General features: G+C 63.8%; 98 protein-coding genes and 4 pseudogenes. 38 read left to right on the top strand and 64 right to left on the bottom strand.

The window, feature by feature from the left end; translation table 11 throughout:
• Positions 1-52: 52 nt before the first annotated feature.
• From NKH22_RS25610 to NKH22_RS25645, 8 genes are all read right to left on the bottom strand, one after another.
• Positions 53-997 carry an ABC transporter permease gene (locus NKH22_RS25610; protein ID WP_023694455.1) on the bottom strand — a complete coding sequence of 315 codons (945 nt, stop codon included), beginning with the start codon at positions 995-997 and terminating at the stop codon, positions 53-55.
• Positions 994-2,049 carry an ABC transporter permease gene (locus NKH22_RS25615; RefSeq protein ID WP_023683937.1) on the bottom strand — a complete coding sequence of 352 codons (1,056 nt, stop codon included), beginning with the start codon at positions 2,047-2,049 and terminating at the stop codon, positions 994-996. The genes NKH22_RS25610 and NKH22_RS25615 overlap by 4 nt, the downstream gene beginning before the upstream one ends.
• Positions 2,050-2,330: 281 nt before the next feature.
• On the bottom strand, positions 2,331-3,842 hold the full coding sequence (locus tag NKH22_RS25620) for an ABC transporter ATP-binding protein (protein WP_352911563.1): 1,512 nt from the start codon (positions 3,840-3,842) through the stop codon (positions 2,331-2,333).
• Between the two features lie 173 nt (positions 3,843-4,015).
• The gene (locus NKH22_RS25625; RefSeq protein ID WP_023694458.1) at positions 4,016-5,041 is read right to left on the bottom strand and encodes a BMP family protein; all 1,026 of its coding nucleotides are present in this window, start codon (positions 5,039-5,041) and stop codon (positions 4,016-4,018) included.
• A gap of 128 nt (positions 5,042-5,169) precedes the next feature.
• Entirely contained in the window at positions 5,170-6,117 is a 948-nt protein-coding gene (locus tag NKH22_RS25630; protein ID WP_023694459.1) for an ABC transporter permease, read from the bottom strand.
• A 2-nt stretch (positions 6,118-6,119) separates the two neighbouring features.
• On the bottom strand, positions 6,120-7,091 hold the full coding sequence (locus NKH22_RS25635; RefSeq protein ID WP_023694460.1) for an ABC transporter permease: 972 nt from the start codon (positions 7,089-7,091) through the stop codon (positions 6,120-6,122).
• Position 7,092: 1 nt separating this feature from the next.
• Positions 7,093-8,610: a sugar ABC transporter ATP-binding protein gene (locus tag NKH22_RS25640; RefSeq protein WP_352911566.1), complete on the bottom strand. Its 1,518-nt coding sequence runs from the start codon at positions 8,608-8,610 to the stop codon at positions 7,093-7,095.
• 48 nt (positions 8,611-8,658) lie between these two features.
• Entirely contained in the window at positions 8,659-9,672 is a 1,014-nt protein-coding gene (locus NKH22_RS25645) for an ABC transporter substrate-binding protein (RefSeq protein ID WP_023736805.1), read from the bottom strand.
• Positions 9,673-9,876: 204 nt separating this feature from the next.
• On the opposite strand from NKH22_RS25645, the gene NKH22_RS25650 reads away from it, so the two are divergent.
• From NKH22_RS25650 to NKH22_RS25690, 9 genes are all read left to right on the top strand, one after another.
• Positions 9,877-12,297 carry a glucan 1,4-alpha-glucosidase gene (locus tag NKH22_RS25650; RefSeq protein ID WP_023736804.1) on the top strand — a complete coding sequence of 807 codons (2,421 nt, stop codon included), beginning with the start codon at positions 9,877-9,879 and terminating at the stop codon, positions 12,295-12,297.
• A gap of 41 nt (positions 12,298-12,338) precedes the next feature.
• A complete protein-coding gene (gene gnd / locus NKH22_RS25655) occupies positions 12,339-13,352 on the top strand; it encodes a phosphogluconate dehydrogenase (NAD(+)-dependent, decarboxylating) (RefSeq protein ID WP_023683928.1) in 1,014 nt (337 codons plus the stop codon).
• Between the two features lie 23 nt (positions 13,353-13,375).
• A complete protein-coding gene (gene zwf / locus NKH22_RS25660) occupies positions 13,376-14,749 on the top strand; it encodes a glucose-6-phosphate dehydrogenase (RefSeq protein WP_352911568.1) in 1,374 nt (457 codons plus the stop codon).
• A gap of 117 nt (positions 14,750-14,866) precedes the next feature.
• Complete coding sequence (locus NKH22_RS25665; RefSeq protein ID WP_023736802.1) at positions 14,867-15,571, top strand: ROK family protein; 705 nt, start codon at positions 14,867-14,869, stop codon at positions 15,569-15,571.
• Positions 15,572-15,785: 214 nt separating this feature from the next.
• On the top strand, positions 15,786-16,250 hold the full coding sequence (locus tag NKH22_RS25670) for a Ros/MucR family transcriptional regulator (protein ID WP_023687743.1): 465 nt from the start codon (positions 15,786-15,788) through the stop codon (positions 16,248-16,250).
• A gap of 133 nt (positions 16,251-16,383) precedes the next feature.
• Positions 16,384-17,484 (top strand): aminotransferase class I/II-fold pyridoxal phosphate-dependent enzyme, encoded by a 1,101-nt coding sequence (locus NKH22_RS25675; protein WP_023736801.1) that lies wholly within the window; start codon positions 16,384-16,386, stop codon positions 17,482-17,484.
• A gap of 158 nt (positions 17,485-17,642) precedes the next feature.
• A complete protein-coding gene (locus NKH22_RS25680; protein ID WP_023670472.1) occupies positions 17,643-18,884 on the top strand; it encodes an MFS transporter in 1,242 nt (413 codons plus the stop codon).
• A gap of 361 nt (positions 18,885-19,245) precedes the next feature.
• Positions 19,246-20,352 (top strand): efflux RND transporter periplasmic adaptor subunit, encoded by a 1,107-nt coding sequence (locus tag NKH22_RS25685; protein ID WP_050589163.1) that lies wholly within the window; start codon positions 19,246-19,248, stop codon positions 20,350-20,352.
• Complete coding sequence (locus NKH22_RS25690) at positions 20,349-23,552, top strand: efflux RND transporter permease subunit (RefSeq protein WP_023745388.1); 3,204 nt, start codon at positions 20,349-20,351, stop codon at positions 23,550-23,552. Before NKH22_RS25685 ends, NKH22_RS25690 begins: the two co-directional genes overlap by 4 nt.
• 30 nt (positions 23,553-23,582) lie before the next feature.
• Here NKH22_RS25690 and NKH22_RS25695 read toward each other — a convergent pair whose 3' ends face one another.
• From NKH22_RS25695 to hemC, 8 genes are all read right to left on the bottom strand, one after another.
• Positions 23,583-24,218: a LolA family protein gene (locus tag NKH22_RS25695; RefSeq protein WP_023821976.1), complete on the bottom strand. Its 636-nt coding sequence runs from the start codon at positions 24,216-24,218 to the stop codon at positions 23,583-23,585.
• 56 nt (positions 24,219-24,274) lie between these two features.
• On the bottom strand, positions 24,275-24,538 hold the full coding sequence (locus NKH22_RS25700; RefSeq protein ID WP_023670477.1) for a YMGG-like glycine zipper-containing protein: 264 nt from the start codon (positions 24,536-24,538) through the stop codon (positions 24,275-24,277).
• Positions 24,539-24,726: 188 nt separating this feature from the next.
• A complete protein-coding gene (locus NKH22_RS25705; RefSeq protein ID WP_352911571.1) occupies positions 24,727-25,443 on the bottom strand; it encodes a glutamine amidotransferase in 717 nt (238 codons plus the stop codon).
• Between the two features lie 14 nt (positions 25,444-25,457).
• Positions 25,458-25,937 carry a tellurite resistance TerB family protein gene (locus NKH22_RS25710; RefSeq protein WP_023687738.1) on the bottom strand — a complete coding sequence of 160 codons (480 nt, stop codon included), beginning with the start codon at positions 25,935-25,937 and terminating at the stop codon, positions 25,458-25,460.
• Positions 25,938-26,012: 75 nt separating this feature from the next.
• Positions 26,013-27,611, bottom strand: coding sequence for a heme biosynthesis protein HemY (locus NKH22_RS25715; RefSeq protein WP_023828723.1), 1,599 nt, complete (start codon positions 27,609-27,611; stop codon positions 26,013-26,015).
• Positions 27,612-27,621: 10 nt separating this feature from the next.
• On the bottom strand, positions 27,622-29,112 hold the full coding sequence (locus NKH22_RS25720; RefSeq protein WP_023821973.1) for a COG4223 family protein: 1,491 nt from the start codon (positions 29,110-29,112) through the stop codon (positions 27,622-27,624).
• A gap of 112 nt (positions 29,113-29,224) precedes the next feature.
• Positions 29,225-29,938, bottom strand: a complete 714-nt coding sequence (locus tag NKH22_RS25725) for a uroporphyrinogen-III synthase (protein WP_023710201.1) — start codon at positions 29,936-29,938, stop codon at positions 29,225-29,227.
• Between the two features lies 1 nt (position 29,939).
• Entirely contained in the window at positions 29,940-30,863 is a 924-nt protein-coding gene (gene hemC, locus NKH22_RS25730; protein WP_023710202.1) for a hydroxymethylbilane synthase, read from the bottom strand.
• 101 nt (positions 30,864-30,964) lie between these two features.
• Here hemC and tsaD point away from each other — a divergent pair, with 101 nt between their 5' ends.
• The 6 genes from tsaD (at position 30,965) to NKH22_RS25760 (ending at position 35,076) form a co-directional block, all read left to right on the top strand.
• Positions 30,965-32,050 (top strand): tRNA (adenosine(37)-N6)-threonylcarbamoyltransferase complex transferase subunit TsaD, encoded by a 1,086-nt coding sequence (gene tsaD, locus NKH22_RS25735; protein ID WP_196813837.1) that lies wholly within the window; start codon positions 30,965-30,967, stop codon positions 32,048-32,050.
• Entirely contained in the window at positions 32,047-33,063 is a 1,017-nt protein-coding gene (locus tag NKH22_RS25740) for an NAD(P)H-dependent glycerol-3-phosphate dehydrogenase (protein WP_023710204.1), read from the top strand. Before tsaD ends, NKH22_RS25740 begins: the two co-directional genes overlap by 4 nt.
• A gap of 24 nt (positions 33,064-33,087) precedes the next feature.
• Positions 33,088-33,384 (top strand): YciI-like protein, encoded by a 297-nt coding sequence (locus tag NKH22_RS25745; RefSeq protein ID WP_023687732.1) that lies wholly within the window; start codon positions 33,088-33,090, stop codon positions 33,382-33,384.
• A gap of 88 nt (positions 33,385-33,472) precedes the next feature.
• Entirely contained in the window at positions 33,473-33,898 is a 426-nt protein-coding gene (locus NKH22_RS25750) for an EVE domain-containing protein (RefSeq protein WP_023683904.1), read from the top strand.
• The gene (locus NKH22_RS25755; RefSeq protein ID WP_023702382.1) at positions 33,853-34,551 is read left to right on the top strand and encodes a class I SAM-dependent methyltransferase; all 699 of its coding nucleotides are present in this window, start codon (positions 33,853-33,855) and stop codon (positions 34,549-34,551) included. The genes NKH22_RS25750 and NKH22_RS25755 overlap by 46 nt, the downstream gene beginning before the upstream one ends.
• 105 nt (positions 34,552-34,656) lie before the next feature.
• Entirely contained in the window at positions 34,657-35,076 is a 420-nt protein-coding gene (locus NKH22_RS25760) for a DUF1761 domain-containing protein (RefSeq protein ID WP_023702381.1), read from the top strand.
• Between the two features lie 15 nt (positions 35,077-35,091).
• On the opposite strand, the gene gcvA is transcribed toward NKH22_RS25760, so the two are convergent.
• Positions 35,092-36,012, bottom strand: coding sequence for a transcriptional regulator GcvA (gene gcvA / locus NKH22_RS25765; protein WP_023702380.1), 921 nt, complete (start codon positions 36,010-36,012; stop codon positions 35,092-35,094).
• Positions 36,013-36,147: 135 nt separating this feature from the next.
• Between gcvA and NKH22_RS25770 the strand changes: the two genes are divergently transcribed.
• Complete coding sequence (locus tag NKH22_RS25770; protein ID WP_023670491.1) at positions 36,148-36,387, top strand: hypothetical protein; 240 nt, start codon at positions 36,148-36,150, stop codon at positions 36,385-36,387.
• Between the two features lie 155 nt (positions 36,388-36,542).
• On the opposite strand, the gene NKH22_RS25775 is transcribed toward NKH22_RS25770, so the two are convergent.
• On the bottom strand, positions 36,543-37,079 hold the full coding sequence (locus NKH22_RS25775) for a L,D-transpeptidase family protein (RefSeq protein WP_196813612.1): 537 nt from the start codon (positions 37,077-37,079) through the stop codon (positions 36,543-36,545).
• A gap of 145 nt (positions 37,080-37,224) precedes the next feature.
• On the opposite strand from NKH22_RS25775, the gene NKH22_RS25780 reads away from it, so the two are divergent.
• Entirely contained in the window at positions 37,225-37,908 is a 684-nt protein-coding gene (locus tag NKH22_RS25780) for a response regulator transcription factor (RefSeq protein ID WP_023670493.1), read from the top strand.
• 177 nt (positions 37,909-38,085) lie between these two features.
• Positions 38,086-38,541, top strand: a complete 456-nt coding sequence (locus NKH22_RS25785) for a cyclic nucleotide-binding domain-containing protein (RefSeq protein ID WP_023670494.1) — start codon at positions 38,086-38,088, stop codon at positions 38,539-38,541.
• A gap of 164 nt (positions 38,542-38,705) precedes the next feature.
• On the opposite strand, the gene xth is transcribed toward NKH22_RS25785, so the two are convergent.
• The 6 genes from xth to tesB form a co-directional block, all read right to left on the bottom strand.
• Positions 38,706-39,512: an exodeoxyribonuclease III gene (gene xth / locus NKH22_RS25790; protein WP_023670495.1), complete on the bottom strand. Its 807-nt coding sequence runs from the start codon at positions 39,510-39,512 to the stop codon at positions 38,706-38,708.
• Between the two features lie 196 nt (positions 39,513-39,708).
• Complete coding sequence (locus NKH22_RS25795; RefSeq protein ID WP_023670496.1) at positions 39,709-40,389, bottom strand: outer-membrane lipoprotein carrier protein LolA; 681 nt, start codon at positions 40,387-40,389, stop codon at positions 39,709-39,711.
• Between the two features lie 138 nt (positions 40,390-40,527).
• Positions 40,528-43,197, bottom strand: coding sequence for a DNA translocase FtsK (locus NKH22_RS25800; protein ID WP_352911576.1), 2,670 nt, complete (start codon positions 43,195-43,197; stop codon positions 40,528-40,530).
• A 346-nt stretch (positions 43,198-43,543) separates the two neighbouring features.
• A complete protein-coding gene (locus NKH22_RS25805; RefSeq protein ID WP_352911579.1) occupies positions 43,544-44,974 on the bottom strand; it encodes an ammonium transporter in 1,431 nt (476 codons plus the stop codon).
• Positions 44,975-45,005: 31 nt separating this feature from the next.
• Positions 45,006-45,344 carry a P-II family nitrogen regulator gene (locus NKH22_RS25810; protein ID WP_023670499.1) on the bottom strand — a complete coding sequence of 113 codons (339 nt, stop codon included), beginning with the start codon at positions 45,342-45,344 and terminating at the stop codon, positions 45,006-45,008.
• 218 nt (positions 45,345-45,562) lie between these two features.
• On the bottom strand, positions 45,563-46,438 hold the full coding sequence (gene tesB, locus NKH22_RS25815; RefSeq protein ID WP_023687727.1) for an acyl-CoA thioesterase II: 876 nt from the start codon (positions 46,436-46,438) through the stop codon (positions 45,563-45,565).
• A gap of 112 nt (positions 46,439-46,550) precedes the next feature.
• On the opposite strand from tesB, the gene NKH22_RS25820 reads away from it, so the two are divergent.
• The gene (locus tag NKH22_RS25820) at positions 46,551-47,807 is read left to right on the top strand and encodes a ubiquinone biosynthesis hydroxylase (RefSeq protein ID WP_023826894.1); all 1,257 of its coding nucleotides are present in this window, start codon (positions 46,551-46,553) and stop codon (positions 47,805-47,807) included.
• Between the two features lie 22 nt (positions 47,808-47,829).
• Here NKH22_RS25820 and plsY read toward each other — a convergent pair.
• Positions 47,830-48,469, bottom strand: a pseudogene (gene plsY / locus NKH22_RS25825) (glycerol-3-phosphate 1-O-acyltransferase PlsY).
• Positions 48,470-48,485: 16 nt separating this feature from the next.
• A complete protein-coding gene (locus NKH22_RS25830; RefSeq protein WP_023670503.1) occupies positions 48,486-49,016 on the bottom strand; it encodes a hypothetical protein in 531 nt (176 codons plus the stop codon).
• A gap of 197 nt (positions 49,017-49,213) precedes the next feature.
• Between NKH22_RS25830 and NKH22_RS25835 the strand changes: the two are divergent.
• Together NKH22_RS25835 and NKH22_RS25840 are read left to right on the top strand one after the other, a co-directional pair.
• Positions 49,214-49,804 (top strand): annotated as a pseudogene (locus tag NKH22_RS25835) (FGGY-family carbohydrate kinase); the annotation flags it as partial.
• The gene (locus NKH22_RS25840) at positions 49,801-51,405 is read left to right on the top strand and encodes a GMC family oxidoreductase (protein ID WP_352911582.1); all 1,605 of its coding nucleotides are present in this window, start codon (positions 49,801-49,803) and stop codon (positions 51,403-51,405) included. The pseudogene NKH22_RS25835 and the gene NKH22_RS25840, both read left to right, overlap by 4 nt.
• Before the next feature lie 12 nt (positions 51,406-51,417).
• Here NKH22_RS25840 and NKH22_RS25845 read toward each other — a convergent pair whose 3' ends face one another.
• Positions 51,418-51,774: a YciI family protein gene (locus tag NKH22_RS25845; protein WP_023698373.1), complete on the bottom strand. Its 357-nt coding sequence runs from the start codon at positions 51,772-51,774 to the stop codon at positions 51,418-51,420.
• Positions 51,771-51,986: a hypothetical protein gene (locus NKH22_RS25850; RefSeq protein WP_023687714.1), complete on the bottom strand. Its 216-nt coding sequence runs from the start codon at positions 51,984-51,986 to the stop codon at positions 51,771-51,773. Before NKH22_RS25850 ends, NKH22_RS25845 begins: the two co-directional genes overlap by 4 nt.
• 219 nt (positions 51,987-52,205) lie before the next feature.
• Here NKH22_RS25850 and NKH22_RS25855 point away from each other — a divergent pair, with 219 nt between their 5' ends.
• Positions 52,206-52,631 (top strand): OsmC family protein, encoded by a 426-nt coding sequence (locus tag NKH22_RS25855; protein WP_023726055.1) that lies wholly within the window; start codon positions 52,206-52,208, stop codon positions 52,629-52,631.
• A 93-nt stretch (positions 52,632-52,724) separates the two neighbouring features.
• Here the strand turns inward: NKH22_RS25855 and NKH22_RS25860 are convergent, their stop codons facing one another.
• The 6 genes from NKH22_RS25860 to NKH22_RS25885 form a co-directional block, all read right to left on the bottom strand.
• Entirely contained in the window at positions 52,725-53,354 is a 630-nt protein-coding gene (locus NKH22_RS25860) for a YceH family protein (RefSeq protein ID WP_352911586.1), read from the bottom strand.
• Between the two features lie 241 nt (positions 53,355-53,595).
• Positions 53,596-54,375 (bottom strand): succinate dehydrogenase iron-sulfur subunit, encoded by a 780-nt coding sequence (locus tag NKH22_RS25865; protein WP_023670510.1) that lies wholly within the window; start codon positions 54,373-54,375, stop codon positions 53,596-53,598.
• Positions 54,376-54,415: 40 nt separating this feature from the next.
• The gene (gene sdhA / locus NKH22_RS25870; protein ID WP_023752701.1) at positions 54,416-56,245 is read right to left on the bottom strand and encodes a succinate dehydrogenase flavoprotein subunit; all 1,830 of its coding nucleotides are present in this window, start codon (positions 56,243-56,245) and stop codon (positions 54,416-54,418) included.
• 1 nt (position 56,246) lies between these two features.
• Positions 56,247-56,645 carry a succinate dehydrogenase, hydrophobic membrane anchor protein gene (sdhD, locus tag NKH22_RS25875; protein WP_023683885.1) on the bottom strand — a complete coding sequence of 133 codons (399 nt, stop codon included), beginning with the start codon at positions 56,643-56,645 and terminating at the stop codon, positions 56,247-56,249.
• Positions 56,645-57,064, bottom strand: coding sequence for a succinate dehydrogenase, cytochrome b556 subunit (gene sdhC, locus NKH22_RS25880; protein WP_023683884.1), 420 nt, complete (start codon positions 57,062-57,064; stop codon positions 56,645-56,647). Before sdhC ends, sdhD begins: the two co-directional genes overlap by 1 nt.
• Positions 57,065-57,304: 240 nt before the next feature.
• Positions 57,305-57,775: a hypothetical protein gene (locus NKH22_RS25885; protein ID WP_023736777.1), complete on the bottom strand. Its 471-nt coding sequence runs from the start codon at positions 57,773-57,775 to the stop codon at positions 57,305-57,307.
• 253 nt (positions 57,776-58,028) lie between these two features.
• Between NKH22_RS25885 and NKH22_RS25890 the strand changes: the two are divergent.
• Positions 58,029-58,405 (top strand): annotated as a pseudogene (locus NKH22_RS25890) (hypothetical protein).
• Between the two features lie 37 nt (positions 58,406-58,442).
• Here the strand turns inward: NKH22_RS25890 and NKH22_RS25895 are convergent.
• Together NKH22_RS25895 and NKH22_RS25900 are read right to left on the bottom strand one after the other, a co-directional pair.
• Positions 58,443-59,639 (bottom strand): GGDEF domain-containing protein, encoded by a 1,197-nt coding sequence (locus NKH22_RS25895; RefSeq protein WP_023694498.1) that lies wholly within the window; start codon positions 59,637-59,639, stop codon positions 58,443-58,445.
• A 200-nt stretch (positions 59,640-59,839) separates the two neighbouring features.
• Positions 59,840-60,532 (bottom strand): annotated as a pseudogene (locus tag NKH22_RS25900) (GGDEF domain-containing protein); the annotation flags it as partial.
• 162 nt (positions 60,533-60,694) lie between these two features.
• Here NKH22_RS25900 and NKH22_RS25905 point away from each other — a divergent pair.
• A complete protein-coding gene (locus NKH22_RS25905; RefSeq protein WP_023670517.1) occupies positions 60,695-61,006 on the top strand; it encodes a hypothetical protein in 312 nt (103 codons plus the stop codon).
• Positions 61,007-61,114: 108 nt separating this feature from the next.
• Here NKH22_RS25905 and leuC read toward each other — a convergent pair whose 3' ends face one another.
• The 7 genes from leuC to rplS all read right to left on the bottom strand — a co-directional run bounded on the left by leuC (position 61,115) and on the right by rplS (position 67,221).
• Positions 61,115-62,524 carry a 3-isopropylmalate dehydratase large subunit gene (gene leuC, locus NKH22_RS25910; protein ID WP_023694499.1) on the bottom strand — a complete coding sequence of 470 codons (1,410 nt, stop codon included), beginning with the start codon at positions 62,522-62,524 and terminating at the stop codon, positions 61,115-61,117.
• Between the two features lie 279 nt (positions 62,525-62,803).
• Complete coding sequence (locus NKH22_RS25915) at positions 62,804-63,439, bottom strand: class I SAM-dependent DNA methyltransferase (protein WP_023807688.1); 636 nt, start codon at positions 63,437-63,439, stop codon at positions 62,804-62,806.
• 58 nt (positions 63,440-63,497) lie between these two features.
• Positions 63,498-64,304 carry an amino acid ABC transporter permease gene (locus NKH22_RS25920; protein WP_023694501.1) on the bottom strand — a complete coding sequence of 269 codons (807 nt, stop codon included), beginning with the start codon at positions 64,302-64,304 and terminating at the stop codon, positions 63,498-63,500.
• A 242-nt stretch (positions 64,305-64,546) separates the two neighbouring features.
• On the bottom strand, positions 64,547-65,347 hold the full coding sequence (locus tag NKH22_RS25925) for a transporter substrate-binding domain-containing protein (protein WP_023694502.1): 801 nt from the start codon (positions 65,345-65,347) through the stop codon (positions 64,547-64,549).
• A gap of 237 nt (positions 65,348-65,584) precedes the next feature.
• Entirely contained in the window at positions 65,585-66,082 is a 498-nt protein-coding gene (locus tag NKH22_RS25930; protein WP_023683877.1) for a MarR family winged helix-turn-helix transcriptional regulator, read from the bottom strand.
• The gene (locus tag NKH22_RS25935; RefSeq protein WP_023694503.1) at positions 66,079-66,507 is read right to left on the bottom strand and encodes an organic hydroperoxide resistance protein; all 429 of its coding nucleotides are present in this window, start codon (positions 66,505-66,507) and stop codon (positions 66,079-66,081) included. The genes NKH22_RS25930 and NKH22_RS25935 overlap by 4 nt, the downstream gene beginning before the upstream one ends.
• A gap of 153 nt (positions 66,508-66,660) precedes the next feature.
• A complete protein-coding gene (gene rplS / locus NKH22_RS25940; protein WP_023670525.1) occupies positions 66,661-67,221 on the bottom strand; it encodes a 50S ribosomal protein L19 in 561 nt (186 codons plus the stop codon).
• Positions 67,222-67,547: 326 nt separating this feature from the next.
• On the opposite strand from rplS, the gene NKH22_RS25945 reads away from it, so the two are divergent.
• Positions 67,548-68,300 carry a sulfite exporter TauE/SafE family protein gene (locus tag NKH22_RS25945; protein ID WP_023683874.1) on the top strand — a complete coding sequence of 251 codons (753 nt, stop codon included), beginning with the start codon at positions 67,548-67,550 and terminating at the stop codon, positions 68,298-68,300.
• Here NKH22_RS25945 and trmD read toward each other — a convergent pair.
• Both trmD and rimM read right to left on the bottom strand, forming a co-directional pair.
• On the bottom strand, positions 68,282-68,980 hold the full coding sequence (gene trmD / locus NKH22_RS25950; protein ID WP_023670527.1) for a tRNA (guanosine(37)-N1)-methyltransferase TrmD: 699 nt from the start codon (positions 68,978-68,980) through the stop codon (positions 68,282-68,284). The genes NKH22_RS25945 and trmD overlap by 19 nt on opposite strands.
• The gene (gene rimM, locus NKH22_RS25955) at positions 68,977-69,576 is read right to left on the bottom strand and encodes a ribosome maturation factor RimM (protein WP_023814767.1); all 600 of its coding nucleotides are present in this window, start codon (positions 69,574-69,576) and stop codon (positions 68,977-68,979) included. The genes trmD and rimM overlap by 4 nt, the downstream gene beginning before the upstream one ends.
• Positions 69,577-69,694: 118 nt before the next feature.
• Between rimM and NKH22_RS25960 the strand changes: the two genes are divergently transcribed.
• Together NKH22_RS25960 and NKH22_RS25965 are read left to right on the top strand one after the other, a co-directional pair.
• On the top strand, positions 69,695-70,633 hold the full coding sequence (locus NKH22_RS25960; protein WP_023670529.1) for a tyrosine recombinase XerC: 939 nt from the start codon (positions 69,695-69,697) through the stop codon (positions 70,631-70,633).
• Between the two features lie 73 nt (positions 70,634-70,706).
• The gene (locus tag NKH22_RS25965) at positions 70,707-71,771 is read left to right on the top strand and encodes a TraB/GumN family protein (RefSeq protein WP_352911593.1); all 1,065 of its coding nucleotides are present in this window, start codon (positions 70,707-70,709) and stop codon (positions 71,769-71,771) included.
• Positions 71,772-72,596: 825 nt separating this feature from the next.
• Here the strand turns inward: NKH22_RS25965 and lpdA are convergent.
• The 11 genes from lpdA to mdh all read right to left on the bottom strand — a co-directional run bounded on the left by lpdA (position 72,597) and on the right by mdh (position 84,470).
• Positions 72,597-74,003, bottom strand: coding sequence for a dihydrolipoyl dehydrogenase (lpdA, locus tag NKH22_RS25970; RefSeq protein WP_352911595.1), 1,407 nt, complete (start codon positions 74,001-74,003; stop codon positions 72,597-72,599).
• Between the two features lie 23 nt (positions 74,004-74,026).
• A complete protein-coding gene (locus NKH22_RS25975; RefSeq protein WP_352911597.1) occupies positions 74,027-74,782 on the bottom strand; it encodes an SDR family oxidoreductase in 756 nt (251 codons plus the stop codon).
• Positions 74,779-75,285, bottom strand: coding sequence for a hypothetical protein (locus NKH22_RS25980; RefSeq protein ID WP_023736766.1), 507 nt, complete (start codon positions 75,283-75,285; stop codon positions 74,779-74,781). Before NKH22_RS25980 ends, NKH22_RS25975 begins: the two co-directional genes overlap by 4 nt.
• A complete protein-coding gene (locus NKH22_RS25985; RefSeq protein ID WP_050485860.1) occupies positions 75,282-76,019 on the bottom strand; it encodes a DUF4241 domain-containing protein in 738 nt (245 codons plus the stop codon). Before NKH22_RS25985 ends, NKH22_RS25980 begins: the two co-directional genes overlap by 4 nt.
• Before the next feature lie 16 nt (positions 76,020-76,035).
• On the bottom strand, positions 76,036-77,328 hold the full coding sequence (odhB, locus tag NKH22_RS25990; RefSeq protein ID WP_023683869.1) for a 2-oxoglutarate dehydrogenase complex dihydrolipoyllysine-residue succinyltransferase: 1,293 nt from the start codon (positions 77,326-77,328) through the stop codon (positions 76,036-76,038).
• A 48-nt stretch (positions 77,329-77,376) separates the two neighbouring features.
• Positions 77,377-80,364, bottom strand: a complete 2,988-nt coding sequence (locus NKH22_RS25995) for a 2-oxoglutarate dehydrogenase E1 component (RefSeq protein WP_023670536.1) — start codon at positions 80,362-80,364, stop codon at positions 77,377-77,379.
• Between the two features lie 128 nt (positions 80,365-80,492).
• Positions 80,493-81,398: a succinate--CoA ligase subunit alpha gene (gene sucD, locus NKH22_RS26000; protein WP_352911600.1), complete on the bottom strand. Its 906-nt coding sequence runs from the start codon at positions 81,396-81,398 to the stop codon at positions 80,493-80,495.
• Positions 81,399-81,410: 12 nt separating this feature from the next.
• Entirely contained in the window at positions 81,411-81,908 is a 498-nt protein-coding gene (locus NKH22_RS26005) for a DUF1579 family protein (protein ID WP_023752711.1), read from the bottom strand.
• A 2-nt stretch (positions 81,909-81,910) separates the two neighbouring features.
• On the bottom strand, positions 81,911-82,282 hold the full coding sequence (locus NKH22_RS26010; protein WP_352911602.1) for a cupin domain-containing protein: 372 nt from the start codon (positions 82,280-82,282) through the stop codon (positions 81,911-81,913).
• A 6-nt stretch (positions 82,283-82,288) separates the two neighbouring features.
• The gene (gene sucC / locus NKH22_RS26015; protein WP_023732884.1) at positions 82,289-83,482 is read right to left on the bottom strand and encodes an ADP-forming succinate--CoA ligase subunit beta; all 1,194 of its coding nucleotides are present in this window, start codon (positions 83,480-83,482) and stop codon (positions 82,289-82,291) included.
• A gap of 19 nt (positions 83,483-83,501) precedes the next feature.
• Positions 83,502-84,470 (bottom strand): malate dehydrogenase, encoded by a 969-nt coding sequence (gene mdh / locus NKH22_RS26020; RefSeq protein ID WP_352911605.1) that lies wholly within the window; start codon positions 84,468-84,470, stop codon positions 83,502-83,504.
• Positions 84,471-84,771: 301 nt separating this feature from the next.
• Here mdh and NKH22_RS26025 point away from each other — a divergent pair, with 301 nt between their 5' ends.
• Positions 84,772-85,074 carry a GNAT family N-acetyltransferase gene (locus NKH22_RS26025; RefSeq protein WP_352911608.1) on the top strand — a complete coding sequence of 101 codons (303 nt, stop codon included), beginning with the start codon at positions 84,772-84,774 and terminating at the stop codon, positions 85,072-85,074.
• Positions 85,075-85,341: 267 nt separating this feature from the next.
• Here NKH22_RS26025 and zapE read toward each other — a convergent pair whose 3' ends face one another.
• Together zapE and NKH22_RS26035 are read right to left on the bottom strand one after the other, a co-directional pair.
• Positions 85,342-86,526, bottom strand: coding sequence for a cell division protein ZapE (gene zapE, locus NKH22_RS26030; protein ID WP_352911611.1), 1,185 nt, complete (start codon positions 86,524-86,526; stop codon positions 85,342-85,344).
• A 184-nt stretch (positions 86,527-86,710) separates the two neighbouring features.
• A complete protein-coding gene (locus NKH22_RS26035; RefSeq protein WP_023687689.1) occupies positions 86,711-87,250 on the bottom strand; it encodes a protease inhibitor Inh/omp19 family protein in 540 nt (179 codons plus the stop codon).
• A 433-nt stretch (positions 87,251-87,683) separates the two neighbouring features.
• Between NKH22_RS26035 and NKH22_RS26040 the strand changes: the two genes are divergently transcribed.
• From NKH22_RS26040 to NKH22_RS26075, 8 genes are all read left to right on the top strand, one after another.
• Entirely contained in the window at positions 87,684-88,250 is a 567-nt protein-coding gene (locus tag NKH22_RS26040) for a hypothetical protein (protein ID WP_023821957.1), read from the top strand.
• 94 nt (positions 88,251-88,344) lie between these two features.
• Positions 88,345-88,506 (top strand): DUF1328 family protein, encoded by a 162-nt coding sequence (locus NKH22_RS26045; RefSeq protein WP_023683859.1) that lies wholly within the window; start codon positions 88,345-88,347, stop codon positions 88,504-88,506.
• Positions 88,507-88,579: 73 nt separating this feature from the next.
• Positions 88,580-89,464 (top strand): diaminopimelate epimerase, encoded by an 885-nt coding sequence (gene dapF / locus NKH22_RS26050; RefSeq protein ID WP_023694521.1) that lies wholly within the window; start codon positions 88,580-88,582, stop codon positions 89,462-89,464.
• Positions 89,464-90,783 carry a tRNA (N(6)-L-threonylcarbamoyladenosine(37)-C(2))-methylthiotransferase MtaB gene (gene mtaB, locus NKH22_RS26055; protein WP_352911614.1) on the top strand — a complete coding sequence of 440 codons (1,320 nt, stop codon included), beginning with the start codon at positions 89,464-89,466 and terminating at the stop codon, positions 90,781-90,783. The genes dapF and mtaB overlap by 1 nt, the downstream gene beginning before the upstream one ends.
• Positions 90,784-90,795: 12 nt before the next feature.
• Entirely contained in the window at positions 90,796-92,787 is a 1,992-nt protein-coding gene (gene ftsY, locus NKH22_RS26060; RefSeq protein WP_352911617.1) for a signal recognition particle-docking protein FtsY, read from the top strand.
• Positions 92,788-92,848: 61 nt separating this feature from the next.
• Positions 92,849-93,520 (top strand): septation protein A, encoded by a 672-nt coding sequence (locus NKH22_RS26065; protein WP_023687683.1) that lies wholly within the window; start codon positions 92,849-92,851, stop codon positions 93,518-93,520.
• Between the two features lie 60 nt (positions 93,521-93,580).
• Entirely contained in the window at positions 93,581-94,201 is a 621-nt protein-coding gene (locus NKH22_RS26070; protein ID WP_023821955.1) for a pyridoxamine 5'-phosphate oxidase family protein, read from the top strand.
• A gap of 58 nt (positions 94,202-94,259) precedes the next feature.
• A complete protein-coding gene (locus NKH22_RS26075) occupies positions 94,260-94,808 on the top strand; it encodes an NADPH-dependent FMN reductase (RefSeq protein WP_023821954.1) in 549 nt (182 codons plus the stop codon).
• Positions 94,809-94,892: 84 nt separating this feature from the next.
• On the opposite strand, the gene NKH22_RS26080 is transcribed toward NKH22_RS26075, so the two are convergent.
• A complete protein-coding gene (locus tag NKH22_RS26080; RefSeq protein ID WP_023683852.1) occupies positions 94,893-95,099 on the bottom strand; it encodes a tautomerase family protein in 207 nt (68 codons plus the stop codon).
• A gap of 165 nt (positions 95,100-95,264) precedes the next feature.
• On the bottom strand, positions 95,265-96,185 hold the full coding sequence (locus NKH22_RS26085) for an SMP-30/gluconolactonase/LRE family protein (RefSeq protein WP_023671738.1): 921 nt from the start codon (positions 96,183-96,185) through the stop codon (positions 95,265-95,267).
• A gap of 285 nt (positions 96,186-96,470) precedes the next feature.
• Between NKH22_RS26085 and NKH22_RS26090 the strand changes: the two genes are divergently transcribed.
• Positions 96,471-96,638 (top strand): hypothetical protein, encoded by a 168-nt coding sequence (locus NKH22_RS26090; protein ID WP_023742107.1) that lies wholly within the window; start codon positions 96,471-96,473, stop codon positions 96,636-96,638.
• Positions 96,639-96,817: 179 nt separating this feature from the next.
• Here NKH22_RS26090 and NKH22_RS26095 read toward each other — a convergent pair whose 3' ends face one another.
• The 4 genes from NKH22_RS26095 to ccmA form a co-directional block, all read right to left on the bottom strand.
• The gene (locus NKH22_RS26095; protein WP_023821953.1) at positions 96,818-97,399 is read right to left on the bottom strand and encodes a DsbE family thiol:disulfide interchange protein; all 582 of its coding nucleotides are present in this window, start codon (positions 97,397-97,399) and stop codon (positions 96,818-96,820) included.
• On the bottom strand, positions 97,396-97,587 hold the full coding sequence (gene ccmD / locus NKH22_RS26100; protein WP_023671735.1) for a heme exporter protein CcmD: 192 nt from the start codon (positions 97,585-97,587) through the stop codon (positions 97,396-97,398). The genes NKH22_RS26095 and ccmD overlap by 4 nt, the downstream gene beginning before the upstream one ends.
• 122 nt (positions 97,588-97,709) lie before the next feature.
• Positions 97,710-98,375: a heme exporter protein CcmB gene (ccmB, locus tag NKH22_RS26105; protein ID WP_023698868.1), complete on the bottom strand. Its 666-nt coding sequence runs from the start codon at positions 98,373-98,375 to the stop codon at positions 97,710-97,712.
• 229 nt (positions 98,376-98,604) lie between these two features.
• Positions 98,605-99,210, bottom strand: coding sequence for a heme ABC exporter ATP-binding protein CcmA (gene ccmA / locus NKH22_RS26110; protein ID WP_023671732.1), 606 nt, complete (start codon positions 99,208-99,210; stop codon positions 98,605-98,607).
• A gap of 285 nt (positions 99,211-99,495) precedes the next feature.
• On the opposite strand from ccmA, the gene acnA reads away from it, so the two are divergent.
• On the top strand, positions 99,496-102,186 hold the full coding sequence (gene acnA / locus NKH22_RS26115) for an aconitate hydratase AcnA (RefSeq protein ID WP_023821952.1): 2,691 nt from the start codon (positions 99,496-99,498) through the stop codon (positions 102,184-102,186).
• Positions 102,187-102,344: the final 158 nt, after the last annotated feature.

The raw sequence follows: 102,344 nt of genomic DNA on the forward strand, positions 1-102,344 counted from the left end.
TTTCCTCTCCCCCGTCGATCGGGGGAGAGGAAGGGCGCCAAGTCCTACTCGCTTACCGCTCTTCTCGTCGAAACGGCTTCAGCAGCGCCGACGGCGCAACCGCGTTGCGTGACATCACGGCCATCGCGACGATGGTGAAAATGAACGGCAGCATCAAGAACGTCTCATAGGGAATATGCCCGAGGCCGCTCGCCTGCATGCGCAATTGTAGCGCATCGACGAAGGCGAACAGCAGCGCCGCGCCCGCAGAGCGCCACGGGTCCCAGCGGCCGAACACGACCAGCGCGATCGCCACCCAGCCACGGCCCGACACGACACCAAAGGTGAAGGCGTTGAACTGTGCCATGGTGAGGAAGGCGCCCGCAAGCCCCATCAGCGCACCGCCGAGGATGACCGCCTGGAAGCGCGTGGCGATGACGCTGACCCCAGCGGAATCAGCGGCGCGCGGGTTCTCGCCGACCATCCGCACCGACAGCCCCCAAGGCGTGCGGTAGAGCACGAAAGCAGCGAGCGGGATGGCAATGATTGCCAAGTAGACCAGCGCAAACTGGTTGAAAACCGCTGACCCCAGAACCGGAATATCCGACAGCAGCGGGATCGGCACCGTCTGAAAACCCTTGATGCTGGGCGGCACCGATTGCTGGCCGAAGGTCAGACGGTAGAGGAAATAGGCAAGGCCGGACGAGAACAAAGTAACGCCGATGCCGCAGACATGCTGGCTGAGGCCGAGCGCCACGGTGAACAGCGCATGCAGCGCACTCATCGCCATGCCGGTCAACACCGCGGCCAGCACGCCGAGCCACAGGCTGCCGCTGAGGCTGGCGGCGGTGAAGCCGGTCATCGCGCAGAGCAGCATGATGCCTTCGATACCGAGATTGAGCACGCCGGCCCGCTCGGAGAACATCTCGCCCAGCGTGGCAAATGCCAGCGGCGTGGCGATGCGGATAATGGCGGCGAGGAAGCCGACCTGAAAGATCTGTTCGAACACCGCGCTCATAAGGCGGCACCGACGCGGCGGATGCGATAGGCCGTGAACAGCAGCGCCACCAGCATGGCGAGCAGCGCCGTGCCCTGGATGACATCGCTGAGGAACGCCGGCACGCCGGTGGCGCGCGACATCGCTTCGGCGCCGGTCATCACGGCGGCCAGGAAGATCGCCGCCGGTACGACGCCGAGCGGATTGAGCCTGGCCAGCATGGCAACGACGATGCCGGAATAGCCATAGCCCGGCGAAATGTCGCTCATCACCTGGAAATGCACGCCGCCGACCTCGCCGACGCCGGCAAGCCCGGCCAGCGCGCCCGACAGCAGCGCCGTCGAGATCAGCACCCGCTCGACATGTATGCCGCCATAGCGGGCGGCTTCCGGGCTTTCGCCGGTGACCCTGATCCGGAAGCCGAGCGTGGTGCGCACGATCAGGAACCAGATCAACGGGGCCGCGATCAACGCGGCGATGACACCCAGATGCAGCCTTGTGCCTTCGAGCAGCACCGGGAAATTCGCCGAATCCTCGATCGGCGGCGAGATCGGATAGCCGCTGAACGAGTCCTTCCACGGCCCCTCGATCAGCGCCATCAGCGCATAGTAGATGACCGAGTTGAGCAGCAGCGAGCTGACGACGTCATCCACCTTGAATTTGACCCTGAGCGTCGCGGGCACCAGCGCTACCGCGGCACCGGCAGCAGCGCCCGCCAGCGCCATCGACAGGATCGCCAGCGCGCCCGGCATTGGGATGGCGCCGACGAAGCAGCTGGCCACGGCGCCGGCCAGCAATTGGCCCTCGGCGCCGATGTTCCAGAATTTGGCCCGGAAGGCGACGGCCACAGCCAGCCCGGTGAAGATCATCGGGGCGGCGCGCACCAGCGTTTCGGTGATGGCATAGCTGTCGCCGAACGAGGCCGACAGCATCACGCCATAGGCCTCAAGCACGCCGGCGCCTGCCAGCGCGATGAGGCCGCTGCACAGGACCAGCGCTGCGCCGATGGCCAGCAGCGGCAAAGCGAGATTGAACCAGGCGGGGGTGGAACTGCGGGCTTCGAGGCGGAACATCAGCTATGCCCCTCCGCCGCCCAGACGGTCGCGCCGCCCTTCATCCGCCTGCCGGCACCTTCTCCCCGAATAGACACGGGGAGAAGGGATCCGGGCCCTATGCAACTCCCCTCTTGCAGCTGTGGTGATTGGCGAAACCATGGGTGAGAGCCCCTCTCCCCGTCTCTATACGGGGAGAGGATGCCGGCAGGCAGGTGAGGGGCAGCGCTGACGCTTAAAGTCAGCCAAAAGCGGGCAGTATTATTTGAGGTTTCTGCGAGGAACCGAGTGAGAAAGTCCATCTAGGCTCTGCCCTCCGCCCCGGTCATCAGCAGCCCAAGCCGCGCGATGGTCGCATCGGCGCTGTCCAGCGTGCCGGCGATGCGGCCCTCATACATCACCGCGATGCGGTCGCAGAGCACCAGCAGCTCTTCGAGATCCTCGCCGATGACGATGATCCCGCAGCCCTTGGCACGCATGTCGAGGAATTTTTCGTGGATGAAGCGGGTGGCACCGATGTCGAGGCCGCGCGTCGGCTGCGAGACGATCAGCACCTTCGGGTCGAAAGCCAGTTCGCGCGCCAGCAGCGCCTTCTGCAGATTGCCGCCCGACAGCGCGCCGGCGCGGGTCATCGGCCCGGGGCACCTGATGTCATAGGCCTTGATCTGTTCTTCGGCGAAGGCGCGGATCGCATCTGGCTTGAGCAGGCCCCGGCTGCTGAAAGCCGCAGTACCAATGCGCGGCAACACCATGGAATCGGCGAGCGGCAGATTGGTGACCAGCCCGGTCGTCATACGGTCTTCCGGGATGCGGCCAAGGCCGAGCGCCTGCACCTCGCGCGGCGAGAACCGCGCAACAGGTTTGCCGGCTATCGTCATCGCGCCGGCGTCGGGCGCGCGCGTGCCGGAAATCACCTCGGCCAGCGCCCGCTGGCCATTGCCGGAGACCCCGGCAATGCCGAGGATTTCGCCCGCGCGAACGGCAAGCGATACGTCGCGCAGCGGCGTCCCCGAATGCCGTGAGGTGGAAATACCGTCGAGCGTCAGCACCGCCGCGCCTGGGGTCGAAGGTCCTCTTGCCGGCGGCACGATCTCATGGCCGCACATCAGCTGCGCCATTTCTGCCGATGTCGTGTTCGCCGGATCGTCGACACGGCCGGCGACGCGGCCATGCCGCAACACGGTGCAGCGATGGGTGAGCGCCCGCACCTCGTTCAATTTATGCGAGATGAAGATGATGCCGAGCCCCTGCGCCGCCATCGAGCGCAGCGCCGAAAACAGCCCGTCGACCTCGCTCGGCGCCAACACCGCCGTCGGCTCGTCGAGGATTAACAGCCTGGCGCCGCGAAACAGCGCCTTGACGATTTCGAGCCGCTGCTGCTCGCCGACCGACAGCGCGGAGACAGGCAGGTTGGGGTCCAGCGTCAGCCCATGCTGACGGCTGATGTCGGACAACCGGGCAAGTCCGCCGGCGCGGTCGATGCGGCCGGATTTGCCGGGAATGCCAATCAGAAGGTTTTCCAGGACCGTCAGCCTTGGCGCCAAATGAAAATGCTGGTGCACCATGCCGATGCCGGCGGCCAGCGCATCGGCCGAACTGGTGATCCGCACGGTCTTGCCCTGGATAAGAATTTCGCCGGCATCCGGCGCATAGGCGCCGAACAGCACATTCATCAGCGTCGTCTTGCCGGCGCCGTTTTCGCCCAGCAGGCCGAGGATCTCACCTGGGGCTACGCTTAGATCGACAGCCTCATTCGCCTTGACGGCGCCGAAGCTCTTGGTGATGGCGCGCATTTCGATGAGAGGGGCGGACAAGGATGCTCCTGCGGAGATACCCCTCCCCCTCGAGGGGAGGGTGCCGAGCGAAGCGAGGCGGGTGGGGTCACCTCAACTGCCTCAACCCATGACTTAGCAGGATGGAGCACTTCGCGGAGGACCCCACCCGGCCCTGCGGGCCACCCTCCCCTCAAGGGGGAGGGTACGCCGAGCTAATCCGAAACCGGCGTGTTCTCATCCACATCCACCCGGAAATTGCCTTCCAGGATCTCGGCCTTCTTCTTCTCGACCAGATCCTTCACATCCGCCGGCAGCGTCTTGTCGAATTTATGGTAGGGCGCCAGGAACGACCCGCCCTTGGCCATGCGCGAGAAATCGCCATAATCCTGCGCGGTGAAGACACCGGCCTTGACCAGCTTGATCGCCTGCTCGACCGTCGGATACATGTCCCAGACCGGCCCGGTTATGACCGTGTCGGGGCCGAGGCTCGACTGGTCGGACATGTTGGAGATGGCGAGGATCTTCTTGTCCACCGCCGCCTCGATGACGCCGAAGCGCTCGGCATAGATGACATCGACGCCGGCATCGATCTGGGCGACCGCCGCTTCCTTGGCCTTGGGCGGATCGAAGAACGAGCCAATGAAGGCGACCTTCTTCTTGATGTTGGGATTGACCTCCTTGGCGCCGGCAAAGAAGGCGTTGACCAGCCGGTTCACTTCCGGAATGCCCATGGCCGCCACCGCGCCGATCGTGCCCGACTTCGACATCTTGCCGGCGATCATGCCGGACAGATAGGCCGGCTCGTGGATCCAGTTGTCGAAGACGCCGAAATTGGGCTCGGCCGGGCCGGCGCCCGAGCCGAACAGCCATGCCGTCTTCGGGAACTGCTTTGCCGTGCGGCGCGATTCACGCTCGGCGGCGAAGGCGTCGCCCAGCACCAGCTGGTACCCGCCTTGCGCATATTCGCGCATGACGCGGCTGAAATCGGCGGTCTGCACCTTTTCCGACCATTTGTATTCGATGCCGAGTTCCTTCTCGGCCTTCTGCAGGGCGACGTGGATCTGGTTGTCCCACGGCTCCTCGATCGGCGTGGCGAAGATCGCCGCCACCTTCAGCTTCTTGTCCTTGGCGAGGGCTGCACCCGGCAGCATGGCTGCGGCCAGGCCAAGTGCGCCGAGTTCCAGCACGTCGCGCCGCGACAGGCCGGTCGATTGCGATTTGTTTTTCCGGTTTTCCATCTAGTGCCCCTCTGTTTGACAGCCGTGTCGAGCCGACTGTTCCGAAATCAGACGCGGAACTATGGAACGGGTGCGGACTTTTGTCCACATGGTCAAATTTGGCGGGACTGCTGCCGGGCTCACGCCTTTTAGCGCAGCGCTTTCTCGCCGCCGGCTACGGTGATGACGCCGACGATGATCAGCCCGGTCAGCAACAGCCGAACGCCGGCGCTGACGCCGAACGTGTTGAGCATGGTCAGAAGCAGCACCAGGAACAGCGCCGCGCCCCAGACACCGGGAACATTGGCCTTGCCACCGGCGACCGAGGTGCCGCCGATGACGACGACGGCGATCGAGGCCAGCAGGTACTCGTTGCCGATATCGACATTGGCGCCGCGGAAATAGCCGGCGAGCAGCGCCCCGTCCATGCCGCCGAGCGCGCCCGACAGCGTGTAAGTCAGGAAGCGGGTGCGGCCGACATTGACGCCGGCAAGCCACGCGGCGCGGATGTTCTGGCCGATCGCCAGCACCGAGCGGCCATAGATCATGCGCTGCAAGGCGATGGCCGCACCGATGCTGAACAATACGGTAAGGATCGCCAGCACTGGAATGCCCAGGATTTGCCAGTTCGCAAAATCGGCAAAGCCGGGCGGCGGCTTGATCTGCAGGCCACGCCCATAGCTGATGTCGATCGACTGGATGATGAAGCTGGCCGACAGAGTGGCGATGATCGGCGGGATCCTCAGCGCCCAGATCAGGAGATAGTTGACGGCACCGATGGCGGCGCCGCAGGCGAGCGCGGCGAGCAGCCCGACCACGATCATGGAATCGCTGCCGCCCATGACCTTCATGGCGACGGCACTGGCGAGCCCGATATTGGCCGGCAGCGACAGGTCGACATTGCCTGGCCCGAGCGTGATGACGAACATTTGGCCGACTCCGACGATGACGGTGAACACCGCCAGCGACAGTGCCGCCGTGACCATGCCACCGCCGCCATAGCCGCCGGTGAAAGCGATGGTCGCCAGCCAGACGAACATCGCGCCGATGAACGACCATATCCAGGGTTTGGCGGCCAGCGATTTAACCAGCGTCATCGCTACCTCTCCCTGCGGCTGATCAGGACGCGGGCTGCCAGCACGATGATCAGGATGGCGCCGTTGGCGGCGACCTGCCAATCCGGCGGAATGTGCATGAAGGTGAGCAGAGGCGATGCCGCCAGCGCCAGTGTCAGCGCGCCGAGCACGGCGCCGATCGGCGACACCCGGCCGCCGACGAACTCGCCGCCGCCGAGAATGACGCCGGCGATCGCCAGCAGCGTGTAGCCATTGCCGATATTGGCGTCGGCCGAGGTGGTGATGCCGATCAGCGCCATGCCGGACAGAACGCCGAATAGGCCGGTCAGCGCAAACAGCACGATCTTGGTTCGAAGCAGCGACCAGCCAGCGCGCCTGAGCGCCGCCGGATTGCCGCCGGATCCCCGCAGGATGACGCCATAGGAGGTGCGCATCAGCCCAAAATGCACCACCGCTGCGATCGCCAGCGCGGCGATGATAGGGAACGGAATGAAGGGCGGCTTGAAGGCCATCAGCGACAAGAGCCAGTCCGGCGCCTTGCCACCGGGCTTGGGCAGCACCAGAATGGCAAGCCCCTGCCAGACGAAGCTCATGCCCAGCGTCACCACGATCGACGGCAGATTGCGCAGATGGATCAGTGCGCCGAGCAGCGCATAAACGCCTATGGAGCCGAGCAGGATGATCACGCCGAGCAGCGGCGCGTCCTTCAGCCAGGTCGCGGTGACGCAGCCGACAAAGCCGACAAAGGTGCCGATCGACAGATCGAGCTCATTGCCGGCGATGACGAACATCTGGGCGATCGTCGCCAGCGCGATCGGAATAGCGAGGTTCAACATCAGGCTGAAGCCGAAATAGCTGATGGCGCGTGGGTTGAGCCAGGCGATGGCGATAACCACCAGCGCCAGCGACAGCGCCGGCAACAGGCTGCGCAGCAGGCGCGCGCGGGCCGCGCTGCTGCGCGGCGAGGACGTAGGGCCGGGAGCGACTGCCGTCATCTCAGGCCGCGTCGCCGAATGAGGACTGGATGATCTTTTCCTCGGTCAGCTCGTCGCGCGTGAGATTGGCGACGATGCGGCCGTTCTTGAAGACATGGATGTGGTCGCAATTGTCGAGCTCTTCGGTCTCGGTGGTGTACCAGAGGAAGGTCCGGCCCTTGGCCGCCTCCTCGCGCACGAGATCGTAGACCTCAAGCTTGGTGCCGATGTCCACGCCGCGCATCGGATCGTCCATCAGCACGATCTGCGCATCGGAACCCAGTGCGCGGGCAAACAGCGCCTTCTGCTGGTTGCCGCCGGACAGCGAGAAGATGTTGTTGGTCATGTCAGGCGTGCGGATGCCGATCTTCTGCTTCCAAAACTCAGCAAGCTCGGCCTCGCGCTGCGGCGAGATCAGCAACCCTTTGCGCAGCCGCGCCAGCGAGCGGATGCCGATGTTTTCGGCAATAGACCATTGCGGGAAAATGCCGTCCGATTGGCGGTCTCCGGCCACCAGCGCCACCGGGGCGGTCACCTCGATATCAAGCCTTCTACGCGTCGCGGCGGCAAAGATCGCCAGCAACAGGTCGGTCTGGCCCTGGCCGGCAAGCCCGGCAAGCCCGATGATCTCGCCGGCGCGAGCGACAAGCTCCTTGCCGTCCTGCTGCCGCTCGGGCCGCGCCCGCACCCTGAGCGGGCCCGCCGCCGGCCTGGCGGCGATCTCCGCCGCGATCTTCTCGCGCGCTTCCGCGCCGCCCATGGTGGCCACCAGCCGGTCGCGGTCGAACGCTTTTGCAACGTCCGTGGCGACCACCTTGCCGTCGCGCATGACCACGATGCGGTCGGCATTCTGCAGCACCTCGCCCAGCACATGCGAGATCAGGATGCAGCTGCCCCCGGTGGCTACGAAACGGCGCACGAAGGCAAGCAGCTGGCCCGCAGTATGCGCGTCCAGCGAAGAGGTCGGCTCGTCGAGAATGACCAAGTCGAGCGGATCGCGCGTCACCGTGAAGGCGCGCGCCACCTCGACCATCTGCCGCCGGCCGATGGAGAGATCGCCGGCAATGTCGTCTGCCGAGATGCCGTGATCCGGAAAGATTTCGTCCAGCTTGGCGGCAATGAGAGCAGCCGCCTTGCGTCGCCAGCCGAAGCCGGTGAGCGCCGGATGGTTGATGCGCGTATTCTCCGCGATACTGAGGTTAGGGCAGAGCGACAGTTCCTGGAACACGCAGCGTATGCCGAGTTTCAGCGCGCGCGCCACCGAGTAGTCGGTTTCGGCATTGCCACGCACCGCGATCTCACCGCCATCGGGCTGCAGCGTACCGGCCACCATATGCATCAGCGTCGATTTGCCGGCTCCGTTGTGGCCGACCAGCCCGACGCATTCGCCTGATACAACATGGAAGTCGACGCCGTTAAGCGCCCGAACGGCGCCGAAATGTTTTTCGGCGCCGTTAAGCCTGATGATGTCCAAATGGGCGGCGCCGAAATGTTTTTCGGCGCCGCCCAGTCTGATGATGTCCGTATTGGCCTCAGGCATGCTCAACGATATCCGGTCGGTCATGCCGCTGGCAATGAATGCAATGCATCACTTGATATTGGCTTTGATCGCCGCGATTGCGTCTTGCTGGCTGTATTCGTGGGTGGCGACGCCGCCCTCCTTGATTTTCGGCAGCTCGGTCTCGAAATTGTCCTGGGTAAAGGCGAGATACGGCACCAAAAGGTCATGCGGAATGTCGGTGCGGCCGTCGAGCACCTGCTGCGCCACCCAGAAGGCCAGCGACGACACGCCGGGCGCGATCGAGGCCGACCAGGTCTGGTAGCCATCCTTGTCCTTCTGCTCCTTCCACCATTTCAGCTCGTCCTGGCGGTTGCCCATGATGATGGTCGGACGCGGCTTGCCTGCGGCGGCAAAGGCTTGTGCCGCGCCATAACCGTCACCGCCCTGGTCGACGATGCCGACGATGTCGGGCAACGAAGGCAGGATCGTCGCGACCGCCTTCTGCGCCGTCGTCTGGTCCCAGTCGCCGGTCACCGAACCGACGATCTTGAACTCGGGATGGGCGGCGACGCCTTCGAGGATGCCGGCATGGATGGCATCGTCGATCGAGGTGCCGGCAAGGCCGCGGATTTCCAGCAAATTGCCGCCCTTGGGCTGGAACTTGGCCATCTGCTCGACTTCCTGCTTGCCCATGTCCTTGAAGTCGACGACGACGCGGTAGGCGCAAGGTTCGGTGACCGTCCCGTCGAAGGAGACGACGACGATGCCGGCATCGCAGGCCTGCTTGATGGCGCCGTTCAGCGCATCCGGCGATGCGGCATTGATGACGATGGCGTCATAACCCTGCAGGATCAGGTTCTGCACCTGGGCAGCCTGCGTCGGCACTTCCTTGTCGGCGGTGGTGAAGATGTCGGCGGCGCCGACGATCTTGTCCTCCACCGCCTTCTTGGTGACGATGCCGTAGCTGTCGAGCATCGCCTGGCGCCACGAATTGCCGGCGTAATTGTTGGAGAAGGCGATCTTCTTGCCGCTGGTGTCGGCAAGCGCCGTGCCCGAGGCGAGCATCGCCGCCAGAGCGCTCAGGACGAGCAGTTTCTTCATGTCATAATCCTCCCATGGATTGTCGGCCCCGCCGACTGTTGCTGATGGTTTTGGCGTTGGCTGCCTGTTTTTTATCTATTGTCAGACAAATGCAGATGAGCTCGCTTGTCAACTGCGATCGGTTACGCTTTGGCGATCAACTTCAGGTGCGATGATTGAAAAGCCTTCGCCTGCTGGTCTAGGGAAGGGCCCAGGAGACCATGCATGGCAGCGACGCCGCCGACCCTTCCCCCCAGTGCACCCAAAAGAATGGGCGCGCCCGGAATTCCGGCGCGCTGGACGTCAAGCGCCAAGAGCGGCGTAGGTGCCGCGCTTTCGACGGCGAGCCGCGTCTGGTTCACGCTCAGCCATGGCATCGTCAATGAAGTCTACTATCCCGGCCTCGACAGCGCCTGCACGCGCGACATGGGACTGCTGGTCACCGGTCCCGGCGGCTGGTTTTCCGAGGAGAAGCGTGACGCCACACATGCCATCGAGCCGTTCGAGGACGGCGTGCCCGCCTACCGGCTGATCAACGCGACGGCGCGTTACCAGATCGAAAAGCGCATCCTGGCGGATCCGGCGCGCCCGGCCTTGCTGCAGGAAACCAGCTTCACGGCACTCGAGGGCGTGGCCACGGACTACCGCGTCTACGCCCTGCTGGCGCCGCATCTGGTCAATGCCGGCATGGGCAACACCGCCTGGACCGACGAGCACAAGGGGAGGCCGATGCTGTTCGCGTCCGGGCGCGGCACCTGCCTGGCGCTTGCATCCTCGCTGCCCTGGGGTGATTGCTCGGCCGGCTATGCAGGCTTTTCCGACGGCTGGCAGCAACTCAGCCGCGCCGGCCGGCTCAATCCGGCCTGCCAAAGGGCGGAGGACGGCAATGTCGCGCTGACCGGCGAGATCGGCTTTTCCTTACGCAACAGCAAAGCCTTGCTTGCGCTTGGGTTTGGGGCAACGCCGGATGAAGCGGCCGAAAACGCCGCCGCCAGCCTGAAACGCGGGTTTGAGCCGGCGGCAAAGGTCTATGTCGCGAAATGGCGGAAATGGCAGGCAGGCCTGACGGCGCTCGACCACCATGATGCATCCGGCCTCAACACCTACCGCGTCAGCACAGCGGTGCTGGCGACACACCTGTCGCTGGCGAGGCCCGGTGCGGCCGTCGCCAGCCTGTCGATCCCCTGGGGGTTCAGCAAGGGCGACGACGACCTTGGCGGATATCATCTGGTCTGGCCGCGCGACCTCGTCGAAACTGCGGGCGGCTTCCTCGCCGCCGGCGATCCGGCGCAGGCGCTTGAGATCCTCGCCTATCTCCGTTCCATCCAGCAGCCGGACGGCCACTGGCCACAAAATGTGTGGCTCGACGGCTCGCTCTATTGGCCGGGCATCCAGATGGACGAATGCGCCTTCCCGCTGCTGCTTGCCGATGCGCTGCACCGCGCCGGCCACCTGCCGCGCGCAAAGCTCGCCGCCTTCATGCCGATGGTCGAGAAAGCAGCGTCCTATATCGTGCGCAATGGCCCCGTCACCGGGCAGGACCGCTGGGAAGAGGACGCGGGCTACAGCCCATTCACGCTCGCCGTCGAAATATCGGCACTGCTTGGCGCCGCCGATCTGTTCGACGTCAACGGCAAACCCGAGCCGGCTAACTATTTGCGCGAGGTCGCAGATTGCTGGAACGACCAGATCGAGCGCTGGACCTATGTCAGCGGCACACCGGAGTGCCACGAGGCTGGCGTCGACGGGTACTACATCCGCATCGCGCCGGCCGACGCTTCAGGCGCCGCATCGCCGAAGGACGGCTTCGTACCGATCAAGAACCGTCCGCCGGGCGATACCGACAAGCCGGCCGAAGCGATTGTCAGCCCGGACGCGCTGGCGCTGGTCCGCTTCGGCCTCAGGGCCGCGGACGATCCGCGCATCGTCGGCACGGTCAAGATCATCGACGCGCAACTGCGCTGCGACCTGCCGCAAGGGCCTCTATGGTACCGCTACACCAGCGACGGTTATGGCGAACACGCCGACGGCGCCCCCTTCGACGGCAACGGCCAGGGCCGACCCTGGCCGTTGCTGGCCGGCGAACGCGCTCACTACGAGCTGGCCGCCGGCCGCAAGGACAAGGCGGCAAGCCTGCTCGACACATTCGAGGCTTCGGCTGGGGTGGGCGGTCTGCTGCCGGAACAGGTCTGGGACGGCGCCGACATACCGGAGCGCGAATTGTGGCTGGGCAAGCCGTCGGGCAGCGCCATGCCGCTGGTCTGGGCGCATTCGGAACACATCAAGCTGTTGCGCTCGCTCCGCGACGGCGCCGTCTTCGACATGCCGCCGCAAGGCGTCAAGCGCTATGTCAGGGACAAGACCGGCTCGCCGCTGAGGATATGGCGCTTCAACAACAGGCTGCGCACCATGGAAGCCGGCAAGACGCTGCGGGTTGAACTGCTGCAGCCGGCACTGATCCGCTGGAGCGGCGACCAGTGGCAGACCAGCCATGAAATCAACACGTCCGTGAATGTCTTTGGCGTCCATATGGCGGATCTGCCGGTGACCGATATTCCGCGAGGTAATACGATCGTCTTCACTTTTTTCTGGCCCGACGGCGACCGTTGGGAGAATGTCGACTTCACCGTCGGCATTGAGAACTAACTCGCCAGCAATTTCTTTCCTCAAGCGACTAGGACAACACCATGCAGATCGGAATGATGGGACTGGGCAGGATGGGCGCCAACATGGTGCGCCGCCTGATGCGCGACGGCCATCAATGCGTCGTCTACGACATCAACCCGGCAAGCGTTGCCGCCCTGGTTGCCGATGGTGCCATCGGCGCCGCATCGATGGAGGAGTTCGTCGGCAAGCTTTCCAAGCCGCGCAGCGCCTGGCTGATGCTGCCGGCGGCGATCACCGGCAAGATCGCCGACCAGGTGGCAGCATTGATGGAGCCCGGCGACATCATTATCGACGGCGGCAATTCCTATTATCACGACGCTGTCGACCAGGCGGCCGAGCTTGCGGCCAAGGGCCTGCACTATGTCGATGTCGGCACCAGCGGCGGCGTTTGGGGCTTGGAGCGCGGCTACTGCCTGATGATCGGCGGCCCCGATACGGCGGTCAAACACCTCGATCCGATCTTCGCCACGCTGGCGCCCGGCGCCGATGCCGGCGCCACGCCCGACAAGGCGGGCGGGACCGCACCCTTTGGCTACCTGCATTGCGGACCGAGCGGCGCCGGCCATTTCGTCAAGATGATCCACAACGGCATCGAATATGGCGTCATGGCCGCCTACGCCGAAGGCATGAACATCCTGAAATCGGCCAATGCCGGCAAAAGACAGCGCACTGCCGACGCCGAGACCAGCCCTTTGGAAAACCCGCAATACTATCAGTTCGACATCGACCTGCCGCAGGTGGCCGAGGTCTGGCGCCATGGCAGTGTGATCGGCTCCTGGCTGCTCGACCTCACCGCCGGCGCTCTGAAGAGCGACCCGGCATTGGCCCAGTTCGGCGGCCGCGTCTCCGATTCCGGTGAAGGCCGCTGGACGCTGAAGGCGGCGATCGACACCGGCGTGCCGGCGCCGGTTCTGTCCTCGGCTTTGTTCGACCGCTTCTCCTCGCAGGGCGAATCCGAATTCGCCGACAAGCTGCTGTCGGCCATGCGCTATGCCTTTGGCGGCCATGTCGAAAAGCCGAAGGCCGGCAAGTGAAGGCCGCAGGGGAGACGCGCAAGATGAGCCCGGAACGGTCCGACACGCTGGTGCTCTTCGGAGCAACCGGCGACCTTGCCCACAAGAAGATATTTCCGGCCCTCTACCAGATGGTAGCCAAGGGGACGCTGACCGAGCCGGTGATCGGCGTCGCCTTCGATGCCTGGGACATCAACCAATTGCAGGCGCGGGCCCGCGACGGCATCGTCAACGCTCTCGGCAAGATCGACGAAAAGATCTTCGCCAAATTCGCCAGTCTGCTGCGCTATGTCAGCGGCGACTACCGCGACGGCGCGACCTTCGAGAAGCTGAAGACGGCGCTCGGCTCGGCGCAGCGGCCGCTGCACTATATGGCGGTGCCGCCGACCATGTTCGAGACCGTTGTCCAGGGGCTGGAGCAATCCGGTACCGCGCATGGCGCGCGGCTGATGGTGGAAAAGCCGTTCGGCCACGATCTCCAATCGGCGCGCTGGCTGAACCGCGTGCTGCATCTGGTGTTCGAAGAGCAGTCGATCTTCCGCATCGACCACTATCTCGGCAAGGAGGCGATCCAGAACCTGCTCTATTTCCGCTTTGCCAATTCCTTTCTCGAGCCGATCTGGAACCGCAACTTCGTCGAAAGCGTACAGATCACCATGGCCGAGGACTTCGGCGTCGAAGGCCGTGGCAAATTCTATGACGATGTCGGCGCTATCCGCGATGTGATCGAGAACCATCTGCTCAACATCCTTTTGCTGCTCGCCATGGAACCGCCGGTCGGCCGCTCGGCCGACGATCTGATCGACGAGAAGGTGCAGGTGCTGCGCGCCATCCGCACGCTGACCAAGGACGACGTCGTGCGCGGCCAGTTCACCGGCTACCTCGCTGAACCCGGCGTGAAGCCGAACTCGCCGGTCGAAACCTTTGCTGCCGTGCGCTTCATGGTCGACACCTGGCGCTGGCAGGACGTGCCGTTCTTCATCCGCACCGGCAAGAACATGCCGGTGCATGTGACCGAAGTGATCGTGCGGCTGAAGCGGCCGCCGCTCGACGTCTTCGATCCGATCAAGCCCAGCGACGCAAATTACGTGCGCTTCCGCATCGACCCGCAGGTGGCGATCTCGATCGGCGCGCAACGCAAGGCGCCCGGCGACGATATGGTCGGCGAGCAGGTCGAGCTCACCGCGCTCGACGATTCGAAGGGCGACATGCCGCCCTATGAGCGGCTGATCGGCGATGCCATGAACGGCAATGGCCAATTGTTCACCCGCCAGGATGCCAGCGAGCTTGCCTGGCGCATCGTCGGCCCGGTGCTGGGCGACACCACGCCGCCGCATATATATGAGCCGAAGACCTGGGGGCCTGCCGACGCCATGGCCAGCTTCGGGCCGCCCAACGGCTGGATCAATCCGACTTGAGCAATTCCAGGAAAGTGCGAGCGGTTTTTCCGTCCGGAATTGCGTAAAAACAAAGAGTTGGAGCATTCCCCCGTTTCCCTGAAACGGGGAACGCGCCAAGTGAGCGGAGGAAACGACATGGCCAAGGCAGCCAGGCCCGCGAAGGCCAAGGCGGAACCGATCGTGCTGACGATCGATGTCGGCGGCTCGCACGTAAAAATCCTCACCAGCGCAGGCGGCGAGATGCGCCGGGCCGATTCCGGACCGGATCTGACGCCGCAGCAGATGGTCGCCACGGTGAAGACGCTGGCCGAAGGGCTGCCCTATGACGTGATCTCGATGGGCTATCCCGGCCCGGTCAGGCACAACAGGCCTTCGCTCGATCCCGCCAATCTCGGCAAGGGCTGGGACGGCTACGATTTTGCCGCCGCCTTCGGCAAGCCGGTCAAGGTCGTCAACGACGCGCTGCTGCAGGCGATCGGCAGCTACGATGGCGGGCGCATGCTGTTCCTCGGCCTCGGCACCGGCCTGGGCGCGGCGATGATCCTCAACAATGTCGGCCAGCCAATGGAACTGGCGCATCTGCCGTACCGCAAGGGCGGCAGTTTCGAAGATTATGTCGGCGAGCGCGGCCTGGAGAAATACGGCAAGAAAAAATGGCGCAAATACGTTGTCGACGTCGTCGAGCGGCTGCGTGCGGCGCTGCAGCCGGATTATGTCGTCATCGGCGGCGGCAATGTCGACAGACTGGATGAATTGCCCGCCACATCCAGGCGCGGCGACAATACGCGCGCTTTCGAGGGCGGTTTTCGACTATGGCGCGACAAGGCGCTGATCGTCTGATAGTATTAAAATTCAGTATAGTTGTTCAAAATGACGTGTGGCGCGATACGAAGTCATTGCGTTACGCAGATTTGGCGATTAGATCGGTGGCACCGGATGGAATCATCTGGCGCAACCGCACATATGCGGCAAGACAAATGACTAGAGCGGATTTCCGGCTCCGCTGGGACCACTCTGGGAGTTTCCGCCACCCCCCTAGCGACGGAGAGATAAATTGGCCGACGACAGCAACGACTCTGACAAGGACATCGACCTGCTCGAGCTTACCGCCCATATCGTGTCCGCTTACGTCGAGAAGAACCGCTTGCCCGTTGCCGGCCTGAGCGATCTCATCGCCAGCGTTGCGGCGTCGATCGGCGGGCTCAGCCAGCCGCCGGCCCCAGTGGCGGCGCCGCAGATCCCGGCCGTCAATCCCAAGCGGTCGGTGACGCCGGATTACATCATCTGCCTCGAGGACGGCAAAAAATTCAAATCGCTGAAGCGCCATCTCGGCGTCCATTTCAACCTGACGCCGGAAGCCTATCGTACCAAATGGGGCCTGCCGGCCGACTATCCGATGGTTGCCCCCAACTACGCGGCGTCGCGCTCCGAGCTGGCCAAGTCGATCGGCCTCGGCCGCAAGGCTGCAGTGGCCGCGCCGGCGAAAGCCAAGGGTCGGAAGGCCAAAGTTCCGGCCTGAGTGGGATCAGCGCCTCGGCCCTGAGCCAATCGTTTGGACGACTGGAACAGAAGCCTGCCGGCGAATGAGCCTTGGCAGGCTTCGTGCTTTTGTGGCTTGGATACACCACAGAGATTGCTTTGGGGGAGCAGCGATGAACTACGCCAGAATGGTGATCGAGAAAGAGGCGCCGGAGGAATACGGCTACGATCGCATTCGGTTCAATCTCTCCGAAAGCTCGATCGCCGATCAGAAACTCTCCGACGTCGGCCTGTCGCTGCCGGATCTCACGCTGTTCTACGGCGAGCATCGCGGCGACAAGGAGTTGCGGGCGCTGATCGCGGCGCAAGACAAAGGCATCTCCGCTGACGATGTTCTGGTGACCGCCGGTGCGGCGGGCGCGCTCTTCATCATTTCGACCTCGCTTCTGTCGGAGCGCGACCATCTTGTCGTCGTCCGGCCGAACTACGCCACCAACATCGAGACCCCCAAGGCGATCGGCTGCGCCATCTCCTATGTCGATCTCGATTTCGACGCAGGCTTTGCCATCGATTTCGGCCGCGTCGCCGCCAGCATGCAACCGAACACCAAGCTGATCAGCGTCACCTGCCCGCACAACCCGACCGGCACGATGATGGGCCGGGCCGATCTCGACGCGCTGATTGCGCTGGCCGAAGCGAGCGGCTGCCATCTGCTGGTCGACGAGACCTATCGCGACCTCTCCTATGGACAGCGCCTGCCGGCGGCGGCTTCTCTCAGCCCCAAAGCGATCAGCGTCTCGTCGCTGTCGAAAGCCTTCGGCATTCCCGGCATCCGCATTGGCTGGCTGATCACCAGCGATGCCGAACTGCAGGAGCGCTTCCTCGCCGCCAAGGAGCAGATCGGCATTTGCGGCAGCGTCATCGACGAAGGCATTGCGCGCGGCATGCTGGGGCGCCGCGACGCTTTCTTGGGCGCGCTGCTGCCCGAGATGGCGAAACGCCGCGACATCGTGCAAGACTGGATCGACCGCGAGCCGCTGGTCGACTGGGTGCGGCCACAAGGCGGCGTCGTCGGATTTCCAAGGCTCAATGTCAGTCCAGACTTCGACCTCGACCGTTTCTACGTCAATCTCTTGGAAAACCACGGCACCTATGTCGGTCCCGGCCACTGGTTCGATATGCCCAAGCGCTTCTTCCGCGTCGGTTTCGGCTGGCCGAAAGAGGCGGAATTACAGGGCGGCCTCGACGCCATCACCGCCGCGCTGAGGCAGTAACGTCCGCGTGCAATCGGGCGAGCGGCTGGAAAACCACTTGATCCAGGCCCGATTTTCACGCATACGCGCCCCGAACTTTGATAAGTTTCATTGGCCGGAACAGCGCCCATTTCCGGGAAGTGCCCCGCCGGCCAATGCAAGCAACGGGGCCTGTATCCATGACATCCCATTCCCATACACCGCCTGACCGGCGTTACGCCGCCTTCCGCCATCGCTCCTTCCTGAGCTATTGGGCGGCGCGTTTCCTGACCACCTTCGCCACCATGATCGTGTCCGTCGCCGTCGGCTGGCAGATCTATGATCTGACGCGCGATCCCTTCGATCTCGGCATTGTCGGCATCGTCCAGTTCCTGCCGTCGCTGCTGCTGGTGCTGGTCACCGGCGTTGTCGCCGACCGTTTCGGCCGCCGCCTGATCATGGCGCTGGCGACGGTAGTCGAGGCAGGTTGTGCGCTTGTCCTGTTGTACTTCACGCTGCGCGGTCTCGTCAGCCCGCTGCCGATCTTCATCGTGCTGGCTATGTTCGGCCTGGCGCGCGCTTTTTATGGGCCGGCCTCGTCGTCGCTGTTCGCCAACCTTGTTCCGCCGGAAGATTTCGGCAATGCGATCGCCTGGAACTCGTCCGCCTGGCAAACGGCGACCATTGTCGGCCCGGTCGCCGGCGGCCTGCTCTATGGCGTCTCGGCCGAAGCCGCTTACGCCGTTGCCTCCGTGCTGATGCTGGTGGCCGGTCTGCTGATCTTCACCATTCCGAAACCGGCCCAGCAGAGCGCCACCGACAAGCCGACGATGGAGACGCTGTTTGCCGGCTTCCGATACATCTGGAGCGAGAAGATCGTCCTGGGCGCCATCTCGCTCGACCTCTTCGCCGTGCTTCTGTCCGGTGCCTCGGCGCTGCTGCCGGTCTATGCCCGCGATATTCTGGAACTCGGCCCGTGGGGCCTCGGCCTGCTGCGCTCGGCGCCCGGCATCGGCGCCATCTGTGTCGCGGTCTGGCTTGCCGGGCATCCGCTGCGCGACAGTGCCGGCAAGATCATGCTCGGCTTCGTCGCCGGGTTCGGCGCCTTCACCGTGCTGTTCGGCGTCTCGACCATCACCTGGCTGTCGATCCTGGCCCTTGCCGGCCTCGGCGCCACCGACATGTTCAGCGTCTATATCAGGGAGACGCTGATCCAGCTGTGGACACCCGACGAGGTGCGCGGCCGCGTCAACGCCGTCAACCAGGTCTTCGTCGGCGCCTCCAACGAAGTCGGCGAGTTCCGCGCCGGCACCATGGCGGCGCTGATCGGCACCGTGCCGGCGGTGGTGATCGGCGGCGTCGGTGCGATTGCCGTCGCCGGACTGTGGGCGGTGCTGTTTCCGCAACTGCGAAGGGTGCGGCATCTCAACAGCCGCAACTGATCGAGTAAGCCGCAGGATCCGGCGCTCGGTCCAAATCAGCTTGCGCCGATGACGGCTGAGATGGGCCGGAAGCGGATGGGCCGGTTCTGGGCGAACTAGCCAGATGGCGGGGCAGCCACAGGGTGGACATTTCAGTCCATATGGAAAATGATTATGTTGCCATGCACAATACTGCAGTGCTCTGGTCTCGACGAGAAACCTTAAATATAGAAGAGAACCACCCGACCTCCGGGTCCAGCTAGCGGGGACGCAAATGGACACTTCAGGGAATCGGCAATCGCATCGCGACGCAAGCGGGCGACCCAGCCGATCGGTCGGCTGGCTGGCCCGCTCCGCCGTCCCAGTGGCATTCCTGCTCGGCATGGCTTTCAGCAGCAACGCGTTTGCGCAGGACCAGCAACTGCCGGTGGTGACGGCGGCCAAGCCGGTGGTGCGTGAAATCGTCGAAGACGACGAGTTCGTCGGGCGCTTCGAAGCCGTCGACGAGGTCGCCATCCGTTCGCGCGTCAGCGGCTATCTGGACAACATCAGCTTCCAGGACGGCGCACTGGTCAACAAGGGCGACCTGCTCTTCACCATCGACCAGCGTCCGTACCAGGCGGCCTACGATGCCGCCAAGTCGCAAGTAGACGTCGCCAAGTCCCTGCTCGAATTCTCCAAGATGCAGTTGGATCGCGCCGATGAACTCGCCAAGACCGGCAATATCTCGGCCGCGACGGTCGACGACCGTCGGCGGGAATACCTTTCGGCGCAGGCGCAGATGCAAGGCGCGACGGCTGCGCTGACGACGGCCAACCTGAACCTGGAGTTCACCGAGATCAAGGCGCCCTTGTCCGGCCGCATCGACCGCCGGCTGGTGTCGGTCGGCAACCTCGTGCAGCCGGATTCCACCTTGCTGACGACTATCGTCACGCGCGATCCGATCGACTTCTATTTCGACGTCGATGAGCGCCTGTATTTCAGCTACGCCCGCGACGCGAAGGAGCGCGGCGGCAGCATGCAGGAAGGCGCCGGCGGGCTCGAGGTGGTGGTTCGCGTCGCCGACCGCGCGGAGGCGGTATTCAAGGGCAAGCTCGATTTTGCCGAGAACCGGATCGACAACGCGACCGGCACCATGCGGGTGCGTGCAAGGTTTGCCAACGCCGACGGCGTTCTCCAGCCAGGCATGTTCGGGCGCATCAACGTGCCGGGGTCGCTGCCGCATAGCGGCGTCCTGGTGCCCGACGAGGCGGTCGGCGCCGATCAGGATCGCCGCATCGTGTACCTGGTGGATGAGGCCGGGATGGTGTCGGCGAAGCCCGTGCGCACCGGCCCGCTTCTCGACGGCTACCGGGTGATCCGCGCGGGCCTGACCGGCGACGAGACGATCATCGTCAACGGGCTGATGCACGCCAGGCCCGGCACCAAGGTGAAAGTCGAGATGGTGACGTTGCCGCCCAAGGTCGAGACCGCCGGGTTGCAGCAATGAGGTTCGCCCATTTCTTCGTCGACCGTCCGATCTTCGCATCGGTGGTTTCGATCGTCCTGCTGATCCTCGGCGGGATTGCCTATACCCAGCTGCCGATCGCGCAATATCCCGAGATCGCGCCGCCGACCATCGTCGTTCGCGCCCAGTACCCGGGCGCCGACGCCGAGACAGTGGCAGCGACGGTGGCAACGCCGATCGAGCAGGAGATCAACGGCGTCGAGGGCATGCTTTACATGTCGTCCTATTCGTCGGGCGACGGGGCGATGGCGCTGACCATCACCTTCAAGCTAGGCACCGATCTCGACCAGGCGCAGGTGCTGGTACAGAACCGCGTGTCGGTCGCCGAGCCGCGCCTGCCCGAAGAAGTCCGCCGCCTCGGCATCACCACCATCAAGAGCTCGCCCGACCTGATGATGGTCGTGCACATGCTGTCGCCCGACAATACCTACGACCAGCTCTACGTCTCGAACTACGCCCGCTCGCGGGTGCGCGACATACTGCTCAGGTTGGACGGCGTCGGCGACCTCATCATCTTTGGCGAACGCGAATATTCGCTGCGCATCTGGCTCGATCCGGAAAAACTGTCCGCCCTGGGGATGACCTCGGGCGATGTGGTGCAGGCGCTGCGCGACCAGAACGTCCAGGTGTCAGGCGGCTCCATCGGCGCGCCGCCGACCAATACCGGCACGGCGTTCCAGTACACGGTCACCACGCAAGGCCGCTTCAACGACGCACGGGACTTCCGATACGTGATCGTCAAATCGGCCGAAGACGGCCGCCTGATCCAGCTGCAGGACGTGGCGCGCATCGAGCTCGGCGCCAAGGATTACGTCACCAACTCCTATCTCAACGGCAAACCGGCGGTGGCGCTCGCCATCTTCCAGCGGCCAGGCACCAATGCGCTCGCCGCAGCCGCGGAGATCCAGGACAAGATGAAGGAGCTTTCCCAGGACTTCCCGAAGGGATTGAGCTACGACATCGTCTACAATCCGACCGAGTTCGTCGCCGAGTCGATCCAGGAGGTCTACAAGACGATCCTCGAGGCGATGGTTCTGGTCATCATCGTCATCATCGTCTTCCTGCAATCGTGGCGCATGGCGATCGTGCCGATCGTGGCGATCCCCGTGTCGCTGATCGGCACGCTGGCGGTGCTTTACGCCGCCGGCTTCTCCCTCAACATGCTGACGCTGTTCGGCCTCGTGCTGGCCATCGGCATCGTCGTCGACGATGCGATCGTCGTGGTCGAGAACGTCGAGCGAAATATCGCCAGCGGGCTGGCGCCCAATCCGGCGTCGCATCTGACCATGGACGAAGTCGGAACGGCGGTCATCGCGATCTCGCTGGTGCTGATAGCCGTGTTCGTGCCGACAGCCTTCATTCCCGGCATTTCCGGGCAGTTCTACCTGCAGTTTGCGATCACCATCGCGGTGTCGACGGCGATCTCGGCATTCAATTCGCTGACGCTCTCGCCGGCCTTGGCCGCGCTGCTGTTCAAGCCGCACCACACTGCTGCGGCGCCGCCGCGCTTTTTCCTGGCGCGGTTCGGACGGGCGCTCGCCGACGGCTTCAATCGCGGCTTCGACAAGGTCGCCCATTGGTATTCGAGCATCGTGCGCGTGTTGGTCGGCTCGCGGATAGCGATCGCCGCCACGCTGGCCGTTTTCGCGGCCCTCATCTACGCCACGGTCTATATGGTTCAGACGGTGCCGCGCGGTTTCATTCCGTCGCTCGACCAGGGCTATGCGATCGTCGTCGTCCAGTTGCCGGACGGCGCCTCGCTATCGCGGACCGATGCCGTCATCCAGCAGGCGTCGCAGATCATCCAGAAAACGCCGGGCGTCGACTACGCGGTCGCCTTCGCCGGCTTCTCCGGTGCCACCTTTACCAATGCCAGCAACGCGGGCGTGATCTTCGCCAGGTTCAAGCCGTTTGACGAGCGACTGGAAGCCGGCCAGTCCGCGACCCAGGTCATCGGCAATTTGTTCGGCAGCCTGCAAAGCATCAAGGAAGCCTTCATTATCGCACTGCCGCCGCCGCCGATCCGCGGCGTCGGCAATGCCGGCGGCTTCAAGCTGCAGATCCAGGAGCGCAACAGCGCCGACATGCGGCAGATCCTGGCGCTTGCCTATGAAATTGCCGGCAAGGCCAACAAGACGGCGGGGCTGACCGGCGTGTTCACCACCTTCTCCGCGTCCAGCCCGCAATTCTTCCTGGCGATCGATCGCGACAAGGCGCGCATCCTGAACGTGCCGATCCCCAACATCTTCGAGACGCTGTCGATCAATCTGGGCACCGCCTACGTCAACGACTTCAACGCTTTCGGGCGCGTCTACCAGGTGCGCGCGCAGGCCGACCAGGCGTTCCGCCTCGATCGCGCCGACATCTTGAAACTGAAGGTGCGCTCGGCGACCGGCGCGCTGGTTCCGCTGGGCACGTTGATCGAGATCCGCGACGTCACCGGCCCGGCGCTGGTCCAGCGCTACAACATGTACGTCTCCGTGCCGCTGCAGGGCAACGCCGCGCCCGGTGTTTCCACCGGCGATGCGCTTGCCAAGATGGAAGCGATCACGGCACAGACGTTGCCGGCCGGTACCTCCTACGAATGGACCGAACTCGCCTATCAGGAGCGCAACACCGGCAATGCCGCTGTCTATATCTTCGGACTGTCGGTGCTGTTCGTGTTCCTGGCGCTGGCGGCGCAATATGAAAGCTGGGTGCTGCCGTTCGCCATCGTGCTGGTGGTGCCGCTCGGCGTGCTCGCAGCGTTGCTCGGCGTGTCGTTCCGAGGGCTGGACAACAACATCCTCGTGCAGATCGGCCTCATCGTGCTGATCGGGCTTGCCGCCAAGAACGCGATCCTGATCGTCGAGTTCGCGCGGCAGGCCCAGGAACGCGGCCTGTCGGCAGCCGAGGCTGCCGTCGAAGCCTGCCGGCTCAGGCTGCGGCCGATCCTGATGACCGCCTTCTCGTTCATCCTCGGCGTCGTGCCGCTGATGATCGCGACGGGCCCGGGCGCGGAAATGCGCCAGTCGCTCGGCACCGCGGTGTTCTCCGGCATGCTGGGCGTCACTTTCGTCGGCCTGTTCCTGACGCCGGTGTTCTACGTCACGCTCAGGTCGCTGTTCTCACGGCGCAAGCCGCATGCCGAGGCCGAGTCTTCGGCACCGGCAGAGGTGCCGTCCGAGACGGCCGCCGAGTAGTGTTACACGGGCAGTTCGTGGCGCTGCCGACTATTTCGTTTTGGTGTTGAATTCACGGTTTGCAGCATAGTTGATAGTGAAGGTGCCCGCAGGAGCGCGAACGCCCTGCTTCACGTTGGATATGGTGACTGTCGAGGTAAGGCCCCTCTCGTCAGTCAGGGTCCATCTGCGTAGATCGAGCGATTCCCTGTCAAACACCATAGTGATATTCGAATTGCCGAAGGCCGACTTGTCGGCCAGCCTGATGATCACCTGGGCGCCATCGTCCCTGATACTTTTGAGGCGATTGCCGGAAAAGTTGACCTGATTGTCGAGGAGCAGCTTGAGCGGCGTCTTCGAGAGAGCATAAAGCCGCGATGTCTTGAGCTTCTTGTTATAGACCACCAAGGATTTTCCATCTGCAATTACGCTGACCCCTGATTGGCCTGCATAGTTGAACCGGATCTTGCCCGGCCGCTGGAGGAAAAATTTCCCTTTGGTCCTTTCCGCTCTTGGGCCCGACTGGACAAAGTCCCCGGACATGGACTTTACCGATGAGAAGTGATCGGCAATCGTCTTCGCTTCTACAGGTGCGGCCAAGGCCGCGGTCGAAAGTTCGGCGTTTATCGCGACAGCGCTGACAACGGCGAACCAGAAAGCCCGCAGTCTTTTGCTGTTATATGCCATTCAGTTATCCTACCCCGAAAAGACGCGTGATCGAAAGAGATCACGCGTCTTTGAGATCAGTAGCCGTCCGGGCACTGAGCAACGTAAACTCGACCGTTCCGACCGCGATATCTGCACTGGCCGGCTTCGCTGGCGTGCCCGATGACCGCCCCGGCCAGCGCTCCGACCGCCCCGCCAACAACCGCCCCTTTTACCGGGTCGCCGGCCACTGCTGCGCCTACAGCTGCGCCACCCAAACCACCGACGGCAGCGCCTTGTTCGGTGCGGGAGCATGCCGCGAGCGGAATGAGTAGGCTCAAAATGAGCAGCGTCTTCTTCATTGGTTCTCTCCTGGGGCCGTTATTAGCCGAAGCTTAAATGCGCCACGGAGTTTTTCGATCCATCGGAGTGTTTGGGGCGCAATCCAAATCTGCGGGAACGGGCTAAGGTCCCGGATCCATCGTACACGCCTCCCAGAGGTAAGTCGTCTTTGGGCAAGCTCGGCCGTTCAGAGTAGTTGGATTTTGCTCTATCCCTCAGTAGGCTTGCCGAAGATCAGGCTCAAAAATTCGCTCAGCCAGCGCTTGAGGTGCATATCCCAGATCAGCCGGCCGCCGAGATGGTCGCGGCCGGGCTGCGCGCCGGGCAATTCGAAACGGTGCGCGCCGCGCACCACCCAGCGCTGCATCATCAACCGGGTCAGTTCGCCATGGAACTGGATGCCCCAGGCATTGTCGCCATAGCGAAAAGCCTGGTTGGGGTAGGTTTCCGCAGTCGCCAGCAGCGTCGCATCCCTGGGCAGCGAAAAGCCTTCGCGGTGAAACTGGTAGACCATGTCGGGCCAAGGCAGCAGCTTCTTGCCGGCTTCGGTCGGCTTCAGCGGATACCAGCCGATCTCGACCAGCCCCTCGCCATGCCCCTCGACCTTGCCGCCGAGATGATTGGCCAGCATCTGCGCGCCAAGGCAGATGCCGAGGAAGGGCCGGTTCTCCTTTAGCGGAACATCGAGCCAGTTGGTCTCGCGGCGGACGAACTCATCTTCGTCATTGGCGCTCATCGGCCCGCCGAACACCACGGCGCCGGCGTGTCCCTCCAGCGTCTCCGGCAGGCTGTCGCCGAGAGGCGGCCGGCGGATGTCGAGGTCGAAACCTTCCTCGAGCAGCATGTGGCCAACCCGGCCGGGGCTCGAAGTCTCCTGATGCAGCACGATCAGGACTTTTGGTTTCGAGCTCGGTCTGGGCGGCATGGAAAGGCGGAATCCTATTCGTCGCTCGACGTTCCGCTGGCGTCGGGCGCGGCGGCCGCCGCCTTGCGGCGCGCCTCGACGCGATCCTGGCGCTCGACGCCGATCAGTTCGGCAACGCGCCAGACGGTGTTGTCCTCCAGTTCATGCAGTTCGCCGTCGGCATAGACGATTTCCCACATCAGGCCGATGAAAGCCTTGCGCGCCTCGGCGTCGAGATGGCGCTTCAAGACGCTGGTGAAGGCATAGAGGTCGATCGCCTCATTGTCGGCGCGCTCGCCGGCGGCAGCCAGTGCATCGAGCTCGTCGCCGCTGATCGAATAGCTCTGCGCCAGCACCTGCTTGAACCGCTCCCACTCGACATCCTGGCGCACGCCGTCGGCATTCATCACATGATAGAGCAAAGCCGACGCCGCAACGCGCGGATCGTCCGCATTGGCGCGAGCCCCAGCCCCGGAGGGCAGGTCTTTCAGAAAGGCCAGGACGCGTTCGAACATGGTGCTCACTTCACTTTATTGGAGCATGATCTTTTCCAAAACCGCTATCCACTTTTTGGGATCATGCTTCAGGGATCAAAACAGGCGGAAGCGGCGCGGTGACTTCTCCGCTTCGTCGTCGGGGTCGACGCCAGGGTCGTCGGGCAGCCGAGCCAGTTCCTCGGCAGGTTCGACGGGTTCGGCATCGGGCGGTATTGCGGCGAAAGCGGCGGAAGTGACCGGTGTGACCTGCTCATCGCCCACAGCGGGCTTCGACTCGGTCGGCGCCTCGCTGCTCCTGGCAACGGCGGGATGATCGATCACTTCGGCTTCCTTTGTCGGCTTGGCGGGTGCCGCAAGCACCGGCACATCGGCTTCGTCTTCATGGCTGTCGATGAGCTGGCCCAGCCGCTCCATCGGTGCGCGCCAGGCGAAAGCGTCGAGCTTGCCGCTGACCGGCGATACCGGCGCCCAGCGTTCGGAGACGACGCCGTCGGCGACCCAGGCCGGATCGCGCGGCGCCCTGACCGCCTTGGACAGCAATTGCCTGATCTTGCCCTGGTCGCCGGTCTCTGCCTCCTCGATATCGGCCAGCAGCAGGTAAGCGCCTTCCCGGCGATCCATGCGGATCGCGGCTTCCGCCTCGCGGCGGGCGGTGGAAAAATCCTGCGCATCGAGCGCGGCGCGCGCCACCGTCATCGACGATTCGGCATTGTTGCGCTTCAGCTCCTGCAGCTTCTTCGCCCGGTTGAGACGATCGACCACGGCATCTCCCGGCCTTGCATGGGTGTAGAGCTCGGCGATCTCGGGATGCGGCTCCGCCTTCCAGGCTGCCTCAAGGATCTTCGAGCCTTTGCGCACATCGTTCTGTTTGAACAGAAGATTGGCGGCTGCAACCGCGGCCGGTGCGAAATCGGGCGCGAGCTTGTTTGCCTCGAGTGCCGCTGTCTTGGCTGCATTGGGGTCGCTATCTGTCAGCGCCTGCGCCTTGGCGGTCAACAGCACAGCGCGGCGGCGATTGGCGGCGTCGCGTTCGATCTGCCTGGTCGACTTCTGCGCCTCCACCAGCTTCAGCGCGCCGTCCCAGTCGCCGCGCCCGGTCAGATCCTCCAGCGTCGATTCGGCGGCCCAAGCCAGTTGCGGCGCGACGGAAGCGGCGCGCCCGGCATAGTGACGCGCGGCGTTGCGGTCGCCGAGCCGTTCGGCTTCGAGATAGAGCCCGCGCAGGCCAAGCAGCCGCATTTCGGGGTCGTCGAGCATGGCTTCGAATTTTTCGCGCGCGCCCCCATGGTCGCCTTCGAGCAGCGAGGCTTGCGCTTCGAGCAACTGGATCAGCGGCTCCTGGTCGGAGCGGATCAGCTTGGCGGCTTCCTTGGTCTTCTTGCGGGCCAGCGCGCCATCGCCGGCGCCGGCTGCGATCATGCCGGTCGACAGCGCCTGGTAGCCGCGGTCGCGGCGGCGGACGCGGAAATAGCGCGAGATCGTGTACGGGCTGTTCCACAGCGACTTGATCAGCCACCAGACGATCATCACCGCGGCGACGACGGCAACGATCGCCACCGCCGCCACCATCAGGCTGACCTGGTATTGGTAACCGTTGAAGGTGACGACCATCTCGCCGGGACGATCGGCCAGCCAGGCAAAGCCGAGGCCGAGCGCGAAGACGGCGGCGAGAAAGATGAGAATGCGGATCATCGTGTCGTCCTCATGCCTTCATCGCACCTGCAATCAGCGCGTCGACCTGCGTCTCGACGTCGATGCGCGCCTTCAGTTTGCCGGCAAAGTCGGCGCCGGCAGCCTTGACCGCATCCGGCAGCGTTGCGTATTCGCTGAGCGCCTTGGCGTAGTCGCCCTGGTTGACCGCCACTTCGATGCGCGCCACGGTTTCCGGCGCGCCGGCGCCTTCGACGGCGCCGATCGGCCGGACCTTGACCAGCGATTCGGCGCTCGACAAAAGGTTCTGGAAGAAGCCGGCATTTTCATCGACCGGCGTCGCCGCCGCGACCATCGCATTGGCCGCGGCGTCGGCCTCGCCGGCGATCTCGGTGCGGGTCGGGACGCCCTTTTCAGCGTAGGGGCGCAGCGCTGCAATCTGCGGTGCATCGGGCGAGATCGCCGCGAAGGTCTCCAACTCGGCGGCGAACGGCGCGCCGCGGTCAAGCGCCGCCTTCAAGGCCGAAGCGGCGATGGCCATCGCGATCTTTGGCTGCGAGGCCTGCGCATCGACCTTGCCGGCGAGCTGCATCACCGACTGCTCCAGCGCGGCGATCTTGCCTTCCTGCGCCTTGGCTGCCTCGCCGGCCGATTTCACCAGTGCGTCGAGGCCCGCCAGTCTTTCATTGAGCGGCGCGAGATCGACGGGCGCTGCACCACCGGCCTGGCCAAGGGCGGCGACCGCGGTCTCGATCTGCTTGACCTTGTCGCCAAGCGCGGCAAGCCCGGCATTGTCGCCGGCGCCGCCCTTTTCGACCGCCGATTTCAGCGATGCGACATCGGCCTTGACCTGATCCAGCGCCGAAGACAGCCCGTCGACCTTGGCCGTTGCGGCGCCATTGCCGCTGGCTTCCCTGAGGTCGGCGATTTCGCGCTTCAGCGAAGCGATCTCGCCATTGACGCCGTCGAGCGAGACCGTGCCCGCCCCTGAGCCCGGAGCGCCAAGCACGCCGGCAAACTGCAGCCCGCCGGCGGCAGCCAGCGCGATGACACCGCCGATGATGCCGGCGGCAATGCCGCTCGTGCGCTTCGGTTGCGCGGCCATGGGCTGGTTCCCGGCTGTCCTTGGGGTTTCCTTGGGTGCACCCGGCTTGGGCGAGGCATCCTCGAAACTGTAGTCGGAGGTTCTGGCGCGCGGTGGCGCATCCGAAGCGGTGGGGTAAGGCTGCTCCGCCTGGGTGGACGCCTTGGCATCGGCGCTTTCGGGAGCGGCCTGCGCCGCGGCGTCGGAGTGCTCCCACGGCTCGAGATCGGCTTGATCGGCATGAACGGGCTCGTCAGGCGTCTCCGGCTGCGCATTGGCCATGGCAGCCGCATCCTCGGCCGCAACCGATTCTGCCGGGGCCCCGACGTCATCCGAGTTGGCGACATCCGTCTTGGCGGCATCCGCATCGGCGATGCGCGAGACAGCGCCGGGTTCGAGTTCGATGGTCACCGGCTCGCGGCGGCTTTTCGAATGTCGCATCTTCGGCGTCTTGACCATGCCTGGGCTCCGCAATCCTGCTTCGTCTGGGCGCCCGACGGCGCGTGATGGTTTGAAAAATGGTCTAGCACATCATCATCAGGTGAAAAGGGGCGGCGTGATGACACGGGGCTCAGTCGCCGCGGTGCAACAGCTCAAGCAGCGCCTCCTCCTGCGGTTCCCGCGCCATGCGTATTTTTTTGCCGGCGGCATTGTCAAATGCCGCTGCCACGCGCTCGGAGAGCGCAAAAGCCTGCATGTTTTCAAAGAGATCGCGCAGCCCCGCCCTGTTGGTCAAGGCCTGCAACGCTGCCGCCGCCTTGGCTGAATAGAGCAGCACCGCGTCGACCGCCTTGTCGGACAGGCGTGTACGGGTTTCAGCATCGGAATAATCGAGCGAAATCGTGTCGTAGGTTTCGACGGTGCGGACCTCGACGCCGGCATTTCGCAGCCGCGCCTCGAAGGGCGGAAACCGCACGCGCCCTGTGAGATAGACGACCGCCTTGCCGGAAAGGCCGGCGGCAATCGCCTCGGCCAGCCGCTCGGCGTCGCCCGCCCCTTCGCTGACCGACAAGAACCCTGCCGAACGTGCCGCTTCAGCCGTCCTGCGTCCGACGGCATGGCAAGGCAAGGCGGCGAGCGCACGAATGAGTTCTTTCGGCGCATGCCGCACGGCATTGGCGCTGGTCACAGCGACGGCCACGGCATTGTCGCACGCAGCATCGGCGCCAACCGGCAGTGTCACCGTTTCGGTCAGTGGCAGAAGGAGAGGCTCAAATCCCAATTCCTGCAGCCGCCGCATGGTTCGCGACGCCCCGGGCTGCGGTCGCGTCACCAGGACACGCATGTCAGACCCAGCCGTCGAAGAAGGTTTCGCCCGCTTTGACCCGCACCATCCTGGCCGCGTCCGTGCCGATGTCAGCGGCATCCAGCGCCAAGCCTTCGGCCTTGACCTCATGCGATTGCGTGCCATCGGGCGAAATGATCAGCCCGGCGAAAACCAGCCTGCCGCCCGAGATCGTCGCATAGCCGGCGATCGGCGTGCGGCAGGAGCCGTCGAGCGCCGCCAGGAAGGCGCGCTCACAGGCCAGCGCCTGGCCTGTCGGCACATCATGGATGGCCACCAGCATCTTTTCGACCTCGCTGTCGCCGATGCGGGTTTCGATGCCGATTGCGCCTTGTCCCGGCGCCGGCGGAAAAGCATCGAGCGGCATCAGATCGGTGACGACATGGCCGAGCCCGAGCCGCTTCAGCCCGGCATAAGCGAGGATCGTGCCTTCGGCGACGCCTTCCTCCAGCTTGCGCAGCCTGGTCTGCACATTGCCGCGGAACATGACCACGCCTAGGTCCGGCCGCATGCGCCGGATCAGCGCCTGGCGCCTGAGCGAAGACGACCCGACCTTGGCGCCTTGCGGCAAATCAACAATGCGCTTCACCGCCTTTCCGATGAAGGCGTCCCGCGCATCCTCGCGCGGCAGGAAGGCGGACAGCTCCAGCCCGTCCGGCAGCACTGTCGGCATATCCTTGGAGGAATGCACGGCGATATCGATCGTGCCGGCCAGCAGCGCCTCTTCGATTTCCTTGGTGAACAGGCCCTTGCCGCCGGCTTCCGACAGCGGCCGGTCCTGGATGCGGTCGCCGCTGGTCGAAATGACGACGACCTCGAAGGCTTCCGCCGGCATGCCGTGCGCTTCCATCAGCCGCGCCTGCGTTTCATGCGCCTGGGCGAGCGCCAGCGGGCTGCCGCGTGTTCCGATTTTCAAAGTTTGCATGGCGCGCGGTCCGTGATAACCCCCGGCTGGCTTTGCGTTTCCGGCACTCCCTCTAACTAGGAAAGTCCGGCGACACAATCTCTGGAGACAGCGACGAATTGATCCGCGTTCTGGGCATTGAGACGAGTTGCGACGAGACCGCCGCCAGCGTGGTGACGCTGGAAGGCGATTCCGTGCCGGTGATTGCGTCCAACATCGTGCTCAGCCAGATCGAGGAGCACGCCGCCTTCGGCGGCGTCGTGCCGGAGATCGCCGCGCGCGCCCATGTCGAGGCGCTGGACGGCATTGTCGAGGCCGCTCTTGCGGATTCGGGCGTAGCCCTGGCCGACATCGACGCCATTGCCGCCACTGGCGGCCCCGGCCTGGTCGGCGGGCTGATCGTCGGCCTGATGACGGCCAAGGCGATTGCAGCGGCCGCCGGCAAGCCGCTGATCGCCATCAACCATCTCGAAGGCCACGCACTGACCGCAAGGCTGACCGACGGGCTCGACTTTCCCTATTTGCTGCTGCTGGTTTCCGGCGGCCACACCCAGATCGTCGCCGTGCGCGGCGTTGGCGACTACCAGCGCTGGGCGACGACCATCGACGACGCGCTCGGCGAAGCTTTCGACAAGACGGCCAAAATGCTCGGCCTGCCCTATCCCGGCGGCCCGAACGTCGAAAAGGCGGCAATGTCGGGCGATGCGACGCGCTTTGCCTTTCCGCGGCCGATGAGGGGCTCGGCGCAGCCCGATTTCTCCTTCTCCGGCCTCAAGACCGCCGTGCGCCAGGCGGCGACCGCCATCCAGCCGCTAAGCGAGCAGGATGTCGCCGACATCTGCGCCTCGTTCCAGGCGGCGGTAGCCGACGCACTTGGCGACCGCGTGGCCCGCGCGCTGGCCCGCTTCCGTGACGAATTTCCGGACAAGGCCGAGCCGGCGCTGGTCGTTGCCGGTGGCGTCGCCGCCAACAGAGCGATCAAGGCGACGCTGCAGAAGCAGTGCGCCGAGGCCGGCTTCGCCTTTGTCGCGCCGCCGCTGAAGCTTTGCACCGACAATGCGGCGATGATCGCCTGGGCCGGGATCGAGCGGTTGCGGGCAGGCTTGTCGCAAGAGAACGGCTTCGATTTCGTGCCGCGTTCGCGCTGGCCGCTGGACAGCATTTCGGCGCCGATGGTCGGCTCCGGCCGGCGTGGAGCGAAAGCATGAGCGCCGGCAAGACAAGCGGCAGGGACAAGACCGGCTGGCGCGTTGCCGTGCTTGGCGGCGGCGCCTGGGGCACGGCGCTGGCGCTGGCGATGCTGCGCGCCGGTCACGATGTCCGGCTCTACGCCCGCGACGAAGAGACGGTTTCCGCGATCCGCCGCGGCGAGAACCCGCGTTATCTCCCCGGCATCGCCATTGAAACAGGCATTGCGGCGACGAGCGATATCAGCACGGCCCTGACCGATGCCGATTGCGCGCTGGCCGTCGCGCCGGCGCAGGCGCTGCGCGCCATGCTGACGACGGCAAAGCCCCATATGCCGAAAGGCATCCCGCTGGTTCTCTGCGCCAAAGGCATCGAGCGCGACACCGGCGCGCTGCTGTCGGCGATCGTTGGTGAGATCCTGCCCGAAACTCCGGTTTCGGCCTTGTCCGGTCCGAGCTTTGCCGCCGATGTGGCCAGGGGTCTGCCGACCGCTGTCGTGGTTGCTTCCCCCGACGACGCCTTGGCGGCCGAGCTTGCCGCGCGCTTTTCGGCGCAGAATCTGCGCTGCTATTCCAGCGACGATTTGATCGGCGTCGAGATTGGTGGCGCTTTGAAGAATGTCTTCGCCATTGCCGCTGGCGCCGTCACCGGCGCTGGGCTCGGCGCCAGCGCGCAGGCCGCCATGGTGACACGCGGCTTCGTCGAACTGCGCCGCATCGGGGCATCCTTCGGCGCCAAGCCGGAGACGCTGATGGGGCTTTCCGGCCTCGGCGACCTTTTGCTCACCTGCTCTTCGGCCCAGTCGCGCAATTTCGCCTATGGGCTGGCGCTGGGGCAAGGCAAGCCCTTGGCCGGACTGCCGCTCGCCGAAGGCGTGCCGACGGCGGCGATCGCCGCCCGCATCGCCACCGAGCGCCACATCGACGCGCCGATCATCGCTGCGGTGTCGGCGATACTGGACGGCACGATCACCATTCGGCAGGCTGTGTCCGCGCTGATGACGCGACCCCTGAAAACCGAAACCGACCTCTGATCCCCAAACAAACCGGAGTTTAACATGCTGTTTGCGTTGATTTGCAAGGACAAGCCGGGCAGCCTGCAGGTGCGGGTCGATACGCGGCCGGTCCACGTCGCCTTTCTCGAACGCCTGAACGCCGACAACAAACTGGCCTTTGCCGGCCCGTTCCTCGACGCCGAGGGCAAGCCCAATGGCAGCCTCGTCGTCGTGGAAGCGCCCGACCTCGCCGGTGCGCAGGCGCTGTCGGCTGCCGACCCCTATGCCAAGGCCGGGCTGTTCGAAAGTGTCGAAATCCGCCAGTGGAACTGGACCTTCAACAAGCCGGCGGCTAGTTAGTTCCGGCGGCGCCTAGAGCGATCCCAGGAAAAGTGTGTAACGGTTTTCCGTCCGGAATTGCGCAAAAAATAGTAGTTGGAGCAAAGACATGAACTACTGGCTGTTCAAATCCGAACCTTCGGTCTTCTCCTTCGAGGCGCTGAAGGCCAAGGGCAAGGCCGGCACGCAGTGGGACGGCGTGCGCAACTATGCAGCGCGCAACAACATGAAGGCGATGCAGATCGGCGATCTCGGCTTCTTCTATCACTCCAATGAAGGGCTGAACGTCGTCGGCATTGCCGAAGTCTGCGGGCTTGCCCATCCCGACAGCACCACCGACGATCCGCGCTGGGAATGCGTCGACATCCGCGCCTTCAAGGACGTGCCGAACCCGCCGACGCTGGAGCAGGTCAAGGCCAATCCGAAGCTTGCCGAGATGGCGCTGGTGCGGCTTGGACGGCTTTCCGTACAGCCGGTGACGCCGGCCGAATGGAAGGAAGTCTGCCGCATGGGCGGCCTGACGCCGGCTCCGTGACGGTCCTTACGCCGAACAGCGCGAAAAAGTTCATTCTCGACAACACGGCGCTTATGTCGCCGCCGCATGTGCCGGAGATTGTCCTCAATCTGGCCGACGAAGCGCATGACCTCTGGCAGCGCACGGAGAACGAGCTGATCGAAATCGGCCTGCCGCCACCGTTCTGGGCCTTTGCCTGGGCCGGCGGTCAGGGCCTTGCCCGCTACGTGCTGGACAATCCGTCGGATGTGCGGGGCAAACGCGTGCTCGACTTCGCCTCCGGCTCCGGCCTTGTCGCCATCGCCGCCGCCAAGGCGGGTGCGGCGCACGTGATCGCCGCCGACATCGACCCGTTCTGCGAAACGGCGATCCGCCTCAACGCAGAGGCCAATGGCGTTGCCATCGACTTTTGCGGCACGGACTGCATCGGCACCGACGCCGGCTGGGACGTGGTACTGGCGGGCGACGTCTTCTACGACAAATCCTTCGCCGACACGCTGATGCCGTGGTTTTCGACACTGAAGGCGCGCGGCGCTGACATCCTCGTCGGCGATCCGGGCCGCTCCTACATGCCGAAGGCGGGACTGGAGCCGCTCGCCGTCTACGAAGTGGCGGTGACGCGGGCGCTGGAGGACGCCCTTGTCAAGCGCACCACGGTGTGGCGCTTCGCTTGACGGCATTGCCGAACAGGCGTTCCATCGCGCATTGATTTGAAGAATACGCATGTCGTTATCCCAGAACCGTCAGGCTTTGGGCTGCATGCTTGAGGGGAGGACTTTATGGATTTTTCAGTGGTGAACTGGCTGGCGGTGGTTGTCGCGGCCGTCGCGGCGTGGCTGTTTGGCGCGGTCTGGTACACGGTCCTCAGCAAGCCTTGGATGAGGGCGGCCAGGATCGATCCGTCAACGTCAAAGAAATCAATATTGCCCTTCATCATCTCCTTCATCGCCGAGCTGATCATGGCGCTGGTCTTGGCCTTGGTCGTCGGCGCGATGACGGGCGGCGAGCCGGTCCTTGTCGCAGGGCTGGTCTTCGGCTTCGTCCTCTGGCTGGGTTTCGTCGCCACGACGCTGACGGCCAACCATAGCTATGAGAATTTCGGCTGGGACCTGACCCTGATCGACGGCGGCCACTGGCTCGGCGTGCTGTTGATCATCGGCGCGGTGATCGGCTGGTTCGGGACGCCGGTCGCCGGCTGAGGCCTGCAGAAGTCGTCAGGTCTGCGTCCTGGCGACTTCGTCGAGGATCCATTCGCGGAAAGCGATGATGCGCGGATCGTTGGCAGTGCTCTCGGGATAGACCAGGAAGTAGCCGAACTCCGGCCCCACGCGCAGACCGAGTTCAAAGGGCTGCACCAGCCTTCCCTGGGAAAGGTCGTTTGCCACCATGGCGAACTCGGCGAGCGCCACGGCATTGCCGTCGAGCGCCGCCTGCACGGCATCGGTAGAGGTTCCAAACACGATAGTCCGGCTGTCGTCGAAATCGTTGATGCCGGCCGCCGCCATCCACATGCGCCAGTTCGGCCATGTCACGCCTTGGCGCGACCATTCGATATGGGCAAGCGTGTGGTTGAAGAGGTCGCGCGGTTCGCGCAGCGACGGGCCGGAGGTCAGCAGGCTCGGGCTGCACACCGGAATGAGGATGTTGTCGAACAGGCGATGGGCGCGAAGCCCCGGATACTTGCCGACCCCGAACCGGATGCCGACATCGACGTCGTCGAGTTCGAAATCGCGCACTTCGTAGCCGATGTCGAACCTCAGCTCGATACTGGGCTGAAGTTTGCGAAAATCGTCGACGCGCCGCATCAGCCATTTTGACGCGAACTGCGCGTCGAGCGTTACCTTCAGCAATGCCGTGCCGCGCGTCAGCTTGCGCGCCCGCGACACCGCCCGGTTGAGCAGGTCGAGCGCATCGATCGAGGCCTCGAACAGCACCGTACCTGCCTCGGTCAACCGGATGGTACGACTGGTTCGCGTGAACAGCACCAGCCCGAGCTGATCCTCGATTTCCTTGATCTGGTGGCTGACCGCCGCCGGCGTCAGCCCGAGCTCGTCGGCAGCGCGGGTGAAATTGAGGTGGCGGGCGGCGGCTTCCAGAGTCCTCAGCGCGCGCGTTCCGGGCAACAGACGGGACATCAACGTATCCTCAAATAAAACTTGACGATCTGAAAAGAACTACTCGTTTCTCTCATGGATTTCAATGCGGCATGATGCATCCATCGAAACACCATCAAGCCGGATTTGATATCCGGCGGAACACGGGAGCGCATCATGTCCATCTTCGTTTTGAACTCGCCAGCAGCTCGCTCGAACTGGTTGCATGCCGTAACGGACTGGCTTCGCCAGGCGAAAGTCGCCATCAACCTGCCGCGCCAGGACGTGGAGGATCTGTCGGATCGCCAGTTGCGCGACGTCGGCGCGCAGCGCAAGGACGTGACGCGGGCCGTGGACCGGGAACTCGGCCGGCTTGGATTGCTGGACACTGGGTGGCAGAAGCCGAGAAGGCGTTAGGCAATGGTGAGTAGTGAGTAGTGAGTAGTGAGTAGTGAAGGATTGAAACGACGCCGAGACCATCCTACTCCCTACTCCCTACTCCCTACTCCCTACTCCCTACTCCCTACTCCCTACTCCCTACTCCCTACTCCCTACTCCCTACTCCCTGCTCCCTACCTCACCACCCTCACCACCGTCCGGTCCGACACCAGCGGCAACAGCCGCGCCATTGTCCGCGCTGTCACCGCCACGCAGCCTTGCGTCGGTGTGAAGCCTGGGCGCGCCAGATGGAAGAAGATGGCGCTGCCACGGCCGCGCCGGCGCGGCGCCATGTTCCAGTCGAGCACCAGGCAGGCGTCATAGAGGCGGTCGTCGCGCCGCATTCGCTCATGGCTGGCGCCATAGGGGATTTTCACCGGCCGGTTGTAGTTGCGGTCGTCCGGCACCTCGCACCAGCCGAGATCGGCGCCGATCGGCGCCATCGCCAGCCGGGTTTTGCGGCCGGCCGCGAAATGATCGCCCCGAAAATATCCTGACAAAATCCGCATCTCGCCAAGCGGCGTCGCACCGTCGCCTTCGCGCTTGTTGGCTGAGATGCCGCCGCGTCCGAGCGCGCAGGCAAACACCTTGCTGCCGGCCTGCAATATCCCCTGGCTGGGGTTGCCCGGCCTCGCCCGAACCACCAGCACACGCAGCCCTTTCGGCAAAATTGCGCCGGCTGCATTGCGATCGCGTTTTTTCTTGTATGATCGTGTCACGGAACAAATCACTGTGATCGGACTGTTGCGCCGGTCAGCTTCCGCATAAATGGGGGGCGGTCAACTGAAAATTCTTTTCAAAACAATGGATTGATCCATGACATCACGTACCATTCTGATCGTTGACGACGATGACGACCTGCGCGGAACCCTCGTCGAGCAACTGGCCCTTTACGAAGAATTCGACGTCTTGCAGGAAGCGACCGCCGCCAAAGGCGTCGCCGCGGCGCGCGGCGGGCTCATCGACCTGCTCATCATGGATGTCGGGCTGCCCGACATGGATGGCCGCGAGGCGGTGAAGATCCTGCGCAAGGGCGGCTACAAGGCGCCGATCATCATGCTGACCGGCCACGATACCGATTCCGACACGATTCTGGGCCTCGAGGCGGGCGCCAACGACTATGTCACCAAGCCGTTCCGCTTCGCCGTGCTGCTCGCCCGCATACGCGCACAACTGCGCCAGCACGAGCAGAGCGAGGACGCCACCTTTTCGGTCGGGCCCTACACGTTCAAGCCCAGCCAGAAGCTTCTGATCGACCAGCGCGGCGGCAAGGTGCGGCTGACCGAGAAGGAAGCCTCGATCATCAAATATCTCTATCGAGCCGACCAGAAGGTGGTCACGCGCGACGTCCTGCTTGAGGAAGTGTGGGGCTACAATTCCGGCGTCACCACGCACACGCTCGAAACTCACGTCTACCGGCTGCGCCAGAAGATCGAGCGCGATCCTTCCAATGCTGAAATTCTTGTGACAGAAAGCGGCGGCTACAAGCTGGTTCCTTAAACTTTTCATTGTTCAATAGGCGGTCGGGGCGGGACTGTTTCGGGGAGGATCCGGCTGGGGGAGCCTGGATCGGCCCGCTGCGCAGATTGAAGTGTTAGAGCGTCCTTTGCGCGTTCAATTGGACGCGCGGCGCTCTAAGGGAGGGATTGGACTGACCGTTCGGGGACGCAGCTAGAGATGGCGCTGGATGACGACATCCGCATCCTGTCCGCCGTGAAGCTCTTTGAGGGTTTCACGCAGGAACAGCTGCGCCTGCTCGCCTTCGGCGCCGAAGCCACCCATCTGCAGGCCGACCGCAAGCTGTACCGCGAGGATGACGAAGCCGACTCGGCCTATATCGTGGTCAGTGGCCGCATCGTGCTCTACCGGGAGCATGATGGCGACCGCATCCCGATCGGCACCGCCGGCCCCGGCACGATCCTCAGCGAACTGGCGCTGATCGCCGACTCAAGACGGCTGACCAGCGCCTCGGCCGAGACCGATTCGGAAGTGATAAGGTTGAGCCGCAAGATGTTTCGCCGCATCCTGGAGGAATATCCCGAGGTGGCGGTGAAACTGCACCAGCGCATCCTCGATGATTTCCAGGCCATGATCGCCCGCATCGAGAAGCTGGCCCCAAGGTTTGGCGGGTAGGTCCCCGCGACCGCGCTCACGCTTGGGTGTGTCGAGATTCAGGTCAGGCCGAGTCGAAAATGGCTGATACCGAGAACCGGAGCGGAGCGTACTCAAAGTACGCGAGCACCGGAAGCGCAGGTATCGGCCATTTGCAGGCCGGCCTCACCTGAATATCGGCCCGCCTAATCCAGGTCGAACCGCGCAATCACCGGCACATGGTCCGAGGGCCGCTCCCAGCCACGCGCCTCTCGCAGGATCTCATAGCCGGCAAAGCTCGGCACCAGGTTCGGTGACGACCAGACATGGTCGAGCCGGCGGCCGCGGTTCGAGGCTTCCCAGTCCCGCGCGCGATAGCTCCACCAGGTGTAGAGCTTCTGCTCTGGCGGCACGTCGAGCCGCATCAGGTCGACCCAGTCGCCGGCGATCCGCATCGCGTCGAAATTTTGCGTCTCGACCGGCGTGTGGCTGACGACGTTGAGCAATTGCTTGTGCGACCAGACATCGTGCTCCTGCGGAGCGATGTTGAGGTCGCCGACCAGGATCGAGGCCGACACCTCGTCATGCGCGGCGCGGATGGCGTTCATCTCGGCAACGAAATCGAGCTTGTGGCGGAACTTGCGGTTGATCTCCGGATCGGGCTCGTCGCCGCCGGCCGGCACGTAGAAATTGTGGACCAGGATTGCCTTGCCGCCGGCCTGCACCTTGACCGACAGATGCCGGCTGTCATCGATCTCGCAGAAGCGCCGTTTCTCGACAATCTCGATCGGCCGCCGCGCCACCGTCGCAACGCCGTGATAGCCCTTCTGGCCATGGAATGCGATGTGCTCGTAGCCGGCCTTGCGGAACGCCTTTTCCGGAAACAGCTCGTCGGGAACCTTCGTCTCCTGCAGGCAAAGCACATCGGGCGCCTGCTCCGTCAGCAGCCGCTCGACGATCGGCATGCGCAGGCGCACGGAGTTGATGTTCCAGGTGGCGATGGAGAAGGGCATGCGGCGGTCCGAACAAGGTCGCCGATCTACTGCCAGCCGAGCGCCACAAACACAAGCCAGCCTTTGCGGGCGGCGGCTCTGATTCAGGTCAGGCCGAGTCGAAAGGCGGTCTCCGAGAACCGGAGCGGAGCGTACTTAAACCACGTGAGCACCGGAAGCGCAGGAGATCGCCATTGGCAGGCCGGCCTCACCGCATCTAGCGCTGGTTGGTGTTCAGCTCGCGGTTCGCCGCATAGTCGATGGCAAAGGTGTCCGCAGGGAAGCTGACGCCTTCCTTGGTGTTGTAGATCATCACCGTGGTGTCCTTGCCCTGCGCGTCGGTGATGGTCCACTGGCGCAGATCATAGGATTTCGGATCGAACATCATAGTGATCTTCGAATTGCCGAACACCGACTTGTCGGCAAGCTGGATGGTGGTGAGGTCGCTCTCTTCCTTGATCGATTTCACGCGGCCCCCCGAGAGGTCGATCTTGGTGTCGAGCAACAGCTTCAGCGGCGTCTTCGACAACGGATAGAGATCGGACGTTTTCAGCCGCTTGTTGAGGATGACCACCGACTTGCCGTCGGAAATCACCCGGAAATTCGACTTGCCGTCATAGTTGAAGCGAATCTTGCCTGGCCGCTCAAGGAAGAACTTGCCGCCGGTCTGCTGGTTGTTGGGGCCGAACTGGACGAACTCGCCGCTCATCGATTTGACCGAGGAGAAATGGTCGGCGATCTTTTGCGCCGTCGGCGGCACAGCCGCCTGCGCCGAGGCCAAGAGCTGGAACCCCGGCACGACGTTGATGGCCGCGGCGCCGGCAAGCATCAGGCCAAGGCCGAGCAACTGGCGACGGTTTGGAGCGAAATCGCTGATCGCGGAAAGATCGTTTTTCATGCCGGTCACTCTCGTGTGGTGTGTGTCTCGTTGCAGTCCGTGGACCCCCAGTTAGACTTAAGTTTGGCGGGCCGGACAGCGCTCAGTCGCTGTAACGCGCCAAAAGGTTCAAGGTTGCCGCCGGGCCGTATCGGCTGATCAGAACTTGTCGTCCTCGGTCGGCACCAGAATTTCGCGTTTGCCGGCATGGTTGGCCGGGCCGACAATGCCTTCCTTCTCCATCTTCTCGATGATCGAGGCGGCGCGGTTGTAGCCGATGCCGAGCCGGCGCTGGATATAGCTGGTCGACGCCTTGCCGTCGCGCAGCACGACCGAGACCGCCTGGTCGTAGGGATCGTCGGAATCCTCGAAATTGCTGTTGCCACCACCGCCAGCGCCGCCCTTGCCCGACGGCTCGTCATCGTCCTCGCCGTCATCCTCGGTGATGGCGTCGAGATATTCGGGCACGCCCTGCAGCTTCAGATGGGCGACGATCTTCTCGACCTCGTCGTCGGCGACGAACGGGCCGTGCACGCGCTGGATGCGGCCGCCGCCGGCCATGTACAGCATGTCGCCCATGCCGAGCAGCTGCTCGGCGCCCTGCTCGCCCAGAATGGTGCGGCTGTCGATCTTCGACGTCACCTGAAAGGAGATACGGGTCGGGAAATTGGCCTTGATGGTGCCGGTGATGACGTCGACCGACGGACGCTGCGTCGCCATGATGACATGGATGCCGGCCGCGCGCGCCATCTGTGCCAGGCGCTGCACCGCGCCTTCGATGTCCTTGCCGGCGACCATCATCAAATCGGCCATCTCGTCGATGATGACCACTATGTAGGGCATGGGCTCGAGATCGAGGTTCTCGGTCTCGTAGATCGCCTCGCCGGTCTGGCGGTCGAAGCCGGTCTGCACGGTGCGCGAGATTTTTTCGCCCTTCTTTTCAGCCAACTGCACGCGCGCGTTGAAGCCGTCGATGTTGCGCACGCCGACCTTGGACATCTTGCGGTAGCGGTCCTCCATCTCGCGCACCGTCCATTTCAACGCCACCACGGCCTTCTTCGGGTCGGTGACCACCGGCGTCAGAAGGTGCGGGATGCCGTCATAGACGGAAAGTTCCAGCATCTTCGGGTCGATCATGATCAGCCGGCAGTCCTGCGGCGTCAGCTTGTAGAGCAGCGACAGGATCATGGTGTTGATGGCGACGGACTTGCCGGAGCCGGTGGTGCCTGCGACCAGCACATGCGGCATCTTGGCGATGTCGACGATCACCGCCTCGCCATTGATGGTCTTGCCCAGCGCCAGCGCCAGCTTGGACTTGGTCGTCTCGAAATCGCGGCTGGCCAGGATCTCCCGGAGATAGACGGTCTCGCGCTTGGCATTCGGCAATTCGATGCCGATGGCGTTGCGGCCGGGCACCACGGCGACGCGGCAGGCAATCGCGCTCATCGAGCGGGCGATGTCGTCGGACAGGCCGATGACGCGCGACGATTTGATGCCGGGCGCCGGCTCCAACTCATAGAGCGTGACCACCGGGCCGGGCCGTACCGCGATAATCTCGCCCTTGACGCCGAAATCCTCCAGAACGCCTTCGAGCAGGCGCGCATTCTGCTCCAGCGCGTCCTTGGACAGGCTGGCGTCGCGCACCACGTTCTTCGGCTCCGACAGGAAATGCAGCGACGGCATTTCGAATGTTTCCGAGCCGATCAGCGAGGTCTGCGCCTCGCGCTGGACGCGCGCGCCGGGAGCGGGACGCGGCGCAGGTGCGGCGACGCGGGTCGCCGCATCTGACCGGAAGTTTTGCACCTTGGCGTTCGGCGCGGCACGGCGCTGGACCGGCTCGTCGTCGAGTTCGACCTCCTGGTCGCCATTGTCGAAACCGGCATCGAGGACGTCGTCATCGTCCGGATCGACGGAAACGCTGCGGTCATTGACCATGGCGGCGAAGAATTCCGGCTCGACGCGGGCGCGGCCATCCGGGCTCATCCGCGCTTCGGCGAATTCCGCCGATTCGACCCGTTCGGCGGCTCGGCGCCATGCGGTGGAGCGCTGCTCCATCTCCGGCTTGAACTCGTCGCGCTCCTGCTGGCGGCGCACAGCCCGGCGATGCATCCAGGCGCGGAAAGACAGCCACCAGTGGGTAACGGCGCCGAGCGCCAGTATCCCCTCGTCGCCCTCGTCCTCGTCTTCGTCGAAGAGCAGGTCGTCCTCTCGGGGATCGGGCTCCGCGGTGCGCTCCATGACGGCAAAGCCGTTCTTGCGCGCAATCAGCGCCGAGCCATAGGCAAACAGCCACAGCGCCGGCGCAATGAGCACCATGGCAATGACGCTGGCAACGATGCCGGTCGGGTAGCCGCCAATGACCAGGCCCGGAATATTGAGCACCATGTCGCCGAACACGCCGCCGAGGCCGGTCGGCAACGGCCACGTCTTGGGCGGCACCACGCAGCCGGCCATCGCCGCCGCGAGCAGCGCGAAGCCGAACCAGGCAAGGCCGCGCTTCGGCAGCCTGTCGACGCCGCGCGCCGAAAACAGGAGAAAGCCCCAGATCACCGCCGGCACCAGGGCGGCGACCGCGGCAAGGCCGAAGAACTGCATGGCGAGGTCGGAGAATACCGCGCCCGCATAACCCATGGCGTTGGTGACGATGTTGGCGGTGGCGTGCGAGAAGCTGGGATCGGCGACGTTCCAGGTCGCCAGCGCCGCGACGCCAAAGGCGACCAGCGCAAACAGGCCGGCGCCGACCAGCCGCCCGACCTGGCGCCGCGCGAATGCCTGGATGCCGTGCCCCGTATCGGTCAGCGCGAGCGGTGCTGAAGCCCCTGAACGCATGCTTCGTTCCCCGTCTGTCATGGAGTGGCCGGGCGCATGACGCACTCCGGCAGATTCGGATGTCAGACTATCGGGGGGAAGGTTAAGGCCGCATTAACTATACGCACCCAGAGCCACGATCTTGCTCACTCCACTGTAGGCAGTCTCAACAGTTCGGAACCAATCCGGTCGACGTCTCCCCGCCGGCGGCCATCACTAGAACGTGATTGCGCAGGGACCGAGGCCTGCCAGCACGGTTGCCAAAAAGAGAGGCCCGGAATGACCCGGGCCTCAAAGCGTGAACTCCTTTCGGGAGCGTCACGACGGGATGGGAGAATGCGGGGCGGCCGAGGCCGCCCCGCAAGGCTTACGAGTGGTAGGCCGCTTCGCCATGCGAAGTCAGGTCGAGGCCTTCGCGCTCGGCGTCGGCTGTCGGACGCAGACCGATGATCAAGTCGACAACCTTGTAGAGGATGGCGCTGCCGATGCCCGACCACAGCAGGGTTACCAGGACGCCTTTGCCCTGCGCCAAGAGCTGCGTGGCCGTGCCGGCATAGCCGGCGGCGAAGTCGGCCGTCGAATAGTCGACGATGCCGGCGCCGCCGAGGGAGGGATTGACCAGAATGCCAGTGCCTAGCGCACCGATGATGCCACCGACGCAGTGGACGCCGAAGACATCGAGGCTGTCATCATAGTCGAACGTGTTCTTCACCACCGAGACGAAGAAGTAGCAGACGAAGGTGGCAACGATGCCAAGCACGATAGCGCCCATCGGGCCGGCAAAACCTGCAGCCGGCGTAATCGCGACGAGGCCGGTGACCGCGCCCGAAACAGCGCCGAGCATGGAGGCTTTGCCGCGCAGCAGCGATTCAAGCACGATCCAGGCCACTGCCGCCGCCGCCGTGGCGACGAAGGTGTTGATCATCGCCAGCACCGCATAGGCGTTCGCTTCGAGGTTCGAACCGGCGTTGAAGCCGAACCAGCCGACCCACAGCAATGAAGCGCCGACCATGGTCAGCGTCATCGAGTGCGGCGCCATGATGTCCTTCTTGTAGCCGATGCGCTTGCCGATCATCAGCGCGCCGACGAGACCGGCAATGCCCGCATTGATGTGAACGACCGTGCCGCCGGCGAAGTCGATGGCGCCGAAGCTGAAGATCAGGCCGGACGGGTCGGCATAGGCGCTCGGGCCGCCCCAGAACCAGACCATGTGCGCGATCGGGAAGTAGATTAACGTCACCCATAGGATAACGAAAAGGATCAAGGCGGAGAATTTGACGCGTTCGGCGAATGCGCCGACGATCAGGGCGGGCGTGATGCAGGCGAAGGTCATCTGGAAGACGACGAACACCAGTTCAGGAATGGCGACGCCCTTGCTGAAGGTTTCCGAAAGCGTCGATACGTTGACGCCGGAGAGAAACATCTTCGAAAGGCCGCCGACGAAGGCGTTGCCCGGGGTGAAGGCGAGGCTGTAGCCGTAGAAGACCCAGATGATCATGACCACGCTGGTGATGGTGAAGACCTGCATCAGCACCGACAGCATGTTCTTGGTACGAACCAGGCCGCCGTAGAAAAGCGCAAGGCCGGGAATGGTCATCAACAGCACCAGCACGGTGGAAATCATCATCCACGTGGTGTCGCCCTTGTCGACAGTAAAAGCCGGCGCTGCTGGCGCTGCCGCCGCGACGGCGGGAGCCGCCTCCTGCGCGAAGGCAGCAACCGTGCCCAATGCTCCGAGCGCTAAGGAGCCCAGCAGCGCGGAGCGTGCCACTGACTTCAAGGTGGAAGGTATATTCATTGAACTCTCCATTGGAATACGTGTTCGCCGCTCAAAGTGCGTCGGTGTCTGTTTCGCCGGTACGGATGCGCACCGCCTGATCGATGCCGAAGACGAAGATCTTGCCGTCGCCGATCTGGCCGGTCTTGGCCGCCGCCGTGATGGCTTCGACGGCCTTGTCGACCAGGTCTGTGCTGACCGCGACTTCGATCTTGATTTTCGGCAGGAAACTGACCGCGTATTCCGCCCCGCGATAGATTTCCGTGTGTCCCTTCTGACGCCCGTAGCCTTTGACTTCGGTGACGGTCAGGCCCTGGATGCCGACGGCGGTGAGCGCTTCGCGCACCTCGTCGAGCTTGAACGGCTTGATGATTGCCATCACGATTTTCATAAGGTTTCACCCTTTGCTGTTGCGGTCCCCCGCGTTTGCACACCTTCACCGATCCCAAAAAGCCCGGAGAGTGCCCAACAGGATTCAAGCTCCGTGCCAGTTGCCGAAGCAGGGTGTTAACTCATTGTAAATAAACGGATTGCTCGAGTCCCGGCGGCACGGTGCGCACTGTCAACGGACAGTCACTGATTAAAAAGTAGGCAATTTTTCGAAAATGCCTATTCGGCAGGCGGCCGTTTCAGCCGGATCAGGCCTTCCTGGGCAACCGAGGCGATCAGCGTGCCGTCGCGGGCAAACAGCGAGCCGCGGGTGAAGCCGCGCGACCCCTGCGTCGAGGGGCTGTCCTGCGTGTATAGGATCCAGTCATCGAGCGGATGGCTGCGATGGAACCACATCGCATGGTCGAGGCTCGCCGCCTGGATGTCGCGGTCGAAAATGGCGCGGCCGTGCGCAAAGGTCGAGGTGTCGAGCAGCGTCATGTCGGAGAGGTAGGCAAGCACCGCCGCCTGGATGCCGCGGTCGGCCGGCACCGGGCCGGTGGTGCGGATCCAGATGTTCTGCTGCGGCTCCAGCTTTTCGCGGCTGGTGTAATGCTTCAGCATCACCGGCTTCATCTCAATCGGCCGGTCACGCTCCCAATAGCGCTTGATGCCGTCCGGCACCGCCTCGCCGAACTTGCCCAGCAATTCGCGCTGCGACAACAGGCTGTCGGGCGGCGGCACGTCGCGCGGCATCGGCAGCTGATGCTCAAGGCCAACCTCATCCTGCTGGAACGAGGCTTCCAGCGAAAAGATCGCCTGGCCGTGCTGGATCGCCACCACGCGCCGCGTGGTGAAGGAGCCGCCATCGCGGATGCGGTCGACCTCGTAGACGATCGGCACCTTGGTGTCGCCGGGCCGCATGAAATAGCCGTGCAGCGAATGCACGTGGCGCTCGGGCTCGACGGTGCGCTGCGCGGCGACCAGCGCCTGGGCAATGGTCTGGCCGCCGAAAACGCGCTGCCAGTCGAGCTTGGGGCTGCGACCACGGTACAGATTGTGTTCCAGCTGCTCGAGGTCGAGAATGCTGAGAAGCTCGTCCATGGCCGCCGTCATGCTTCGTGACCTCGCCGTAAGATGCTATGGCGGTTTCCGACAGGAATGGCGGGCAGTCAAGGCCGGAATGCCCCAGTGGGCGGGGATGGTCGAGACTTCGAAAGGAATTGACATGGCGAACCGCAACACGGACGCAAAAAACCCGCTCGACGTGCTGGTCGCTGGCGCCGGCTATGTCGGCCTCGCCGCCGCCGTGTCGCTGAAACAGGCGCGGCCGGGCCTCGCCGTGGCGGTCGTTGATGCTGCCCCCGCCGGCGTCTGGCAGAAGGACCGCCGCGCCTCGGCGATCGCCGCCGCCGCCTGCCGCATGCTCGACCAGCTCGGCGTCTGGCAGGAAATCGTCGGGCAATCGCAGGCGATCACCGAGATGATCGTCACCGATTCGCGCACCGCCGATCCGGTGCGTCCGGTGTTTCTCACCTTCGATGGCGAGGTCGCGCCGGGCGAACCGTTCGCCCACATGGTCACCAACAAGGACCTGAACGGCGCCTTGCGCCGCCGCGCGCAAAAGCTCGGCATCGACATCATCGAAGGTGTCGCGGTCGCATCGTTCGACGGCAATGGCGCCGGCATCACCGTGCATCTGGCCGACGGCGCGGCGATTAAGGCGCGGCTGCTGGTCGCCGCCGACGGCGTCAATTCCAAATTGCGCGACATGGCCGGCATCAAGACGGTGAAATGGGAATATGGCCAGTCCGGCATCGTCTGCACGGTGGCGCATGAGCGCCCGCACAATGGCCGCGCCGAAGAGCATTTTCTGCCGGCCGGCCCGTTTGCAACGCTGCCGCTCAAGCCCACCGAGGACGGCACCAACCGTTCGTCGCTGGTCTGGGTCGAACGTTCCGAGGATGCCGAGAAGCTGGTCTCGGGCGACGACCTCGTCTTCGAGCAGGAGCTTGAAATGCGCTTCGGCCTGAAGCTCGGCGAAATCCGCGTCACCGACAAGCCGCGCGCCTGGCCGCTCGGCCTGACCATCGCGCGCGCCTTCGTCGCCCCGCGCGTAGCACTTGCCGGCGACGCCGCGCACGGCATCCACCCGATCGCCGGCCAGGGCCTCAATCTCGGCTTCAAGGATGTGGCGGCCCTTGCCGAAGTGGTGGTCGAGGCCGATCGCTTGGGACAGGATATCGGCGCGCTCGACGTGCTCGAGCGCTACCAGCAATGGCGCCGCTTCGACACGGTGCAGATGGGCGTCACCACAGATGTGCTGAACCGGCTGTTTTCCAACGACATCGGCCCGCTGCGCCAGCTCCGCGACATAGGCCTCGGCCTTGTCGAACGGATGCCCAGGCTGAAGGAGTTCTTCATCCGCCAGGCGTCGGGGTTGTCCAACGGCACACCACGGCTGCTCAAGGGTGAGGCGATTTAGGCCGGGAATGAGTGCCGCTTTGTCATAGACGCGGCTCGGCTCCTGACGTCAGCCGCGCAATGTTGGCGCGGTGGCGCACGATCACGTAGATGCCGCCGGCGATGACCAGCAACCGGTAGGGCAATGGTTGTCCCATGCCGCCGACGAGGGCGATCGCGGTGAGCGCCGCCAGCATCGAACTCAGGGACACAATTCGGGAAACTGCCAACACCACGGCAAATGCCGTCGCCGCGCCTAGGCCCACAGGCCAGGACATCGCCAACAAAACACCCAACCCCCGTCGCAGCCGATTTGCCGCCGGTGAAATTCAGCCAGATCGAACGGCTATGCCCAAGCAAAACAGCGAGTCCGGCCAAGCATACAATCCAAGGAGCCCAAACGGGCATATCAGATATTGCCGACGGCGGCGTTGCGGAGGACCAGAAACAAAACCAACGGGCAAAGATGACCGCTGCCGCCCCTTTCAGCACGTCCACCAGAAGCACCACCAATGCTGGCCATTTCCCGAGTGTGCGCAATACATTTGTCGCACCGGTGGACTTGGAGCCGTGCTCCCGGATATCGATGCCCTTAAGCAGTTTCCCCGCCAGATAGCCGGCAGGCGTAGAGCCGATAAGGTAAGCGGCAGCCGATCCTACCACGCTCGCTATCCAGAATGACATGCGCCCGGGCTGTTTCTCAGTTGACCTCAAACCCCAGCTTCTGCCGCAGTCGCAGCATGCGTTGGTCGGCGACCTTGAAACTCTGCTCGCCGCTCTTGGCAACACGATCCAGCATCTGCAGCAGATCTTCGCGCTCATGCGGATCGAGGCGCTCGCGCAGGAAGGGCGCCAGCTTGTCGATGACGATCGTCGTGTCGTCGATCTGCGCCGCGGCCCATTTGGCGTAGACGACGGCTTCATCGGTCTTCTTCTGGTTGTCCGCAATCTGCGAGATCACCTCGCGGATGACCGTTTCGCGCTTCGGCAGGATCGGGCCGTGCTCCGCTGCCAGTGCGGTGATCAGCGTTGCCGCCGCCACCACCGGATCGTCGATCGCCGTCAGCGGCGACAGCGCCGCCTGCTTGCGCAGCTTCTTGCGCCTTATGTTGCCCTGGACGCGGCCGACGACGTCGGCGACCTCGCGCGCGGCTTCGTTCATGGCCTTCATGCGATACCACCAGAACGCCCCGGCTCCCAGCACGCCGAGAATAGCAATCAGGAAAGGCATGTCGAATTCCCCCGAAAATTGCGGCGACGATAGGAGAACTCCGGCGTTGCTTCAACACGCAAGAATTGTATCTGATGAGAAAACAGAGCTGGCCCCCTAATCATCCAGACGCCGAGATCGGACGTCCTGGGTTCAGGTCGCTCGTCACGGGCACTAATGATGCAACCGCTTAGCGATAACGCCGACTTCGCGTCGAGCGCGGTGCCCATTATGACGATCCGTTCGGCCACTGCAATGCGGCTGTCGGCGCGGTGACGCCGGCCTGGGACGATCCGATGTTCCACCCGTTTCTCTACGGGTCGTGGCAAGGGGCCGAATACCGCGCCGGCTTCTACGGCCTTGCCGGCTGGCACAAGGAAGGCCATATGCTGCGCGCGCTGTTCGAGGGCGTGATGTTCGAGCATAGGCGCCACATCAATGTCCTGAAGGACGCCGGTGTCAGCTTCGACAAGGCGGTCCTGTCCGGCGGCGGCTCGCGCAGCGAGCACTGGCCGCAAATCTTCGCCGACGGGCTTGGGGTGCCGATCACCGTGCCTGAGGCGCGCGAGACCGGCGCGCTTGGCGCGGCAATCGGCGCCGGGGTCGCGGCCGGCCTGTTCGCCGACTATGAGGCCGGCGTCGACGCCATGACCCGGTCAAGCGCCGCCTACCGTCCGAACCCGGCCATGCAGGACCATTACAACAGGCGTTATCGCGCCTATTGCGGCCTTGCCGATACGCTGCGATCGTTCTGGGCCGAACACGCCGCAGAACCGAGTAGAACACCGCCGAGTAAACCACCGCAATGACCCAACGGCTCGATGGCGACTACGACTACATCATTGTCGGCGCAGGCACCGCCGGCTGCGTGCTGGCCAATCGCCTGAGCGAAAACCCGGCGACGCGCGTGCTGCTGCTCGAGGCCGGCGGCAGCGACAATTATCACTGGGTGCATATCCCGGTCGGCTATCTCTATTGCATCGGCAATCCGCGCACCGACTGGATGATGAAGACTGCCCCCGAAGCCGGCCTGAACGGCCGCTCGCTGGTCTATCCCCGCGGCAAGGTGCTGGGCGGCTGCACCTCGGTCAACGGCATGATCTACATGCGGGGACAGGCGGCGGACTATGATGGCTGGCGGCAGATGGGCAATGTCGGCTGGGGCTGGGACGATGTGCTGCCCTATTTCCTCAAATCCGAGGACCATCATGGCGGCAAGACCGAGCTGCACGGTTCCGGCGGCGAATGGAAAGTGGCGCGGCAACGCCTGTCCTGGCCGATCCTGAACACGGTGCAGGAGGCGGCCAAGGAATTCGGCATCACGCCGCGCGAGGATTTTAACGACGGCGACAATGAGGGGTCCGGCTTCTTCGAAGTCAACCAGAGCAAGGGCGTGCGCTGGAACACAGCCAAGGCATTCTTGCGCCCGGCGCTGCGACGGCCGAACCTCAGGCTGGTCGTCAACGCGCATGTCGAGACAGTGCTGTTCGAGGGCAAGCGTGCTATCGGCGTTTGTTATCGCGTCGGCGGCCAAACCATCGAGGCAAAGGCCAGCGAGGTGCTGCTGACTGCCGGCTCGATCAACACGCCGAAACTGCTGGAGCTTTCCGGGGTCGGCGAGCCGGATCGCCTCGCCGCGCTCGGCATCGATGTGGTTCACGCCAGCCCCAATGTCGGCGAGAACCTTCAGGACCATCTGCAGATCCGCACTGTCTACAAAGTGTCGTCGGCGCTGACGCTCAACACGCTAGCCAACAGCCTGAGCGGCAAGGCGAAGATCGCGCTGCAATATGCCTTTGGCCGCTCGGGACCGATGTCGATGGCGCCGAGCCAGTTCGGCATGTTCTCGAAATCCGATCCGTCGATGGCGACGCCGGACCTGGAGTACCACGTCCAGCCCTTGTCTACCGACCGGCTGGGCGACCCGCTGCACCCGTTCCCGGCAATCACCATGTCGGTCTGCAATCTGCGGCCCGAGAGCGTCGGCTCGGTGCACGCTACGACGCGCGAGCTGGCCGTGCAGCCGGAGATCCGGCTGAACTACCTCTCTACGGCGCGCGACCGCGAGATCGCGCTGCGTTCGGTGCGCCAGGCGCGCAGCATCATGACCGCCAAGGCTCTTGCCGGCTTCCATCCGGAAGAAATCCTGCCTGGTCTCGCCCACCAGTCGGACGAGGACCTGCTGCACCAGATCGGCTCGATCGCCACGACCATCTTCCACCCGGTCGGCACCTGCCGGATGGGCATCGATGACCGCGCCGTCGTCAGCCCGGACCTGCGCGTGACCGGTATCGAGGGGCTGCGGATCATCGACGCGTCGATCATGCCGCGCATCGTCTCCGGCAACACCGCCTCGCCAGTGGTGATGATCGCCGAGAAGGCGGCGGATATGATCCGCCGGCCTGCATGACGTCGCCGCCGCCTATGACCCCGGCACGTCGTAGATCGCCCTGACTTCGACGGTGCCGATTTCAGCCAGCGGAATTTTGCCGGCGATCTCCAGCGCCTTGTCGAGAGTGTCGGCTTCGATCATGACGAAACCAAGCAACTGCTCCTTGGTTTCGGCAAACGGACCGTCAGTGATCAGCCGCTTGCCTTGGCGCCGCCGCACCGTCTTCGACGTCTTCACCGATTGCAGCGCCTGCGCGATGATCAGCTTGCCTTGCTGGTCCAATGACCGATCATAGGCCATCGAATCGGCGTCGAGCTTGGCCAGACGCTCCGGCGTCATGGCATGGAGGTCCTTTTCCTCGCCGTAGACCAGACAGACATATTTCATTTCCAGCTCCCTTGCTGTGACGAAGCATATGCGATCACGGCGCCGGCGGCATCCCTGCCGGCAGCAGCGTGGTCGAGCACGCAGACCGCAATGCCGATCACAGCGACCGCAGCAAGCAGCCGGCCGAAGCCGGAAGGTCGCGAGCAGTCGATCTCGTGTAGACGCGCGCTTTTGTCGGCGTCGTTCCAATGGGCAGAAAACAGATTGTTCATCTTGGATCTCCATCCGCCACGAGAATCCGTGGACGCTCGCAGGACGGCCGGCGCCGATGCAAGTCGACATTTTTGCACGCACATTTTTCAGAAAAAATTTGCAGGGCACGCCGGCGTCGCATCCGGCCGAAACAGCGCGGTGGTCTTCCCCTGCCGCCGCGCTATAGTTGGAGGGAACGCCGCGTGGCCGGCGCTGTCGCTGTAATCAAGGAGAATTTTATGGACCGCACCGCAAACGCCGTCTGGAAAGGCAATCTGAAGGAAGGCAAGGGCACGCTCGACAGCCAGAGCGGCACCTTGAAGGGCACGCCCTATTCGTTCAAGGCTCGCTTCGAGGACGAGAGCGGCAAATCCGGCACCAATCCCGAAGAGTTGATCGCGGCGGCACACGCCGGCTGCTACGCCATGCAGCTGTCGCATTTCCTGGCCGAGAACGGCACGCCCGCCACTGAACTCGACGCCAAGGCGGTGGTGACGCTGGTCCCCGGCACCGGCATCACCGGCAGCGCCATCACCCTGATCGGCAAGGTACCGGGCATCGATGCGGCGAAGTTCAAGGAACTGGCCGAGAAGGCCAAGGCGGAGTGCCCGGTTTCGAAGGCACTCGGCGCCATCAAAGTATCGCTCGACGCGAAGCTGGGGTGAAACGAAGGGATTCGAAGTGAGAAACGCCGGCTTAACGCCGGCGTTTGCATTTTCAGAGGCCAGCGATCCGTCGCGCCAACGCTCCGGTGATAGTTAAGCCCCCAGCGCATCAAGCCGGGCGCGAAGCGCTGCGACTTCCTGCTCCAGCGATTCAATCCTTGCTTCCAGGTCAGAGGCCGGCAGGACCGGCGAACTCCGTTGTGCAGAGAGGGCAGCAACGTCCACGGGGCCGGCGAGCAGATGCACAAAACGGTCCTCGCGCTGCCCCGGCCCGCGCGGTATTTCCTGGACGAGCGGTGGGCGGCGGCCGATCAGCATGTCGAGTTCAGCGCGCAGGTCTTCGATCGACGAAACCCGCGCCATGCGCTCAGCTCGCGCCAGCAGCTCATGCACCGTCTGCGGACCGCGCAGCAAAAGCAGGCCGATCACCGCGGTCTGCGGCCTCGTCAGCGAGAAGCGCTGCGCCATCTGATGCTCATAGCGCTCGACGCGCGAGCCGAACATCTGCCGCACCAGCCCCTTCTGCTCGAGCAACTTCAGCGTCCGATGCACCTCTGTCGGCTCGAGCGCCATGACAGGCTCGCGCGCCGTCTTCTGGTTGGCGGCTGCAAGTGCTGCATTCAGCGTCAGCGGATAGACATCCGGCGTCAGCTCCTTCTTCTCGATCAGGCAGCCGAGCACACGGGCTTCGACGGGATTGAGGATTGGAAGCTCTTCGCTCATTGGGTTGAGTATCCTTTCTAGCGCCGGCGAGACAGCGCCCACCTCTCTGTCCTACCGGATATCTCCCCACGCGGGGGGAGATCGGCAGCTTCGCCGACAGCGCGCCATCCTTCAACCTTGGAGATTGGCGAAAGCCGCGATGACGGCCAGTCTCCCCACCCGTGGGGGAGATGTCCGGCAGGACAGAGGGGCGCGCGAAGGATCGCCGCGTTCGAGATTGCCGCGAGCGAACTCGCCTCAACTAAACCCGCCGCTCCACCATCATCTTCTTGATCTCGGCAATCGCCTTGGCCGGGTTGAGCCCCTTCGGGCAGGTCTGGGCGCAGTTCATGATGGTGTGGCAGCGGTAGAGCCGGAACGGGTCTTCGAGATCGTCGAGCCGTTCGCCCGTGGCTTCGTCGCGGCTGTCGATCAGCCAGCGATAGGCCTGCAGCAACGTCGCCGGGCCGAGATAGCGGTCGCCGTTCCACCAATAGCTCGGGCACGAGGTCGAGCAGCAGGCGCACAGGATGCACTCGTAGAGCCCGTCGAGCTTTTCGCGATCCTCATGGCTCTGCAGCCATTCCTTGGCCGGCTCTGGCGACACTGTCTTCAGCCATGGCTGGATCGAGGCGTGCTGGGCGTAGAAATTGGTGAGGTCGGGCACCAGATCCTTGACCACCTGCATATGCGGCAGCGGGTAGACCTTGACGGCGCCGGAAATGTCGTCGCAGCCCTTGGTGCAGGCCAGCGTGTTGGAGCCATCGATGTTCATGGCGCAGGAGCCGCAAATGCCTTCGCGGCATGAGCGGCGCAAGGCAAGCGTCGGATCGATCTTGTTCTTGATCCAGAGCAGCGCGTCGAGCACCATCGGCCCGCAATCGTCCATGTCGACGAAATAGGTGTCGATGCGCGGGTTCTCGTCATCGTCGGGCGACCAGCGGTAGATGCGGTATTCCCTGAGGTTGGTGGCGCCCTCCGGCTTCGGCCAGGTCTTGCCCGGCTGCACCTTGGAGTTCTTGGGAAGCGTTAGTTCGACCATTACCTCAGGTCCTTTCGGATGACGAGCTTCGGCACCATGGTCAGTACACCCTGGCCTTGGGCGCGATCTTGGCGAGGCTGATGCCGCCGTCCTTTTCCGCCACCAACGGTTCGGTGTGCACCGGACGATAGCTGAGGCTCACCTGGCCGTCCTCGCTTAGCCGGGCCAGCGTATGCTTACGCCAGACAGTGTCGTCGCGGGCCGAGAAATCTTCGCGCGCATGCGCGCCGCGGCTCTCCTTGCGCGCCTCGGCGCCGTAGACCGTGGTGATGGCGTTGGCCATCAGATTTTCCAGCTCCAGCGTCTCGACCAGGTCGGAATTCCAGATCATCGAGCGGTCGGAGACTTTCAGGTCCTTGAGCTCGGTCCATATCTGCGAAATGCGCTTGCAGCCGTTTTCGAGCGACTCCTGTGTGCGGAACACGGCGGCGTCTTCCTGCATCGCCTTCTGCATTTTCTCACGCAGAACAGCGGTTGGCGTCGACCCATTGGCGTGGCGCAGCCGGTCGAAGCGATCCATGATCTTTTCGACCGAGGCTTCGTTGGGCGAAGGGATCGCCGAATTGCGGTCGATGACCTGGCCGGCGCGGATTGCCGCGGCGCGGCCGAACACCACCAGATCGATCAGCGAATTCGAGCCCAGCCGATTGGCGCCGTGCACCGAGGCACAGCCGGCCTCGCCGACCGCCATCAGCCCGGGTGACACCCGGTCAGGATTCTCGACAGTCGGGTTCAGCACCTCGCCCCAGTAATTGGTCGGCACGCCGCCCATATTGTAGTGCACCGTCGGCAGCACGGGGATCGGCTCCTTGGTCAGGTCGACGCCGGCGAAAATCCTGGCCGATTCCGAAATGCCCGGCAGCCGCTCATGCAGCACGGCCGGATCGAGATGGTCGAGATGCAGGAAGATATGGTCCTTGTTCTTGCCGACCCCGCGGCCTTCGCGGATCTCCAGCGTCATGCAACGCGAGACGACGTCGCGCGAGGCCAGGTCCTTGGCCGACGGCGCGTAGCGCTCCATGAAGCGCTCGCCCTCGGAATTGACGAGATAGCCGCCCTCGCCGCGCGCGCCTTCGGTGATCAGGCAGCCGGCGCCGTAGATGCCGGTCGGATGAAACTGCACGAACTCCATATCCTGCAACGGGAAGCCGGCCCGTGCCGCCATGCCGCCGCCGTCGCCTGTACAGGTGTGCGCCGACGTCGCCGAGAAATAGGCGCGGCCATATCCGCCGGTCGCCAGCACCACCATCTTGGCGGAGAAGCGATGGATGGTGCCGTCGTCGAGGTTCCAGGCGACGACGCCGGTGCAGGTGCCGTCCGGTTCCATGATCAGGTCGAGCGCAAAATACTCGATGAAGAACTGTGCATTGTTCTTCAGCGACTGGCCGTAGAGCGTGTGCAGGATGGCGTGACCGGTGCGGTCGGCGGCAGCACAGGTGCGCTGCACCGGCGGGCCGTCGCCATAATTCATCATGTGTCCGCCGAACGGCCGCTGGTAGATCTTGCCCTCTTCGGTGCGCGAGAACGGCACGCCGTAATGCTCGAGCTCGTAGACCGCCGCCGGTGCCTCGCGCACCAGATATTCCATGGCGTCGACGTCGCCCAGCCAGTCCGAACCCTTGACGGTGTCGTACATGTGCCACTGCCAGGAGTCCGGACCCATGTTGGACAGCGACGCGGCAATGCCGCCTTGTGCCGCCACCGTGTGCGAGCGGGTCGGGAACACTTTGGTGATGCAGGCCGTGCGCAGGCCCTGCTCGGCCATGCCGAGCGTGGCGCGCAGGCCGGCGCCGCCGGCGCCGACGACCACCACGTCGAACTTGTGGTCGACAAAGGTATAGCCGGTGGCCGATTTCGCGTCCTTGGCCAAATCAGCCTCCGAATGCCAGTTTGAGCAGGGCGAAGATCGAGGCGACGCCGACCGCTATGGTGAAAAACGTGCTGAGTGCGATCAGCGCCAGCTTCATGCCTTCGGCATGCACGTAATCCTCGATAATGACCTGCATGCCGACACGCATATGGGTGAGACCGGAAACGAGCACCAGCGCCAACACCAGCGCCACGAACGGACTGGCGAGCGCCGCCCGCACCTCGGCGAAGCCGGCGCCATTGAGCGCGATCAGGAACCCGACGAAGAACAGTATCAGCGGGATGTTGGCAATGGCCGTCAGCCGCTGTCGCCAGAAATGCCCGGTGCCTTCGCGGGCCGAGCCCAGACCGCGGACCTTGGCCAGCGGCGTGCGCATATCGTTGTTGTTCGTGCCGCTCATCACAAGGTTCCCCGCGCCATGTAGCCGGCGACCCAGATCAGCAGCGTGAGCAGGATGGAACCGGCGAGCGTCGCCCAGGCGATCTTCGATGCCGTGTGTTTCTCCAGCCCGGCGCCGGTGTCCCAGACGAGATGGCGCACGCCGCCCAGCATGTGGTGCATCAGCGCCCAGGTGTAGCCGAACAGGATGAGCCGGCCGAGCCAGGTGCCGAAGGCCCAGTTGATCCAATCGAAAGCGCCTTGCGAACTCGCCGCCGCCATCAGCCACGCGGCGACCAGCAGCGTGCCGAAATACAGCGCCCCGCCAGTGATGCGATGAATGATTGACATCGTCATGGTGATCGGTGGGCGGTAAATCGTCAGGTGCGGCGAGAGCGGCCGTTCACGTCTGGCGGTTCGGGTGGCTGGTGATTTGCTCATGGCTGCCCCAGTTCGATGTCCGGAGCCGCGGTGGAAAGCGGCACTTACCGCCTCGATATATGACTTCAGACAGCCGGTTTCTAATGCTCTTTTTGCACCGCGTCAAAGCCGGAAAATCGTTTTGAAAACGTCATTTAGTCTGACAAAAGGCTGCTGTTTCGCTTCAATCGATTTGGCCACCGTCGAAAGCCGGCGCACCGTTCGCTGCAGTGCGGCATTTCCTTTGCAATCGACGCCAGGCTATCGTTTGCAGGTCTGTGGTGTCGAGCCCCTCTTCATCACCAGCGCCTCGCGCGCGTCGATCACGATTGCGTCATGCGACGCCGCTTCCTGGTAGCGGCTGGACTGGTTGGCGGGTGATGCGGCAAACTCCTCGGTCGTGCCGTCTGGCCTGACAACGCGCAGCGCCGTGCCGAGGTTCTGGATGGTGATCACACCGCCATTGCCGCATCTGTAAGTCGCCGTGCCGACAGCAGACCGCGGGGCCGTAAGGTCGGTGACAATCTTGGCTGGCGGTGCGGCAGGTGCTGCAGGAGCCGTTGCGGAAGCCGGGGGCGCCACAGGTGGGGCGGACTGCTGAGCCGGCGCGGGCGCGACAGTGGGTGGTACGGTATTCACCGCCGTCGGCGCGCCGTTCTGCGGCACGCAGGCTGCGGCAGTCAGCAAGGGGATCGACAACAGCGTCACCCGAAACGTCCGGCGTAACGCCATATGCTGTCCTCCTGCGCGGCTAACTAGCCGCGATGTTCCACCAAGATCAAGCTCACCCGACGTCAGCGTAGTTGTGTGCGTCGCGGCCGATGGTGCGGGCAAGCATGGCCGAATGATGACGCCCGGGTTTTCCATCCCGTCGGATATTAACCATGTTTGGCGAGAGATCGCCGCCGGATGCGCCTGCCCTCTTAACAAAGGTTAAGAAAAGGTTAATTTCAGATTCGATCGGGTCCACAGCAGAGAGGACACCATGCTTTCGAATTCAGGAAGAGCGCGCCTTGCGGCGCTTGTGCTGGCGACAGCCAGTCTCGGCTTCGCCGCCCCGGCAATGGCCTGGTCGCGCCATCATGACCGCGTCTATGCCGATTCCCTGGGCAATCTCGTCATCGACAGCGCCGCCGGCTACAAGCGCATCATTGTCGGCCAAGGAAAGGCAGGCTGGCCAAGAAATTGTCCGACTACACCAGCGCCGGGCAGCCGGAAGCGGAACCGGAAGTCCTTTATGAAGACGAGGCGGATCACATCTCCAGGCGTGGCTGCTACCAGCCGCCAGTGTTCGTGAAGGGCCGCTCCTATATGTACGGCCTCTCCGATGGCGAAATGCCCAACCTCAGCCCTTGCCGCTGATGATCCGGCACGGCCGAGAGGCCGTTTAAGCGAGACGCTAACCGACGCTGCCTGTATCCGGGATGAACACCGTTTCCGCCCGCTCATAGGACAATCGCACACTGTCGCGGCCGTTCTTCTTGGCCTTGTAGAGCGCTTCGTCGGCGCGCCGCATCAGCGGCTCCAGCCCTTCGTCGCCGGTGCGCGCCGCGACGCCGAAGCTCGCGGTCACCCTGGTGCCCGGCGGCAACCCGTCGATACTGCCGGCCGAATAGTGCGTGCGCACGGCTTCGGCAAACAGCCGCGCCGTGGCAAGATCGCTCAGCGACAGAAGCACGGCGAACTCCTCGCCGCCGATGCGGCCGGCAACCGCACGCGTGCCGGCGGCCGCGCGAAGCTTGGCGGCGAAGTCGGCGATCACCTGGTCGCCCGCGGCATGTCCGTATTTGTCGTTGAGCGCCTTGAAGTGATCGAGATCGGCCAGCACCAGCGCGACCGGCACCTTGGTAACAGCGCAATGCTGCAGCACCAGCAAGGCGCGCTCCTCGAAACCCCTGCGGTTGAGCAGGCCAGACAGCGGATCGGTGTGCGTCTCGGTCTTCAGCGCCTTCATCACGTCGAGCGCAGCTGCCGAGAACAGGCAGAGCGCGATCAGCAACGACAGCAGCGCGTGCGTCAAAAGCGCCGTCGTCCAGTAGGACGAGCCATAAAACCCGTCATAGCTGGTGAACGGCCCGTGCGAGATGACGACGAGCAGCGTGCGGCCGATGAAGTTCAGCCCGGACAGCAGCGACAGTACGAACAGGATTTTTTCCGTCGGGCCGTTCTTGCGCACGGCGCGCAGCTCGGCGGCGACCAGCAGGCTGAGGCCGCCAAAGCCGAAATTGATCGACAGGATGCGCCAAGTTAAGTCCGGCTGGACGAACAGGAACCAGCAGAATGCGACCATCCCGCCAGCCGCCAGAATGCCGATCGCGATATAGGGCACGCGCCTGCCGTAGCGCGAGATGATCGCACCGACGAGGCAGCAGGCGGCGAGCGTGAAGCAGAGGTTGGAGACCAGCTTGGTCAGCACCATGCCGCCGGGCAGCGTGAAATACTGCAGCAGGAAGCCGGGCGCGGACACGCAATAGCTCGTGCCGAGCACAGCCAGATAGGGCCGGTGGCGCTGATAGAACCATAGCACGAGGAACGCCGCGCCGAGCGCCAGCGCGATCGTCGGATTGAGCAGCGCTATGAACAGGCCGGTGTCCAAAGGACGGTGACTTCCCGCTTGACGTCCGGGAAGACCTTAGAGCGCAAGCCCCAACAAGCGGTTAAGCCGGGACGAATATGCAAGTCGCCACTCATGAAGCTGGTGCACGGAACCGGGACCTGAGGCCGGCGTTTCCTGACAGCAATCAAGGAGAAGTTGTTCATGGCCGACACGATCACGCTGACCGATCACGAAGCCTTGAGCAGGCCAGACAGCGGATCGGTGTGCGTCTCGGTCTTCAGCGCCTTCATCACGTCGAGCGCAGCTGCCGAGAACAGGCAGAGCGCGATCAGCAACGACAGCAGCGCGTGCGTCAAAAGCGCCGTCGTCCAGTAGGACGAGCCATAAAACCCGTCATAGCTGGTGAACGGCCCGTGCGAGATGACGACGAGCAGCGTGCGGCCGATGAAGTTCAGCCCGGACAGCAGCGACAGTACGAACAGGATTTTTTCCGTCGGGCCGTTCTTGCGCACGGCGCGCAGCTCGGCGGCGACCAGCAGGCTGAGGCCGCCAAAGCCGAAATTGATCGACAGGATGCGCCAAGTTAAGTCCGGCTGGACGAACAGGAACCAGCAGAATGCGACCATCCCGCCAGCCGCCAGAATGCCGATCGCGATATAGGGCACGCGCCTGCCGTAGCGCGAGATGATCGCACCGACGAGGCAGCAGGCGGCGAGCGTGAAGCAGAGGTTGGAGACCAGCTTGGTCAGCACCATGCCGCCGGGCAGCGTGAAATACTGCAGCAGGAAGCCGGGCGCGGACACGCAATAGCTCGTGCCGAGCACAGCCAGATAGGGCCGGTGGCGCTGATAGAACCATAGCACGAGGAACGCCGCGCCGAGCGCCAGCGCGATCGTCGGATTGAGCAGCGCTATGAACAGGCCGGTGTCCAAAGGACGGTGACTTCCCGCTTGACGTCCGGGAAGACCTTAGAGCGCAAGCCCCAACAAGCGGTTAAGCCGGGACGAATATGCAAGTCGCCACTCATGAAGCTGGTGCACGGAACCGGGACCTGAGGCCGGCGTTTCCTGACAGCAATCAAGGAGAAGTTGTTCATGGCCGACACGATCACGCTGACCGATCACGAAGCAATTCGCTCATGGGCCGCAGGGCGCGCCGGATTTCCGGCGATCGTCGATGTATCGCCCGAAACCGGAACGCAGCCGTTGCTGAGGCTCGTCTTCGGCCAGCACGCCTATCAGGACCAGGATCAGCCTGAACGCCCGGTCAACGCAGGCGGCTACGAGCTGGTCGAATGGGACGAGTGGTTCAAGATCTTCGACGAGCGCGAACTGGCGCTGGTGGTCGCGGCCGACGAACCCGGCAGCCGGGAGGAATTTCATGAAATCATCCGGCGTGCCGGCTAGGGCATAATACCCCAAGGGTCTTAGAGCGGCGCGCTTTAAACAAAACCCCGAACGGTTTTGCCGTTCGGGGTTTTGCATACGCTCAGATCAGGCTTGAACCAGTCTGCGCTATTTCCAGTCGCGGATGTCGACGAAATGGCCGGCGATCGCCGCCGCCGCCGCCATGGCCGGCGATACCAGATGGGTGCGGCCCTTGAAGCCCTGCCGGCCTTCGAAATTGCGGTTCGAGGTCGAGGCGCAGCGCTCATGCGGCTTCAGCCGGTCGTCGTTCATGGCCAGGCACATCGAGCAGCCCGGCTCGCGCCAGTCGAAACCGGCGGCAATGAAGATCTTGTCGAGACCCTCGGCCTCCGCCTGTTCCTTGACCAGACCGGAGCCCGGCACGATCATCGCATCGACATGCGCACTCACCGTCTTGCCTTCGACCACCTTGGCCACCGCACGCAGATCCTCGATGCGGCCATTGGTGCAGGAGCCGATGAAGACGCGGTCGAGCGTGATGTCGGTGATCTTCGTGCCCGGCGTCAGCCCCATATAGTCGAGCGCGCGGATCTTTGACGTCCGCTTGTTCTCGTCCGTGATCTCTTCCGGATTGGGAACGACGCCCTGCACCGAAACGACGTCCTCGGGCGAGGAACCCCAGGAGACGATCGGCGGCAGCTTGGCCGCGTCGAGCACGATCACCTTGTCGAAATGCGCGCCCTCGTCGGACTGCAGCGTCTTCCAGTATTCGAGCGCGGCGTCCCACGACGCGCCCTTCGGCGCGCGCGGCTTGCCCTTGACATAGGCGAAGGTGATTTCGTCGGCCGCGATCAGGCCGGCGCGCGCGCCGCCCTCGATCGACATGTTGCAGATCGTCATGCGGCCTTCCATCGACAGCGCGCGGATCGCCTCACCGGCATATTCGATGACATAGCCGGTGCCGCCGGCGGTGCCGATCTCGCCGATGATGGCGAGGATAATGTCCTTGGCGGTGACGCCTTCCGGCAACTGGCCATCGACACGCACCAGCATGTTCTTGGCCTTCCGCTGGATCAGCGTCTGCGTCGCCAGCACATGCTCGACCTCGGAGGTGCCGATGCCATGCGCCAGTGCGCCGAAGGCGCCATGCGTCGAGGTGTGGCTGTCGCCGCAGACGATCGTCATGCCAGGCAGCGTGAAGCCCTGCTCCGGCCCGATGATGTGGACGATGCCTTGGCGGATATCGTTCTCGGAGTAATATTCGACACCGAAATCCCTAGCGTTCTTGGCCAAGGCCTCGACCTGGATGCGGCTTTCCTCGTTCTTGATGCCGAATTTGCGCTCCGGCGAGGTCGAGACATTATGATCGACCACGGCCAGCGTCTTTTCCGGATGCCGGACTTTTCTGCCGGTCATGCGCAGACCTTCGAAGGCCTGCGGGCTGGTCACTTCATGGACGAGATGGCGGTCGATGTAGAGCAGACAGGTGCCATCATCCTGGCGGTCGACGACGTGGTCGTCGAATATCTTGTCGTAGAGGGTGCGCGGTGCGCTCATGTGCGTAAATCCGTCGATTTGCAAAAAAGGGGAGGGGCAGACGCGCCTAAGCCTTCGGCCCGGCGAAAGCGGCTTAGCTAAGTCGGCTGGTGAGCGCGCCGGAAATGCGCGAAGAGAAACGCGACGGCAGGCGTTTTCTGTCCTGCAGCACGAAACCCTTATAGGCCGGATCGCCAAAAAGCTCTTCCATGGCGTGGCTCATACCAATGTTTTGGCTTTTCGGCAATTGCGGCGTGTTTTCGCTTCTCCCCTTGTGAGAGAAGGCGAAGAGGGCGGCGCTCAAAGCACCTCGAACACAAAAGTCTTCACCAGCGCGTCCGGCTCGGCGATCGCATAGCAGCGGAACCATGGGCTTTGCTCGGCCGGCCGCCATTTCCCGGCCCGCTCCAGCCCGTCGAACACGGCCTGGAAGCCGCCGCTGTCAAACACCTGGTCGCGCACGGTGAAGATGGCGTGGCCGCCTTTTCTGGTGATGCGGACAAGCTCGTGCAGGCCGGACGCCGGCGCATGGCTGATGGTGAACACGCCAGTCGAGAAGAAGGCGCGGAAATGCCCGTCTGGCCAGGGCAGCGGCCCGCCGAGCATTGCCTGCTTCAGATCGCCATAGGCATTGCGGCTGCCGGCGATCTTCAGCATGTCGTCGGAGAGGTCGAGCCCGGCAATGTCGTGATAACCCAGCGCCTTCAATGACGGGCCCGACAGGCCGGTGCCGCAGCCGGCGTCGAGCAGCGGTCCTTCGCCCACCTGCACATGGCGCGCCACCCAGGCGGTGATCAGGAACGGCAGCAGATAGCCTAGCGAAGCGGTTTCGCTGTCATAGGTCGCGGCCCAGTCCGCATAGGCCTTGGCCAGCCCTTCCGGCCTGTCGGCCGAATAGACGGTGCCCAGCGCCGCATTGGCCTTGTCGATCGTCATCGCCTGCATCCTCCGGAATCCTGTCCTCCGCGATCGTAGCCGTGCCCGCGTCGGACTTCTATTCCTGCTGCGCCCGCCGCAGTCGTTGCTCCAGCCCCCGCAGCGCCAGCGACAGGCTGACGGTGAGGATGAGATAGATATAGGCGACGATCGAATAGGTCTCGAAGAAGCGGAACGAGCCGGCGGCGTAGATCTTGCCCATCTGCGTGATGTCGGCGACGCCGAGCACCGAGACCAGCGAGGAATCCTTGACCATGGCGACGAAGTCATTGCCGAGCGGCGGCAGGATGGTGCGGATCGCCTGTGGGAAGACGATCAGCCGGAAGCGCTGCGTGCGCGTCAGCCCGAGCGCCTTGGCAGCCTCGATCTGGCCTTTCTCGACCGACTGGATGCCCGCGCGAAAAACCTCGGAGATGAAGGCGGAATAACCGATGGTCAGCGCCATGATTGCACGCCACAACAGCGACACGTCGCGCACCAAAAGCTCGCCGAGATAGCCGGCGTTTTGCAGCGGCGCGGTCAGCGCATTCCACGCAGCCACGAAGGCCGGCGCGCCGGCGAAGGCGATCCAGAACAACAGCACCAGGATCGGCACGCCGCGGATGATCTCGACATAGAAACGAGCGATCTGCTTGAGCCAACGCGACCCCGACAACCCCATCAGCGCAATGCCGAGCCCGACGGCGGAAGCCAGCGCGAAGGCGACCACGGTGACAAGAATGGTGATGCCGATGCCTTTGGCGACGGTGGCAAAAACCTGGGCGTAGAGATCGCTGGCGGCAATGGAGAGCGCAGCGACGACGGCGAGCGCGATCGCGGCGGCAAGCCACCAGGGGAAATCGGATTTTGGGGTTGAGGCGAGCATCAATGCCCAACGCTGGTGAACAGCTGCGCTCGCAAGATCTGCCGATCTCCCCCCTTGCGGGGGAGATGTCCGGCAGGACAGAGGGGGGTGCTGTCCCTCCAACCTGTCAAACGGTTACAGTCACAACCTTTGGCCTCTTTGGAAAAGCTCAAAACAAAAGGGAGGCGATCCTTCACACCCCCCTCTGCCCTGCCGGGCATCTCCCCCGCAAGGGGGGTCAGCGGCCGTCGCGCCAAGACGGCCTACTGCCCCATCTTGTAGTCGAGAAACCACTTCTTGTTCAGCGCCTCGATCGTGCCGTCGGCCTTCAGCGCCGCGATCGCCGCGTTGACCGGCTTCACCAGGTCCGAGCCCTTCGGGAAGATGAAGCCAAACTCCTCGGTGCCGAGCGGGCCGCCGATCAGCTTGAGCTTGCCGCCGGAGGCATCGACATAGCCTTTGCCGGCGGTGCCGTCGGTCAGGACGACATCGACGTCGCCGGATTTCAGTGCCTGCACCGAAGCGCCGAAGGTCTCGAACTGCTTGATGCGCGGGTTCTGCTCATTGCCGTCGAGCACGCTGTAGACGGCGGTGTAGAACGGCGTCGTTCCGGCCTGCGCGCCGATCAACCCGTCCTTGAAGGCGGCGAAGGTCTTGGCGTCGGTGAAGCGGCTTTCATCGGCGCGCACCAGCATGAACTGCTCCGAACGCATATAGGGGTCGGAGAAATCGACCTTCTCCTTTCGGTCGTCCTTGATGGTGATGCCGGTCATGCCAATGTTGTACTGGTTGTCGGAAACCGCCTGGATCATCGCGTCCCAGGAGGTGTTCTGGTACTCCACCTTGAAGTTCAGCCGCTTGGCGATTTCGTCCATCGCGTCATACTCCCAGCCGATCTGCTTGCCGGTCTTGGCGTCGATGAACTGCAGCGGCGGATAGGCGTTTTCCGTCACCACCACGACCTTCTTGCCGCCGAGATCGGGCAGCGCATCGGCCGCCCATGCAGCGACGGGCGCGAGGAAACAGGCCGCGAGGGCGGCCAGCAGCAGCTTCGATTTGGTCATGACACGCTCCAGGATGAGAAGCCCGCTTGCAGCCGGGCTCGCATGAAAATCCAGGCGCGACTTTAGCCGTCCGCAGACGGCTTGCAAGCCGGTCCGGTGCTCAGCGTCCGGTGAAAGCGGATTCCAATGCCTTCAACCAACGCGGTTTTAGAACGCCCCGTGGTCGGAATTTATTCCGTGATTGCGCCGCCGGCAAACCAGGCCCCTCCTGGACACGGGAACCCGTCAGATGACGGATCAGGATGGTGACGTAGCCTCACGCAGCTTGGCGACAAATCCGGTCAAGGTCCGGTGCAGCGACTTCAGCTCCTCGACTTCCAGCGGCATGGCGCAGGCAAGGCCTGCGGATACGTCCTTGATGCGGGCGCGCAGCGCCTGGCCCTTGGCAGTCGGTTCGACCAGCACGCGGCGCTCGTCGGCCGGATCGCGACGGCGGGTGACGAGACCAGCCGCTTCCATCCGCTTGAGCAGAGGCGTCAATGTCGCCGAATCCAGCCCCAGCGCCTCGCCGAGTTCGCCGACCGTGCTCGGCGCATGCTGCCACAGCGCCAGCATCGCCAAATATTGCGGATAGGTCAGGCCGAGCGGGTCAAGCAGCGGCCGATAGAGCTTGGTCATCAGCCCGCTCGCCGAATAGAGCGCGAAGCAGAGCTGCTGGTCGAGGCGCGGAACGGCGATCCTTCCGGCGGTGTCCGCCGGGACTTCGCTGGCCCTGGTTTCGGTCTTCGTCGTCATGCTGCCTTTGCCGGAAGCGCCACGGTCGAAAGCGCCACCTCGATATTGCCTTTGATCGCATTGGAATAGGGGCAAATCTGATGCGCTGCCGATACAAGCGCTTCCGCCGCCGCCTGATCAAGGCCTTTGGTCTCCGCGGCCAGTGCGACACCAAGTTTGAAGCCTTCACCATTGGGAAGCAGGCTGACGGTGGCGCTCACCGCCGCATCGTCCAGCGGCAGCTTCTGCTTGCGCGCGACGAAGCGGATGGCGCTTTCGAAGCAGGCGGCATAGCCGACCGCGAACAGCTGCTCGGGATTGGTGGCGCCACCCTGTCCGCCGAGCTCCTTCGGCAAAGCGAGGTCGACCTTCAGCAGGCCGTCGCTGGTCTCGCCGTGGCCGGCGCGGCCGCCGGTGACGCGAGCCTGTGTGGTGTAGAGTGCCATGTCAGTTCTCCATTTGCTTTGTATCCGATCATTTAGTGTACAAGATAATTCGAGTCAACAGCCGTGGCGCAACTCTCGGCCGGCAATCGTTCACAGTCTGGTGAAACGAAAAAAGGCGGCCGAAGCCGCCTTTTCAAAATCCTTGGTCGAGATCTATTCGGCCGGGGTCGCTTCCGCGGCCTTTGCAGCCTCGTCGGCGGCCTTGGCGGCTTCGTCGGCGGCCTTCTTCTCGGCGGCTTCCTGCGCGGCCTTCTCGGCTGCCAGCGCCTGCACGGCGGCGATCTTCTCGGCCTCGATGCGGGCCTTCTCAGCGTTCAGCGCGTCGCGCTCCTCATCGTTCAGCTTGCGGGCGCGCACGCCGGTGTTTTCCGAAATACGGGCCGACTTGCCGCGACGGTCGCGCAAATAATAGAGCTTGGCGCGGCGCACCTTGCCGCGGCGCACGATCTCGACGCCTTCGACCATCGGCGAGTAGACCGGGAAAACGCGCTCGACGCCTTCGCCGTAGGAGATCTTGCGGACGGTGAAATTTTCCTGGAAGCCGGCGCCGGCGCGGGCGATGACGACGCCCTCATAGGCCTGGACGCGGGTGCGGGTGCCTTCGGTCACGCGGACCTGGACGCGCACGGTGTCGCCGGGCTGAAACTCGGGAAGCTTGCGCTTGGCTTCGATCTTGGCGGCCTGTTCGGCCTCGAGCTGACGGATGATATCCATCTCAATAGTCCACTTCTTGTTCTTCCGACAGTCAGAGCGTCCGACACTCGCCTTGCAGTTCCATTGACCGCTCGGCTATGCCCTTTGTCCCCGAGACATCTTGTCTTCGAAACATTGGGCAGGGGCGACTACACCGTCATTGTTGACGGGTCCGGGAGATTTTTCTCGCCAGTACGGGCGGGCACATACAGCTATTTCACTGACTTGTCACGCCTTGGCCCTGTCTTTTTTGGTCGCATGCCACCACGCAATCGTCCAGTGCAGGGTTGCGCCGGCCCTTCAAGCTTCCTAATCCGGGAGCAGCACACTTGTCCGGCGGCCTCACAATGTCTGTTTTCGACGCAGTCCTGCTCTTCCTCGCGGGTTTTCTGTCAGGCGCCGTCAACGCCGTTGCCGGCGGCGGCACCTTCATAACCTTCGGCGCCATGACGCTGGCCGGCCTGCCGCCGATCGTCGCCAACGCCACGTCCTCGGTAACGCAGTTTCCCGGTTACATCACCTCGACGCTGGCTTACTGGACCGACATCAAGCATTTCTGGCGCGGCGCGCTGCTGCTTTGCCTGATCTCGGCTTTGGGCGCGCTGGCTGGTGCGCTCATCCTGCTGGCGCTCTCAAATCCGTCGTTCCGCGCCCTCGTGCCGTGGCTGCTGCTGGCCGCAACCGCCTTGTTCGCCGCCGGGCCGTGGCTGAAACCAACGCCGAAGCCTGGGCATGAAGCCACGGTCGGCTCTCTGGCCGGTTCGCTGGCGCAGTTCGCTACCGCCATCTATGGCGGCTTCTTCGGCGCCGGCATGGGCGTCATGATGCTGGCGACGCTCGGCCTGACGCAATCCGGCGACTATCACCGGCTGAACGCGCTGAAGAACATGCTGGCCGTGGTCATCGCCGCCGTTGCCATACTGGTCTTCGTTTCCGGCGGCGTTGTTGCCTGGCCTCAGGCAATCGTCATGATCCCCGGCGGCGCGCTCGGCGGCTATGCCGGCGTCTGGATCGCCAAGCGCGTGCCGCAAAACGCAGTACGCGGCTTCGTCATCGCCGTCGGCCTGTTTCTCGCCGTCTACTATTTTGCCAAGGGCTGAGCGGCGAGCAAATCCGGCCGCCGCTCCTTCGTCAGCCTCTCGGACTCTGCGCGGCGCCAGGCGGCGATCTTCTTGTGATTGCCGGAAACCAGCACGTCGGGGATTGGCCTGCCTTCGAACTCCTGCGGTCGCGTGTAATGCGGATGTTCGAGCAGACCGTTCTCAAAACTTTCTTCCTCGCCTGATACCGCATTGCCCATCACACCGGGCAACAGCCGGACCACGGCATCGAGCAGCACCAGGGCTGCCGGCTCGCCACCGGAGAGGATGAAATCGCCGATCGAGACTTCCTCCAGCCCACGCGCCTCGATCAATCGCTGGTCTACACCCTCGAAGCGGCCGCAGACGATGACGGCGCCCGGCCCGGCAGCCAGCTCGCGCACCCGCGCCTGCGTCAACGGCTTGCCGCGCGGGCTCATCAGCAATTTTGGCCGCGGATCGCCGGACGGCGAGGTGTGGTCGATCGCCTTGGCCAGCACATCGGCGCGCATCACCATGCCGGCGCCACCGCCGGCCGGCGTGTCGTCGACGGTGTGATGGCGATCGCTGGCGAAGTCGCGGATCTGGATAGCTTCCAGCGACCATGTCCCGACTTCGAGCGCCCGTCCGGCCAGCGACAGGCCTAGCCCGCCCGGAAACATCTCGGGATAGAGCGTCAGCACCGAAGCCTTGAACGTCACCGGTTGCCCCCGGCGTCGCGTGGCCCGCGCGGCCGGCCCTTCGCGTCGAAGTCTTCTTCGCGCGGCGCCTCGCCATCCTCGTCCTCGACCAGCCCGGCCGCCGCCGGATCGACACGGACAAAACCTTCGGCAACCACCACCTGCGGCACGGCGGCCTGCGTGAACGGGATCAGCACGCCTTTGCGCCCGCCAAGCGTGACATCGAGAATGTCGCCGCCGCCGAAATTGTGTACCGCGACCACCTTGCCGACAACCGCATCCGTGTCGTCGCGGACTTCCAGCCCGACGAGATCGGCGTGGTAGAACTCGTCCTCTTCGCCATCGTCCGGCAGCATCGAGCGGTCGACGAACAGCTCCGTGCCGGCCAGCGCCTCGGCGGCGTTGCGGTCGGCAATGCCCTTGAAACGCACCACGACGACAGTGTTTGCCGGCCTTATGTCGATGATCTGGAAGGCGCGGCCGTCCTTGGCATAGAGCGGGCCATAATCCGCCAGCGCCAGCGGCTCGCCGGTGAAGGTTTTCACCCGCAATTCGCCCTTGATGCCGTGGGCGGCGCCGATCACGGCCATTTGCACGGGGTTCTGGGGCTTCGACATGGCTGATATCCTTTGCCCTGCTCTAACGCCCTACCGGCGTCATTTCAATGATCGCCCGTGGCCATTTCAATGACAGGTTCTTCACCGCTTCCTAACCCGGCTGCCTGACAATGGCGGCATGCAGGAATTTCTCATCCCGGCAAAACCCGACCTCCAGGCAGCGCGCGAAAGCTGGCTGAAGATGCTGGCGCGCGAGCGTCGGCTGTCACCGGCGACTGTCGAGGCCTACGAGCGCGACACGCGCCAGTTCCTGCATTTCCTGACCGGACATTGCGGCGGCTCGCCCGGCATTTCCGACATCGCAACCTTACGCCCGGCCGATCTGCGCGGCTTTCTTGCCGCGCGGCGCAACGCTGGCGCCGGCGCCCGCACGCTCGGCCGGGGTCTTGCCGGCATCCGTTCGCTGCTGCGTTTCCTCGAACGGCGCGGCCTCGCCAACGCCGCGGGTGCAGCAGCTTTGCGCGCGCCGCGCCAGCCGAAATCGCTGCCCAAGCCGCTGACCGCCAGCGATGCCAAACATGTCGTGTCGGTGGAAGGCCAGCTGGCTGAAGAGCCCTGGATCGCCGCCCGCAACGCCGCCGTGCTGACGCTGCTTTATGGATCGGGCCTGCGCATTTCCGAAGCGCTGGGCCTCAGCGCCGCCGACCTGGCATCGGAAGCCGACACCGTGCTGCGCGTCACCGGCAAGGGTGGCAAGACACGGCTGGTGCCGGTGCTGCCGGTGGCGCTCAGGGCAATCGCCGAATACCGAAAACTGTGTCCCTACCATCTCGATCCCAAGGGCCTGCTATTTCGCGGCGCCCGCGGCGGGCCGCTCAACCCGGCCATCGTCCAGCGCGACATGGCCAGGCTGCGCTCGGCGTTGAACCTGCCCGACACCGCGACGCCGCACGCGTTGCGCCATTCCTTCGCCACCCATCTGCTCGGGCGCGGCGGCGACCTGCGCACCATCCAGGAACTGCTCGGCCACGCCAGCCTGTCGACGACGCAGGTCTATACCGGCGTCGACACGGCAAGGCTGCTCGAGATCTACGAATCTGCCCATCCCCGCGCGTGACACTGTATAAGTCCAGGACAATTTCCCCACGCCGGTTAACCGTTTCGCCGCTTTTCAGTCCTAGAACCGCACCATGAAACGCGCCCTTGCCATCGCCGACCGCGCCGCCCTTGTGTCGCTGAAGCTGCTCGTCGCGCTCAACGCCCTGTTTTTCCTGTCTTTCCTCATCGTGCTGCTGCTTGCCATGGGCAGGGCGCATGCCGAAGCCCCGGCCTGCGCCGGCGCCGATCTGCTGTCGGCCCTGCAGAAGGAAGACCCCGCCACCTATTCCAGGATCGAGACGGAAGCAGCAGCGACGCTGAACGGCAAGGGCCTGTTGTGGAAGCTGGAGAAATCAGGCGAAAAGCCATCCTTCCTGTTCGGCACCATGCACATGACCGACCCGCGCGTGACCACTCTGCCGCCGGCAGCCAGGAAAGCCTATGGCGCTGCCGGCACCATCATCATCGAGACCACCGACGTGCTCGACAAGCAGAAGATGATGGAGGCCATGCTCAAGGAACCCGAGCTGATGATGTTCACCGACAACACGACGTTGTCGTCGCTGTTGTCGCCGGAGGATGCGGCGGTGGTGAACAAAGGGCTCGATGCGCGCGGCATTCCGCCGGCGAGCGTCTCCAAGATGAAGCCGTGGCTGCTGTCGGCCATGGTCGCGCTGCCGGTCTGTGAGGTCGCCCGTCAGGCAGGCGGCGCACCGGTTCTCGACGTCAAGCTGGCGCAGGACGCCAAGGCTAATGGCAAGCCGGTGGAAGGGTTGGAGACCGCAGCCAGCCAGCTGCGCGCCATGGCCTCGCTGCCGATTGCGTTCCACATCAAGGGGCTGGTCGAGACCCTGAAGCTCGGCGACAAGATAAACGACATCAACGAAACCATGATCGTGCTTTACCAGCGCGGCGACACCGGCACCTTCTGGCCGCTGTTGCGTTCGATCTCGCCCGACGAAGACGACGACGCAGGTTACGCCGAATTCGACCGGACGATGATCACCGGCCGCAACAAGGTCATGGCCGACCATGCCGCACCGATCCTGGCCAAGGGCAATGCCTTCATGGCCGTCGGCGCCATGCATCTTCCCGGCCCCGAAGGCCTGGTCGAGGACTTTCGCAAGGCCGGCTATACCGTCACCGCCGCCGACTGAGCAGCGCCCGTCTTGAATACCGAATCACGTAAGCCCGGCTCTGTGCGGTGCGCAACTGATTCGCAAAGCGGAGGCGGTTGGCCCTATTTTTGGCGGAAAAGGCCAGCTAAGCTCGTTCTACCTCGTTCGTGATTGATTTTGCGGGGGAAATACAGGCCAACAAGCGGTTGCGAATCAGAATTTTCCTGCGTTCGTCAATTTGAAGGCCTAGTATGAACCCGTTCAACGGTTGCGCGTTGAGGGGTGTTGATTGATGCTTTTCATCCACGGAGGACACTTTTATGGCGAACCCTAACGATCCAGCGCCCAGGTCGGGTGGTGGCAGCGGCTGGCTGATTGCGCTGGTCGTCGTCATCCTTGCGATTGTCGCGTACTATGTTTTCGGCAGAAGCGGCGAACATCCTGCGCCCGCAGAGCCGCCGGCAGCCAGCACACCGGCGCCCGCACCTGCACCGGCTGAGCCGATGAAGCCCGCCGAACCGGCTCCCGCACCAGCCCCTGCGCCCGCACCGGCTCCTGCGCCAGCTCCGGCACCCGCGCCTGCTCCGGCGCCGAGCCCGTAATCTGGCCAACTGATCTGGCATCTTGTTCCAGCCAAGAACGGCCCGCTGAAAAGCGGGCCGTTTTGTTTGGGGCACCTATCGGCGAGCGTCGCGATTCTTCACCGCCCCCTCTGTCCTGCCGGACATCTCCCCCTCGAGAGGGGAGATCGGCAGTTCACGAACAGCGCCCAATGGGAACGCATAATCTCGAAGGTTGGCGGAGCGTGGGTGCCGGCCAGAGGGTGGTGCTGTCCAGTCGGCGTGTCGCAACTTCCTGCCGGAATCAAATATGGATCGGCTTGAAGAACGTCGCCAGCGCCGCTTCCTTGACCGCTTCCGACATCGTCGGATGCGCGTGGCAGGTGCGGGCGAGGTCTTCGGATGAGCCGCCGAATTCCATCAGCACCGCCGCCTCATGGATCATCTCGCCGGCGCCGAAGCCGACAATGTGGACGCCGAGCACGCGGTCGCTGGCTTTGTCGGCGAGGATTTTCACGAAGCCGTCCGTGTGCAGCATGGCGCGCGCGCGACCGTTGGCGGTGAACGGGAATTTGCCGGTTTTGTAGTCGATGCCGGCCTTCCTCAGCTCTTCCTCTGTCTTGCCGACCGAAGCGATTTCCGGGCTGGTGTAGACGACGCTCGGAATGACGTCGTAATTCACATGGCCGGCCTGGCCGGCAATGGTCTCGGCCACCGCCACGCCTTCATCCTCGGCCTTGTGCGCCAGCATCGGACCGGCGATGACGTCGCCAATGGCGTAGATGCCGGCCACGTTGGTCCTGAGATGCCCGTCGGTCTTGACCCGGCCGCGCTCGTCGACCTCGACGCCGGCTTCTTTCAACCCGAGGCTGTCGGAATAGGCCCGGCGTCCGGTCGAGATCAGCACCGCGTCGGCCTCGATGGTCTCGGCCGCACCACCCTTGACCGGTTCGAACGTAACGGCGGCGCCCTTTTTGGCCTTGGTCACCCCTGTCACCTTGGTGCCGAGCTTGAACTCGAAACCCTGCTTGGAAAGCAGGCGCTGGAACTGCTTGGAGACCTCGCCGTCCATGCCGCCCAGGATGGTGTCGAGGAATTCGACCACGGTGACCTTGGCGCCGAGCCGTGCCCAGACCGAGCCGAGCTCCAGACCGATGACCCCACCGCCGACCACCACCAGGTGTCCCGGCACTTTCTCCAGCGACAGCGCGCCGGTCGACGATACGATCACCTTCTCGTCGATGTCCACCTTGACGCCGGGAATGCCGGCGACATCGGAGCCCGTGGCGATAACGATGTTTTTCGTCTCGATCTCCTCGACCTTGCCGTCCTCAGCCGTCACCAACACCTTGCCGGCCGCAACCACCTTCCCGGTGCCACGGAAACTATCGATCTTGTTTTTCTTGAACAGGAAGGCGACGCCATTGACGTTGGCCGAAACGGTCGCGTCCTTGTGCGCCATCATCTTCTTCAGATTGAGTTTCGGCGCCGGTATCTCGACGCCCAGCGCATCGAAGGAATGGCCGGCCTCGGCGAACATCTCCGAGGCATAAAGCAGCGCCTTGGATGGGATGCAGCCGATGTTCAGGCAGGTGCCGCCGAAAGTGGCGTTCTTCTCGACCATCGCGACCTTGAGCCCGAGTTGTGCCGCCTTGATGGCACAGACATAGCCGCCCGGTCCCGACCCGATGATAACGACATCATAAGCCATGTTCGTTTCCCTTAGCTTGGGGCTCAGCGGCCGCCGCTTACATTCAGGATTGCGCCCGTCGTGTAGGACGCTTTATCCGACAAAAGATAGAGAACGGCATGCGCGACTTCATCCGCCGTGCCGGCTCGTTTCATCGGCAGCATGTCGCGGAACCGCTCGACCCGGTCCGGCTGGCCGCCCGAAGCGTGGATCTCGGTGTCGATAATGCCCGGCCGTATCGCATTGACGCGCACGCCTTCGGTCGCGACTTCGCGCGCCAGCCCGAGCGTGAACGTGTCGATCGCCGCCTTGGACGCAGCATAGTCGACATATTCGCCGGGCGAACCGTGTATCGACGCCGCCGACGATATATTGACGATGGCGCCACCCTTGCCGCCATTCTTGCTCGACATGCGCCTGACCGCTTCGCGCGCGCACAGAAACGAGCCGATGACATTGATGCGCATCATGCGCTCCAGCCGCGCCAGGCTCATCTCGTCGACGCGCGCCTTGACGTCGACGACGCCGGCATTGTTGACCAGGGCGTCGAGCCGGCCATAGGCGCTATCGACGGCTTCGAACACGGCGACGATGTCAGCCTCGACGCCGACATCGCCCTTGACCGCTATCGCTTCACCGCCACCGGCCTCGATCTCGGCGACCAGCGCCTGGGCCGCGGCCTCGTTTGCGGCATAGTTGACCGCGACCCGGTAGCCGGCCTTCGCCGCAAGCCGGCAGGTGGCCGCGCCAATGCCACGACTGCCGCCGGTGACCAGAAGCACCTTCTTGGACGCGCTCATTCCTGGCAACCTTTCAGCAGAAACACGTCCCATGGCAGTTTCGAGAAACCGTTCGGGCCGAAGGCCGTCGACATCTGCAGCGACGGCCCGAGATCGGGGAAGATCAGGCTCTGCGGCGCGTCCGTGCCTTCCGCCGCCAGGAGCGCGATGTTGCCCTTGTCGTCGGCGCTGTAGATGACGCCATGCCAGACCGTGCAGGCGGCAAGCTCGTCACCGGTGACGTCGCCGGTCGGGCATTTGTACATCAGCGACCCTTGCGGTCGCGAAACACCGGATGTCCACATGACAATGCCGTCGAGAACGATGCCCTTGTCGAGCACCATCTTGAACGAGTTGGTGACGGTGACCGCATCCGTCGTCGGCCGGAAATCAATGCCGGCCTCGCTTTCGGCATCGCCATAGACAGCAAGCGCCAGCGGGCAGGCGGCATGCGCCTCGTAACCCGCTGCGAGAACAGCCAGCCCGGCCATAAATCCGATCATTGGCGAAGCGATGTTTGTCATGAATTGCTCGGGCTGCTCTCGCGGCCGTCGGCGTTTTCGAGCACCTCGAAATCGGTCATCAAGACCAGCGGCTCGCCGGCCGCATCCAGTCCCCAGAAGGAATAATAGTTCCCATCACCGAAGCCAGTGTCGAACATGGCTATATTAAGCGGATTTCCATCAACCGGATTATCCATGCGGAACTTGTCGAACGAGCATGCAACGTCAGCAAGATAGCTGTCGAGTTCCTCCTGCTCGGACATCAGCGTCAGAACCGACTTGTCCATGAACGAAGCAACATTATCATCGACAATAAATCCAGACTTCCAGGACGATGTGCCGACGTCGCGGACGAAGGCAGCCAACTCCCACCGCACCGGCAAGCCAGTGCCAAACCGCAATACCGCTGCAGCAACACGGCCTTGCGCCTCAAGCAACGTGACTGGATAGCATCCCGGCCTGACCTTACGGCTAAACACAGGCCGTTCCAGCCCGGTAATCAGTGGATCGCAAGCGATGATTTCGCCGGTCGGTAGCTCAAGCTCACCGATCGCGGTGACGATGATCTTCCGCTCCGCCATTTCGGCTTCGCTGAGAGCGAAGACACCGAGATTGCTGCTCGCCGGCGCCGAATCCCATTCAGTCGAGGTCGCCGGCGGAGAGATGGCGGCGGAAGCCGCCGGCCGGGAACGCCTCAATACGCTACCCGCTACTCGACCCAGCTTGAACCCAAACCGCGCCAGCCAGCCGCTCATGACGGATCAGCTCCGATCACAAATCAAGCACCAGCCGTTCGGGATCCTCCAGGCTATCCTTGACGCGGACCAGGAAGGTCACGGCTTCCTTGCCGTCGACGATACGGTGATCGTAGCTCAGCGCCAAGTACATCATCGGCCGGATCACGATCTGGCCGCCGACCACGACCGGCCGGTCCTGGATCTTGTGCATGCCCAAAATGCCGGACTGCGGCGCATTGAGGATCGGCGTCGACATCAGTGAGCCGTAAACGCCGCCATTGGAGATGGTGAACGTACCACCCTGCATGTCGGCGACCGACAGCTTGCCGTCCCGCGCGGCAATGCCCAGCCGGCCGATATCCTTTTCGATCTCGGCAATCGACATTTGGTCGGCATTGCGCACCACTGGCACGACGAGACCCTTTTCGGTGCCGACGGCAACGCCGATATGGGCATAGTTCTTGAAGATGATGTCGGTGCCGTCGATCTCGGCATTGACCGAGGGGATTTCCTTCAATGCGTGCGTAACCGCTTTGGTGAAGAAGCCCATGAAGCCGAGCTTCACGCCGTGCTTCTTCTCGAAGATGTCCTTGTACTTGGTCCTGAGCGCCATCACCGCCGACATGTCGACCTCGTTGAAGGTGGTCAGCATGGCGGCGGTCGACTGCGCTTCCTTGAGCCGGCGCGCAATGGTCTGGCGCAGCTTGGTCATGCGCACGCGCTCCTCGCGCGACGCATCGTCGCCCGAGGACGGCGCACGCACGGCGACCGGAGCCGGTGCGGCCTTCGGAATTTCGGCCGGCTGCGACGGCGCGCCCTTGGAAATCGCGTCGAGCACGTCGCCCTTCAGCACCTGGCCGCGCTTGCCCGAGCCAGAAACCTGGTCGACCGACAGATTGTTCTCGGCGATCAGCTTTGCGGCAGCTGGCGCCGGCGGCATTGTGCGCGGCTCGACCGGCCCGGCATCGCCGGCTATCTTGGCGGTCTCGGCCGCGGCCTGCTTGGTCGTATGTGCCGCGTCGGGGCTCGACGCCTGCGACACAGCTTGCGGCTTGGTCTCCTGCTTGGACGCCGGGGCGGCCGTGGCGACGCCTGCCGAGATCGAACCCAGCAACGCGCCGACGCCGACGGTCTCGCCTTCCTTGGCGGTGATCTCGCCCAGCGTGCCGGCGGCGGCGGCAGGCACCTCCACCGTCACCTTGTCGGTTTCGAGCTCGACCAGCGGCTCGTCGACGGCAATGGCATCGCCGACCTTCTTGAACCACTTGCCTATGGTCGCCTCGGTGACGGATTCGCCGAGAGTGGGAACGCGGATTTCGGTAGCCATTGTGCCTGTTCCGTTTCTTCTCTGTCTGTTCTATTCGCCGGGTTTGTTCTATTCGCCGAGCGCGTCTTCGAGCAGGGCGGCGAGCTGCGCCAAATGCTTCGACATCAAGCCGGTCGCCGGCGATGCCGCCGCAGGACGTCCGGTATAGCGCACCCGCTGGTGCTTGGCGTCGATATGCGCCAGCACCCATTCCAGATACGGATCGATGAACGACCAGGCGCCCATATTCTTGGGTTCCTCCTGGCACCACACCATCTCGGCATTGCGGAAGCGCGACAGTTCGGTGATCAGCGCCTTGGCCGGGAACGGATAGAGCTGTTCGACGCGCAAGAGATAGATGTCGTTGATGCCGCGCTTCTCGCGTTCCTCGTACAGGTCGTAATAGACCTTGCCCGAGCACAGCACGACGCGGCGGATTTTGGAATCCTTGGTGAGCTTGATCGCCTGGTTCTGCAACAGCTGGGCGTCGTCCCACAACAGCCGGTGGAACGAGCTTTCGCCCGAAATCTCCGGCAGCGTCGACACTGCCCGCTTGTGGCGCAGCAGCGACTTCGGCGTCATCAGGATCAGCGGCTTGCGGAAGTCGCGCTTCAGTTGCCGGCGCAATATGTGGAAGTAGTTTGCCGGCGTGGTGCAGTTGGCGACTTGCATATTGTCTTCGGCGCAGAGCTGCAGGAAACGCTCGAGCCGGGCCGAGGAATGTTCCGGCCCCTGGCCCTCATAGCCATGCGGCAGCAGGCAGACCAGGCCCGACATGCGCAGCCACTTGCGCTCGCCCGACGAGATAAACTGGTCGAACACCACCTGGGCGCCGTTGGCGAAATCGCCGAACTGCGCTTCCCAGAGCGTCAGCGCCTTAGGCTCGGCCAGGCTGTAGCCATACTCGAAGCCGAGCACCGCCTCTTCCGACAGCATCGAGTTGATGACTTCGTAGCCGGCCTGTGCGGCCGAGAGATTGTTGAGCGGGATGTAGCGGGTCTCGTCGCGCTGGTCGTAGAGCACGGAATGGCGCTGCGAGAAGGTGCCGCGTTCTGAATCCTGGCCGGAGAGCCGGATCGGATTGCCGTCGAGCAGGATGGCGCCGAAGGCCAGCGCCTCGGCCGTCGACCAGTCGATGCCTTCGCCGGAGTCGATCGCCTGGCGGCGGTTTTCGAGGAAGCGGATGATGGTCTTGTGCGCCTCGAAACCTTTCGGCACCTCGGTCAGTTTCTTGCCGATGTCCTTCAGCACCTTGACCGGCACGGCGGTCTTGCCGCGGCGCTGTTCGTCCTGGTTGTCGGCGGTGCGCAAACCAGACCAGGCGCCGTCCAGCCAGTCGGCCTTGTTGGGCTTGTAGTGCTGGCCGACTTCCCATTCGGACTCCAGATGGGCGCGCCAGTCGGCCTTCATCTTGTCGAGTTCGGCCTGGCTGATATGGCCCTCGGCGATCAGCCGGTCGCCATAGATCTGCACCGTCGTCTTGTGGTTGCGGATGTTGGCGTACATGATCGGCTGCGTGAAGGCCGGTTCGTCGCCCTCATTGTGGCCGAAGCGGCGATAGCAGAACATGTCCACCACCACCGGCTTGTGGAACTTCATGCGAAATTCGATCGCCACCTTGGTGGCATGCACCACCGCTTCCGGGTCGTCGCCATTGACGTGGAAGATCGGCGCCTCGATCATCTTGGCGACGTCGGACGGATAAGGCGACGAGCGCGAGAAGCGCGGATTGGTGGTGAAGCCGATCTGGTTGTTGATGATGAAATGCAGCGTGCCGGCGACGCGGTGGCCGCGCAGGCCCGACAGGCCGAGGATTTCGGCGATTACGCCCTGGCCAGCAAAGGCGGCGTCGCCATGCAGAAGCAGCGGCAGCACCTTGGCGCGCTCTTCCAGCGGCACGATCTCCTCGCGGCTGCGGCCGAACAGATAGTCCTGCTTGGCGCGCGCCTTGCCCATCACAACCGGATCGACGATTTCCAGATGCGAAGGATTGGCGGTCAGCGACAGATGCACCTTGTTGCCGTCGAATTCGCGGTCCGACGAGGCGCCGAGATGGTACTTGACGTCGCCCGAGCCCTCGACCTCGTCAGGAGCGGCCGAGCCGCCCTTGAATTCGTGGAAGATGGCGCGATGCGGTTTGGCCATCACCTGGGACAGCACGTTCAGCCGGCCGCGATGCGCCATGCCGAGCACGATCTCCTTCATGCCGAGCTGGCCGCCGCGCTTGATGATCTGCTCCAGCGCCGGGATCAGGCCTTCGCTGCCATCGAGGCCGAAGCGCTTGGTACCCTTGTACTTGACATCGATGAACTGCTCGAAGCCTTCGGCCTCGACCAGCTTCTGCAGGATCGCTTTTTTTCCCGTAGCGGTGAAGGAAATCTCCTTGTCGGCACCCTCGATGCGCGCCTGGATCCAGGCCTTCTCCTCGGGATCGGAAATGTGCATGAACTCGACACCGAGCGTCGAGCAATAGGTGCGGGTCAGGATCTCCAGCATCTGCCGGATGGTGCCGAATTCGAGGCCGAGCACATTGTCGAGGAAGATCGGCCGGTCGTAGTCGGCTGCGGTAAAACCGTAGTTTTCCGGCGACAGCTCGTTATAGTCCTCAAGCGGCTTGGCGATGCCGAGCGGGTCGAGATTGGCGTGCAGATGGCCGCGCATGCGGAAGGCGCGGATCATCATGATGGCGCGCACCGAATCGCGCGTCGCCTGATGCACGTCGGCATCCGACAGCACGACGCCATTGGTGACCGCCTTGTCCTTGACCTTCTTTTCCAGATGCTTCTCGACGATGCCCCAATTGCCGTCCAGCGCCGACACCAGTTCGCCATTGGCCTGCAGCGGCCAGGACGGCTTTGCCCAGGAAGCGCCCTTGGCGTTCTTGCGCACATCGCCGGCGTCGTCCTTCAGCCCGGCGAAGAAGTCCTGCCATTCGGGGTTTACCGACTCTGGATCATCCTCATAGGAGGCGTACAGCGCGTCGATATAGTCGGCATTGCCGCCATACAGGAAAGAGGTGAGCGAAAATTGGTCGTTGGCCTGATCTTGTCTTGCCATTTTTGTCCGCGGAGCCTGGCTCCGTCTCCTTTTCAAAAGCGAATAGTGAGTAGCGAATAGCGAGTAGGGATTTTTCCCGGGTCGCGCCGTTACTCTCTTTTCCCTATTCGCTATTCACTACTCGCTACTCACTTGGCCTTGATCGCCTCGACCAGCGTCGTGCCCAAACGCGCCGGCGATGGCGATACTTTAATGCCGGCCGATTCCATCGCCGCGATCTTGTCTTCCGCGCCGCCCTTGCCGCCGGATATGACCGCGCCCGCATGGCCCATGGTGCGACCGGCCGGCGCGGTGCGCCCGGCGATGAAGCCGGCCATCGGTTTCCTGCGGCCGCGCTTGGCCTCGTCCTTGAGGAACTGCGCGGCGTCTTCCTCGGCCGAACCGCCGATCTCGCCGATCATGATGATCGACTTGGTCTCGTCGTCGGCGAGGAACATTTCGAGCATGTCGATGAACTCGGTGCCTTTGACGGGGTCGCCGCCGATACCGACGGCGGTGGTCTGGCCGAGGCCGACATTGGTGGTCTGGAACACTGCCTCATAGGTAAGCGTTCCCGAGCGCGAAACAACGCCGACCGAGCCCTTGCGGAAGATGTTGCCGGGCATGATACCGATCTTGCATTCGTCGGGGGTGAGCACGCCGGGGCAGTTCGGGCCGATCAGCCGCGAGGTCGAGCGGTCGAGCCGCGCCTTGACCCTGACCATGTCCATCACCGGAATGCCTTCGGTGATGCAGACGATCAGCGGGATCTCGGCTTCGATGGCTTCGAGGATGGCTTCGGCGGCGCCCGCCGGCGGCACATAGACCACCGAGGCATCGGCGCCGGTCTTTTCCTTGCCCTCGGCAACGGAACCGAAGATCGGCAGGTTTTCGCCCTTGGCGCCGGTCCAGGTCTCGCCACCCTTCTTGGGATGGATGCCGCCGACCATCCTGGTGCCGTGATAGGCCAAGGCCTGCTCGGTGTGGAACGTGCCGGTCTTGCCGGTCAGGCCCTGAACCAGCACCTTGGTGTTCTTGTCGATGAGAATGGACATCGGAGCCCTTTTCTAAAAACCGTTGATCGAGGAAGGCGAAACGCGCCGGTAGACGCCGCTCACCATGTCTTGCCAGCTGTCGCTGCCGGCAGGTTTGAAATGCAGTCGCATCCGGTAGGCATCGGGAGTGTCGAAAATATACGTCACGCGCGCTGAGCCGCGCGGCGATGACCGCTCCAGAATCAGTTCTGCGCCGTTCCATGCACCTGTGGCCGGCGAGGCCGGCATAAAACCCATGGAATCGAACTGATGCATGGTGACGAGGCTGTTTGGCTGGTCGAAGCCGAACACTGAGTGCGACCCGAACGAGACCGTGCCGTCGCGGCGCTGGCGATAGCGCTGCACCACGAACAGGCCGCCGAACTGCGCCTCCGCCAGCACCTCCGACGTCGCCGTGCCGCCATCGGCCCATTGCGTTTCCGCCACCTCTTCCTCGCCGCGCCACGCGCCGACCAGCGCCTGCAGGCGCTGGTGATCGGCCGAGAGCGAGGAAAAGGAAGCCGCGTTCATGGTCAGAGCCGCTTCAGGTCGGTGACGGTGAGGTCGCTCTTGGCATTGCCGGTGTTGAGTGTCGTTGCCGGCTCGAACATCAGCACCACGGGCTCGGCGGTCAGCGACCGCGGCCGGTGCTCGACACCCCTTGGCACGACGATGAAGTCGCCCTCGCCGAGCTCGACCGGACCGTCGCGAAAATCGATGGCGATGCGTCCGCGCAGCACCAGGAAGGCCTCGTCCTCATGCTCATGCGCATGCCAGTCGAAGGACTCGCCGAACTTGGCAACCTTCGCCTGGCTGTCATTGACATCGCCGGCGATGTGCGGATCGAAGACCTTGGTGATCTTCGCGTCCGCCGCCTCGACGAGGTTTATCTTGCGTGGAGGCATTCGCCTTCAGCCCTTCACCGCCGCCACGATCTTCTTGGCTGCGTCGTCGAGATCGTCGGCCGACACGACGTTGAGGCCGCTGTCGTTGATGATCTTCTTGCCGAGCTCGGCATTGGTACCTTCAAGGCGCACCACCAGCGGCACTTGCAGGCCGACTTCCTTGACCGCGGCAATGACGCCCTCGGCAATGATGTCGCACTTCATGATGCCGCCGAAGATGTTGATTAGTATGCCTTTGACGGCCGGATCCTTGGTGATGATCTTGAACGCCGCCGTCACCTTCTCCTTCGACGCGCCGCCGCCGACATCGAGGAAGTTGGCGGGCTCGGCGCCGTAGAGCTTGATGATGTCCATCGTCGCCATCGCGAGGCCGGCGCCATTGACCATGCAGCCGATATTGCCGTCGAGCGCGACATAGGCGAGGTCGTATTTCGACGCCTCGATCTCCTTCTCGTCCTCTTCGGTGGTGTCGCGCAGCTCCATCAGTTCGGGATGGCGAAACAGCGCGTTGTTGTCGAACGACACCTTGGCGTCCAGCACGCGCAGGCGGCCGTTTTTCATCACGATCAGCGGGTTGACCTCGAGCAGGCTCATGTCCTTCTCGACAAAGGCCTTGTAGAGGATCGGGAACAGCGTGCCGGCATCCTTGGCGGCATCGCCAGTGAGGCCCAGCGCTTCCACCAATATGTCGACGTCGGTGGTCGTCACGCCGGCCAGCGGATCGATGGCGCGGGTGATGATCTTTTCCGGTGTGTCGTGGGCGACGCCTTCAATGTCCATGCCGCCCTCGGTCGAGACGACGAAAGCGATGCGGCCGACCGAGCGGTCGACCAGGATCGACAGATAAAGCTCGCGATCGATGTCGGCGCCGTCCTCGATATAGAGGCGGTTGACCTGCTTGCCGGCGGGGCCGGTCTGCTTGGTCACCAGCGTGTGGCCGAGCATCTCATTGGCGTTGGCAACGACGTCGGCAACCGACTTAGCCAGCCGCACGCCGCCCTTTGCGTCGGGCGACAGTTCCTTGAACTTCCCCTTGCCGCGGCCGCCGGCATGGATTTGGCTCTTCACCACATAGAGCGGACCGGGAAGCGCTTGTGCCGCGGCTTCCGCTTCGCTTGCCTTGAACACCGGCACGCCTTCGGCCACCGGCGCGCCAAAGCTCTTCAGCAGCGCCTTGCCTTGATATTCATGGATGTTCATCTGGATGGTCTCCGGAGGATTATTTCGAGGCGAGATGCGGGGCGATCTTGACGCAAGCCTCGGTCAGGCCCTGCACCGTCGCCACCGAAGCGTCGAACATCTTCTGCTCGGCCTTGTTGAGGTCGATCTCGATGATGCGCTCGACGCCGCCGGCGCCGATGACCACGGGAACGCCGACATAGGTGCCCTTGACGCCATACTGACCCGAGAGATGCGCCGCACAAGGCAGCACACGCTTCTTGTCCTTGAGATAGGATTCCGCCATCGCGATGGCGGAGGCGGCCGGCGCATAGTAGGCCGAGCCGGTCTTCAAGAGGCCGACGATCTCGGCGCCGCCATCGCGGGTACGCTGCACGATCTGGTCGAGCTTTTCCTTCGAGGTCCAACCCATCTTGATCAGGTCGGGCAGCGGAATGCCCGACACCGTGGAATAGCGGATCATCGGCACCATGGAATCGCCGTGGCCGCCAAGCACGAAGGCGCTAACGTCCTCGACCGAGACCTTGAATTCCTCGGCCAGGAAATAGCGGAAGCGCGCGCTGTCGAGCACGCCGGCCATGCCGACGACATGGGTCTTGGGCAGGCCCGAAAACTTCTGCAGCGCCCAGACCATAGCGTCGAGCGGGTTGGTGATGCAGATGACGAAGGCCTTGGGTGCATATTTCTTCAGGCCGGCGCCGACCTGTTCCATGACCTTGAGGTTGATGCCGAGCAGATCGTCGCGGCTCATACCCGGCTTGCGCGGCACGCCGGCAGTGACGATGCAGACATCGGCGCCCTCGATCCCGGCATAATCATTGACGCCGGTCAGCCGGGAGTCAAAACCATCGACCGGCGAAGACTGCGCGATATCGAGCCCCTTGCCTTGCGGGATGCCCTCGGCAATATCGAACAGCACCACGTCGCCGAGGTCCTTGAGGCCGATCATGTGAGCGAGCGTGCCGCCGATCATGCCGGAGCCGATGAGCGCTATCTTGTTGCGTGCCATGTGAGGAAATTTTCCCTTTGTCTGTGACGACGCCCAAAATCCCTGGCGATCTGTTGACGGCGTCGAGGAAGAGGCCGGAATGCTATGGTCTCAGCTAGATTTCGCCGCATCCAGTAGCCCCGGTGGAAAATATATTCAATCGATTATTTTCGAGTGAATGATTTCAATCGGTTAGAAACATTGGGACTTACGTAAACGTCAAAGTTTGTAGGCCAGCTTGGGAGATTTTACACAATGAGCGTGGAAATCAGAAGACTATATCCAGGCGATGACGCCCTTGTGAAGCGCATCGCCCGAGGACGTGTTCGACGAGCCGGTCCGGGCAGACAGGCTTGCTGCCTACCTCGCCTCATCATCAGGTCATCTCATGATCGTGGCATTGGCCGACGGCGTCGTCGACCAATGCCCCACAATCATCCACCGCCATCCCGACAAGGTCAACGGACTCTACATCGACGAAGTCGGCGTCTCACCCGCCTACCAGCGCCAAGGCATCGCGCGAAAAATGCTCGACGCGATGTTCGCGCTCGGCCGCGAGCAAAGGTTGCGGCGAAGCCTGTGTTGGAACCGAGCCGGACAATGTTCCATCGCGCGGGCTTTATGAAAAACGCAGGGAGGAGCATGGGCAGGCGGAGGCGTTTGTAATGTATGCGTATGACCTTTAGGCGTCGGCGGGACAGCGCCCCCCCTGCCTTGCCAGGCATCTCCCCCACGAGGGGGGAGATCGGACGTCACGCGACCTTTCGCCAATCTCCAATGGCCGCAGGAATGAGCGGAGCGCCGAAACCGCCAATCTCCCCCCGTGTGGGGGAGATGTCCGGCAGGACAGAGGGGGGCGCGAAGGATCACTACATATTACCTCTTCGAACCCTCAGACCTGCACTTCCGCCTTCGCCTTTTGCCGTTCCGCCCAGTCCTCCAGCCAATCCCGGCTCTGCATTTCGATCAGCCGCGAGGCCGTGCGCTCGAATTCGAACACCTCGTTGCCGCGCCTGGCCGTATAGAGCTCAGGGGGCGAGGCATCGGCGCTTACCACCAGCCGCGTGTGATGATCGTAGAGCGTGTCTATCAGGAGGATGAAGCGCTTGGCCTCGTTGCGCTTGCCTTCGCCCAGCACCGGCACGTGATCGATGAAGACGGTCGAGAAGCGGCCGGCAATCGCCAGAAAATCGCGCGCGCCGAGCGGCTTTTCGCAGAGATCGGCGAAGGAAAACCGCGCCGCATCGCCGGAAGCAGCCGGTATTCTCACCTGCCGCCCCTTGAGCGTCAGCGCGGTCTCGGCCGTTGCCGCCCCGTGCGTCATCGCCTGCCAGGCTTCGTCGAGCATACGATCGGCTTCGGCATCCGCCGGCGTGACATAGACAGGCGTGCGGGCGAGCTTTTCCAGCCTGTAGTCCTTGTCGGCATCAAGCGTCAGCACATGGGCGTGGCGCTCGAGAATGCTGATGAAGGGCAGGAAGAGCTGGCGGTTCAGCCCGTCGCGATAAAGGTCCTGCGGCGCGACATTCGAGGTGGCGACCAGAACCACGCCATTGGCGAACAGCGCCGAAAACAGCCGCGACAGGACCATCGCATCGGCAATGTCGGTGACCGAAAACTCATCGAAGCACAGCACCCAGGCCTGTTCGGCAAGCTGAAGCGCGACCGGCGGGATCGGGTCGTCCTCCTTGACGTCGCCGTTCTTGCGCGCCTGCCGGTGCTTCTGGATGCGGTCCTGCACATCGGCCATGAAGTCGTTGAAATGAACGCGGCGCTTGCGCCTGACCGGCAACAGCTCGAAGAACATATCCATCAGCATGGTCTTGCCGCGACCGACGCCGCCATGAATGTAGAGGCCCTTGACGACCTCGCGCGTCTCGCGCTTGCGGGCAAACAGCCAGCCGAGCGCGCTCGACTTGTGCGCCAGCCGCTTGACCGAGATCTCGTCGGTCAGCCGGTCGAGCGCGGCGGCGATGCGCTCCTGCGCAGGATCGCGCTCGATGGCGCCGGTTGCGACCAGATGGTCGTAGCGCTGCCTGACGGTCGCATGGGTCTGGAGGCCGTCACGCAGATGCATCGGTCACGTCGCTTACTTTGAGCGGATTGCTCCAGGAAAGATCAGGGTGTGTTGCGGTTCAGGTCAGGCCGAGCCGAGAATGGTGGCTCCTGAGAACCGGAGCGGAGCGTACTTAAGTACGCACCGGAAGCGCAGAAAGCCGCCGTTCGCAGGCCGGCCTCACCTGAATATCAGCATACCCTGCCTATCTTGTAAGCGATATCGGCAAGCCGTTGGTAGTCTGGCCGTCGAATTTCGAACCGCCCGAGGAATAGAGCCGCGCCAGCGTGCCGCCATTCTCGTCATAGAGCGTCAGCTGCTTGCCGGCGACGTTCCACGATTTGATGCCGTCGATGGGCGGCGGGCAATGCAGCGGCCCGGCGCGGAAGCCGGCGCCGAATTTGGTCTGCGGCGTCGCCACCTTGCAGCTCTGTCCGGACACGCTGGCGTTCCAGACGCCGGCAACGCTCGCAGCGGTAAGGTCGGAGGCTCCGGCCGGCGCCGATCCGTCCGGCGGCAGCGAGGCGACCTGCGCGCCTGCCGGCGCGGTCGGGAATTGCGATGGGTCGGTGGTGCCCGGCGCTGCCGGGGGCGGCAGTTGGCTTCCGCTCACCGTGCCGGCGGGCGCGGGCTGCAGCGGGGCGGGCTGCTGGTCATCCATCGATGAAAAACGCGAGGTCGAACAGCCGCTCGCAACGAGCGCTGCCAGCGATACGGCCATCAGCCCGCTTCTCGAAAAAATCATTCAAACCTCCGTCGGATCCGGCTGGGGGGAAGCCGTCCGCACAATCTCACCCCTCACCAAGATGGAGAAGGTGGCGAAATTTCAACCCGATATGGTTAAAATAGGGTTTGCACCACGAATTGTTGTAAATTTGTCGCAAAATGGCTGGCGGACAAAAGGCATGTCTTCGCTCTAGCGCGGTTCCAACTGGTACATTGGTTGCGAAAGCGGCACCGGAGCCCGCAGCAGGTCGGCGCATCGGCGGTCGAGCGCAACTGCCGGCGCAAAACTGACTAAAGCGCTTGAGGCGCAAGGCCTGGCGCGTGAGCGGTTTCGCGCCTTGCGTCCGGGCGAGGTTTGGGACGTTCCCGAGATCGAGCGCGGCTGGAGTCTGCATTTGGCCGTTTACGGCACTGCCATTTTAGCCGATGGTCTATCGCAATAGGGGGAACAGATGAAATCAATCTTGGCAGTTTTGATCGCGCTGGTAATTTCGACGCCGGCCGCTTTCGCGGGTGAAATCACCGATCGCGCCGCTGAAGCCGAAAAGGCACTGCAGGCGGGTGATGGCGCCGGCGCGCTGGACAAATTCCGCATCGCCGAGGACGCTCTGTGGCAAGCGATGCCGCTTGGCGTGCAAAATGTGAAGCATATCATGTCGGCCAGCGGGTTCGGCGCCTACGCCGAGCGCCCGAACCATGTCTACAAGCCGGGCGAAGAGATTGTGCTTTATATGGAGCCGGTCGGTTACGGCTACGGCTCGGATGGGCTCGGCAACAACCAGATCGCGCTTTACGTTGACCTTACCGTGCTTTCCCAGTCGGGCGAGAAGCTGGGAACCGTCGAAAAGCTTGGCCGGGTCCAGCTCGCCTCGCGCTCGCATAACCGAGAGATGTTCTTCAAATTAAACGTCTCCCTGGATGGCGTTCCCCCCGGCAAATACCGAGCGGATTTCCTCATGCATGACGAGAACTCGCAAAAGACGGCGCCTTTCACGACCGACTTCGAGATTGCCGAATAGCGCGCCCAGTCGGAGAGAGCCTCGCGGCAAGAGGGAACCAGAGCGCGGCAGATGCGTTCTTAGGCCGCTGCAGTCAATTTGCGAGGCATTGTCCATGATCAAATGGATCATCATTCTTCTCATCGTTGCTGCCGCCGCCAGCCTGCTCGGCATGCCGGCGCTGGCCGGTGCCGCCGCCACCGGCGCGCGCGTGCTGATCGGCATCGTTCTCGTCATCTTCCTGCTGATCGTGCTCGGCGTTTTCGCGGTAACCTAGACGCAGCCCACACTGGTAATTCCCGCCCGTTTCCGCCATATAGCGGCGAAACGTACAGGAATTACCTCAGATCATGGCAGGCACTGCCCCCTTCGCCAAGATGAACGGCATCGGCAACGAAATCATCGTCGCCGACATGCGTGGCCGTGCCGATAGGGTCACGGCGGCGTCGGCTGTCGCGCTGAACGCCGATGCGGCGACCAGGTTCGACCAGATCATGGCGATCCACGATTCGCGCACGCCGGGCACCGCCTTTTACATCGACATTTTGAATTCCGACGGCTCGGGCGCGCAGGCCTGCGGCAACGGCATGCGCTGTGTCGTCCAGGCGCTGGCCGCCGAAACCGGCCAGAAGACTTTCACCTTCGAGACCCGCGCCGGCATCCTCAACGCCGTCGAACATGCCGACGGCACCATCTCGGTCGACATGGGCACTCCGCGCTTTGGCTGGCAGGACATTCCGCTGGCCGAGGAATTCCGCGACACCCGCATGATCGAGTTGCAGATCGGCCCCATCGACGCGCCGGTGCTGCATTCGCCTTCGGCTCTCTCGATGGGCAACCCTCACGCTATCTTCTGGGTCGACAACGATGTCTGGTCCTACGAACTCGAGCGTTTCGGCCCGCTGCTCGAAAACCATCCGATCTTCCCCGAGCGCGCCAACATCACCATCGCCCAGGTAACGTCGCCGGAGACGATGATCATCCGCACCTGGGAGCGCGGCGCCGGCCTGACCAAGGCTTGCGGCTCGGCCGCTTGCGCTTCCGTCGTCGCCGCTGCCCGCACCCGGCGCACCGGCCGCAGCGTTACGCTGATGACGCCCGGCGGCGGCTCGCTGCATGTGGAATGGCGCGACGACGACCACGTCATCCTGACCGGCGCTGCCGAATGGGAGTTTTCCGGCAATTTCGATCCGTCGACCGGCACCTGGGCCCGCGACACCGAAAGCGCGGCCTGATGTCTGCACTTGCCGATACCAAGGGCCCCAACTCCCAAGGCATAGACGTCGTCACCTTTGGCTGCCGTCTCAACACCTATGAATCCGAAGTGATGCGCCGCGAGGCCGAAAGCGCAGGTCTCGGCGCGCTCAAAGGCGGGGCTATCATCTTCAACACCTGCGCCGTCACTTCGGAAGCGGTGCGCCAGGCCAGGCAGTCGATCCGCAAAGCCCGCCGCGAAAACCCGGCGGCGCGCATCATCGTCACCGGCTGCGCCGCGCAGACCGAACCGCAGAATTTTGCCGCCATGGACGAGGTCGACCTCGTGCTCGGCAATGAGGAGAAGCTGAAGGCGAACTCCTACCGCGCGCTGCCGGATTTCGGCGTCAACGACACCGAGAAGGCACGCGTCAACGACATTTTCTCGGTGCGTGAGACCGCCGGCCATATGGTCGACGCCATCGAGGGCCGGGCGCGCGCTTTCGTGCAGGTGCAGAACGGCTGCGACCACCGCTGCACCTTCTGCATCATCCCCTATGGGCGCGGCAATTCACGGTCGGTGCCGATGGGCGCCGTGGTCGAGCAGGTCAAGCGTCTGGCCGGCAACGGCTATGCCGAGATCGTGCTGACCGGCGTCGACATGACCAGCTTCGGCGCCGACCTGCCGGGCGCGCCGAAGCTGGGAAAGCTGGTGAAGACCATCCTGAAGCAGGTGCCTGATGTGAAGCGGCTGCGGCTGTCCTCCATCGATTCGATCGAAGCCGACGACGATCTGCTCGACGCCATCGCCACCGAACCCAGGCTGATGCCGCATCTGCATCTGTCGCTGCAGTCGGGCGACGACATGATCCTGAAGCGCATGAAGCGCAGGCATTTGCGTGACCAGTCGATCCGCTTCTGCGAAGATGTGCGCAAATTGCGCCCGGCAATCGTCTTCGGCGCCGACATCATCGCCGGCTTCCCGACCGAGACCGAGGAAATGTTTCAGAATTCGATAAAGATCGTCGAGGAATGTGGGCTGACGCACCTGCATGTCTTCCCGTTTTCGCCGCGCGAAGGCACGCCCGCCGCGCGCATGCCGCAGGTCCGCCGCGAATTGGTCAAGCAGCGCGCGGCCCAGCTGCGCGCCGCTGGTGAGGCTGCGTATCGCCGCCATTTGTCGTCACTCCCGGGAACGCGCCAGTCGATCCTGGTCGAGCGCGACGGCCTCGGCCGCACCGAAGGGTTCACGCTTGCGGCGCTCGACACGGGCGCGCCGGGCGAGATCGTCGAGGCAGACATCACCGGCCATGACGGCGCGCGCCTGATAGCCTCGCCCCTCACTGCCTGCGCCGCCTGAGACGATTGAAGCATGGCCGGTTTTTTCAAGAACATATTTTCGTTCGGCAAGAAGGAAGTCGTCGAGGAGCGCATCGACGAAACCGCTCCCCTGCCGCCGATCAAATGGGATGCGCTTGAGGCGCTGAAGCCGGCGGCCGAGCAGGTCGTTCCGGAGTTCTTGAAGCGCGAGGAGCCCGAGCCGCCGACGCCCCACCCTCGCCTCGATGGGGAGGGTCGCCACGAAGTGGCGGGGAGGGGTGAGAGCGCCGACGCCGACGCCACTCACCCCCACCCCCAAGCTTCGCTTGGGGCCTCCCCCATCGAGGGGGAGGTAAAGCCTGCGCCGCAGTCGGCGCCAGAAGAACCGAAGCCCGAACCCACGCCGACCATCCCGCCCGCGCCGGAACCGGTCGTCCCATCCGAGCCGGAACCGTTGCCGGAGCCCGCGCCGGTAGAAGAACCGCAGCCTGAGCCGGAGATACCCGAGCCGCCTGCACCGGAAGAAGTTCCTGCGCCGCCAGCCGTTCCGGAGCCGGCTCCCGAGCCGCAGCCCCAAGAAGTGCCGCCGGCGCCGGCCGAGCCGGAGATCGAACCATCGCGTCCGGAACCGCAGCTGGAGCCCGCTCCCGTCGAAGTGCCGACGCCTGCCGAGACTCCCGCAGAACCGGCCGCCCCGATCGAAGTGCCGCAACCGTCCGCGCCTCCCGCACAGCCTACCTCAGAGGTCAGCGCCGCCCCTCATCCACCTGCCGGCACCTTCTCCCCGTATAGCCACGGGGAGAAGGACGAGGCGACCCACCCTCCCCTCGATGGGGAGGGTCGACGCGAAGCGGCGCGGTGGGGTGACAGCGCTGACGCCAGCGCAAATCACCCCCACCCCCAAGCTTCGCTTGGGACCTCCCCCATCGAGGGGGAGGTAAAGCGCACTCCGGTCGAAGCCACACCCGCGCCGGTCGAAGTCCGGGCTGCCACGGCGGGGGTTGCGCCCATGCCTGAACCGGGTTTTCCGCCGACACCACAGCCGACACCGTCAGTCGGCAAAGTCACCGTCACCAGAAAGGTCGAGCAGAAAGCCGAGCCGCAAAAGGCGCCCGAACCGGCGCCGCGACGCTCCTGGTTCCAGCGCATGCGCGACGGGCTTGCCCGCTCCTCGAAAGAACTCACCGGCAACATCGCCGGCGTCTTCACCAAGCGCAAGCTCGACGAGGAGACGCTGCAGGATCTGGAGGACGTGCTGATCCGTGCCGATCTGGGCATGGAAACAGCCTTGCGCGTCACCGATGCCCTCGCTGCCAGCCGCTACGGCAAGGATGTCTCCGACGCGGATGTCCGCACCATCATGGCGGCCGAGGTGGAGAAGGTGCTGGCCCATGTCGCCATGCCGCTGGAGCTCGACCTGTCGCATAAGCCGCATGTCATTCTGGTGGTCGGCGTCAACGGCACCGGCAAGACCACGACCATCGGCAAGCTCGCCGCCAAACTGACCGATGGTGGCCTGTCGGTGATGCTGGCCGCCGGCGACACGTTTCGCGCTGCGGCCATCGAGCAGCTGAAGATCTGGGGCGAGAGGACGAAGTCGCCGGTCATCGCCTCGAAGATAGGCGCGGATGCCGCCGGCCTCGCCTACGACGCTTTCGAACGCGCCAAGGAGGCCGGCTCCGACGTACTGATCATCGACACCGCCGGCCGGCTGCAAAACAAGACCGAACTGATGGCGGAGCTGGAAAAGATCGTGCGCGTGCTGGGCAAGCTCGATCCGGAAGCGCCGCATACCGTGCTGCAGACGGTCGACGCCACCACCGGCCAGAATGCGCTCAATCAGGTCGAGATCTTCCGCAATGTCGCCGGCGTCAACGGCCTGGTGATGACCAAGCTGGACGGCACGGCGCGCGGCGGTATTCTGGTCGCGATCGCGGCAAAGCACAAACTGCCGGTCTATTTCATCGGCGTCGGCGAACAGGTCGACGACCTCGAACCATTCTCGGCCGGCGAATTCGCCAGGGCGATCGCCGGCGTAGCGTAACAGGCAATGATCCCGAAGAGCTGACGGCTTTTTGGACAAGATCATGCGTCAGAAGGAAGTCATGAACCCACCCATCCTCGAACGCGACCCGTCCGACCCGCGAAAGAAGAAAGAAAGCGTCAATCCGCTGCTCAAGCTGGTGCTGGAACTCGGGCCGCTGATGGTGTTCTTCTTCGCCAATGCACGCGGCGCCTGGCTGGTGCAGAAATTTCCTGTCCTGGCCGAATTCGGCGGGCCGATCTTCGTCGCCACCGGCCTGTTCATGGCGGCGACCGCGATCGCGCTGATCGCCTCCTGGCTGCTGCTGCGCACCTTGCCGATCATGCCGATGGTCTCGGGCGTCGTCGTCTTCATCTTCGGCGCGCTGACGCTCTATCTGCAGGACGACGTGTTCATCAAGATGAAGCCGACCATCGTCAACACCCTGTTCGGCGGCGTGCTGCTCGGCGGTCTGTATTTCGGCCGATCGCTGCTCGGCTATGTCTTCGATTCGGCCTTTCGCCTCGATGCCGAAGGCTGGCGCAAGCTGACTTTCCGCTGGGGCCTGTTCTTCCTGTTCCTGGCTCTTGCCAATGAAGTGGTGTGGCGGAATTTTTCCACCGACTTCTGGGTTACCTTCAAGGTCTGGGGCATCATGCCGATCACCCTGTTGTTCACCTTCAGCCAGATGCCGCTGATCCTGCACCATTCGATCGAGGATAAGGCCGAGAAGGTGGAAGAAGCCGGCAAGTAGAGCAATTCCAGGAAAAGTGTGAAGCCGTCCGGAATTGCGTCAGAATAAACGGAGACGGCCATGGAATTCGTCACCACGCGCGATGAACTGAGGACGATCTACAAGACGCCGCGGCCGACCGACACCTCGATGCGCAAGGAACTCAGGGCGCTCGACGGCCACTGCCGCTCTTTCATCGGCAAGAGCCCTTTCGTGCTGATCGGTTCTTCCGACGGCGCCGGCAATGCCGACGTGACGCCGAAAGGCGACAGGCCCGGCTTCGCCCTTGTCCTTGACGACAAGACCATCGCCATTCCCGACCGGCCCGGCAACAACCGGCTGGATACGCTGGAAAACATCCTGCTCAACCCTTCGGTCGGGCTGCTTTTTCTCATCCCCGGCATGAACGAGACGCTGCGCATCAATGGCGACGCCCGCATAACCGTCGATGCCGGTTTCCGCGAGCGCCTCACCGTCGACGGCAAGCAACCGCAAAGCGTCGTCGTGGTGAGCGTCAAGGCCGCTTACATGCACTGCGCCAAGGCCTTCATGCGCTCCGAATTGTGGAAGCCGGACAGCTGGCACGACCGCGCGACGTTGCCGACGCTCGGTCAGATCCTGTCCGATCAGATGGCGCATGCCGAAACTGCCGACGATTTCGACCGCTCGCTGGACGAAGCCTACAGCAAGACCCTGTGGTAGATTTCGGGTACGATTCGCCATTGCGGTCCTTTGCCGGTTTCCCTAGCCCTGTTTCCCCGTGATCGAACTCCTCGCCATCTCCGGCAGCCTGCGCGCCGCCTCGACCAATTCGGCGCTGCTGGCGGCGCTGTCCGCGAACGCGCCTTCGGATTGCCGCGTAACTGTCTATGACGGGCTCGGCCTGCTGCCGATCTTCAACCCGGATGACGAAGGCGAGCGCACACCGGCCGAGGCCATGCGGCTGATCGAGGCCGTCACCAGCGCCGACGGCATCATCGTCTCCTGCCCCGAATATGCCCATGGCGTGCCCGGCGGCATGAAAAACGCGCTCGACTGGCTGGTCTCACGCGACGCCGCAGTCGGCAAGCCCGCCATGCTGGCCCACGCCTCCGCGCGCTCGCTCTACGCCCGCGCAGCGCTTGCGGAGATCATGCGGACGATGTCGTTTGCGCTTTGTGAGGACGCGGTTCTGGAGATTGCCTTGCTCGGCAAGAAACCGCCGGAGATGGAAGCGATCCTGGGAGAGAACGAGAACCTGCGGGCCATGCGCGAAGCGGTGCAGGTTTTCGCGAGTTTTATACGCGCAGACGTTGCCTCGTCATCCTAGGGCGGAGCAAGGAGCGAAGCGACGCGGCGCAGACCCTAGGATGACGAACGAAAGGGTGCGGCCGCACCCCAACGTGCCGCTGTGCTACCCCTTCCGCAACGTCTCGACATCGGTCACACCGACATACCAGTCGCGCGCGTTGACCTCTTCGAACACCACCCAGACGTCGTCATTGCTAAGCCCGGTGGCGTCCATGATGGCCGCCGTGACCTTTTTGGCGATGTCGGCCTTCTTGCCAGCGGGATCAGCGGCGATCACTTCCTTGACGATGCGGATGTTGACGAATGGCATGACGTCCTCCCCTTGAATTGTGTCTGATACCGCCGCCGCTGGGCGGCTTCGAAATCCGCTCCGGCGAACCGCTTGGCGGCGGTTCCGGCGGCCGCCGCGCAACAGGCGCCGCGGACATGCGCAGAAACGCCATCAAGGGCCGCCAGAGAAGCGTTTCCAGCAGCCTCAATACGTCTTCGCCCCGTTCACCATCAGCCGCACCATGTAGAGCGACGTGGTGCCGGCGATGTAGAGGCAGTTCAGCTTGTTGCCGCCGAACACGCAATTGGCGGTCACTTCCGGCACCTTGACCTTGCCGATCAGCGTGCCGTCGGGATCGTAGCAATGGATGCCGTCGGCGGCACTGGTCCAGATGCGGCCGGCCTCGTCGAGCCGGAAGCCGTCGAACAGGCCGGCCGTGCAGTCGGCGAACACCTTGCCGCCCGACACCTTCTTGCCGTGCTTGCCGACGTTGAAGACCCGCATATGCGCGGGGTTTTGCGCGCCATGCGTGCGGCCGGTGTCGACGACATAGAGCTGGCTTTCATCCAGCGAAAAGGCAAGCCCGTTCGGCCGGACCATGTCGGTGATCACGGCCTCGACCTCGCCCGTATCCGGATCGACCCGGTAGACATTGCAAGCGCCGATCTCGCTTTCGGCCTTGTCGCCCTCATAGTCGGTGTCGATGCCGTAGCTCGGATCGGTGAACCAGATCGAGCCGTCGGATTTCACGACCGCGTCATTGGGCGAATTCAGCCGCTTGCCTTTCCATTCGGCCGCGATGGTGGTGACGGAACCGTCATGCTCGGTGCGGCTGACGCGGCGGCCGGAATGCTCGCACGTCACCAGTCGGCCCTGGCGGTCGACGGTGTTGCCGTTGGAATTGCCGGAGGGCTGACGGAAGACGCTCACATTGCCGTCGGTCTCGTCATAGCGCAGCATCCGGTTGTTGGGGATGTCGGACCAGACGACATAGCGGCCGGCGGCGAACCAGGCCGGCCCTTCCGCCCACTGACATCCGGTAAACAGCTTTTCCACCTGGGCGTTGCCGTTGAACAGCCGCGCGAAACGCGGATCGAGAATTTCGTAATAGTCTGCGGTCGCCATGCATTTCCTCCGGGCATCACGTGACGCGCGGATCAAGCCAGCCTGCGGGCGCGATGGCAAGGTGGCGCAGGCGCAATTGTAAGACAAAAGGTGCCCGGCCGGCATGGCCCGCCAGCCTGTCCGGCCGTTTATGGTGCTGTTAGCGCTGTATTAACCCGCTATGCGCCCTGTGCAATGGTGCATTGCAACATCTTCTTTTTGCATCGCACCATTCCTATGTCATGGTGCGAACGACCAAGGGAGGAACAATTCACCGCTGATATGCGGTACGAAAGGACCCTTGCTATGGCTTTTGACAACCTCTTCTCCCGCGCGCGCACCTCGATGGCCAAGCGCCGCCACTACAACCGCCTCGTCGCGGAAATCGAAAACCTGACGAGCCGCGATCTGGCCGACCTGCGCGCCGACCGCTCGGAAATGCTCTACCAGGTCCACAAGCAGATCTACGGCTGAGCTTTCGGACGTCAGCGGGGCACCGCCCCCGGATTGCCAAACCGAATTGCATGAGCAATTCGGACAATCCGACCTCTCCCCTCGGGGAGAGGAGCTAGCCTGTGCCGATGCTTCCCTCTTCTCCCCCGCGGGGATAAGGTGGCCGCGCAGCGGCCGGATGAGGGGGCATGGCGCCAACGTCAGCCCGGTGCCGCGAGCGCCTTTTCAATCTGCGGCAACAGAACATCCCTCGCCGACTCCCCTGTCAGCGGCCCGACATGCTTGTAGGCAATCTTGCCGTCCTTGCCGATGACGAAGGTTTCCGGCACGCCGTAGACGCCCCAGTCGATGGCCGTGCGGCCGGCCTCGTCGACACCTATCGCCTGGAACGGATTGCCGAGATCACCAAGGAACCGGCGCGCGTTTTGCGCTTGGTCCTTGTAGTTTAGCGCGGCCATGACCAAGCGCTTGTCCTGCGACAGCTGCAAGAGCACCGGATGCTCTTCCCGGCACGGCGCGCACCACGATGCAAAGACGTTGACCAGCGTTACCTTGCCGGCGAAGGCTTTCGAATCCAGCCCGGGCAGGTTTGACCCTTCCAGCGCCGGCAGGTTGGTCTGCGGCGCCGGCAGGCCGATCAGCGCCGACGGCACTGCCGCCTCATCGCGTCCCGACAAAAGCTGCGACAGGAACAATCCGGCGAGGCCGAGAAAAACCAGCAGCGGCAACAGCACGATCAGGCGGCGGCGCGGCGACGCCGGCGTTTCGCTTTCCGTGCTCATGGCTTGCTGGCCCCAGTGCTGGCCCCAGTACCGGCTTTGTCCGAGCGACGCCGCACGCCGGCCGCTTCGAGGTCTGCCAGTTCGCGCTTGCGGGTCCGCTGGTCGAGCAGGATCCAGCCGATCAGCCCGGCCAGCACGATCACCGTGATGCCATAGGCGGCCGCGACATAGAGTGCGTGTGCACTCATGCGCTTCGCTCCCCTTCCACCGTCACTTCGTCGTGCTCGATCATGGCCTTCCCATAGCTTTGCGGCTTTCTTAGCTTTGCGGCTGGGGCTTCGCAATTGATCGTCGCGCCGCAGCGGTCATATCAGTCCGTTCCATGCCGCAGCGCCAGTGCTGCTGCCACCGGACCTAGCACGGCAAGAAACAGCGTCAGCGCGGCAAGAATGAGGAAGGGCTGCAGGAACGGATCAGGGTCGGCCACCGCGCCGTAGCTCGCCGACACCCCGAAGATCAGCACCGGGATGGTCAGCGGCAACACCAGCACCGAGATCAGCAGCCCGCCGCGCGGCAGCGCCACCGCCACCGCCGCCCCGACCGCGCCGATGAAAGTGATCGCCGGCGTGCCGACCAGCAGCGTGAGCGCGGTGGCGCCGATGCTGAGCGGCTCCATGTTCATGAACAGGCTCAGCAGAGGTGCCGCAACCACCAGCGGCAGAACGCTGCCCGCCCAATGCGCCAGGCACTTCACCAGCACCGTCAACGCCAGCATGTGGCGGTCATTGCCCAGCACCAGAAGATCGAGCGACCCGTCTTCGCGATCGGCCTGAAACAGCCGGTCGAGGCCGAGCAGGCAGGCGAGCAGAGCGCCGATCCAAAGGATCGCCGGACCGATGCGGGCGAGCAGCTTCAGGTCCGGTCCGACACCGAAGGGGATGGTGGCGATGACGGCGAGGAAGAAGATGACGCTGGTGAGCGCTCCGCCGCCGGCCCGGATGGAGAGGCGGATGTCGCGCAGGAAGAGGGCTAGCATTGCCAAGCCGCGCCTGCCGTTTGATCGCCATCTTGCCGAAGGTGGCGTTCCTTCACACCCCCCTCTGTCCTCCCGGACATCTCCCCCGCAAGGGGGGAGATTGGCAGCTCCGTTGCTGACGCCTCTTTTTCAATGCCGGTGATTGGCGAAAGCCGGCATGACATCTGATCTCCCCCCCTGCGGGGGAGATGCCCGGCAGGGCAGAGGGGGGTGGGCGGGAATGCCGACATCACCCTGTTGCTCCCATCCTCAATTCCTTCGCCCCATCCAATCCCAGCGGCAAGTGCGTCGCCGCGACAATAATCCCGCCCTCCGCGCAATGCCTCGTCATCAGCCCCGCAAACCGCGCCTCCGAAGCCTTGTCCAGCCCAGCCGTCGGCTCATCCAGCAGCCACAGCGGCTTATGACTGACCAGCAATTTCGCAATTGCCGCGCGCCGCCTTTGCCCGGTCGACAGATAGCCGAAAGGCAGATGGCCGATGCCGCCGAGACCAACCGTCTCCAGCGCCTCTCCGACACCCAACTGCCCATCGCCGTTGAAATCGCGCCAGAAGCGCAGATCCTCCGCCACGCTGAGCGCCGTCTTCATTGCATTGAGGTGGCCGAGATAGTGGACCGCCGAAGCGATCGTCGGAAACCTCTCGCCGCCCTCGATGCGCACATCGCCTTGCGCCTTCGGCAGCAGCCCGGCGATGACCCTGAGCAGCGTCGATTTGCCCGAGCCGTTCGGCCCGGTGACGACCAGCACCTGGCCCTTGTCGAGCGCAAAACCGATGCCGGAAAAGACCGTCTCGCCGCCGCGTTCGCCGCCCAGATTTTCGGCAATCAGCCGCATGCCTGCCCGTCCCGAAAACTTTACCGCGCGATAGCTGCCGCATCGCACAAATTTGCTCCGCAACTGTCTAGAACTATTCCAGAAAATTCTCTATATGCGGGACATCCGTGCCAGCGGTCGGCACGGGAACAGAATTTGCGCCGAACCAGCGCACGCGCCGCCTTGAACGGCTCGGGTTGGCTGGGAACGGACAGCGGAAATGGCCGTACCCGCACCTTTGCGCGTGATTGCATGCCCATCGGCGTCCGTTCCCTTTCAGGCTGAACAGACAAGGACGGACCGCACGTGTCAAAATCCCTCGACAGTTTCAATTGCCGCCGCACCCTCACCGTGGGTGGCGCGGACTATGTCTATTACAATCTGGTCGAGGCCGAGAGGAACGGCCTCACCGGCATTGCCCAGCTGCCTTATTCGATGAAGGTGCTGCTGGAAAACCTTTTGCGCAATGAAGACGGCCGCTCCGTCACCAAGGACTCTATCCAGGCTGTTGCCGGCTGGCTGACCGACAAGGGCACCGCCGGCGTCGAGATCGCCTATCGCCCCGCGCGTGTCCTGATGCAGGATTTCACCGGCGTTCCGGCGGTGGTCGACCTGGCCGCCATGCGCGACGGCCTCAAGGCGCTCGGCGGCGATCCGCAGAAGATCAACCCGCTGGTGCCGGTCGACCTCGTCATCGACCACTCCGTCATCGTCGACGAATTCGGCACGCCACTGGCCTTTGCTAGGAATGTCGAGCTCGAATATGAGCGCAACGAAGAGCGCTATAAATTCCTGAAATGGGGCCAGCAGGCGTTCCGCAATTTTCGCGTCGTGCCGCCCGGCACCGGCATCTGCCATCAGGTCAACCTCGAATATCTCGGTCAGGTCGTCTGGACCAACACGGAAGACGGCGAAACGACCGCCTATCCCGACACCTGCGTCGGCACCGATTCGCACACCACTATGATCAACGGCCTTGGCGTGCTCGGCTGGGGCGTCGGCGGTATCGAGGCCGAGGCGGCGATGCTCGGCCAGCCGGTTTCCATGCTGTTGCCCGAAGTCATCGGCTTCCGCCTTACCGGCAAGCTCAGGGAGGGCATCACCGCCACCGACCTCGTACTGACCGTCACCCAGATGCTGCGCAAGAAGGGCGTCGTCGGCAAGTTCGTCGAGTTCTTCGGCCCGGGCCTGTCCAACATGACGCTGGCCGACCGCGCCACCATCGGCAACATGGCGCCCGAATATGGCGCCACCTGCGGCTTCTTCCCGGTCGATGGCGAGACCATCCGCTACCTCACAATGTCGGGCCGCGAGGAAAGCCGCATCGCCCTGGTCGAAGCCTATTCCAAGGCGCAAGGCATGTGGCGTGACGCCGGCTCGGCCGACCCTGTCTTCACCGACCTGCTCGAACTCGAGCTCGACAGCGTCGTGCCGTCGATGGCAGGTCCCAAGCGTCCCGAAGGCCGCGTTCCGCTCGAAGGCATTCCGGCCGGCTTCGCCAAGGCGATGGAGACCGAGTACAAGAAGGCTGCCGAAATCCACAAGCGCTATGCCGTCGAAGGCACCGACCATGATCTCGGCCATGGCGATGTCGTCATTGCCGCCATCACGTCCTGCACCAACACCTCGAATCCGAGTGTGCTGATCGGCGCCGGCCTCTTGGCGCGCAACGCCAACCGGCTCGGCCTCAACCAGAAGCCGTGGGTGAAGACCTCGCTGGCGCCGGGCAGCCAGGTGGTCGCCGAATATCTGGAAAAGTCCGGCCTGCAGAAGGAGCTCGACCAGATCGGCTTCAACCTGGTTGGTTTCGGCTGCACCACCTGCATCGGCAATTCGGGCCCGTTGCCAGCGCCGATCTCCAAGACCATCAACGATAAGGGCCTGATCGCCGCCGCGGTGCTCTCCGGCAACCGCAATTTCGAAGGCCGCGTTTCGCCTGACGTGCAGGCGAACTATCTGGCGTCGCCGCCGCTGGTGGTAGCCCATGCTTTGGCCGGCACCGTCACCAAGGACCTGACCACCGAGCCACTCGGCGAAGGCCGCGACGGCAAGCCGGTCTATCTCAGGGATATCTGGCCGAGTTCGGCCGAGATCCAGGAGTTCATCGAGAAGAACGTCACACGTGAGCTGTTCGCCCGCAAATATGCCGACGTCTTCAAGGGCGACGAATACTGGCAGAACGTCAAGGCGCCGGAAGGCCAGACCTATGCCTGGGACGACAACTCGACCTATGTGCAGAACCCGCCCTATTTCGCCGGCATGACCTCCGGTTTCGGCAAGATCGGCGACATCAAGGGCGCGCGCGTGCTCGGCCTGTTCGGCGACAAGATCACCACCGATCACATCTCACCGGCCGGTTCGATCAAGGCCGCTTCCCCGGCCGGCAAATACCTCACCGACCATGGCGTCGGCGTTGCCGACTTCAACCAGTACGGCACAAGGCGCGGCAACCATGAGGTGATGATGCGGGGCACCTTCGCCAACATCCGCATCCGCAACCACATGCTGGGCGAGAACGGCCGCGAGGGCGGCTACACCATCCACTACCCGTCGAAGGAAGAGGAATCGATCTACGACGCGGCGATGAGATACAAAAAGGAAGGCGTGCCGCTGGTCATCTTCGCCGGCGTCGAATACGGCAACGGCTCCTCGCGCGACTGGGCAGCTAAAGGAACGAATCTCCTCGGTGTCCGTGCCGTCATCGCCCAGTCCTTCGAGCGCATCCATCGCTCCAACCTGGTCGGCATGGGCGTCATCCCCTTCGTCTTCGAGGAAGGCACCTCATGGGCCTCGCTCAACCTCAAGGGTGACGAGCTGGTCGAGATCGACGGCATAAGCACCATCAAGCCACGCCAGACGATGATCGCCAAGGTGACCTATGGCGATGGCACCGTGAAGAACGTGCCGATCATCTGCCGCATCGATACGCTGGACGAACTCGACTACTTCAAGAATGGCGGCATTTTGCAATACGTGCTGCGCGATCTGGCCGCGTAGCGGCCAGGGCTTAGGCAGTAGGGATTGAGCGGTAGCGGGGAACGACATCCCCTACTCCCTACTCCCTACTCCCTACTCCCTACTCCCTACTCCCTACTCCCTAGTCCCTAGTCCCTAATACCTACTCCCTACTACCTAGACCCTTCTACATGAGTCTT

The sequence above is a fragment of the Mesorhizobium sp. M1252 genome, assembly GCF_040318265.1.
Classification (GTDB): domain Bacteria; phylum Pseudomonadota; class Alphaproteobacteria; order Rhizobiales; family Rhizobiaceae; genus Mesorhizobium.

What these genes read in the sequence shown, in the direction of transcription:
- NKH22_RS25740 (WP_023710204.1), top strand. Translation starts at nt 32,047, where the DNA reads ATGAGCGCCGGCAAGACAAGCGGCAGGGACAAGACCGGCTGGCGCGTT.
- sucD (WP_352911600.1), bottom strand. Translation starts at nt 81,398, where the DNA reads ATGTCCATTCTCATCGACAAGAACACCAAGGTGCTGGTTCAGGGCCTG.
- NKH22_RS25750 (WP_023683904.1), top strand. Translation starts at nt 33,473, where the DNA reads ATGAACTACTGGCTGTTCAAATCCGAACCTTCGGTCTTCTCCTTCGAG.
- NKH22_RS25845 (WP_023698373.1), bottom strand. Translation starts at nt 51,774, where the DNA reads ATGAAATATGTCTGTCTGGTCTACGGCGAGGAAAAGGACCTCCATGCC.
- NKH22_RS25690 (WP_023745388.1), top strand. Translation starts at nt 20,349, where the DNA reads ATGAGGTTCGCCCATTTCTTCGTCGACCGTCCGATCTTCGCATCGGTG.
- NKH22_RS25985 (WP_050485860.1), bottom strand. Translation starts at nt 76,019, where the DNA reads ATGAGCGGCTGGCTGGCGCGGTTTGGGTTCAAGCTGGGTCGAGTAGCG.
- NKH22_RS25805 (WP_352911579.1), bottom strand. Translation starts at nt 44,974, where the DNA reads ATGAATATACCTTCCACCTTGAAGTCAGTGGCACGCTCCGCGCTGCTG.
- NKH22_RS25705 (WP_352911571.1), bottom strand. Translation starts at nt 25,443, where the DNA reads ATGCCGCCCAGACCGAGCTCGAAACCAAAAGTCCTGATCGTGCTGCAT.
- NKH22_RS25980 (WP_023736766.1), bottom strand. Translation starts at nt 75,285, where the DNA reads ATGACAAACATCGCTTCGCCAATGATCGGATTTATGGCCGGGCTGGCT.
- NKH22_RS25770 (WP_023670491.1), top strand. Translation starts at nt 36,148, where the DNA reads ATGTCCATCTTCGTTTTGAACTCGCCAGCAGCTCGCTCGAACTGGTTG.
- NKH22_RS26035 (WP_023687689.1), bottom strand. Translation starts at nt 87,250, where the DNA reads ATGATTTTTTCGAGAAGCGGGCTGATGGCCGTATCGCTGGCAGCGCTC.
- NKH22_RS25665 (WP_023736802.1), top strand. Translation starts at nt 14,867, where the DNA reads ATGGCCAAGGCAGCCAGGCCCGCGAAGGCCAAGGCGGAACCGATCGTG.
- NKH22_RS26095 (WP_023821953.1), bottom strand. Translation starts at nt 97,399, where the DNA reads ATGAGCACGGAAAGCGAAACGCCGGCGTCGCCGCGCCGCCGCCTGATC.
- NKH22_RS25625 (WP_023694458.1), bottom strand. Translation starts at nt 5,041, where the DNA reads ATGGAAAACCGGAAAAACAAATCGCAATCGACCGGCCTGTCGCGGCGC.
- NKH22_RS25965 (WP_352911593.1), top strand. Translation starts at nt 70,707, where the DNA reads ATGAAACGCGCCCTTGCCATCGCCGACCGCGCCGCCCTTGTGTCGCTG.
- NKH22_RS25780 (WP_023670493.1), top strand. Translation starts at nt 37,225, where the DNA reads ATGACATCACGTACCATTCTGATCGTTGACGACGATGACGACCTGCGC.
- NKH22_RS25715 (WP_023828723.1), bottom strand. Translation starts at nt 27,611, where the DNA reads ATGATCCGCATTCTCATCTTTCTCGCCGCCGTCTTCGCGCTCGGCCTC.
- NKH22_RS26090 (WP_023742107.1), top strand. Translation starts at nt 96,471, where the DNA reads ATGGCTTTTGACAACCTCTTCTCCCGCGCGCGCACCTCGATGGCCAAG.
- NKH22_RS26010 (WP_352911602.1), bottom strand. Translation starts at nt 82,282, where the DNA reads ATGCCTCCACGCAAGATAAACCTCGTCGAGGCGGCGGACGCGAAGATC.
- ftsY (WP_352911617.1), top strand. Translation starts at nt 90,796, where the DNA reads ATGGCCGGTTTTTTCAAGAACATATTTTCGTTCGGCAAGAAGGAAGTC.
- lpdA (WP_352911595.1), bottom strand. Translation starts at nt 74,003, where the DNA reads ATGGCTTATGATGTCGTTATCATCGGGTCGGGACCGGGCGGCTATGTC.
- rimM (WP_023814767.1), bottom strand. Translation starts at nt 69,576, where the DNA reads ATGTCGAAGCCCCAGAACCCCGTGCAAATGGCCGTGATCGGCGCCGCC.
- NKH22_RS25785 (WP_023670494.1), top strand. Translation starts at nt 38,086, where the DNA reads ATGGCGCTGGATGACGACATCCGCATCCTGTCCGCCGTGAAGCTCTTT.
- ccmD (WP_023671735.1), bottom strand. Translation starts at nt 97,587, where the DNA reads ATGAGTGCACACGCACTCTATGTCGCGGCCGCCTATGGCATCACGGTG.
- NKH22_RS25850 (WP_023687714.1), bottom strand. Translation starts at nt 51,986, where the DNA reads ATGAACAATCTGTTTTCTGCCCATTGGAACGACGCCGACAAAAGCGCG.
- NKH22_RS25615 (WP_023683937.1), bottom strand. Translation starts at nt 2,049, where the DNA reads ATGTTCCGCCTCGAAGCCCGCAGTTCCACCCCCGCCTGGTTCAATCTC.
- NKH22_RS25675 (WP_023736801.1), top strand. Translation starts at nt 16,384, where the DNA reads ATGAACTACGCCAGAATGGTGATCGAGAAAGAGGCGCCGGAGGAATAC.
- NKH22_RS25800 (WP_352911576.1), bottom strand. Translation starts at nt 43,197, where the DNA reads ATGCGTTCAGGGGCTTCAGCACCGCTCGCGCTGACCGATACGGGGCAC.
- NKH22_RS25920 (WP_023694501.1), bottom strand. Translation starts at nt 64,304, where the DNA reads ATGCTCGCCTCAACCCCAAAATCCGATTTCCCCTGGTGGCTTGCCGCC.
- NKH22_RS25695 (WP_023821976.1), bottom strand. Translation starts at nt 24,218, where the DNA reads ATGGCATATAACAGCAAAAGACTGCGGGCTTTCTGGTTCGCCGTTGTC.
- NKH22_RS25635 (WP_023694460.1), bottom strand. Translation starts at nt 7,091, where the DNA reads ATGACGGCAGTCGCTCCCGGCCCTACGTCCTCGCCGCGCAGCAGCGCG.
- NKH22_RS25960 (WP_023670529.1), top strand. Translation starts at nt 69,695, where the DNA reads ATGCAGGAATTTCTCATCCCGGCAAAACCCGACCTCCAGGCAGCGCGC.
- ccmA (WP_023671732.1), bottom strand. Translation starts at nt 99,210, where the DNA reads ATGCGGCTGATTGCCGAAAATCTGGGCGGCGAACGCGGCGGCGAGACG.
- sucC (WP_023732884.1), bottom strand. Translation starts at nt 83,482, where the DNA reads ATGAACATCCATGAATATCAAGGCAAGGCGCTGCTGAAGAGCTTTGGC.
- NKH22_RS26065 (WP_023687683.1), top strand. Translation starts at nt 92,849, where the DNA reads ATGAACCCACCCATCCTCGAACGCGACCCGTCCGACCCGCGAAAGAAG.
- NKH22_RS25710 (WP_023687738.1), bottom strand. Translation starts at nt 25,937, where the DNA reads ATGTTCGAACGCGTCCTGGCCTTTCTGAAAGACCTGCCCTCCGGGGCT.
- zwf (WP_352911568.1), top strand. Translation starts at nt 13,376, where the DNA reads ATGAGCCCGGAACGGTCCGACACGCTGGTGCTCTTCGGAGCAACCGGC.
- NKH22_RS25795 (WP_023670496.1), bottom strand. Translation starts at nt 40,389, where the DNA reads ATGAAAAACGATCTTTCCGCGATCAGCGATTTCGCTCCAAACCGTCGC.
- NKH22_RS25855 (WP_023726055.1), top strand. Translation starts at nt 52,206, where the DNA reads ATGGACCGCACCGCAAACGCCGTCTGGAAAGGCAATCTGAAGGAAGGC.
- NKH22_RS25630 (WP_023694459.1), bottom strand. Translation starts at nt 6,117, where the DNA reads ATGACGCTGGTTAAATCGCTGGCCGCCAAACCCTGGATATGGTCGTTC.
- ccmB (WP_023698868.1), bottom strand. Translation starts at nt 98,375, where the DNA reads ATGCTAGCCCTCTTCCTGCGCGACATCCGCCTCTCCATCCGGGCCGGC.
- NKH22_RS25755 (WP_023702382.1), top strand. Translation starts at nt 33,853, where the DNA reads ATGGAAGGAAGTCTGCCGCATGGGCGGCCTGACGCCGGCTCCGTGACG.
- NKH22_RS25810 (WP_023670499.1), bottom strand. Translation starts at nt 45,344, where the DNA reads ATGAAAATCGTGATGGCAATCATCAAGCCGTTCAAGCTCGACGAGGTG.
- gcvA (WP_023702380.1), bottom strand. Translation starts at nt 36,012, where the DNA reads ATGTCCCGTCTGTTGCCCGGAACGCGCGCGCTGAGGACTCTGGAAGCC.
- NKH22_RS25645 (WP_023736805.1), bottom strand. Translation starts at nt 9,672, where the DNA reads ATGAAGAAACTGCTCGTCCTGAGCGCTCTGGCGGCGATGCTCGCCTCG.
- rplS (WP_023670525.1), bottom strand. Translation starts at nt 67,221, where the DNA reads ATGGATATCATCCGTCAGCTCGAGGCCGAACAGGCCGCCAAGATCGAA.
- NKH22_RS25760 (WP_023702381.1), top strand. Translation starts at nt 34,657, where the DNA reads ATGGATTTTTCAGTGGTGAACTGGCTGGCGGTGGTTGTCGCGGCCGTC.
- dapF (WP_023694521.1), top strand. Translation starts at nt 88,580, where the DNA reads ATGGCAGGCACTGCCCCCTTCGCCAAGATGAACGGCATCGGCAACGAA.
- NKH22_RS25925 (WP_023694502.1), bottom strand. Translation starts at nt 65,347, where the DNA reads ATGACCAAATCGAAGCTGCTGCTGGCCGCCCTCGCGGCCTGTTTCCTC.
- NKH22_RS25725 (WP_023710201.1), bottom strand. Translation starts at nt 29,938, where the DNA reads ATGCGTGTCCTGGTGACGCGACCGCAGCCCGGGGCGTCGCGAACCATG.
- tesB (WP_023687727.1), bottom strand. Translation starts at nt 46,438, where the DNA reads ATGACGGCGGCCATGGACGAGCTTCTCAGCATTCTCGACCTCGAGCAG.
- NKH22_RS25720 (WP_023821973.1), bottom strand. Translation starts at nt 29,112, where the DNA reads ATGGTCAAGACGCCGAAGATGCGACATTCGAAAAGCCGCCGCGAGCCG.
- zapE (WP_352911611.1), bottom strand. Translation starts at nt 86,526, where the DNA reads ATGCATCTGCGTGACGGCCTCCAGACCCATGCGACCGTCAGGCAGCGC.
- NKH22_RS25885 (WP_023736777.1), bottom strand. Translation starts at nt 57,775, where the DNA reads ATGGCGTTACGCCGGACGTTTCGGGTGACGCTGTTGTCGATCCCCTTG.
- NKH22_RS26040 (WP_023821957.1), top strand. Translation starts at nt 87,684, where the DNA reads ATGAAATCAATCTTGGCAGTTTTGATCGCGCTGGTAATTTCGACGCCG.
- mdh (WP_352911605.1), bottom strand. Translation starts at nt 84,470, where the DNA reads ATGGCACGCAACAAGATAGCGCTCATCGGCTCCGGCATGATCGGCGGC.
- hemC (WP_023710202.1), bottom strand. Translation starts at nt 30,863, where the DNA reads ATGCAAACTTTGAAAATCGGAACACGCGGCAGCCCGCTGGCGCTCGCC.
- NKH22_RS25820 (WP_023826894.1), top strand. Translation starts at nt 46,551, where the DNA reads ATGGCGAACCGCAACACGGACGCAAAAAACCCGCTCGACGTGCTGGTC.
- NKH22_RS26085 (WP_023671738.1), bottom strand. Translation starts at nt 96,185, where the DNA reads ATGGCGACCGCAGACTATTACGAAATTCTCGATCCGCGTTTCGCGCGG.
- gnd (WP_023683928.1), top strand. Translation starts at nt 12,339, where the DNA reads ATGCAGATCGGAATGATGGGACTGGGCAGGATGGGCGCCAACATGGTG.
- NKH22_RS25915 (WP_023807688.1), bottom strand. Translation starts at nt 63,439, where the DNA reads ATGACGATCGACAAGGCCAATGCGGCGCTGGGCACCGTCTATTCGGCC.
- NKH22_RS26080 (WP_023683852.1), bottom strand. Translation starts at nt 95,099, where the DNA reads ATGCCATTCGTCAACATCCGCATCGTCAAGGAAGTGATCGCCGCTGAT.
- NKH22_RS25860 (WP_352911586.1), bottom strand. Translation starts at nt 53,354, where the DNA reads ATGAGCGAAGAGCTTCCAATCCTCAATCCCGTCGAAGCCCGTGTGCTC.
- NKH22_RS26045 (WP_023683859.1), top strand. Translation starts at nt 88,345, where the DNA reads ATGATCAAATGGATCATCATTCTTCTCATCGTTGCTGCCGCCGCCAGC.
- NKH22_RS25610 (WP_023694455.1), bottom strand. Translation starts at nt 997, where the DNA reads ATGAGCGCGGTGTTCGAACAGATCTTTCAGGTCGGCTTCCTCGCCGCC.
- NKH22_RS25745 (WP_023687732.1), top strand. Translation starts at nt 33,088, where the DNA reads ATGCTGTTTGCGTTGATTTGCAAGGACAAGCCGGGCAGCCTGCAGGTG.
- NKH22_RS26005 (WP_023752711.1), bottom strand. Translation starts at nt 81,908, where the DNA reads ATGAACGCGGCTTCCTTTTCCTCGCTCTCGGCCGATCACCAGCGCCTG.
- NKH22_RS25830 (WP_023670503.1), bottom strand. Translation starts at nt 49,016, where the DNA reads ATGCCTTTCCTGATTGCTATTCTCGGCGTGCTGGGAGCCGGGGCGTTC.
- NKH22_RS25975 (WP_352911597.1), bottom strand. Translation starts at nt 74,782, where the DNA reads ATGAGCGCGTCCAAGAAGGTGCTTCTGGTCACCGGCGGCAGTCGTGGC.
- odhB (WP_023683869.1), bottom strand. Translation starts at nt 77,328, where the DNA reads ATGGCTACCGAAATCCGCGTTCCCACTCTCGGCGAATCCGTCACCGAG.
- NKH22_RS25650 (WP_023736804.1), top strand. Translation starts at nt 9,877, where the DNA reads ATGGCAGCGACGCCGCCGACCCTTCCCCCCAGTGCACCCAAAAGAATG.
- NKH22_RS25995 (WP_023670536.1), bottom strand. Translation starts at nt 80,364, where the DNA reads ATGGCAAGACAAGATCAGGCCAACGACCAATTTTCGCTCACCTCTTTC.
- NKH22_RS25905 (WP_023670517.1), top strand. Translation starts at nt 60,695, where the DNA reads ATGGCCGACACGATCACGCTGACCGATCACGAAGCAATTCGCTCATGG.
- NKH22_RS25945 (WP_023683874.1), top strand. Translation starts at nt 67,548, where the DNA reads ATGTCTGTTTTCGACGCAGTCCTGCTCTTCCTCGCGGGTTTTCTGTCA.
- mtaB (WP_352911614.1), top strand. Translation starts at nt 89,464, where the DNA reads ATGTCTGCACTTGCCGATACCAAGGGCCCCAACTCCCAAGGCATAGAC.
- xth (WP_023670495.1), bottom strand. Translation starts at nt 39,512, where the DNA reads ATGCCCTTCTCCATCGCCACCTGGAACATCAACTCCGTGCGCCTGCGC.
- NKH22_RS26070 (WP_023821955.1), top strand. Translation starts at nt 93,581, where the DNA reads ATGGAATTCGTCACCACGCGCGATGAACTGAGGACGATCTACAAGACG.
- NKH22_RS25640 (WP_352911566.1), bottom strand. Translation starts at nt 8,610, where the DNA reads ATGCCTGAGGCCAATACGGACATCATCAGACTGGGCGGCGCCGAAAAA.
- sdhD (WP_023683885.1), bottom strand. Translation starts at nt 56,645, where the DNA reads ATGAGCGGCACGAACAACAACGATATGCGCACGCCGCTGGCCAAGGTC.
- leuC (WP_023694499.1), bottom strand. Translation starts at nt 62,524, where the DNA reads ATGAGCGCACCGCGCACCCTCTACGACAAGATATTCGACGACCACGTC.
- NKH22_RS25680 (WP_023670472.1), top strand. Translation starts at nt 17,643, where the DNA reads ATGACATCCCATTCCCATACACCGCCTGACCGGCGTTACGCCGCCTTC.
- NKH22_RS25865 (WP_023670510.1), bottom strand. Translation starts at nt 54,375, where the DNA reads ATGGTCGAACTAACGCTTCCCAAGAACTCCAAGGTGCAGCCGGGCAAG.
- sdhC (WP_023683884.1), bottom strand. Translation starts at nt 57,064, where the DNA reads ATGAGCAAATCACCAGCCACCCGAACCGCCAGACGTGAACGGCCGCTC.
- NKH22_RS25700 (WP_023670477.1), bottom strand. Translation starts at nt 24,538, where the DNA reads ATGAAGAAGACGCTGCTCATTTTGAGCCTACTCATTCCGCTCGCGGCA.
- NKH22_RS25930 (WP_023683877.1), bottom strand. Translation starts at nt 66,082, where the DNA reads ATGACGACGAAGACCGAAACCAGGGCCAGCGAAGTCCCGGCGGACACC.
- NKH22_RS25935 (WP_023694503.1), bottom strand. Translation starts at nt 66,507, where the DNA reads ATGGCACTCTACACCACACAGGCTCGCGTCACCGGCGGCCGCGCCGGC.
- NKH22_RS25685 (WP_050589163.1), top strand. Translation starts at nt 19,246, where the DNA reads ATGGCTTTCAGCAGCAACGCGTTTGCGCAGGACCAGCAACTGCCGGTG.
- NKH22_RS25840 (WP_352911582.1), top strand. Translation starts at nt 49,801, where the DNA reads ATGACCCAACGGCTCGATGGCGACTACGACTACATCATTGTCGGCGCA.